General features: G+C 56.3%; 80 protein-coding genes and 3 pseudogenes (2 of these 83 running past the window's edge). 51 read left to right on the forward strand and 32 right to left on the reverse strand.

The window, feature by feature from the left end; all coding sequences use genetic code 11:
* Together modB and modC are read left to right on the forward strand one after the other, a co-directional pair.
* Positions 1-105 carry the 3' portion of a molybdate ABC transporter permease subunit gene (gene modB, locus I6N93_RS05680; RefSeq protein ID WP_085685546.1) on the forward strand. 585 nt of this gene lie to the left of the window's left edge, so the window shows 105 of its 690 coding nt (coding positions 586-690); its start codon lies off the left edge, out of view; the stop codon is at positions 103-105.
* The gene (gene modC, locus I6N93_RS05685) at positions 105-1,163 is read left to right on the forward strand and encodes a molybdenum ABC transporter ATP-binding protein ModC (RefSeq protein ID WP_085685544.1); all 1,059 of its coding nucleotides are present in this window, start codon (positions 105-107) and stop codon (positions 1,161-1,163) included. The genes modB and modC overlap by 1 nt, the downstream gene beginning before the upstream one ends.
* A 49-nt stretch (positions 1,164-1,212) precedes the next feature.
* Here the strand turns inward: modC and I6N93_RS05690 are convergent, their stop codons facing one another.
* Positions 1,213-2,031, reverse strand: a complete 819-nt coding sequence (locus I6N93_RS05690; RefSeq protein ID WP_085685542.1) for a pyridoxal phosphatase — start codon at positions 2,029-2,031, stop codon at positions 1,213-1,215.
* 219 nt (positions 2,032-2,250) lie between these two features.
* On the opposite strand from I6N93_RS05690, the gene pgl reads away from it, so the two are divergent.
* The gene (gene pgl / locus I6N93_RS05695) at positions 2,251-3,249 is read left to right on the forward strand and encodes a 6-phosphogluconolactonase (protein WP_085685540.1); all 999 of its coding nucleotides are present in this window, start codon (positions 2,251-2,253) and stop codon (positions 3,247-3,249) included.
* A gap of 56 nt (positions 3,250-3,305) precedes the next feature.
* Here the strand turns inward: pgl and I6N93_RS05700 are convergent, their stop codons facing one another.
* The 4 genes from I6N93_RS05700 to metG form a co-directional block, all read right to left on the reverse strand.
* Positions 3,306-4,556: an LVIVD repeat-containing protein gene (locus tag I6N93_RS05700; RefSeq protein WP_085685539.1), complete on the reverse strand. Its 1,251-nt coding sequence runs from the start codon at positions 4,554-4,556 to the stop codon at positions 3,306-3,308.
* 12 nt (positions 4,557-4,568) lie between these two features.
* Entirely contained in the window at positions 4,569-5,642 is a 1,074-nt protein-coding gene (locus tag I6N93_RS05705; protein WP_085685537.1) for a sugar ABC transporter substrate-binding protein, read from the reverse strand.
* 247 nt (positions 5,643-5,889) lie between these two features.
* Positions 5,890-6,321, reverse strand: coding sequence for a VirK family protein (locus I6N93_RS05710; protein ID WP_085685535.1), 432 nt, complete (start codon positions 6,319-6,321; stop codon positions 5,890-5,892).
* A gap of 371 nt (positions 6,322-6,692) precedes the next feature.
* Positions 6,693-8,723 (reverse strand): methionine--tRNA ligase, encoded by a 2,031-nt coding sequence (gene metG, locus I6N93_RS05715; RefSeq protein WP_085685533.1) that lies wholly within the window; start codon positions 8,721-8,723, stop codon positions 6,693-6,695.
* Positions 8,724-8,950: 227 nt separating this feature from the next.
* Between metG and apbC the strand changes: the two genes are divergently transcribed.
* The 4 genes from apbC (at position 8,951) to asmA (ending at position 13,360) form a co-directional block, all read left to right on the forward strand.
* Positions 8,951-10,060 (forward strand): iron-sulfur cluster carrier protein ApbC, encoded by a 1,110-nt coding sequence (gene apbC, locus I6N93_RS05720; RefSeq protein ID WP_085685531.1) that lies wholly within the window; start codon positions 8,951-8,953, stop codon positions 10,058-10,060.
* 151 nt (positions 10,061-10,211) lie between these two features.
* On the forward strand, positions 10,212-10,853 hold the full coding sequence (gene udk / locus I6N93_RS05725) for a uridine kinase (protein WP_085685652.1): 642 nt from the start codon (positions 10,212-10,214) through the stop codon (positions 10,851-10,853).
* Positions 10,854-10,939: 86 nt separating this feature from the next.
* Complete coding sequence (gene dcd / locus I6N93_RS05730) at positions 10,940-11,521, forward strand: dCTP deaminase (RefSeq protein WP_085685529.1); 582 nt, start codon at positions 10,940-10,942, stop codon at positions 11,519-11,521.
* 48 nt (positions 11,522-11,569) lie between these two features.
* The gene (asmA, locus tag I6N93_RS05735) at positions 11,570-13,360 is read left to right on the forward strand and encodes an outer membrane assembly protein AsmA (RefSeq protein WP_085685526.1); all 1,791 of its coding nucleotides are present in this window, start codon (positions 11,570-11,572) and stop codon (positions 13,358-13,360) included.
* 243 nt (positions 13,361-13,603) lie between these two features.
* On the opposite strand, the gene I6N93_RS05740 is transcribed toward asmA, so the two are convergent.
* A complete protein-coding gene (locus I6N93_RS05740) occupies positions 13,604-15,184 on the reverse strand; it encodes a TerC family protein (RefSeq protein WP_085685523.1) in 1,581 nt (526 codons plus the stop codon).
* 862 nt (positions 15,185-16,046) lie between these two features.
* Here I6N93_RS05740 and I6N93_RS05745 point away from each other — a divergent pair.
* The 22 genes from I6N93_RS05745 to I6N93_RS05850 all read left to right on the forward strand — a co-directional run bounded on the left by I6N93_RS05745 (position 16,047) and on the right by I6N93_RS05850 (position 43,627).
* The gene (locus I6N93_RS05745) at positions 16,047-17,183 is read left to right on the forward strand and encodes a polysaccharide export protein (protein WP_085685520.1); all 1,137 of its coding nucleotides are present in this window, start codon (positions 16,047-16,049) and stop codon (positions 17,181-17,183) included.
* A gap of 13 nt (positions 17,184-17,196) precedes the next feature.
* Positions 17,197-17,631: an arsenate reductase/protein-tyrosine-phosphatase family protein gene (locus I6N93_RS05750; protein WP_085685517.1), complete on the forward strand. Its 435-nt coding sequence runs from the start codon at positions 17,197-17,199 to the stop codon at positions 17,629-17,631.
* A gap of 15 nt (positions 17,632-17,646) precedes the next feature.
* Positions 17,647-19,821 (forward strand): tyrosine-protein kinase Wzc, encoded by a 2,175-nt coding sequence (gene wzc, locus I6N93_RS05755; RefSeq protein ID WP_085685514.1) that lies wholly within the window; start codon positions 17,647-17,649, stop codon positions 19,819-19,821.
* Between the two features lie 159 nt (positions 19,822-19,980).
* Positions 19,981-21,132 (forward strand): hypothetical protein, encoded by a 1,152-nt coding sequence (locus I6N93_RS05760; protein ID WP_085685650.1) that lies wholly within the window; start codon positions 19,981-19,983, stop codon positions 21,130-21,132.
* Positions 21,133-21,174: 42 nt separating this feature from the next.
* Positions 21,175-22,239, forward strand: a complete 1,065-nt coding sequence (locus I6N93_RS05765) for a glycosyltransferase family 4 protein (RefSeq protein ID WP_085685512.1) — start codon at positions 21,175-21,177, stop codon at positions 22,237-22,239.
* Between the two features lie 28 nt (positions 22,240-22,267).
* Positions 22,268-23,422, forward strand: a complete 1,155-nt coding sequence (locus tag I6N93_RS05770) for a glycosyltransferase family 4 protein (RefSeq protein ID WP_085685509.1) — start codon at positions 22,268-22,270, stop codon at positions 23,420-23,422.
* A gap of 37 nt (positions 23,423-23,459) precedes the next feature.
* Positions 23,460-24,869 (forward strand): undecaprenyl-phosphate glucose phosphotransferase, encoded by a 1,410-nt coding sequence (gene wcaJ, locus I6N93_RS05775; RefSeq protein ID WP_099017406.1) that lies wholly within the window; start codon positions 23,460-23,462, stop codon positions 24,867-24,869.
* Between the two features lie 280 nt (positions 24,870-25,149).
* Positions 25,150-26,595: an MOP flippase family protein gene (locus I6N93_RS05780; RefSeq protein WP_085685649.1), complete on the forward strand. Its 1,446-nt coding sequence runs from the start codon at positions 25,150-25,152 to the stop codon at positions 26,593-26,595.
* Between the two features lie 94 nt (positions 26,596-26,689).
* Complete coding sequence (locus tag I6N93_RS05785) at positions 26,690-27,523, forward strand: glycosyltransferase (RefSeq protein WP_085685504.1); 834 nt, start codon at positions 26,690-26,692, stop codon at positions 27,521-27,523.
* A gap of 77 nt (positions 27,524-27,600) precedes the next feature.
* Positions 27,601-28,740 carry a glycosyltransferase gene (locus tag I6N93_RS05790; RefSeq protein ID WP_167459573.1) on the forward strand — a complete coding sequence of 380 codons (1,140 nt, stop codon included), beginning with the start codon at positions 27,601-27,603 and terminating at the stop codon, positions 28,738-28,740.
* A 14-nt stretch (positions 28,741-28,754) separates the two neighbouring features.
* On the forward strand, positions 28,755-29,609 hold the full coding sequence (locus I6N93_RS05795) for a glycosyltransferase family 2 protein (RefSeq protein ID WP_085685498.1): 855 nt from the start codon (positions 28,755-28,757) through the stop codon (positions 29,607-29,609).
* Between the two features lie 36 nt (positions 29,610-29,645).
* Complete coding sequence (locus tag I6N93_RS05800; protein ID WP_085685495.1) at positions 29,646-31,070, forward strand: mannose-1-phosphate guanylyltransferase/mannose-6-phosphate isomerase; 1,425 nt, start codon at positions 29,646-29,648, stop codon at positions 31,068-31,070.
* Between the two features lie 15 nt (positions 31,071-31,085).
* Entirely contained in the window at positions 31,086-32,453 is a 1,368-nt protein-coding gene (gene cpsG, locus I6N93_RS05805; protein ID WP_085685492.1) for a phosphomannomutase CpsG, read from the forward strand.
* A 238-nt stretch (positions 32,454-32,691) separates the two neighbouring features.
* Positions 32,692-34,272 carry a GH39 family glycosyl hydrolase gene (locus I6N93_RS05810; RefSeq protein ID WP_085685490.1) on the forward strand — a complete coding sequence of 527 codons (1,581 nt, stop codon included), beginning with the start codon at positions 32,692-32,694 and terminating at the stop codon, positions 34,270-34,272.
* A 218-nt stretch (positions 34,273-34,490) separates the two neighbouring features.
* Positions 34,491-35,498: an NAD-dependent epimerase gene (locus I6N93_RS05815; RefSeq protein ID WP_085685487.1), complete on the forward strand. Its 1,008-nt coding sequence runs from the start codon at positions 34,491-34,493 to the stop codon at positions 35,496-35,498.
* Positions 35,499-35,595: 97 nt separating this feature from the next.
* Positions 35,596-36,762: a nucleotide sugar dehydrogenase gene (locus I6N93_RS05820; RefSeq protein ID WP_085685482.1), complete on the forward strand. Its 1,167-nt coding sequence runs from the start codon at positions 35,596-35,598 to the stop codon at positions 36,760-36,762.
* A gap of 75 nt (positions 36,763-36,837) precedes the next feature.
* Positions 36,838-37,743, forward strand: a complete 906-nt coding sequence (locus I6N93_RS05825) for a sugar phosphate nucleotidyltransferase (protein WP_085685480.1) — start codon at positions 36,838-36,840, stop codon at positions 37,741-37,743.
* 167 nt (positions 37,744-37,910) lie between these two features.
* Positions 37,911-39,317 carry an NADP-dependent phosphogluconate dehydrogenase gene (gene gndA, locus I6N93_RS05830; RefSeq protein WP_085685479.1) on the forward strand — a complete coding sequence of 469 codons (1,407 nt, stop codon included), beginning with the start codon at positions 37,911-37,913 and terminating at the stop codon, positions 39,315-39,317.
* Between the two features lie 365 nt (positions 39,318-39,682).
* A complete protein-coding gene (locus I6N93_RS05835) occupies positions 39,683-39,934 on the forward strand; it encodes a hypothetical protein (RefSeq protein ID WP_112092373.1) in 252 nt (83 codons plus the stop codon).
* A 183-nt stretch (positions 39,935-40,117) separates the two neighbouring features.
* On the forward strand, positions 40,118-40,693 hold the full coding sequence (locus tag I6N93_RS05840) for a YjbF family lipoprotein (RefSeq protein ID WP_309251255.1): 576 nt from the start codon (positions 40,118-40,120) through the stop codon (positions 40,691-40,693).
* A gap of 10 nt (positions 40,694-40,703) precedes the next feature.
* Positions 40,704-41,483, forward strand: a complete 780-nt coding sequence (locus I6N93_RS05845; protein ID WP_085685472.1) for a capsule biosynthesis GfcC family protein — start codon at positions 40,704-40,706, stop codon at positions 41,481-41,483.
* On the forward strand, positions 41,483-43,627 hold the full coding sequence (locus I6N93_RS05850; RefSeq protein ID WP_085685469.1) for a YjbH domain-containing protein: 2,145 nt from the start codon (positions 41,483-41,485) through the stop codon (positions 43,625-43,627). The genes I6N93_RS05845 and I6N93_RS05850 overlap by 1 nt, the downstream gene beginning before the upstream one ends.
* A gap of 469 nt (positions 43,628-44,096) precedes the next feature.
* On the opposite strand, the gene I6N93_RS05855 is transcribed toward I6N93_RS05850, so the two are convergent.
* On the reverse strand, positions 44,097-44,996 hold the full coding sequence (locus I6N93_RS05855) for a VirK/YbjX family protein (protein WP_232100122.1): 900 nt from the start codon (positions 44,994-44,996) through the stop codon (positions 44,097-44,099).
* Between the two features lie 544 nt (positions 44,997-45,540).
* Between I6N93_RS05855 and I6N93_RS05860 the strand changes: the two genes are divergently transcribed.
* The 5 genes from I6N93_RS05860 to I6N93_RS05880 all read left to right on the forward strand — a co-directional run bounded on the left by I6N93_RS05860 (position 45,541) and on the right by I6N93_RS05880 (position 51,750).
* Positions 45,541-46,572: a hemin-degrading factor gene (locus I6N93_RS05860; protein ID WP_085685462.1), complete on the forward strand. Its 1,032-nt coding sequence runs from the start codon at positions 45,541-45,543 to the stop codon at positions 46,570-46,572.
* Positions 46,569-47,387, forward strand: a complete 819-nt coding sequence (locus I6N93_RS05865) for a heme/hemin ABC transporter substrate-binding protein (protein WP_085685460.1) — start codon at positions 46,569-46,571, stop codon at positions 47,385-47,387. The genes I6N93_RS05860 and I6N93_RS05865 overlap by 4 nt, the downstream gene beginning before the upstream one ends.
* Positions 47,388-47,401: 14 nt before the next feature.
* A complete protein-coding gene (locus I6N93_RS05870) occupies positions 47,402-48,373 on the forward strand; it encodes a FecCD family ABC transporter permease (RefSeq protein WP_099017404.1) in 972 nt (323 codons plus the stop codon).
* Positions 48,366-49,157 (forward strand): heme ABC transporter ATP-binding protein, encoded by a 792-nt coding sequence (locus I6N93_RS05875; RefSeq protein ID WP_085685457.1) that lies wholly within the window; start codon positions 48,366-48,368, stop codon positions 49,155-49,157. Before I6N93_RS05870 ends, I6N93_RS05875 begins: the two co-directional genes overlap by 8 nt.
* Before the next feature lie 160 nt (positions 49,158-49,317).
* The gene (locus I6N93_RS05880) at positions 49,318-51,750 is read left to right on the forward strand and encodes a TonB-dependent receptor domain-containing protein (protein WP_085685454.1); all 2,433 of its coding nucleotides are present in this window, start codon (positions 49,318-49,320) and stop codon (positions 51,748-51,750) included.
* A gap of 232 nt (positions 51,751-51,982) precedes the next feature.
* Here I6N93_RS05880 and I6N93_RS05885 read toward each other — a convergent pair whose 3' ends face one another.
* Entirely contained in the window at positions 51,983-53,443 is a 1,461-nt protein-coding gene (locus I6N93_RS05885; protein ID WP_085685451.1) for an AMP nucleosidase, read from the reverse strand.
* Between the two features lie 287 nt (positions 53,444-53,730).
* Here I6N93_RS05885 and I6N93_RS05890 point away from each other — a divergent pair, with 287 nt between their 5' ends.
* Both I6N93_RS05890 and I6N93_RS05895 read left to right on the forward strand, forming a co-directional pair.
* On the forward strand, positions 53,731-55,299 hold the full coding sequence (locus I6N93_RS05890) for a sensor domain-containing diguanylate cyclase (protein WP_085685448.1): 1,569 nt from the start codon (positions 53,731-53,733) through the stop codon (positions 55,297-55,299).
* 349 nt (positions 55,300-55,648) lie between these two features.
* Positions 55,649-57,242: pseudogene (locus I6N93_RS05895) on the forward strand (methyl-accepting chemotaxis protein).
* Between the two features lie 130 nt (positions 57,243-57,372).
* Here the strand turns inward: I6N93_RS05895 and I6N93_RS05900 are convergent.
* The gene (locus tag I6N93_RS05900) at positions 57,373-58,293 is read right to left on the reverse strand and encodes a DMT family transporter (RefSeq protein ID WP_085685445.1); all 921 of its coding nucleotides are present in this window, start codon (positions 58,291-58,293) and stop codon (positions 57,373-57,375) included.
* A gap of 237 nt (positions 58,294-58,530) precedes the next feature.
* Here I6N93_RS05900 and I6N93_RS05905 point away from each other — a divergent pair, with 237 nt between their 5' ends.
* The gene (locus I6N93_RS05905; RefSeq protein WP_085685442.1) at positions 58,531-59,028 is read left to right on the forward strand and encodes an Lrp/AsnC family transcriptional regulator; all 498 of its coding nucleotides are present in this window, start codon (positions 58,531-58,533) and stop codon (positions 59,026-59,028) included.
* 59 nt (positions 59,029-59,087) lie between these two features.
* Here the strand turns inward: I6N93_RS05905 and I6N93_RS05910 are convergent, their stop codons facing one another.
* The 5 genes from I6N93_RS05910 to I6N93_RS05930 all read right to left on the reverse strand — a co-directional run bounded on the left by I6N93_RS05910 (position 59,088) and on the right by I6N93_RS05930 (position 63,750).
* The gene (locus I6N93_RS05910; protein ID WP_085685439.1) at positions 59,088-59,867 is read right to left on the reverse strand and encodes an acetoin reductase; all 780 of its coding nucleotides are present in this window, start codon (positions 59,865-59,867) and stop codon (positions 59,088-59,090) included.
* Positions 59,868-60,247: 380 nt separating this feature from the next.
* Positions 60,248-60,856: a PqiC family protein gene (locus I6N93_RS05915; RefSeq protein ID WP_085685436.1), complete on the reverse strand. Its 609-nt coding sequence runs from the start codon at positions 60,854-60,856 to the stop codon at positions 60,248-60,250.
* Positions 60,853-62,499, reverse strand: a complete 1,647-nt coding sequence (locus tag I6N93_RS05920; protein ID WP_085685433.1) for a PqiB family protein — start codon at positions 62,497-62,499, stop codon at positions 60,853-60,855. Before I6N93_RS05920 ends, I6N93_RS05915 begins: the two co-directional genes overlap by 4 nt.
* Before the next feature lie 5 nt (positions 62,500-62,504).
* On the reverse strand, positions 62,505-63,128 hold the full coding sequence (locus I6N93_RS05925; protein ID WP_085685430.1) for a paraquat-inducible protein A: 624 nt from the start codon (positions 63,126-63,128) through the stop codon (positions 62,505-62,507).
* Positions 63,121-63,750 carry a paraquat-inducible protein A gene (locus I6N93_RS05930; RefSeq protein ID WP_085685427.1) on the reverse strand — a complete coding sequence of 210 codons (630 nt, stop codon included), beginning with the start codon at positions 63,748-63,750 and terminating at the stop codon, positions 63,121-63,123. The genes I6N93_RS05925 and I6N93_RS05930 overlap by 8 nt, the downstream gene beginning before the upstream one ends.
* A 1,646-nt stretch (positions 63,751-65,396) precedes the next feature.
* Between I6N93_RS05930 and I6N93_RS05935 the strand changes: the two genes are divergently transcribed.
* Entirely contained in the window at positions 65,397-65,987 is a 591-nt protein-coding gene (locus I6N93_RS05935; protein WP_139829910.1) for a helix-turn-helix domain-containing protein, read from the forward strand.
* Between the two features lie 861 nt (positions 65,988-66,848).
* Complete coding sequence (locus I6N93_RS05940; protein WP_373853578.1) at positions 66,849-67,622, forward strand: ABC transporter substrate-binding protein; 774 nt, start codon at positions 66,849-66,851, stop codon at positions 67,620-67,622.
* Positions 67,623-67,684: 62 nt separating this feature from the next.
* Here I6N93_RS05940 and I6N93_RS05945 read toward each other — a convergent pair whose 3' ends face one another.
* Positions 67,685-68,842 (reverse strand): methionine aminotransferase, encoded by a 1,158-nt coding sequence (locus I6N93_RS05945; protein ID WP_085685418.1) that lies wholly within the window; start codon positions 68,840-68,842, stop codon positions 67,685-67,687.
* A gap of 170 nt (positions 68,843-69,012) precedes the next feature.
* Here I6N93_RS05945 and I6N93_RS17195 point away from each other — a divergent pair.
* Positions 69,013-69,099: pseudogene (locus I6N93_RS17195) on the forward strand (hypothetical protein); the annotation flags it as partial.
* Between the two features lie 32 nt (positions 69,100-69,131).
* On the opposite strand, the gene I6N93_RS17200 reads toward I6N93_RS17195, so the two are convergent.
* Positions 69,132-69,443 (reverse strand): hypothetical protein, encoded by a 312-nt coding sequence (locus I6N93_RS17200; RefSeq protein WP_232100177.1) that lies wholly within the window; start codon positions 69,441-69,443, stop codon positions 69,132-69,134.
* Between the two features lie 201 nt (positions 69,444-69,644).
* Between I6N93_RS17200 and I6N93_RS05955 the strand changes: the two genes are divergently transcribed.
* The gene (locus I6N93_RS05955) at positions 69,645-70,346 is read left to right on the forward strand and encodes an IclR family transcriptional regulator (RefSeq protein WP_085685413.1); all 702 of its coding nucleotides are present in this window, start codon (positions 69,645-69,647) and stop codon (positions 70,344-70,346) included.
* A gap of 93 nt (positions 70,347-70,439) precedes the next feature.
* On the opposite strand, the gene I6N93_RS05960 is transcribed toward I6N93_RS05955, so the two are convergent.
* From I6N93_RS05960 to I6N93_RS17205, 8 genes and pseudogenes are all read right to left on the reverse strand, one after another.
* The gene (locus I6N93_RS05960) at positions 70,440-71,228 is read right to left on the reverse strand and encodes a siderophore-interacting protein (RefSeq protein ID WP_085685410.1); all 789 of its coding nucleotides are present in this window, start codon (positions 71,226-71,228) and stop codon (positions 70,440-70,442) included.
* A gap of 90 nt (positions 71,229-71,318) precedes the next feature.
* Positions 71,319-72,719 (reverse strand): efflux transporter outer membrane subunit, encoded by a 1,401-nt coding sequence (locus I6N93_RS05965; RefSeq protein ID WP_085685407.1) that lies wholly within the window; start codon positions 72,717-72,719, stop codon positions 71,319-71,321.
* A 3-nt stretch (positions 72,720-72,722) separates the two neighbouring features.
* Complete coding sequence (locus tag I6N93_RS05970; protein ID WP_085685405.1) at positions 72,723-75,830, reverse strand: efflux RND transporter permease subunit; 3,108 nt, start codon at positions 75,828-75,830, stop codon at positions 72,723-72,725.
* Positions 75,830-76,951: an efflux RND transporter periplasmic adaptor subunit gene (locus I6N93_RS05975; protein WP_085685402.1), complete on the reverse strand. Its 1,122-nt coding sequence runs from the start codon at positions 76,949-76,951 to the stop codon at positions 75,830-75,832. The genes I6N93_RS05970 and I6N93_RS05975 overlap by 1 nt, the downstream gene beginning before the upstream one ends.
* A 107-nt stretch (positions 76,952-77,058) precedes the next feature.
* Positions 77,059-77,490 (reverse strand): hypothetical protein, encoded by a 432-nt coding sequence (locus tag I6N93_RS05980; RefSeq protein ID WP_099017402.1) that lies wholly within the window; start codon positions 77,488-77,490, stop codon positions 77,059-77,061.
* A 524-nt stretch (positions 77,491-78,014) separates the two neighbouring features.
* Positions 78,015-78,581, reverse strand: coding sequence for an isopentenyl-diphosphate Delta-isomerase (idi, locus tag I6N93_RS05985; RefSeq protein ID WP_085685399.1), 567 nt, complete (start codon positions 78,579-78,581; stop codon positions 78,015-78,017).
* Positions 78,582-78,633: 52 nt separating this feature from the next.
* Positions 78,634-79,065: a PNPOx family protein gene (locus I6N93_RS05990; RefSeq protein WP_085685396.1), complete on the reverse strand. Its 432-nt coding sequence runs from the start codon at positions 79,063-79,065 to the stop codon at positions 78,634-78,636.
* A 116-nt stretch (positions 79,066-79,181) separates the two neighbouring features.
* Positions 79,182-79,451: pseudogene (locus tag I6N93_RS17205) on the reverse strand (DUF554 family protein); the annotation flags it as partial.
* Between the two features lie 40 nt (positions 79,452-79,491).
* Here I6N93_RS17205 and I6N93_RS06000 point away from each other — a divergent pair.
* On the forward strand, positions 79,492-80,307 hold the full coding sequence (locus I6N93_RS06000; RefSeq protein WP_085685390.1) for a Cof-type HAD-IIB family hydrolase: 816 nt from the start codon (positions 79,492-79,494) through the stop codon (positions 80,305-80,307).
* A 41-nt stretch (positions 80,308-80,348) separates the two neighbouring features.
* On the opposite strand, the gene umuC is transcribed toward I6N93_RS06000, so the two are convergent.
* The 3 genes from umuC to I6N93_RS06015 all read right to left on the reverse strand — a co-directional run bounded on the left by umuC (position 80,349) and on the right by I6N93_RS06015 (position 83,166).
* The gene (gene umuC / locus I6N93_RS06005) at positions 80,349-81,617 is read right to left on the reverse strand and encodes a translesion error-prone DNA polymerase V subunit UmuC (RefSeq protein WP_085685387.1); all 1,269 of its coding nucleotides are present in this window, start codon (positions 81,615-81,617) and stop codon (positions 80,349-80,351) included.
* A 3-nt stretch (positions 81,618-81,620) separates the two neighbouring features.
* A complete protein-coding gene (umuD, locus tag I6N93_RS06010) occupies positions 81,621-82,049 on the reverse strand; it encodes a translesion error-prone DNA polymerase V autoproteolytic subunit (protein ID WP_085685385.1) in 429 nt (142 codons plus the stop codon).
* A gap of 730 nt (positions 82,050-82,779) precedes the next feature.
* Positions 82,780-83,166, reverse strand: coding sequence for a winged helix-turn-helix transcriptional regulator (locus tag I6N93_RS06015; RefSeq protein ID WP_085685382.1), 387 nt, complete (start codon positions 83,164-83,166; stop codon positions 82,780-82,782).
* A 161-nt stretch (positions 83,167-83,327) separates the two neighbouring features.
* Here I6N93_RS06015 and I6N93_RS06020 point away from each other — a divergent pair, with 161 nt between their 5' ends.
* On the forward strand, positions 83,328-84,185 hold the full coding sequence (locus I6N93_RS06020; RefSeq protein ID WP_085685379.1) for an SDR family oxidoreductase: 858 nt from the start codon (positions 83,328-83,330) through the stop codon (positions 84,183-84,185).
* A 943-nt stretch (positions 84,186-85,128) separates the two neighbouring features.
* A complete protein-coding gene (locus tag I6N93_RS06025; protein ID WP_085685376.1) occupies positions 85,129-86,130 on the forward strand; it encodes a zinc-binding dehydrogenase in 1,002 nt (333 codons plus the stop codon).
* Positions 86,131-86,226: 96 nt separating this feature from the next.
* Here the strand turns inward: I6N93_RS06025 and I6N93_RS06030 are convergent, their stop codons facing one another.
* Positions 86,227-86,481: a VOC family protein gene (locus I6N93_RS06030; protein WP_176222519.1), complete on the reverse strand. Its 255-nt coding sequence runs from the start codon at positions 86,479-86,481 to the stop codon at positions 86,227-86,229.
* Positions 86,482-86,788: 307 nt separating this feature from the next.
* Here I6N93_RS06030 and cybB point away from each other — a divergent pair, with 307 nt between their 5' ends.
* From cybB to I6N93_RS06060, 6 genes are all read left to right on the forward strand, one after another.
* Positions 86,789-87,343 carry a cytochrome b561 gene (gene cybB, locus I6N93_RS06035; RefSeq protein ID WP_085685374.1) on the forward strand — a complete coding sequence of 185 codons (555 nt, stop codon included), beginning with the start codon at positions 86,789-86,791 and terminating at the stop codon, positions 87,341-87,343.
* 104 nt (positions 87,344-87,447) lie between these two features.
* A complete protein-coding gene (gene cbpA / locus I6N93_RS06040; RefSeq protein WP_085685371.1) occupies positions 87,448-88,389 on the forward strand; it encodes a curved DNA-binding protein in 942 nt (313 codons plus the stop codon).
* Between the two features lie 4 nt (positions 88,390-88,393).
* Entirely contained in the window at positions 88,394-88,699 is a 306-nt protein-coding gene (locus I6N93_RS06045; protein WP_085685368.1) for a chaperone modulator CbpM, read from the forward strand.
* Between the two features lie 723 nt (positions 88,700-89,422).
* Positions 89,423-91,801, forward strand: a complete 2,379-nt coding sequence (locus I6N93_RS06050) for a heavy metal translocating P-type ATPase (protein ID WP_085685365.1) — start codon at positions 89,423-89,425, stop codon at positions 91,799-91,801.
* Positions 91,802-91,849: 48 nt separating this feature from the next.
* Positions 91,850-92,062 (forward strand): heavy-metal-associated domain-containing protein, encoded by a 213-nt coding sequence (locus I6N93_RS06055; protein ID WP_085685362.1) that lies wholly within the window; start codon positions 91,850-91,852, stop codon positions 92,060-92,062.
* Complete coding sequence (locus I6N93_RS06060; protein ID WP_036153065.1) at positions 92,049-92,375, forward strand: metal-sensitive transcriptional regulator; 327 nt, start codon at positions 92,049-92,051, stop codon at positions 92,373-92,375. Before I6N93_RS06055 ends, I6N93_RS06060 begins: the two co-directional genes overlap by 14 nt.
* 182 nt (positions 92,376-92,557) lie before the next feature.
* Here I6N93_RS06060 and I6N93_RS06065 read toward each other — a convergent pair whose 3' ends face one another.
* Complete coding sequence (locus I6N93_RS06065; protein ID WP_085685359.1) at positions 92,558-93,781, reverse strand: EAL and HDOD domain-containing protein; 1,224 nt, start codon at positions 93,779-93,781, stop codon at positions 92,558-92,560.
* Positions 93,782-94,378: 597 nt separating this feature from the next.
* On the opposite strand from I6N93_RS06065, the gene I6N93_RS06070 reads away from it, so the two are divergent.
* Complete coding sequence (locus tag I6N93_RS06070) at positions 94,379-95,338, forward strand: chemotaxis protein (protein ID WP_085685357.1); 960 nt, start codon at positions 94,379-94,381, stop codon at positions 95,336-95,338.
* 201 nt (positions 95,339-95,539) lie between these two features.
* Here the strand turns inward: I6N93_RS06070 and I6N93_RS06075 are convergent, their stop codons facing one another.
* The 3 genes from I6N93_RS06075 to I6N93_RS06085 form a co-directional block, all read right to left on the reverse strand.
* Positions 95,540-97,207, reverse strand: coding sequence for a cyclic peptide export ABC transporter (locus I6N93_RS06075; RefSeq protein WP_085685351.1), 1,668 nt, complete (start codon positions 97,205-97,207; stop codon positions 95,540-95,542).
* 177 nt (positions 97,208-97,384) lie between these two features.
* Positions 97,385-115,156 carry a non-ribosomal peptide synthetase gene (locus I6N93_RS06080; RefSeq protein WP_197669190.1) on the reverse strand — a complete coding sequence of 5,924 codons (17,772 nt, stop codon included), beginning with the start codon at positions 115,154-115,156 and terminating at the stop codon, positions 97,385-97,387.
* Positions 115,156-115,343, reverse strand: the 3' end of a protein-coding gene (locus tag I6N93_RS06085) for a non-ribosomal peptide synthase/polyketide synthase (RefSeq protein ID WP_331253707.1). Its footprint extends 22,369 nt past the window's final position; the window shows 188 of its 22,557 coding nt (coding positions 22,370-22,557); its start codon lies beyond the right edge, outside the window; it ends in the stop codon at positions 115,156-115,158. Before I6N93_RS06085 ends, I6N93_RS06080 begins: the two co-directional genes overlap by 1 nt.

Consider the following 115,343-nt stretch of genomic DNA (forward strand, 5'->3'; position numbering starts at 1 on the left):
ATGCAGGCGGCCCGGCTGTGCCTCATCGCCATCGTGCTGTCGCTGCTGGCGCTGTTGCTGTCGGAATGGCTGACCGGCTGGAACCGGCGGCGGCTGGGGGGATAATGCTGCAACTGGATTTCTCTCAGCAGTTGGGCGATCTGTCGCTCAGCGTCACATCGGCTCTGCCTGCCAGCGGTATTTCCGCGATATTCGGCGTTTCCGGCGCGGGAAAAACGTCGCTGATCAATGCGATTGCCGGGCTGACCCGGCCCGATCGCGGACGTATTCAGCTCAACGATCGGGTGCTGACGGATATCGAACGCCGCATCTCTCTGCCGCCCGAGCAGCGCCATATCGGCTATGTTTTTCAGGATGCGCGGCTCTTTCCTCATTATCGGGTCGCAGGCAATTTGCGCTACGGCATGGTGCCAGCCATGCGCGGGCAGTTTGACGATATCGTGCAGTTGCTGGGGATTGAACATCTGTTGAAACGGTATCCGCTGACCCTGTCAGGGGGGGAAAAACAGCGGGTGAGCATCGGCCGGGCGCTATTGACTGCGCCGGATCTGTTGCTGATGGACGAACCGCTGGCCTCGCTGGACGCGCCGCGCAAGCGAGAGTTGTTGCCTTATCTTGAGCGGTTGGGACGTGAGGTGAAAACGCCGATCCTCTACGTGAGCCATAGTCTGGAGGAGATCTGGCGTCTGGCGGACCGCGTCTTGGTGCTGGACCAGGGCGAGGTCAAAACGCAAGGCGAGCTGGAAACGGTATGGGCCAGCAGCGCGTTGCGGCCCTGGCTGCCACGCGAGGAGCAAAGCACTATCCTGAAGACGAACGTGCTGCAGCAGCATCCACGTTATCCAATGACCGCGCTCATGCTGGGAGACCAGCATCTGTGGGTGCAGAAAATTGACGCGCCGCTCTACAGCGCGCAGCGCATCCGTATCAATGCGGCGGATGTCTCGCTGACATTGGAACAACCCACGGGGACCAGTATTCGTAACGTGCTGGCGGCGCGGGTGACGGAGTGTCTGGAGGTCGGCGATCAGGTTGAGGTCAAACTGCGGGTCGGCGGTCAGGCCCTGTGGGCGAAAATCACCCCGTGGGCCAGAGATGAGCTGGGATTGTGCCCGGACCAACGGCTGTTCGCGCAGATCAAAAGCGTTTCAATCACGCCTTGATCTGTGTTCCGGAACAGGCTGCCGGCATGGCAGCCTGTGCGCCGTGCAATCAAAGAATTCGTTTCATAATCAGTTCTGCAATGCCCGGTTCTTCGTTGTGACCGATCACGACATCCGCGCTCTCTTTAACCGCATCGGCGCTGTTGCCCATCGCGACGCCCAGACCGACCGTAGAGAGCATGCTGATGTCATTGAAGTTGTCGCCGAAAGCGACGATATCCTGCATCTGCAGCCCTTGCTCTTCCACCCAGCGGCGCAGCAGCTTGCCTTTGCTGTTGCCGGACTGAGCCACATCGACCTGATCCTTCCACGACCATTCGCAGGTGACGCCGAGCCCTTGTTCCACTTGTTGCGCGAAACCATTCAGGTGGGCATTGTCCGGATGGTGAGTGGCGAATTTCCAGATCTGATGCGCGCGCGAGGTTTCTTCCTCCAGACTCTCCACGTGGCGGAAGTGGGGTCGTTGGTCTGCCGGCAGCGTTTCAGACCAGGCCAGAGCGCGGACGACGTGACCGGTCGGTTTTTCATAAAACATGTGGTCGTCGGCGTACATCAAACCGTGGATATCGAACTGCTGCAGTTTTTTCAGCACGCCTCTGGCCTGTTCCGACGTCAGCGGATGACCTTCCGAGGTACGCTTTGTCTGATAATGATACAGATAAAAGCCATTACAGCAGATAGCAGGTGTGTCAAGCTCTAGCGCCTGATAAAAAGGGCGGATGGCCGAGTGATGACGACCGGAAACGATCAGTACCTTGATCCCGGCCTGCCGAGCCAGGGCAAGCGCTTCCACCGAAGCAGGCAGAATGGTCTTCTTTGCAGTAAGTAAAGTGCCATCTAGATCGAGGGCGATTGCGCGATAGGTCATCGTGATTTCTCTCGGGTTATAGGTAAACTTTTTTCAGATGGTACACCGTAAGGGGGCCGCTGTAGGACCAATTTGTGTCCACCCGGTCTGTCAGCCGACTCTCTCAGAGAGTGAATCAGGGTATAACCGCTCCCGTATTGAGGAGCGATGCGGTGTTCCGGTCTACTATTGATGTCTGAGTGCTAAGAAGCGCAATCCGTGTTTAAAAAGGAGAGTCTAATGCAGCAAGTGGTTTATACCGCCAGTCCCGAAAGTCAGCACATTCACGTGTGGCGGCTGAATAGTGAAGGCGAGTTGACGTTGTTACAGGTCGTTGAAGCTCCTGGGCAGGTTCAGCCCATGGTGGTTGCCCCTGATAAACGTCACCTTTACGTCGGCGTGCGTCCGTCGTTCGGCGTAATCAGCTACCGTATCGCGCCGGACGGCGCGTTGACGCAGGCGGGCGTGGCTGCGCTGCCCGGAAGCCCGACGCATTTGTCTACCGACCACGAAGGCCGTTTTCTGTTCAGCGCGTCATACAGTAATGCCTGTATCAGCGTCAGCCCGATTAGCGACGATGGCGTGGCAGGGGAGTTTATTCAGCAGTTGGATGGCCTGGAAGGCTGCCACTCCACCAATATCGATCCGGATAATCAGGTGTTGTGGGCGCCCTGTCTGAAAGAAGATCGCATTCGTCTGTACGATCTGTCGTCAGAAGGAAAACTCAGAGAGCATCAGCCCGCCGTGCTGCCTGCCGCCGCGGGAGCTGGCCCGCGCCATATGGTCTTTCACCCTAACAACCGCTTTACCTACTGCGTCAACGAACTGGACAGCACGGTCGATGTTTTTGAACTTAAGGACGCCCACGGCAACATCGCCCGCGTGCAGACGCTGGATGTGATGCCGGAGGATTTCACCGGCACGCGTTGGGCGGCAGATATCCATATCACCCCGAACGGCCGTTTCCTGTACACCACCGATCGCACCGCCAGCGTAGTTAGTCTCCTCGGGGTATCGGACGACGGTAGCCATCTGACGCTCATCGGCCATCAGCCGACGGAGATCCAACCGCGCGGTTTCAACATCGATAACAGCGGTCAGTTCCTGATTGTAGCGGGTCAGAAGTCGCACCATATCGAGGTCTATCAGATCAACGCCGAGGGCGGACATCTGCAGCCGCTATCGCGTTATGCAGTAGGGCAGGGACCGATGTGGGTAACGATTCTGACGCTGGATTAAGCCTGAAGTGATGCAAGAAAACCCGGTGCGGATGTCGTCCGCACCGGAGTTATGCACTATCCGCGGTATTCGATGATAGACAGCCCGGCGTTGTAGTCCGTGCTGTACACAATCCCCTCTGCATCCACAAATACGTCGCATGACTGAATGACACGCGGACGTCCGGGACGCCGGTCCATCATTCGGTCTGGCGCGGCGGGCACCAGCGCGCCGGTTTCTTTGGGACGATAAGGATTGCTGATGTCGTAGACGCGCACGCCCGCGTTCTGATAGGTCGCGAAGATGAGCGTTGAGCTGATGAAGCTGCCGGGACGATTCTCATGCAGGTTATGCGGCCCGAAATGCGCGCCTTTCTTCACATAATCCACTTCGTTCGGCTGGGGGAAGGTCGCGATACTGACCGGGTTGGTCGGCTCGCGAATATCGAACACCCAAATCAGTTTTTCCCCGTCTTCCTGATGGTCCAGCACCGCTTCGTCCAGCACGATCAGCAAATCGCGATCCGGCAAAGGCAGCGCGGTGTGCGTGCCTCCGCCGAACGGCGGACTCCAGTTACGGTGGCTGATCGGCTTCGGCTGTGTGCGGTCGCTCACATCCAGCAGCATCAGCCCGCCGTCGCGCCAGCTGCCGTAGGCCGTATCGCCGCTGACGATAGCGTGGTGCAGCGCGTAGCGTTTCCCTTCCGGCCAGTCAGGCGTTTCGCCGCCGGCGGTGTGCATGCCCGGCAGCCAGTAACGTCCTGCGACTTCCGGCTTACGCGGATCGGCCAGATCGATGGTCAGGAAAATGTAGTCGCTGTAGCCTTCCAGCAGCGCGGACACGTAAGCCCAGCGCCCGCCGACGTACCAGATACGATGGATGCCGATGCCGTTCAGAGGTAGGAAGCCGATCTCCTGCGGTTTGTCCGGGCGCGAGATGTCAAATATCCGCAGACCCGCGCTCCAGGCATTGCCTTGCTGACGCGTATCCACCGTCTCGGCGACGGAACGGGTGTAATAGACTTTTTCCTCGGCGAAGTTCGCATCGGCGAACAGATCGCGGGCGTTGACGACCAATAACAGGTCATCGTGCGTTTGCAGATGGATATTCCAGGTGCCCGGCGGGGCGGCGATAAAACCCACCGTTTTGGGGTTGATGGGGTCGCGAACGTCGACGATGGAAACGCCCTGCGACACCATATGGCCGATATACGCGTAGCCCCGATGAACCATCACCTGTATGCCATCAGAGCGTCCGCCCTGATCGCTATGGCCGATTAGCCGCATATTGCGGCTGTAATCGGGGGTGGGCAAAGGTGCTGATGCCATAACTCGCCTCCGTTATTTCGCTTTTGCAGCCAGTGTAGCAAACCACGGGGCGATGAAATCATCCGTCTGGCCCCAGCCCGGAATGATCTTGCCCAGGCTGGCGACGTTGACCGGGCCCGGCTGGCTTGCCAGCAGCGCCTGAGGAATCGAGGCGGCGGTAAATTCGTAGGTGGCAGGCGTCGGTTCGCCGGCGATTTTGTTGGCGACCAGTCGCAGGTTCACTTTACCGATCAGTTTCGGGTCCACGGCGACGCTGACTTTCCACGGGCTTGAGGCTTCACGCATCAACTGCAGATCCTGATTGGAGATGTCGATGCTGTAGAGTTTGATCTCCGTCCGTCCGTTCTCTTTGAGCGCTTTGTAAGCGCCCTGACTGAAGGCATCCCAGGTTCCCCAGATCGCATCAATCTTGCCCTTCGGGTATTTTGCCAATACCGCGCCGACTTTGTTGGCGGTGTCGCCCTGCACGTCGGAAGAGACGGCGCCGATAGATTCCAGCTCTTTAATACCAGGATTGGCTTTCAGCAGTTGCTGGTAGGCCGCCTGACGGCGTTCCATTGGCGGGAATCCGGCGACCCACAGCTTGATAATGTTGGCTTTGCCGTTGAAATCTTTTATCAACTGGCCGAAAGACTCCTTGGCCAAAGAGGCATCATCCTGTTGGGTGACGGTCACGCCGGGAATATCCCGGTTCACCGCGGTGTCAAATACCGCGACCTTGATGCCGCTATCCACGATGCGCTGTAGCAGCTCGGTGGAGTACGGGTCTCGCCCCTGAGACAGGATAATGCCGTCGTATTTTTGGCTGATAGCCTGATTGACGAAGTCCTGGAAGCGGGCGTCATCGCCATTGCTCAGGAACGTATTGACTTTGAAGCCGAGTTTTTTCCCCTCTTCCAGCACGCCGGAAACGAACTGGGTGGTGTTGTCATCAGAGCCCAAATTACGGATGACGGCGATACGTATCGGACCGCTGTGGTTGGCCAGCGCGGCAGGCAGCGGAGCAAGAGTGGGGGTATTTTCTGCCGATGCAGGCAGCGCGATCGTCATGCTTAATGCCACTAACGCGGCGTGAAACGTCTTCATCATGGGCTCCTTGGTGGGAAATCGTGTTGCCAGCTTATGGATATCTTTATGTCTGGATGTCTATTTGTCCGGATGGAGCATCATAGCGACAACGGTGAAAGGTGCAAAGAGCCCGCGTTATGTTTTTTGGTTTTATCTTATAACGTGTTGTCCATCATTTCGGAGGTCAGGGATCGGCGAGAAAAGTGAATGCGGGAAGGGGGATCAATTAGGCCCCCGCTCAGCGCGGCGGGAGCACGATTGACGCTTATTCAGCGAAGAAAGACACGCCCTGACCCACGTTGCAGCGGTAGCTCAGCGTAGTGCCGCGCTGTTGCAGACTGGGCAGATCGTACATGTAGGTCGTGAAATTGACGATGTTGTCCGGCAGTACCTGATAGCGCATAAATTGCTGAATGGGCTTGCCGTCGTTCGCCACCGTAAAGTGCTCATCGCTGAATGACAGGGTACTGTTCCCCGTCAAGCGATAGGCCTGAATACGCAGGCCGCCCTGGGTCTGGCTGGCGGCGGCGCCATTCTGCGGCGTGCATTGCGAAAGGTCGATACTGACGGCTACTTCACTTCCCTGATTCAGCGCATTGATAATGGCCGACTGGCTGGTCAGCGGTCTGGCAGCGCAGGCGCCCGCAGCGACGGTGAGTAAGGATGCGGCTAAAAACAGCGGGGTCATACGAGACATAAACGTCCTCCTTGATGTGAATAAAATCCCTGTAGATCTTGTTGGATTAAAGAGCATAGACGGATCTGGCGGCATGAGCCTAGCACTTTACGGTTTATATATTTAAAGCACTAACAAAAAATATTTGAATACAAGGTATTACACCCCATCGAAAAACTAGATCAGGAATTCTTCGTTCTCGGTTTATCCGCCGTCTGTCTCGCGCAGCCGTTGTCATCGATGTGAGCTCGGTCAAAGCCGTCGATATTGTGGCGGGATAACGCTTTAGTTATCAGCAGGAAAATGCAGACTGAGGCGGCGTTCAGGCGAAAGGGAAAATCGAAGGAAGGGGTAATAAAAACAGGCTGAGCCGAAGCCCAGCCTGACAGGGATTATTTGACCGCCATACCCGGCTGTGCGCCGCTGTCCGGGCTCATCAGGAAGATGTCTTTCCCGCCGGGACCTGCTGCCATCACCATGCCTTCGGAGATACCGAAACGCATTTTACGCGGTGCAAGGTTCGCGACCATGATTGTCAGGCGGCCTTCCAGTTGGGTGGGATCGGGATAGGCTGCGCGGATCCCCGAGAAGACCTGACGCGTTTCGCCGCCCAAATCCAGAGACAGGCGCAGCAGTTTGTCCGAACCCTCCACCAATTCTGCCTTCTGAATCAGTGCGATACGCATATCGACCTTGTCAAAATCGTTAAACGTGATGGTGTCCTGAATCGGATTGTCCGCCAGCGGCCCGCTGACCGGCGTAGCGGCGGCCTCGATGTCCTGCCTGGAGGCTTCGATCATCGCTTCGATGTTTTTCGGATCGATTCGGTTGAACAGCGCCTTGAACGGATTGACCTGGTGCCCCAGTAGCGGTTGAGTCAGCGTACCCCACTGCAGATCCGTATTCAGAAACGCTTCGGCACGTTCAGCCAATGAAGGCAGCACCGGTTTGAGATAGGTCATCAATACGCGGAACAGGTTGATGCCCATGGAGCAGATCGCGTGCAGATCGGCGTCGCGGCCTTCTTCCTTCGCCACGACCCACGGAGCCTGTTCGTCCACATAGCGGTTGGCATGGTCGGCCAACGCCATAATTTCACGAATGGCTTTGCCGGATTCACGGCTGCTGAACGCGTCGGCAATGCTGTCGGCCGCGTCGGTAAAGGTTTTGTACAGCGCCGGGTCGGCCAGCGTATCGGCCAGCTTGCCGTCGAAACGCTTGTTGATGAAACCTGCGTTGCGCGAGGCCAGGTTGACGACTTTGTTGACGATGTCGGCGTTCACGCGTTGCACGAAGTCTTCCAGGTTAAGGTCGATATCGTCAATGCGGGAAGAGAGCTTGGCCGCGTAGTAGTAACGCAGGCAGTCGGCGTCCAGATATTTCAGATAGGTGTCTGCTTTGATGAAAGTGCCGCGAGATTTGGACATCTTCGCGCCGTTCACCGTTACATAGCCGTGGACAAACAGGTTGGTCGGTTTGCGGAAGTTGCTGCCTTCCAGCATGGCGGGCCAGAACAGACTGTGGAAGTAGACGATATCTTTGCCGATGAAATGATAGAGATCGGCGTCAGAGTCTTTATGCCAGTAGTCGTCGAAATTCAGATCGTCGCGCTTGTCGCACAGGTTCTTGAATGAACCCATGTAGCCGATCGGCGCATCGAGCCAGACGTAGAAGTATTTGCCCGGCGCATCCGGCACTTCGAAGCCGAAGTAGGGCGCATCGCGGCTGATGTCCCACTGTTGGAGACCGGAGTCGAACCACTCCTGCATTTTGTTCGCGACCTGATCCTGCAGCGCGCCAGAGCGCGTCCAGGCTTGCAGCATGTCGCTGAAAGCGGGCAGATCGAAGAAGAAGTGTTCGCTGTCGCGCATGATCGGCGTCGCGCCGGAAATCGCCGATTTCGGATCGATCAGCTCGATCGGCGTGTAGGTCGCACCGCATACTTCGCAGTTGTCGCCATACTGATCTGCCGCTTTACATTTCGGGCAGGTTCCCTTCACAAAGCGGTCCGGCAGGAACATGCTTTTTTCCGGATCGAACAGCTGGGAGATCGTGCGGCTCTTGATATAGCCGTTTTCTTTCAGACGGCGATAAATCAGCGTGGACAGCTCGCGGTTCTCCTCGCTGTGCGTGGAGTGATAGTTGTCGTAGCTGATGTTAAAGCCCGCGAAATCCTGCTGATGCTCCTGACTGACGGCCGCAATCATCTCCTCCGGCGCGATCCCCAACTGCTGAGCCTTCAGCATGATAGGCGTACCGTGGGCGTCATCCGCACAGATGAAATTAACCTGGTTGCCGCGCATTCGCTGATAACGAACCCAGATATCCGCCTGAACGTGTTCAAGCATGTGGCCGAGGTGGATAGGACCGTTGGCATAAGGCAGCGCGCACGTGACCAGAATTTTTTTTGCGACTTGAGTCATAGTGGGGAACTTGCTTGTTATTGAGTGAGAAAGAGCCACGATGTTAACCGATAGCGGCTCGGTGCGTAAACCTGTTCTGGAGGCGGCCTCGCGCTCGCGGGACAATGAAAAAAGGCGTCCGGATGCTGTCTGAAAAGACTTTGCTCCGTGGCGTTACGCCGGTTCGCGGCGTTCTGTTATGCTTAAAGCCGTGTTCTGATTAATGACAAAAATTTCAAGGAGCCGGGATGAACGATCATCTCCCCGGGCACAGCCCTGACGCGCTGCACGAGACGGTGAGCCGCGTACTTGCCGCCTTTAAACACCCGACGTTGAATAAAGATCTGATGGCGCTCAACGCGCTGCATCACTGCGCGCTGCTGGATGACGTACTGCACATCGAACTCGTAATGCCGTTTGTCTGGCTGAGCGGGCTTGAGGTACTCAAGGAGTCGGTCAGCGACGAGCTGCTGCGTTTCACCGGCGCAAAAAGCGTGGAGTGGCGACTAACGCACGCGATTGCGACGTTGAGCCGGGCGAACAATCAGCCCGGCGTCAAAGGGGTGAAAAACATCGTGGCAGTCAGCTCCGGAAAAGGCGGCGTCGGCAAGTCCAGCACCGCCGTGAATCTGGCGCTGGCGCTGGCGGCGGAGGGGGCGAACGTGGGGATCCTCGATGCCGATATCTACGGACCGTCCATTCCAACCATGTTGGGGACGACGCACGAACGGCCGACTTCGCCGGACGGTGAGCACATGGCGCCGATTGTGGCGCACGGCATCGCCTCCAACTCTATCGGTTATTTGGTGACGGACGACAATGCCATGGTGTGGCGGGGGCCGATGGCCAGCAAGGCGCTACTTCAACTGCTGCAAGATACGCTTTGGCCGGAGCTCGACTATCTGGTGCTGGATATGCCGCCGGGCACGGGCGATATTCAGCTGACGCTGGCGCAGAACGTGCCGGTGACCGGTGCGGTTGTGGTGACCACGCCGCAGGATATCGCGCTGGTGGATGCGATGAAAGGCATCGCCATGTTCGAGAAAGTGAAGGTGCCGGTGCTGGGCATCGTCGAAAACATGAGTGTGCATATCTGTAGCCACTGCGGCCATCTGGAGCCTATTTTCGGCATGGGCGGCGCGCAAAAGCTGGCGGAGAAATATCACTGTGCGCTGCTGGGCCAACTGCCTCTGCACATCTCTTTGCGAGAAGATTTGGATCGCGGCGAACCGACCGTGGTCAGCCAGCCCGACAGTGAGTTTACCTCGCTCTATCGCGAGCTGGCCGGGCGGGTCGCCGCGCAGTTGTACTGGCAAGGCGACGTCATCCCCACGGAAATCGCGTTTCGCGCGCTATAACGCTTCATTCCTGTTCGCGTCCTGCTCGGACGCGAACCCCGCCCCGCTTAGTGCTGGCGTGAGAGCGGCTAACTCCCTATAATTGCGGCGTTCAGACACCCTGAGCGGTGTGTCCCTTCTTTTATTTTTCGTAAACCAGGTCTTTATTGCCATGACTGACAAGTCTCACCAGTGTGTCATTATCGGGATTGCCGGAGCCTCTGCCTCCGGTAAAAGCCTCATAGCCAGTACCCTTTACCGTGAGTTGCGTGAACAGGTGGGCGATGAACATATTGGTGTCATTCCGGAAGACTGCTATTACAAGGATCAAACCCATCTGACGATGGAAGAGCGGGTGAAAACCAACTATGACCATCCCAGCGCCATGGACCATAATCTGCTGTTACAGCATCTGAGAATGCTGAAGGGCGGTCAGGAAATCGCGCTGCCGCAGTACAGTTATGTGGAGCACTCCCGCCTTGAAGAAACGGTGCTTCTCGAACCAAAGAAAGTCATTATTCTGGAAGGCATTCTGCTGCTGACCGATGCCCGCCTGAGGGGCGAACTCAACTTTTCCATTTTTGTCGATACGCCGCTGGATATTTGCCTGCTGCGCCGTATGCGTCGCGACGTCAATGACCGTGGTCGTTCGATGGATTCCGTCATGGCGCAGTACCAGAAAACCGTACGTCCGATGTTTTTGCAATTCATTGAACCGTCTAAACAATATGCGGACATCATCGTGCCGCGCGGGGGTAAAAACCGCATCGCTATCGATATTCTGAAGGCGAAAATCAGCCAGTTCTTTGAATAAACTGTTACGTGCAGGCGCTGCCGCCCTCGGTAACCCAGAGGCGACGGCAGAGGATTAACCTGTCTAAATCCTGAGCGGAGAAAATGATGAGACTGTGCGATCGCGACATTGAAAACTGGCTGGATGATGGCCGGCTGGTGATTACGCCACGTCCCCCCGTAGAACGTATTAACGGCGCGACGGTCGATGTGCGTCTGGGTAATCAGTTCCGCGTATTCCGCGGTCATACCGCCGCTTATATCGACCTGAGCGGGCCGAAAGACGAAGTCAGCGCGGCGCTCGATCGCGTGATGAGCGACGAAATCAATCTGTCGGAAGGCGAAGCCTTTTTCCTGCATCCGGGAGAGCTGGCGCTGGCGGTGACGCTGGAGTCGGTGACGCTGCCGGACAATCTGGTCGGCTGGCTGGACGGCCGTTCTTCGCTGGCGCGGCTGGGGCTGATGGTGCATGTGACCGCGCACCGCATCGACCCAGGCTGGCAGGGGCGGATTGTGCTGGAGTTCTATAATTCAGGGAAGCTGCCGCTGGCGCTGCGACCAGGCATGATGATCGGCGCGCTTAGCTTCGAACCGCTGTCAGGCCCGGCGGCCCGACCTTATAACCGACGGCAGGACGCCAAATACAAAGATCAGCAGGGCGCGGTGGCTAGCCGGATCGACAAAGACTAAGTCAATGACCCTGTCGCCGAATGCAGCCCGACTATCAATGAGGATGGCATGAAAAGACTCTTCACCGCGCTGGTTATTCTGCTGGTGGTGCTGGCCGCTGGCATGAGTGCGTTAGTCGTGCTCATCAACCCGAATGATTTTCGCGGCTACATGACTCGTCAGGTAGTGGCCCGAAGCGGCTATCAACTGACGCTGGACGGCGATCTGCGCTGGCACGTCTGGCCGCAGCTCAGCATTCTGTCCGGCGGCATGTCGCTGAGTGCGCCGGGCGCGCAGGCGCCGATGGTCAGTGCCGAAAACATGCGCCTGGACGTCAAGCTCTGGCCTTTGCTGTCCCATCGGCTGGAAGTCAAGCAGGTGATGCTGAAAGGGGCGGTGGTTCGGCTTACCCCGGAAAGCCAGCCGAAAAAAACCAATCAGCCGATTGCCCCGCCGGGGGGGGCCGAAACCGACATCGGCAGCGGCTGGCGTTTTGATATCGGGCGCATAGAAGTGACCGACAGCCTGCTGATTTTACAGCAGGAGAGCGGCGAACAGCTCAATTTGCGCGATATCAATCTGCGTTTGACGCGCGGCGGACCGAACGAGGCGCAGCTGACGTTATCTACCCGCATCAATCGTGACCAGCGCGATCTTTCCTTATCGGGATCGTCCGTGCTGGACATGCGCGAATTTCCTCAGCGAGTCAGCGCCCGCATCGATCGTCTGGATTATCAGCTGCAAGGGGTCGGGCTGCCCACGAGCGGTATTACCGGTACTGGCGCTATGCAGGTGGATTATCAACGTCAGCCTGAAAAAATCACCGTCAGTCAGTTTGCTCTGAGCGCCAATCAAAGCCAGTTAAGCGGAACCGCAGCCTACACCTCGGGTATTGTGCCTGATTACAGGCTCGACCTGCGTTCGGAACAGCTCGATCTGGACATGTTGCTGGGACTGACCAAGAACGAAGACGATGCCTCCGGTGCGGAAAAAACGCCGGCGGTGAAACCGGTCATCTCCGGGGATGTTCCTCCGCAGCAGGTTAACAGCGGGCTGCGCAATTTTACCGCGCATATCGCTTTACAAGCCGACGCCTTGATCTACCGCAGCGTCAAGATAAACCAGTTCAGCGCGACTGGCGTCAACCAGCGGGGCAAAGTGACGGTTGCCGAACTGAGCGGGCGAGTGGGCGATGGCCATTTCTCACTGCCGGGAACGCTGGACATCGATGCCTCTCCGGCCATCAACGTGCAGCTTAAACTGGAGAATGTCGAGTTATCCGATCTTATGCGGGTGCTGACGCTGCCGGAAACGTCGAGCGGCACATTTACTATGCAGGGCAAATTCAGCGGAGACAGCCTGACCGTGCCGGCGATGCTGTCCAAATGGCAGGGCAGCGCCGCGATGCACGCCAGCAGACTGCGGCTGTATGGGCTAAACATTCCGCGGATGATCCAGCAGGCGGTGGAACGCAACAGCAACGGGGTCCGGGGGCAAAGCGGCGACGAGCATTTCACTGAAATGCAGCAGGTCACTGGTCAGGCCCGCCTCAATGCCGGGAAACTGCGGATGTACAACCTGGATGGGCGCTCGCACACTATGTCGATAGGGGGAGAAGGGCTGCTGGATCTACCGGCGCAGAGCTGCGACATCAACCTCAGCGTGCAGGTGATTGAGGGTTGGCAGGGCGACGATCGCGTGGTGCAGCTGTTGAAAAATACCCGGATTCCTTTCCGCCTGTATGGCCCCTTCGGCAACCTGAGCTATCAGTTGCCGGTCGACCAGATGCTGCGTAAGCGGCTGCAGGATGAACTGAAGCAGCAGATCAGCGACTGGTCGAAGAAGAACCAGCCCGACTGATACGCCTGAGGCCAGCCGGTGACGGTGCGGCCTCAACGTTTTTTCTCTCACGACATGGCGTTGGGACACCGGCTCCGCTCACCACGGGGGCCGCACAGCTTCGAACGAATGAGACACCGACGTGAGCGCTGCGTTTTCCTTCTGGTCAACCTCGCCCGTCAGCAGTGCGATGGTTGACGCATCGTCAATCGCGCCGCTCAATGGGCGGCACAGGCGAAGATGTCGTCGGATTTAATTAAAGGCTTAAACCTCGTACTCTATTTCGTTTTCGTCCTGCGGGATCACCAGCACCTTGATAATGCGGTGGCTTTCGACGGATAACACCCGGAACAACACGTTATCAATGCGCACTTCGTCGCCTTCTTCCGGTATTTTTTGCGTATGCTCCATCAGCAGGCCCGCCAGCGTGTGGAACTCACGTTTCTCTTCCAGTTTCAGCGGGACGTACATCAGCAAATCTTCCACCGGCAGATAGCCATTGGCGATGAGCGTGCCGTCCGCGTTCATCTGAATATCGTGGCGTGCGTCCAGCTCTTCCCCTTCAAGCGGCAGGTTACCGGCGATGGTTTCCATTACGTCGCTCAGCGTGACAATACCTTCAACCGAGCCGAACTCATCCACGATAAATGCGAAATGCGTATGCGCTTCGCGGAACTGCTCCAGCGCCGACAGCAGCGAGAGCTGTTCCGGGAAGACCAGCGGTTGCCGGATGAGAGTTCGCAGATCCAGCGGCTCCCCGTTCAACTGCTGACGCAGCAGCTCAATGACATGCACGACGCCGAGCGGTTCATCCGACACATTGCCGTCGGTAACGACCAGGCGGGTATGCGAATTTTTTTCCATCAGGGCAGGAAGGTTTTCCGGCGCGGTATTGATATCGATGTTTTCGATATCATGACGAGAGGTCATGATGCTGCCCACGGAGCGCTGGGACATTCCCAGCACGCGCTCGATCATCCGCTGTTCCTGCTGATTGAAGACCTGCTGGTTGACGGCATCGGCACTGTCGGCGTTGGTCGCGGTTTCTCGGTCGGCGTCTTCCTGCTCGCCGCGCAGGAGTTTCAGCACCGCTTCGGCCGTGCGCTGACGAAGCGGCATGGTGGAAGAGAGGAAACGGCGGCGATTAAACATCGCCACCTGATTCAGCATTTCTATCATGACGGAGAAGCCGATAGCCGCGTAGAGATAACCTTTGGGAATAGAGTAGCCAAAGGCTTCCGCCACCAGACTGAAGCCGATCATCAGAAGGAAGCTCAGACACAGGATAACGATAGTGGGGTGGGCGCTGACGAAACGTGTGAGCGGCTTACTGGCCAGCAGCATCAGGCCGATGGCGATGGTCACTGCGGCCATCATGACCAGTAAATGGTCGGTCATACCGACGGCGGTGATCACCGAATCCAGTGAAAAGATAGCGTCCAGCACCACAATTTGCGCCACCACGGGCCAGAAGCGCGCGCCTTTACGCTGATTCTGCTGTTCCTCGTCCTTGCCTTCGAGCCGTTCGTTAAGCTCCATCGTCCCTTTAAAGAGCAGGAACAGGCCGCCAATCAGCACGATCAGATCGCGCGCGCTGAATTCCTGTCCCAGCATGGAGAATAACGGCGAGGTCAATGTGACCAGCCAGGAAAGTGAAGAGAGCAGAACGAATCGCATCAGCAACGCTAATGACAAACCGACAACCCTTGCGCGATCCCTTAATTTTTCCGGCAGTTTTTCAGCAAGAATGGCGATGAACACCAGATTATCAATGCCCAACACCAGCTCCAGCACCACCAACGTGGCCAGACCAGCCCAGATTGTTGGATCGACCATCCATTCCATAACGGGAAGTTACCTCTATTAACATCATGTATTTAATAACCGGATAGGTTATCAGGACATACCGCATCCCACCAGACATAGCGCCCCTGAGGGCTAATTTCTCCCGCGTGCGGAGCGTTGTTATAGGAATAAACCTAGGGGAAAGAAAAACTATAGGTGCTATCTTCCGGTAATAAATGTTATTTAAGGATTTATTTAGTTATGGCTAATAAGCCCGTCTCTTCCAAGCTTAAATATGGACTTAATATCTTGTTTTTGTATCGAATGAGGGGCCGTTGCCAAAAATAAAGAGGCACGTTATAGCCATTATCTGAAAATGGCCTTGTCGTCGATATTCACCTTGTCATCAGGAATTATTTTTCCCTATGCTTTTGGAGCGTGAAATAAGGTTTATTTATTCATGATCTGAATTTTATTTTCGGGTGTTTTTCCTATTGATTTTCAAGATAGCACACAGAAATTATGTTTACCTTAAAGAATGAAGTGTCTTTAGCGGATTGGTTGCTGCAAGCCAAGGGCGGTAGCGTACCTGAAGATGATTGATAACAGAATGTTATCGGTAATTTAATCACTTTTTAAGGGTTATCATTAAGTTTTTCTAATGTTTTTTGCGGACCGTGAATGTTCATATCTTAATCAAGGCTCATTAACAGACACAGCCTCAATAAGGCTAATGAACGGAGTGGAAACACAATTTGATGATAAGAATAAGGGAAGCGATGTATTGGACAGAAACATGCCGTAATCTGATATTTCCAAGCCTTAACGCTGATGGAACTTTCTTATTTCACAAATATGACAGTTTTTTCTTATAACTGGTACGCCCTTAACTCTCATTATTGAAAAGCGATGGCATAACAGGATGATAAACCTAAAAATGAAATTAGTTTCGCTGCTTGTTTCAACGATATTACTGGGAGGGTGTACGGTTATTCCGGGTTCGCATCTCTCGATCTCCGATAAAGAAGTGGTGGAACAGCCGGATGACGATTTCAATATCAGCAAGCTGGTAAATGTATACCCGATTACCCCTTCATTAATCGATCGTCTTCGGACGAAACCTGTCATTGCGCAGGCTAACCCGCACCTGGAGCAAGAGCTGCAACGTTATGAATATCGCATAGGCGTGGGCGATGTACTGATGGTGACGGTCTGGGATCATCCTGAACTGACGACGCCGGCGGGGACCTACCGCAGCGCCAGCGATACCGGCAACTGGGTTCACTCTGACGGCACCATCTTTTACCCATATATCGGCAAGGTGAAGGTCGCGGGTAAAACGGTGAGCGAGGTGCGCGGCGAGGTCATGCGTCGACTGGCGCAGTATATTGAATCGCCGCAGGTGGAAGTCAGCATTGCGGCGTTCCGTTCGCAAAAAGCCTACGTCACGGGCGAAGTAGCCAAGTCCGGTCAGCAGGCCATCACCAACGTGCCGTTGACCATCCTTGACGCCATCAACAACGCGGGCGGCCTGACCACCAACGCCGACTGGCGGAACCTGATTCTGACCCATAACGGCAAAGACGAGCGGATTTCGCTGCAGGCTTTGATGCAGAACGGCGATTTGTCTCAAAACCGGTTGTTGTATCCGGGCGACATTCTGTTTATCCCACGCGATGACGATTTGAAAATCTTCGTGATGGGGGAAGTCAACAAACAGACCACGTTGAAAATGGACCGCAGCGGCATGACGCTGACCGAAGCGTTGGGCAATGCGGAAGGGATGAATCAGTCCTTTGCAGATGCGACCGGAGTGTTCGTTATCCGTCCGTTGCATGGCACCCAGGGGCCGAAACTGGCGAATATCTACCAGTTGAACACCGCGGATGCGACCTCGCTGGTCATGGGCTCCGAGTTCAAATTGCAGCCTTATGACGTGGTGTATGTGACGACGGCGCCGGTGGCCCGCTGGAACCGTCTGATCACACAGCTGGTGCCGACGATTGGCGGGTTCAACGACCTCAGCGAAGGCTCATTGCGTATTCGCAACTGGCCCTAGGAGTTCGTAAGCGATGTTTGATTCCATTCTGGTGGTTTGTGTCGGCAACATATGCCGCTCTCCGACGGGGGAGCGGTTATTAAGACAGGCGCTGCCGGGCAAGACGGTGGCTTCGGCCGGACTGGGCGCGCTGGTCGGCAACCCCGCGGACAGAATGGCAGCGGAAGTCGCGGCCCAGCATGGCTTGTCGCTGGAGGGGCATCGCGCTCGCCAGCTTACTGGCACACTGTGCCGCCAGTTTGATCTGATTCTGGTGATGGAGAAGGGGCATATTGATGCCGTTGGCCGCCATGCGCCGGAAGTGAGAGGAAAAACCATGCTATTCGGCTACTGGCTGAACCAGCAGGAAATAGACGACCCCTACCGTAGAAGTCGTGAAGCGTTTGAAATGGTATTCACCCAATTAGAACAGTCTGCCCATCAATGGGTGCAGGCACTGAGCCGTTAACCTGCAGGGATTAAGATGTCAGAGAAAATTGCCGTGAAAACATCTGAAATTGATAGATCAGACGATGTCGATTTGGGCCGTTTACTGGGAACAATGCTGGATAACCGCTGGCTTATAATCAGCGTCACCACCATTTTTACTGTGCTCGGCATTCTCTATGTATTAATGGCGACGCCGATTTATCGCGCCGATGCGTTAATACAAGTTGAACAAGATGCGGGAGACAGCCTCTTAAAAGATGTTTCCAGCATGTTGCCGGACGCCAAGCCGCAATCTGCCGCTGAGATTGAATTAATCAAATCCCGGATGGTGATTGGGAAAACCGTTCAAGATTTATCGTTGGACACGGAGGTGGAGCAAAAATACTTCCCAGGCATCGGTAAAGGTTTCGCGCGCATTCTGAATCAGAAGTCTGGAAATATCGCCATTTCCCGCCTGCAGGTCCCCGGCATGGTCATGAACAAAGTGCTGACGCTGGAAGTGTTGGATAGCGGGCGCTATCGCCTGACCGACAGCGACGGCCGCGTTGATATTACGGGGAAAGTCGGGCAACTGGAAAGTCGCGATAGGGTTTCTATTCTGGTGAGTGATATTGAAGCGCCGGCAGGAACGGAATTCAACGTGCGTAAACTGGATGAGCTGACGGCGATTAATAAAACGCTTAATGCGCTGGCGGTGGCGGATAAGGGCAAAGATACCGGCGTATTGTCACTGACGCTGGAAGGCGTTGATCCCGAGCAGACGCAAAAGATTCTGAACAGCATCGCCGATAATTATCTGCAGCAGAACGTTGAACGGAAATCAGCGGAAGCGGCGAAAAGTCTGGAATTTCTCAAAGGTCAGCTGCCTATTGTACGGACCTCGTTGGATGAGGCGGAAAATAAGCTGAATCTCTTCCGCCAACAGAATGACTCCGTGGATCTCACGCTGGAAGCGAAGTCCGTGTTGGATACGATGGTGGGCGTTGAGTCTCAGTTGAACGAGCTTACCTTTAAAGAGGCGGAAATTTCCAAGCTCTATACCAAGGAGCATCCGGCCTACCGCGCTCTGATGGAAAAACGCAAAACGCTGGAAGATGAGCGGGACAAACTGAACAAACGCGTCAACGGCATGCCCAAGACCCAGCAGGAAATTCTGCGGTTAACGCGTGACGTCAATGTCGGTCAGGAAGTCTATGTCCAGTTGATGAATAAACAGCAGGAACTGAGTATTAACAAGGCCAGCACCGTCGGCAACGTGCGAATCATCGACTCGGCGATGGTGAAAATGAGCCCGGTGAAACCGAAGAAAGCGTTGATGGTGTTGCTGTCAATCATCCTTGGCAGCATGGTGTCCGTTGCTTTCGTCGTGCTCAAAACCGTATTGCATAAAGGGATCGAAAACCCCGAGCAGTTGGAAGAGCTGGGCGTCAATGTCTATGCCAGCGTGCCGCTGTCCGAATGGCAGCAGAAGAAAGATCGTGAAACGGCCGTCAGACATAAACGGGGCAGCCCTATGGTTCCTTCGCTGCTGGCGATGGGGAATCCGACCGATCTGGCTATCGAAGCGATCCGGAGTCTGCGCACCAGCCTGCACTTCGCCATGATGGAAGCGAAAAACAATGTACTGATGATTTCCGGCGCCAGTCCGGGTATCGGCAAGTCTTTTATCAGCGCCAACCTGGGGGCTGTCGTTGCCCAGTCGGGCCAGCGCGTTCTGGTGGTGGACTGCGACATGCGCAAAGGCTATGCCCACCAGTTGATGGGGACGAGCGGCGACAAAGGGCTATCGGATATTCTGTCCGGACAGCTTGCCGCGGAAACGACGGTGCGTCAGACAGCCCAGGAAAATCTGAGTTTTATTCCGCGTGGGCAGATCCCGCCGAACCCGTCGGAACTGTTAATGCACAACAATTTCTCCCGTTTCCTGGGGTGGGCGAGTGAAAACTTCGACATCGTTCTACTGGATACGCCGCCGATTCTGGCCGTGACCGACGCGGCGATCATCAGCCGTCAGGTGGGCACGTCGCTGCTGGTGGCTCGCTTCCTGGTAAATACGCCGAAGGAGATCGAAGTCAGCATCCGCCGTTTCGAGCAGAACGGTGCCGACATCAAGGGCGTTATCTTGAATGCCGTCGTGAAACGCGCGGCCAGCTACTACGGAGATGGTAGCTACAACTACTATGCGTATGAATACAAGTCGGATAATTAACGACCGAACATTCAGCGATGAGCGTGTATCCAACGTCGTATGGCCTGGAAGCGTCGAATGCACGGGGCTTCCAGGCTCCATATCCACGATATCGCCATCGCCGTCCGACGCCTGTCATCACCCTATCTGCAGTTCATTTTATTTAGAGCGTATTCGCTAATGTCTATAGCAACCGAAAGTCACGCCCCGGTAGTGAAATATAGGGAAGGTACTCTGACATCGGCATTGCGTTGGCTGATCGCCGCCTCGTTTGTCGCTACGCCGTTGAACCCCTATATCAGTGACATGACCGTGTATTTGTGGCTGCCATTGGTGTTTTTGGATTTTCAATTTCTTGCGCGACTTAAAAAGGTCACGTTAAAACCGACGCTGTTCATTCTGCTCTTTCTAAGCTTCTGTCTGCTGATTGGACGGATTGATATCGCGGTCAAGGGCGCCGCTATCAGCCTCGGCGTGATTTATCTGATCAAAGTGGGCAAGCCGATCGTCAACAAGATCTTCGTCTGTCTGGTTTTTTCCGCGCTGTGGTGCGTGCTGCAATTTATCGCTTTCCAGTTTGGTCAGGAATATTCCGCCATGCTTGGTCCCAGCGCGATATCGACGCTTATTTGGGGGGCATACGCGACGGAGACCTACACTAACCAATATGTCGTGTTCTTCCTTCCGCGTATGTCGGGGTTATCCAGAGAGGCCGGCTTTTTTGTATCGCTGCTGCTGATTACTTTTATCATCAGGGCAAGAGATAAAAAATTGACGAAGAAAGAGATACTGGTTTTTATTCTGGCCTTCATGTTCAGCCTGTCCAAAGTGTCTCTGGTACTGTTTATTTTCCTGTTTCTCTATTTGCTGCGGCACTACATTCGAAAAATACCTGTAAACATCACCATCATTACGTTTATTTTTTTGTCAGTCTGCCTGGCTCACTACCTGAATGTGGGATCGCCGGACTACTTTTACGGTCATGAATCTTTCGCTCACCGGTTTTCCCCGTCCTATTTATTGACGGATATGAAGCTGCCGAACCTGCTGTTTGGTTGTGACAGGGAATATCAGTGTTTCAACAGCAGCCAGCCGATCATTGGTTTCTTTGAGCCTAAAGGATTAAAACCTAATATTGGTCTATCAGGTATTTTGGTGGAAATGGGCGTGTTTGGACTGGTGACGATATTTCTGGCTTCCGTGTTGCTGAAACTGGATAGCTATGACATGGGGATCCTGATCTGCTTCACCCAGACCGTCACGCTCTTTACCGTCGATAGTTTCATTATCCTCACGTATTACTACATCATCACGAACAAACAATATCGTTAGGGATGATACCGAGACTTTTAACCAGACAATCAGGGTGATTATGTGATTTTCGTCAATGCCAGGTTTCTAACTCAAGATATTACCGGGGTGCAGCGCTTTGCAGAAGAACTGAGCCTGTCTCTGAATACAATGAGAGATGACGTGGTGTTCCTGTCACCGCGCAATATATTAAGACAGGATGTCGCTAAACAGCTCAACGTCAAAATTATCGGTAAAAACAGCGGCCATATTTGGGAGCAATACGATCTCCCCAACTATCTCAAGCGGAACGGTTCGCCTTTATTAATCAATTTGTGCAGCACTGCCCCCGTTTTTTATAAGAACAAAATTGTGACGCATCATGATGTCACGTATAAACGCTATCCGCAGAGCTATTCTAAAAAATTCAGGCTGCTGTATAACACCCTGGTCCCGTTAATGATTAAAAATTCCCATAAGCTGATTACCGTCAGTGAATTTTCTAAGCTGGAATTGGGGAAATATTATCACGTCGATCCTCATAAAATCGCCGTGGTTTACAATGCGGTGAGCGGTAAATTTAGCGGGAATGATAAAGTCAGCGCGGATGTCGGTCGCGATGCCTATTTGCTGGCGGTATCCTCCCCGAATTATCACAAGAACTTCCATAGTCTGATCGAAGCCTTCAGCCAACTGGACAATAAAGACATTACGTTGAAGGTAGTTGGCGGCGGTTCCGGAAGCTTTAAAAAACAGAGTTATCTGCAAAATTTTGACGAAAGCCGTATTCAATTTGTTGGCCGCGTCAGTGATGACGACCTGCTGGAGCTGTATCGCAACGCCATCGCGTTCATTTTTCCTTCGTTGTATGAAGGTTTCGGTATTCCCCCACTGGAAGCTCAGGCGTGCGGGTGTCCGGTGGTTTCCTCTCAGGCAGCCTCTATGCCGGAAGTATTAGGCGACAGCGCGACGTTTTTTTCACCACTCGATATTCATGATATGAGTGAAAAAATCGCTTCGGTCCTGTCTGATCCTGACTTGAGGAGTTCTCTTATTCAAAATGGATATGAAAATATTCAAAGATTCTCCTGGAATAAATCCGCAGAGCAACTGAGTCATATTATTGATGGCGTTTTAAATAAACGCTGATTGATTTTTTATTTTTAGGGAGATGAATATGTCAGATAACTACAAAGTAGGGATCGTGACGGACTGGCTGGTGACCTATGCAGGTGCAGAGAAAGTTCTCAAAGAAATGCTGGCGGTTTATCCAAAAGCGGAACTTTACTCCGTCATCGATTTTTTTGATGAAAAAAGCCGTGAGTTAATTGCCAATAAACACGCAACAACTACCTTTATTCAAAAATTTCCTAAAGCTAAGAAAATCTATCAGAAATATCTGCCTCTTATGCCATTGGCGATTGAGCAATTAGACGTGTCGAGTTATGACGTCGTTTTATCCAGCAGTCACGCGGTAGCGAAAGGGGTTATTACCGGGCCAGATCAATTACATATTAGTTATGTGCATTCACCTATGCGCTACGCCTGGGATTTACAGCATCAATATCTTAAAGAAACCGGACTAAATAAAGGGGTGAAAGGTTTTATCGCCAAAGTCCTATTGCACAAGCTGCGGCTTTGGGATTACCGTACTGCCAACGGCGTAGACCACTTTGTGGCGAACTCTCACTTTATCGCCCGAAGAATCAATAAAATCTATCGCCGTGAAGCTGATGTGATTTATCCCCCGGTCGATATTTCAAGCTTTGAGTTTTCAGATAAGAAAGAGGAGTTCTATTTAACGGCGTCCCGTTTGGTTCCTTATAAAAAGGTTGACCTGATCGTCGACGCCTTCGCCAAAATGCCAGATAAAAAACTGCTGGTGATTGGCGACGGTTCCGATATGGAAAAAATCAAAGCCCTGGCTAAACCGAATATCGAACTGCTCGGTTATCAAAGCGATGCCGCCTTGATTGACTCTATGCAGCGCGCGAAGGCGTTTGTTTTCGCGGCGGAAGAAGATTTTGGTATTTCCCCCGTCGAGGCACAGGCTTGCGGTACACCGGTGATTGCTTTCGGAAAAGGCGGTGTATTAGAAACCGTTCGTCCGTTGGGCGTGGATAAACCGACGGGTCTCTTTTTCGAACAGCAAACGGCGGAGTCGCTGCGCCAGGCTGTGAACGACTTTGAATGCCTGGACGGGAAAATACGGGCAGAGGATTGCCGGGAAAATGCGCTGCGGTTTTCTGTGAACAGGTTCCAGCTTGAATTTAATAATTATGTAAAAAATAAATGGGAGCTTTTTGACGAGAGCAAAAAGATTATTTATTGAGACTGACTCATCAAACTAAATCTATATGAGAAAAATGATGTTAAAAGAACCAGGTAACATCGTCTATACAAACGCCTCCATGATATCCATGTTGCAGCGTTTTACCGATATAGTAACTATATTGCTGAGTACATTTCTTGTCTCTTTTTTCGTAAACGGTGAGATTGATCTTCAGTATTGGTTGCTTGCCTTTATTAGCCTGTCTATCTTTCAATTATTCGGAGGAATTACTGATTTCTATCGTTCATGGCGGGGAGTCAGTTTCCGGCGCGAAATCAAATTATTGATGCGCAACTGGGTACTGAGCGTTATTTTCAGCGCCGGAATACTGTCTATTTTCCCCACCCAATTCATCGGCTTTTACTATCATGCGTTGTGGCTCAGTATTTCGCTGGTGTCCTTTATCCTGTCGCGTTTATTAATTCGAGTCGCGGTCAGATACCTGCGTCAGCTGGGTTATAACACGCGACGGGTCGCAATCATCGGCGACTCGATGGCGGGTCTGCATATGATCGAAAGCATTCTCAACGCGCCGTGGCTGGGATTGAACATGATCGGCTACTACCTGCCGGAAAAAGATGCGGTGGCGGAATCCTATGAAGCCGCCAACGTCAGAAAGCTCGGCGGCGTCGAGGAACTGATCAAGAGCGCCAAGCGGGGCGAGATCGACAAGGTCTATATCGCCTTGCCGATGAAAGACTCCGAACTTATCGATACCATTTTGCAGGAACTTTCGGACACCACCTGCACCGTCTTGCTGATCCCGGACATCCTTATGTTCAGCATGTTGCAGTCACGCAGTGAAATGATAAATGGAATCCCCGTTATCTCCCTCTACGATACGCCGATGAGTGGTCTTAACGTTCTTATCAAGCGAATCGAAGACATTATTATCGCCTCGATAATCCTATTGCTGATTTCACCGCTGATGCTCCTGATTTCAATCACCGTCAAGGTGACTTCGCCCGGACCGGTGATATTCCGCCAGAAACGTTACGGCATCGACGGCAAACCGATTGAGATCTGGAAATTCCGCAGCATGAGCGTCATGGAGAACGGCGACAAAGTTATTCAAGCCACGAAAGGGGATGCGCGCATTACGCCCGTCGGTGCTTTCTTACGCCGGACCTCGCTGGATGAATTGCCCCAGTTCTTCAATGTCATCCTGGGCGATATGTCCATCGTCGGTCCTCGCCCCCATGCCGTTGCGCACAACGAGCAATACCGGAAATTGATCAAAGGCTACATGCTGCGCCACAAGATGAAACCCGGCATTACCGGCTGGGCTCAGATCAACGGCTGGCGTGGAGAGACAGAAACCCTCGACAAGATGGAAAAACGGGTGGAGTTCGATCTCAGCTATATCCAAAACTGGACGCTGTGGCTGGATATCAAAATCATCTTCCTGACCATCTTCAAAGGCTTCGTTAATAAATCAGCCTATTAATCAGACCGAACGGATGCGGTAGTGGCCGTATCGTCAACTGTCTCTGTTACGAATTAAGCAAAGCCAGCGCCGGACAGCGGAGTTCGCTCGTTGCCGTCCGGCTACGCCTGTCCGACGGAGACGACATCGCTTTGTCCGACAGCGTTGTGATTGCCAGACGTCTGGCGTTAATCCAGCAGTTAATGCCGTGAACATGGCTCAACCTTGTCCGGTTGAAGGGAGATAGAGTCAGAAGTCAGGCTCTGTGCTGTTATTCATAATTAATAAAGAAAAAATCGCTATGGGACTCATTTCTAACACAAAGTGGGTGGGGTTTTCGCAAGGGTTCAAGATCATCGTCCAGCTACTGAACATCGTGGTATTAGCCCGGATGATCCCGCCGCAGGAGTACGGCCTGATGGCGATGGCGCTGGTCGTCGTCAATCTGGCGACGCTGGTCCGCGATTTGGGGACGTCAGCCGCCATCATTCAGCGCAAAGAGTTGCAGGACAAAACCATTAATGCGGTGTTCTGGCTGAACATCTTTATGGGACTCGGCGTATGCCTGGTGGTGGTGCTGATTTCGCCGGTGGTGTCGAGCTTCTTCAATCAGGACAAGTTGGTGCTAATCCTGTGCCTGCTGTCGCTGAGTTTCCCGCTGGGAAGCAGTTCCGCCGCTCATCTGGCCCTGCTGGAGCGCCAGTCGCAGTTCAAGAAAGTGGCCTTCATCGAAATCACCTCGTCGCTGTTTTCGTTCGTCGTTGCCGTCACGCTGGCGGTGATGGGGTATGGCGTCATGAGTCTGGTCGCCCAGGTCATCGTGCTGAATTTGATGTCGACGATTCAGCTCTGGCTGGCGTCTTCCTGGCGGCCCTCATTCGCTCATATCTGGGATAAGGCCGAGCTGAAAAGCATCTTCGGTTTCAGCGCCAATCTTACGGCGTTCAACTTCATCAACTACTTTTCCCGCAACGCGGACAGCATGATCATCGGCCACTACTTCTCCTCGCTGATATTGGGCGCCTACTCGCTGGCCTATCGCATCATGCTGTTTCCGCTGCAAAGCCTGACGTTCGTCGCGTCCCGCGCGCTGTTCCCGGTATTGAGCCGCTATCAGGACGAGCCGGAGAAAATACGCGAAGTCTATTACAACGTCCTCTACTACATCCTGCTGCTGGTGGTCCCTCTGATGATGGGGATTGCGATATTAAGCAAAGAGTTCGTGCTCATCGTCTTCGGCGACAAATGGGCGATGACCGCTACGATTCTGGTCTGGCTGGCGCCGACGGCGATTATCCAGTCCATTCTCAGCACGTCCGGCACCTTGTTTATGTCGAAAGGGCGGACGGACACGCTGATGATACTGGGGGTGCTCGGCGCCCTTCTGCAGGTGTCCGCGTTCATGATCGGGTCGCGGTATGACATCGTCACCTTCTCCCAGCTTTATTTCATCGCCAACATTCTCAACTTCATCCCGGTCATCGTGTGCGTGAGGTCGCTGATTGGCTTCTCCGTCGTGGCTTTTTTCAAACGCATCCTGCCCATCCTGGTCTCCGGCGCTTTGATGGTAGGGGGGGTGTATTGGGTCAAAACGGCGCTGAGCCACTCTCTGACCACGGAATGGGTACTGGCCATTTCCATTCTCTGCGGGATGGCGAGTTATACCGTCGCCATATTGCTGATAGATAAAACATTGCGCACGACGCTAACCGGGGTAGTTCGGAGAAAGAAAAAGGCGCTGATATAACGCCGCGCTACAGGGAAATAATTACGCTGATGTCTTGGCATAAAGACCGTATCCGGTTCTTTATATTTAATGAATTCATCGAGGTGGATCGAGTATGAGTCCTTTGGTTTCTGTTTATATACCAACCTATAATCGCTCTTCTTTAGTCAAGCGCGCGGTTGAGTCGGTCAAAAATCAGACCTACAAAAATATTGAAGTGATCGTCGTCGACGACGGTTCAACCGATGATACCGAAGCGGTCGTCAAATCGTTGGTGGGCGGCGATACCGCCGTCAGGTTCTACAAAAACGAAAATACCAAGGGTGCCTGCGGCTGCCGGAACACGGCCATCAACTATGCACAGGGCGAGTACATTACCGGGTTGGATGACGACGACGAATTTACGCCAGACAGAGTCGACACCTTCGTGACCTTCTTCGAAAAGAACCGTTATCCCTATATTTCATCCGGTATCGTGTTCCGGGGAGATAAAGGCGACTTCATCGAGTTCGATAAAGCGGGCGTGATTACGCTGGATGACCTCTGCCAGTCCAATGTGATCGGCAATCAGGTCTTCACCACCACCGAGAATATGCGTGAGATTGGCGGGTTCGACAACGCGTCGCCGGCGTGGCAGGACTACGACACCTGGCTGCGTCTGGCGGCGAGGTTCGGTGACGGATATCGCATTGGCGGGGCCACCTATATTCAGTATCTCGACCACGGCTTCAATCGCATCACCAAATCGAAAAAGCTCAAAAAAGGCTATGAATTTTTCATCAACAAGCATGCGGCGCTGTTGAATGAGAAGGCGATCAAGACGCTCTACTTCCAATACAAACTGGCGGCAGAAGAGAAGCTGAGCTTTGCCGAACTGCTGACGCTGAAGGATACGCGCGTCTTTTTAGGCGCCACCAAATACTACTTGAAAGGCCTGCTGCAAAAATAACCGTTCGCGGTGGCAGGCAAGAGCCTGGGATGACGGCATCCCAGACTCGTCAGACAGGTTATTTTACGGTGAATATTATGAAAGTTTTTTATTGCGATACCGACATCTTCAGCGGCCACGAGAAAATGTTCCTCGCCGCCGCCTGCGGCGTGTCGGACAAATTCCCCTGCATGCTGATTTTGAATGAGCATAACCCCATGGCCCTGGCGTACTGCCGGGAGCACGGCCATTTTGACCACATCATCACTTTGCCGATCAAAACGGTGAAGTTTGCCTCGCTGGTGACCTGGTTTCTGTGGGGGGACATACTGAAAATAAAGCATATTTTGCAGAAATATCACGCCACGTCGGTTGTGGTTTCCCAGGGGCGTATCGAAATCGGCAATCTGGGCAGTATGGCGGCCCGTCTGATCTCGGTCCCTGTCACCTCCTATATTCCGATGGCGCACGGCTACGTCGAACTGTACGGCAAGAGCGCGACCAACATCTTTAAGGATGCGCTCTGCGCCATTCTCTATCGGCTGCCTGCGCGCTACATCACGATTAGCGACTCCGTCAAAGCGTCACTGCAGCAAAAAAGCGGTCGCGGCACGCCAGTGGACGTGGTGGCGAATTATATCGATCGCAAGCCACAGGCGGATGTCGCCAGCGCCGTCACGCCGCTTACGGACGTGCCGCCGGGCACGTTTACCTTGGTGATCCCCGGCCGACTGCTGGACAAGCAGAAAGGGCAAATCGACTATCTTACCGCATTGAAGACGGTGATCGCCCAGAGGCCCAGCGTGAAGTGCTTTCTGGTGGGGGATGGGGAAGATAAAGCGCGTATTCGTAACTTTATTAAGGCGAATCAGTTGCACAACCACGTCGAGCTGCTGGGAAATCGTGACGATATGCTGGCGATTATGTCTCAGGCGGATCTGATTGTGATCCCCTCCAAGTTTGAAGGCGTACCGCTGGTGTTGATCGAAGCGGCATTACTGAATAAAAAAATAATTGCTTCCCGGATTGATGGAATTAAGGATTATCTCAACGCCACCTTCCTCTTCGGGAGTCATAATATCGACGAAATGAGCCGGGTGACCTTGCAGCATATGACATCGAGCAGGGACGATAATTACCGGGAATCGCTGAAGACATTAATCCGGCGTCATCAGGATGACTTCGTTAATGATTTTTATGCGGCTCTGATTCAGCCGTCGGTTAAAAGTACATCGTGATAAAGGAACCTATAATGCATTGCCATTATGTCGTTGTCGTCGTGCTTTATAATAAACAGATCGCAGCGTCCACGACATTATCTACGCTGGCGGATTATGACTTTAAAACCGCGAAGCTGATTATTCATAATAATGGTCCGCAGACGATCGAACTGGATACCCATTCCGTCAATACTCTTCAAGACAGTTTCGGAAAAGTCGAATTGATTAATTGTCTGGATAACCCTTCTCTGAGCGTGATTTACAATCGTTATATACAATCTCATCCGGAAGCGGAAAAATTTGTTTTGCTGGATGACGACACTACGATTAACGAAACATTTCAGCAGGCGCTATTGAAAGGGGAGGCGGATGTCGAATGCCCGAAAATCATTTCGGTATTCGATAAAGAAACCTATTACCCCATGTCGCACAATGCCGTGGTGGCTAATGCCGAAGTCCTGGACCCGTTTTCTGCGGTATCAATTGGTTCGGGATTGATCATTCATCGTTCGCTGGTCGACAAGTTTCGCCAGCACGGACTCTCATTGTTCGACGAACACTATGCGCTCTACGGCGTCGACACCAGCTTCTTTCGCCGAATTCATCGCCTGGCCTATCAAGGTGTGGCGATCACGCTGAGCACCACCTGCTATCTGATGCACTCCCTGTCCCGAACGGAAGGGGCGATGAATGACTTCAGAAGAAAAGAAAGAATATGGGATCTGGCTATTTCGACGCGCCAATATCCCAGCGTCAGAGGGTATTACGTCTTTTTGAAAAGGCTGTTATCCGATCTGTGCGCATTCAAACTCAGCGATACTTTTCTGCTGATCTCGGCGTTTATTGCGGGCCGGCACCCAAAATGCCGGACGCTGAAAAATCAGTAGCCTTCTTTTCCACTCAGATATTTTCCAGGATACGCTATGTTAACTATTATTCCCGTCGTAATGGCAGGCGGAACAGGCAGCCGTTTATGGCCTTTATCCCGCGAATTATTCCCCAAACAGTTTTTAACGATTGGCGAATCGGTAGGAAGTCTGCTGCAAAATACGGTGACAAGAATTGAAGGGATCGAAAATATATCGATAAAACCGCCCCTGGTTATCTGCAATGAAAATCATCGCTTTCTGGTCGCCGAGCAATTAAGAGAAATCGGCAAGATTGACAATAATATTATTCTTGAACCGGTGGGAAAAAATACCGCTCCTGCGGTCGCGTTAGCCGCGCATCTGGCTAATCAAATCGATCCGGACAGTTTGCTGCTGGTATTGGCGGCGGACCATCTGATAAAGAAAGAAGATCACTTCCATGCCGCTATTATCGACGCGGTGCACTACGCCGCGAATAATCAACTGGTGACGTTCGGTATTATTCCGGAGTATCCGGAAACCGGTTATGGCTATATCAAAAAAGGCGAGGGACTATCGGATTCCTGCTTCCGCGTAGACGCTTTCGTTGAGAAACCTGATTTGGCGAAAGCCGAAGCCTATGTCGCCGACGGCGGCTACAGCTGGAACAGCGGCATGTTTCTGTTCAAGGCGGGGAAATATCTGGAAGAGCTGGAGAAACACAGCCCGGACATCTATCGGCTCACCCGCGAAAGCATCGAACGCAGCCAGAAAGATTTGGATTTCATCCGGGTGGATGCGGAGAGCTTCGCGCAGTGCCCGAGCGACTCCATCGACTACGCCGTGATGGAAAAGACCAGCGACGCGGTGGTGATCCCCATCGATGCGGGCTGGAGCGACGTCGGCTCGTGGTCTTCGCTCTGGGATGTCTCCGCTAAAGATGAAAACGGCAATGTCAACGTGGGCGAGGTGATCGCCTTCGACTCGTGCAACAACTATATCTCTTCCGAATCGGCGCTCGTCGCCACCATCGGACTGGAGGATGTCGTGGTGATCAACACCAACGATGCGCTGCTGATCTCCCGCAAAGACCGCGTGCAGGACGTCAAGAAGGTAGTTGAAGCGCTGAAGCTTCGTGGTTGCCACCATTTCCGCGAACACCAATACTCCTTCCGCCCGTGGGGCAACATTTCCAACATCGACGCGGGCGACCGTTATCAGGTGAAACGCATCGTGGTTCATCCGGGGCAAGGGCTGTCGCTACAGCGGCACTACCACCGCGCGGAGCACTGGGTTGTGGTCAGCGGCACGGCGAAAGTGAACGTGGATAACAAAGAATTTTATCTGTCGGAGAACCAGTCCACGGTGATCCCGACGAATAGCGTACATACGCTGGAAAATCCCGGACAGATCGACCTGATCATGATCGAAGTGCGTTCGGGGCATCACATAACGGAAGACGACATCGTCAGATTAAAAGATCGCTATGGTCGAGTTTAATAGAGGGTATCGGTAATGGATCAGTTGACCTGCTTCAAAGCATATGACATCCGCGGGCAGTTGGGCGAAGAGCTGAATGAGGACATCGCTTACCGGATTGGCCGCGCTTACGGCGACTATTTGAAGCCTAAAGCGATTGTGCTGGGCAGCGACGTCCGCTTGACCAGCGAAAGCCTGAAGTTGGCGTTGGCCAGAGGGCTGCAAGACGCGGGCACCGACGTGATTGATATCGGCCTCTCCGGCACGGAGGAAATTTACTTCGCCACCTCGCATCTGAATACGGACGGCGGCATCGAAGTGACCGCCAGTCATAATCCGATCAACTACAACGGCATGAAGCTGGTGCGCGAAAACTCGCGGCCGATCAGCGGCGACACCGGGCTGCGCGAGGTCCAGCGCATCGCGGAAAGTAACGCATTTTCCAGCGGCGAGCGTCCCCGCGGCGGCTACCGTAAAGAGAATACGCTTCCCGCCTACGTCGCGCATATTCTGTCCTACATCAATCTCGACAACCTGACGCCGCTGAAATTGGTGGTGAACTCCGGTAACGGCGCGGCAGGACATGTTATTGACGCCATCGAGGCGATTTTTCAGCAGAAGAACGTCCCGGTCGAATTTATCAAAGTGCACCATCAGCCCGACGGCCACTTCCCTAACGGCATCCCCAACCCGCTGCTGCCGGAGTGCCGCGCAGACACCGCGAATGCCGTGCGTGAAACGGGCGCCGACATGGGGATCGCGTTTGACGGCGACTTCGACCGTTGCTTCCTGTTCGATAATCAGGGCAACTTCATCGAGGGCTATTACATCGTTGGGCTGCTGGCCGAAGCGTTCTTGCAGAAAAATCCCGGCGGTAAAATCATTCACGATCCGCGCCTCAGTTGGAACACCGAGGACATCGTCACCGCCGCGGGCGGGCAACCTATCATGTCGAAAACCGGTCACGCCTTTATCAAGGAGCGCATGCGCTCGGAAGATGCCATCTACGGCGGTGAAATGAGCGCGCACCATTACTTCCGCGATTTCTTCTACTGCGACAGCGGGATGATTCCGTGGCTGCTGGTGGCGGAGTTGTTAAGCGTTAAACAGCAGCCGTTGGCGGAGATGGTGAAGTCCCGCATCGAGGCCTATCCCTCATCCGGTGAAATCAACGTCACCCTGCAACAGCCGGTCACCTCGATCAATAAAGTCAAAACGCACTATGCCGCGAAGGCGGAGTCGATTGACGAAACGGACGGCATCAGCATGGCTTTCGGCACCTGGCGTTTTAACCTGCGCTCTTCCAATACGGAACCGGTGGTACGCCTCAACGTCGAGTCGAAAAACGACATCGCGCTGATGAAACAGAAAACGGATGAAATTCTGGCGATGCTTGCCGAGTAGCCTTACCGCGCGAGGTTTCGGCCTTTTCCCCGTAGCGCGTTGAGCCGATGGCCGAGGCGGGCGGAGCGCCGAACCTCGCGGGAAACGGCTGGCGGGCGCGTCACGCAGCGCCCGCCTGATAATGGAATACTGAACGTGTGGACATGGGGTTTCGCGCTGCTACAGCTTAGTGCCGATGTTGTTTCGTTGAGCTGCATTTACCGTATGCGGCCCACTATTGGGTAAGTGAGAGACCAATATGCAGAATTTCAAGAAAACGACCGTGTGTTTATATTTATTGTCATCTTTGGTTTTTACTTCTTTCGCCGCGCAGGCCGCAGGTAAAAGCGAACTGGATTACTTCAGCGATAACAATAAATATATCTACAGCGATCTCACGACCAAACATTTCGCGTTGCAGGGACTGCCCGACGATGGGGCGGTCGTCGAGGCCTATCAATATGACGATCTCGGTAATCTGCTGGCGATTCCTTTTTTCAAAAAAGTCCTGAAAAGCAGTGATAACGGCGGCGAAATTTCGCCTACCGTCGATATCACGTTTCCGTCGCTGGGCCTGTACAAAATCAACGTCATTGACGGTAACGATAAAAAACTCGATGAACGTAACGTTGCGCTCATTCCGCCAACTGGCCCACTCAACGATGCGGTGGGCGTGAATACCCATTTCGGCCAGGGGCGCTGGGACGCGAATAAAGCGATGCCGCTGATTAAGGCGGCGGGTATCGGCTGGATCCGCGATGAGATCCCGTGGAGCACGGTGGAAAAAAGCAAAGCGCGTTTCGCTTACCCCGGCTACGTGGACAACTATCTTCGACTGGCGAGCCAGCTGAAGGTCAAACCGCTGGTAGTGCTGGATTACGCCAATGAACGCGTTTACCCCGGCCCTATCGCCGGCAACGCCAAGCACTTCGCCAACTATGCCCAAAATATCGTGTCGCGTTATCATAAGACGGTGAAGCACTGGGAAGTGTGGAACGAACCGCGTCCACAGACCTTTGGCACCAAGGATTGGGAAGGGTATACGGCGTTTTTAAAACAGGTGTACACCGCCATCAAAGCTGTCGACAAAAACTCGACGGTAATCGCCTGCGGCGGCGGCGGCGCGGGCGGCGGAGCGGGCGGCGACTGCGCGGGAGGCATCTTCAAATACGGCGGTAAACCGTATATGGACGCCTTCAGCATTCACCCCTACATGTCGCCGTTCGACCCGGATGTGGGTTATCCCGCTAAAAACTCGCCGTTCACTCCGATGGGGGGACGCGTCAACGTCGGCAGCGTCTCCCGGCTGATGGAAAGCCATATCAAGCTGGAAAAGCGCCCGGCAAGTCAGTTCCCGCCGGTGTACGTCACCGAGATCGGCTGGCCCTCGACGACGATCCCTTACGCCAACGGCGAAGCCGTCCAGGCCGCTTTTCTGCTCAGGACTTTAATCCAAGCCCAGCGCCTCAACATCATTCGAAGCACGTTTTGGTATGACTTTGTGAACGATGGCGCGGACGGGACCAACAAAGAGCATAATTTTGGTCTGCTTTATCAGGACTACACGCCTAAACCCGCGTATAGCGCGATGGCGGTGATGAACCACATGCTGACCGGCATGCACTTCAAACACGCCGTGGTCGATGCCCCGGACGTCAAAGTCTATCGCTTCTCCAACGGCGGCAAAGAGCTGCTGGTGGGGTGGACGGTGGGCGCAGACAAGAAAGAAGTGCCGCTGGACGGCGGGAAAAAGGTGCAGACGGACTGGCAGGGCAATCAGACGGATATTGACGGAAAAACCTGGAAGCTGGGGCCTATCCCTCGCTATCTGAGTGAATAACGCGCCGGGGATCAATGACGCCGGGCGAACGACCGCCGCAGGGTGTCATCAGAGACTGACGTGAAGGGCGCCTTTGCGGAGGCGTTGCTGCAGACTGCATTTTTATTAACCGCGTGAATGAGTTATCGAAGCAAGACCGTCCAATGTTCCGATTCGGCATCAAATCGTTCGGTGGTATCATTCGCAGATTCATCTCACCTACAACAATGAGTCATCTGATGAAATTTCTTGTCACCGGAGCCGCCGGTTTTATCGGTTTTTATGTTTGCCAGTCGCTGTGTGTTGCCGGGCACGAAGTTGTCGGGATAGATAATCTTAACGACTACTACGCCGTCTCTCTCAAAGAGGCGCGCCTGGCCGAGCTGGAGCCGCTGGACAACTTCCGTTTCGAGAAACTGGATATCGCGGATGATAAGGCCGTACAGGCGTTGTTTGCGGCGGAGAAGTTCGATCGCGTGATCCATCTGGCGGCGCAGGCGGGCGTCCGTTACTCGCTGGAAAATCCACTGGCGTATGCGCAGAGCAATCTCACCGGCCACGTCAACGTGTTGGAAGGGTGCCGCCATCATGGCGTCGGCCATTTAGTCTATGCGTCATCCAGCTCCGTGTACGGGCTGAACCATAAAACGCCGTTCTCGACGGCGGACAGCGTGGATCACCCGGTGTCGCTTTACGCAGCCACCAAAAAATCCAATGAGTTGATGTCGCATGCCTATTCGCATCTGTATGGCCTGCCGACCACCGGTCTGCGCTTTTTCACCGTCTACGGCCCGTGGGGGCGACCGGATATGGCCCTATTTAAGTTCACCAAGAACATTCTGAACGGCGAGCCGATCGATATCTACAATCACGGCGACATGCGCCGGGATTTCACCTACGTCACCGATATCGTGGAAGGCGTAATGCGTGTCGCGGAGGTGATTCTACAGCCCGATCCGTCGTGGCGGGTGGAAAGTGGATCGCCGGCCAATAGCTCCGCGCCTTATCGTGTGTACAACATCGGCCACGGCAGCCCGGTCAAGCTGATGGATTTTGTGACGGCGCTGGAAAACGCGCTGGGAATCGAAGCGAAGAAAAACTTTATGCCGATGCAAGCAGGCGACGTGTATCAGACCTATGCCGATACCGACGACCTCTTTGCGACGACAGGTTATCGCCCACAGGTGGAAGTCGCCGAAGGCGTGCAGGCGTTTGTTGACTGGTATCGAGGTTTCTACCGTCTCTGATCGAGGCGATGAAGCGCGGGCGGCCGGTTTTCACTGCCCACGGCCATTTCTTCTGTGATTTTAGTTATATGCCACGTTGGATGAGTGTGATTTGAAAATGAAAATTGCGATTGCAGGTACCGGCTACGTCGGCTTGTCGAATGCGATGCTGCTGGCGCAGCACAATGAAGTGGTTGCGCTGGATATCGTTGCCGAGAAGGTCGACATGCTCAACAAAGGTGTTTCACCTATCGTCGATAAAGAAATCGAAGATTTCCTGCGTAACCCGGCGCTCAATTTCCGGGCCACGCAGGACCCCGCTGCGGCTTATCAAGACGCTGATTTCGTCATCATCGCCACCCCGACGGATTACGATCCCAAGACTCACTACTTCAACACCAGTTCGGTCGAAGCGGTCATTCGTGATGTGCTGGCGCACAATTCTGAGACGGTGATGATCATCAAATCGACCGTGCCCGTCGGCTACACCCGTCAGCTGCGGGAAGCGTTCGAGACCGACAACATCATCTTCTCGCCGGAATTCCTGCGGGAAGGCAGGGCGCTGTACGATAACCTGTACCCTTCGCGTATCGTCATCGGCGAACGTTCAGAGCGGGCGGGAACCTTTGTCAATCTGCTGGTGGAAGGCGCGATTAAAACCGACATCCAGGTGCTGTTTACCGACTCCACCGAGGCCGAGGCCATCAAGCTGTTTGCTAATACCTATCTGGCGATGCGCGTGGCGTACTTCAACGAGCTGGACACCTATGCTCAGACGCTAGGGCTCGACAGTAAGCAGATCATTGAAGGCGTCGGGCTGGATCCGCGTATCGGCCAGCACTACAACAATCCTTCGTTCGGCTACGGCGGTTACTGCCTGCCGAAAGATACCAAGCAGCTGCTGGCTAACTATGAAGCGGTACCCAACAACCTGATCCGTGCGATTGTGGATGCCAATACCACGCGTAAAGATTTCATCGCCGATGCGGTGATCAAGCGCAATCCTACCGTCGTGGGCGTCTACCGTCTGGTGATGAAAAGCGGTTCGGACAACTTCCGCGCCTCGGCCATTCAGGGCGTGATGAAGCGCATTAAGGCAAAAGGGATCGAGGTCGTGGTTTTCGAGCCTGCGCTGAAAGAAGACAACTTCTTCCACTCCCAGGTCATCAAGGATCTGGATGAGTTCAAGCAGATTTCCGACGTGATCCTTTCCAACCGCATGGCACCGGAATTGTCTGATGTTGTGGAAAAAGTCTTTACCCGCGATCTCTTTGGCTCAGATTAGGTATAAGGTTAAGAGAGTGTGTGGCACGGATAGGGAAGTGCCACGGAAATGGCTGACTGTTTAAGAGAGCGATAGATGACGACATTAAAAGCAGTGATTCCCGTTGCCGGGCTGGGTATGAACCTGTTGCCGGTAACCAAGGCAATTCCTAAAGAGATGCTGCCGCTGGTGGATCGCCCGGTAATTGAGAAAATCGTAAAAGAGTGCGCAAACGCGGGCATTAAAGAGATCGTGCTGGTGACGCACGCATCCAAAAATGCCATCGAAAACCATTTCGATACGTCGTTCGAGCTGGAATCCCTGCTGGAAGAGCGCGCCAAGCGTCAGCTGCTGAAAGAAGTGCAGGCCATCTGCCCGCCGGGCGTGACCATCATGAACGTGCGGCAGGGGCAAACGCTCGGGTTGGGGCATGCGGTTTCCTGCGCCTATCCTATTGTGGGCAATGCCCCGTTCGTGGTCGTCTTACCCGACGTCGTGCTGGATGAAAGCACGGCGGATCAGTCGACGGAAAACTTGGCCCGCCTGGTGGCGCGCTTCGAAGAGACCGGTCACAGCCAGGTTCTGGTGAAGCATCGTCCGTATGAAGCGCTGCCGGAATACTCGGTGGTCGAGTGCGAACAGCCGCTGACCCAGCCGGGCGCGACGTCGGCTATCACGTCGATGATTGAAAAGCCCAAGCTGGCGCGTGTGGAGGGTTCGGACCTGTCTGCGGTTGGCCGCTATGTGCTGACGGCGGACGCCTGGCCTATCATCAACAACATTCTGCCGGGCGCCTGGGGCCGTATTCAGCTGACGGACGCGATTGCCGAGCTGATCAAAACTCAACAGGTGGATGCGGTAGAAATGGCCGGACGCAGCTTCAACTGTGGTCGTAAGCTCGGCTACGCTCAGGCCTTCGTCTCCTACGGATTGCGCAATCCGGATCTGGGCAAGACGTTCAAGAAAAATATCGAAAAGCTGCTGGCTAAGCACTCGGCCTGACGACAGCTTCCCGCCCGAGCCTGTTTTATGCCGGGCGGTACCCTATCCTATCGAACCAATAACTACCCACTCGAGAAGAGCTGAGTTACCATGACAGCCGCTTTTGATTGCCTGTGGCGCGTCAGCCACGACCCGGGTAGGTTACCCTTCAAACAGGAGTTGCTTTAATGTCCAAACAGCAAATTGGCGTTGTCGGTATGGCGGTAATGGGGCGCAATCTGGCGCTGAACATTGAAAGCCGTGGCTACACCGTCTCCGTCTTTAACCGTTCTGCTGATAAAACCGATGAGGTGATTGCAGAAAATCCCGGTAAAAAGCTGGTGCCTTGCTACACCGTTCAGGAATTCGTTGAATCCCTGGAGAAGCCGCGTCGTATCCTGTTAATGGTCAAAGCGGGTGAAGCTACGGATAAAACCATCGCTGCTCTCAAACCCTATCTGGAAAAAGGTGACATACTGATAGACGGTGGCAACACCTTCTACAAAGACACCATCCGTCGTAACCGTGAACTGTCCGCCGAAGGTTTCAACTTTATCGGCACCGGCGTTTCCGGCGGCGAGGAAGGCGCGTTGAAAGGCCCGTCCATCATGCCTGGCGGTCAGAAAGAGGCTTATGAACTGGTTGCGCCTATTCTGGAAAAAATCGCCGCGCGCGCGGAAGGCGAAGCCTGTGTGACCTATATCGGCGCCGACGGCGCGGGCCACTACGTAAAAATGGTGCACAACGGCATTGAATACGGCGACATGCAGCTGATCGCGGAAGCCTATTCCCTGTTGAAGCAGGCGCTGAACCTGAGCAACGAAGAACTGGCGAACACCTTTTCCGAATGGAATAAAGGCGAACTGAGCAGCTATCTGATCGAGATCACCGCCGACATTTTCACCAAAAAGGATGAAGACGGAAAATATCTGGTCGACGTTATTCTGGATGAAGCAGCGAACAAAGGCACCGGTAAATGGACGAGCCAGAGCTCCCTGGACCTGGGCGAACCGCTGTCGCTGATCACCGAGTCCGTCTTCGCTCGCTACCTGTCTTCGCTGAAATCTCAGCGCGTTGCCGCGTCTAAAGTGCTGTCCGGTCCCGCCGCTCAGGCCTTTTCCGGCGACAAGGCGGAGTTCGTCGAGAAAGTGCGCCGCGCCCTGTATCTGGGCAAAATCGTCTCTTATGCGCAGGGCTTCTCTCAGCTCAAAGCGGCGTCAGATGAGAACAACTGGGATCTGAACTACGGCGAAATCGCCAAGATCTTCCGCGCGGGCTGCATCATCCGCGCCCAGTTCTTGCAGAAAATCACCGACGCTTACGCGCAGAATGCGGCCATCGCCAACCTATTGCTGGCGCCGTACTTCAAGCAGATTGCGGACGAATACCAGCAGGCGCTGCGTGACGTGGTCGCCTACGCCGTACAGCATGGTATCCCGGTTCCGACCTTCTCGGCGGCTATCGCCTATTACGACAGCTACCGTTCTGAAGTGCTGCCGGCGAACCTGATTCAGGCGCAGCGTGACTATTTCGGCGCCCACACCTACAAACGCACGGATAAAGAAGGCGTATTCCACACCGAATGGTTGGACTAAACGCTGCGTTGATACTTTCCAGCCGGGCGTCTACCGCCCGGTTGTTTCACTTTTTGTCATACCCTTCGTTTCTTATCGGACAGCTCCGAAAAAATAATACGCAGTAAAACTAATAAGCGAAATGTCATTCCCTTCCTGTATGTTGTTAACAAGTATCTCTATTTTTGTGTTTATTGAATTCAAGGCTGCGCAGTTGTTACATGCATCATGATGTAACGTCGTTTTCATTATGGTGATCTCCCCCGAGTTTAAGGACAGTGAATGCCCGATTTGGCTGAGAAATCAGCTGAAAAGTAGGGCAGGAAAGGCCATGAGTTGGGTCTTCTCCTGTCCTGAAGTACTTCCCAGGAAAGAAGGAAATTGTGATGAAAAAAACGTTAATGACTGCGGTACTGGCCTTGGCCATGTCCTCCAGTGCATATGCGGCCGTGGGCGAATTGCTCGGTGGCGCGGGCGGCTCAGGCGCCGCTTCCGCTGCCGTCGGTACGTCTACGGTGGTCGGTGTCGGCGTAGCGGCGGCTGCCGTTGCTGCCGCTACCGTGGCGGCTGCGAATGATAGCAGCACGTCCAACAGCACGGGCACCAGTACCTCAACAGTCACATCAACCCAGGGTTAATGGGCTTGAGATAACAATAAGGCCACTTAGGTGGCCTTTCTTTTGCTTCAGGGGATTCAGGCGAGAACCAGAGCGATGATAAAAATTCTATCAGGTAGCAGAACCCGTGCGCTGATTGCTGTTCCACTTTTTTCTTTAATGTTGACGGGGTGTTCGCAACAATTCGCTTTGTTGGGCCAAACGATGAAGCTGGCCGTCTGGGGACAGAGCGACACCGACCTCACGCCGCAGCAGGTGGCGAAGGTGCCGTATGCTTCCGCCTATATCAAGGTCGGCGAAGCCCCGCGCGCCTTTATGGTGCTGGCGTTTGCCGATAACGGGCAATTGAAGTGGGTCGCGGCGGACAAAAATCTGGTCGCGACGCATGCCGGACGGGTGGTGAAAACGCAGGGGTTCGGCGAAGACATCCAGCATGTCGCCAATCAGGAGCAGGATCCGTTGTTTCTGGGCCTGCTGAAGCCGGAAACGCCGAAGCGCTGGCGCACCGAGGTCAGTTGGTCGCAGGTGATGCGGGGCAGTTATGAACTGAACTCTTCGTTCGAAAACCGCGGCCGCGAGCCGTTGGTTATCCTCGGCAGAACCTACCAAACCGTGCGTTTCGATGAGCTCGTGACCGTTCCCGCGTTGAACCAACGTTATACCAACCAGTATTGGCTGAATGCGAGCACCGGTCAGGTGATACAGAGCCGTCAATACATGGGGCCGGATATGGCGCTGGTTCAGTTTACCGCTTTGAAATCCTACGCTCAGTCACTGTAAGGACGCTTCTATGTTGCTACACAATCGGCTGGCCGCCATGCTGTTATTGATGACCGGAACGGTGGGCGCGGCGCAGCTTACGGTAAAATATGGCGATCGCACGTTGGACCCCGTGGTGCTGGAAGACGGCGTTCGCCTGGATCAGTTTTATGCTAAAACGCCTTTCCCCGCAGACGTCAACTGGCAGAACGCGTTGATCGCTAACTCAGCGATGACGTCCAGCGTGGCCGCGCAAGGCCAGACGTTGCAGGATCACCTCTATCGCCTGCAACTGTGGTGGCGCGATCGTGGTGAGGGTGACTACGCCATTGCAGCCTGGTATGTCGCGCAGGCGCTCAAGCAGGTGCCTATCGCAGGCCGAATACCGGCGGCGCTCGACCCAGACCGGGTGCGCCTGAGTCTACAGAGCAATCGTCCGCTGGTCGGAGACTATCAGCTCTATCTCGCCCCCTATTCCAAACAGCTGTTCCTGTTCGGCCTGATTCGGACGGACATCGATATCGGTACGGCTCAGGTATTCAAAGATCTTCCGCTGCGCGCCGGCTGGTCGGTTGAAAACTATATTCAGGGCCGACGTGTTCTTCCCGGCGGCGATAAAAACACGGGGTATCTGATTTCAGGGGCGGGAACGTGGCGCAAGGTGCCGCTGGCGATATGGAATCGTCAACATATCGAACCCGCTGCGGGCGAAACGCTGTTTATCGGCTTTGATCCCGCGATTTTGCCTGGAGAGATGTCCTCTGTTAACGAGCAGATTGCCGATTATCTTGCGAACCGGATCCCACACTAATGGCTAAAAACAACACTCTCAGACTGAATTGCCTCTCTCTGGCGGTCGGCAGCGTTTTCAGCACGTCGGCGTTGGCGGATGCGGCAGACTCGACTCGTCAAATACCCGAGGTCACCAACCAAAATCATTACTACCAGCCCGCTGGCGTGTCTCAGACCGACTTTGGCGGCGTGGGCCTATTGCAAATGCCGACCGCGCGCATGGCCGAAACCGGCGAGTTCAGCGCTAGCTATCGCGATAACGATCAGTACCGACGCTACGCCGTTTCGTTACAGCTGCTCGACTGGCTGGAAACGACGGTGCGCTATACCGACATTCGTACCCGGCTTTACAGCGCCGATCCCAACTTCAGCGGATCGCAAACCTATAAAGACAAAGGGTTCGACGTTAAGGCGCGACTGTGGAAAGAAGATCGCTGGTTGCCTCAGGTGTCTTTGGGGCTGCGCGATATCGCGGGGACCGGCCTGTTCGACAGTGAATATCTGGCGGCCAGCAAACGCTGGGGACCGTTCGATCTGACGCTGGGCCTCGGCTGGGGAAATATGGCCCAGAGCGGCAATATCACCAACCCCGCCTGTAAGCTGAAGGAGAGTTTCTGTCAGCGCACCCGTTCTACGGATACCGGACAGTTTGAGGTGAACAACCTCTTCCACGGGCCGGCGGCGATCTTCGGCGGTATAGAATATCAGACGCCGTGGGACCCGCTGCGTCTGAAGCTGGAGTATGACGGCAACGACTACAGCGATGAAGCCGCAGACCGCGGACGTAGAGAGCGTATCAAGCAGGATTCGCCGATCAACGTGGGCATGGTCTATCGGATCGGCGATATTCTGGATACCTCACTGTCCTGGGAGCGGGGCAACACGTTGATGTGGGGCTTCACGCTGCGCACCAACTTTAATGAGCTGAGACCGCATTTTGTCGACGATGCGCCGCCAGTCTATGCGCCGGTCAGCAACCTGCAAGGTGGGACGGACTGGAAACGGGTGGCGAAAGAGCTGGATGAGAAGGCCGGCCTCGGCCAGCCGGATATTTATGCGGACGACAAGCAGGTCACCGTCGTCAGCCCGCAGTACAAATATCCGGACGGCACCGAGTTCAGCCGCCGGGCGGCCACCGTACTCGCTAATCATGTGCCGGACAGCGTCAGTGAATATCACATCGTCAGGGAAAACCGCCATCTGCCGACTGACAGCACCCGCGTTGACGCGAACGCGTTTCGTCAGCTGCAAACGGCGTCGACGCCTCTGGGGCAGCCGGAGCCGAATGCCTTTGCTGCGGAGCCGGTAGCGCCTCCGCGCGGTCACGAAGTGCTGCATACCCAGCCCAAGCGGTTGACGTACTCCCTGGCGCCAGCGCTGTCGCAGTCCATCGGGGGGGCGGAGTCGTTCTATATGTATCAGGTTTCGGCTAACGCCAACGCGGATCTGTACCTCTCCGACCACTGGAGCATGGGCGGAACGGTCAACGTTAACCTGTTCAATAACTACGACAAGTTCAACTATACAACGCCGCCTCAGGACACCAAGCTGCCGCGCGTCCGCACCTGGATACGTGAGTACGTCACTTCGTCCGATGTGTTGCTGACCAATCTCCAACTGTCGCGCACCGATCATCCGGCGCGGGACTGGTACACGCAGGTCTACGGCGGCTATCTGGAGATGATGTATGCCGGCGTCGGCGGCGAAATGCTGTATCGGCCCTATGGAAAAAGCTGGGCCGTCGGGCTGGATGTCAACTACGTCAAGCAACGTGACTGGAACGATACGATGCGCCTCGGGGACTACAGCGTGGCCACCGGCCATCTGACCACCTACTGGGCGTTGCCGTTCATTAAAGGCGGGCTGGCGAAAATCAGCGTCGGTCGCTATCTGGCGGGAGATAAAGGCGTTACCGTCGATCTGTCTCGCCGATTTGACAGCGGTATTGTTGCGGGCGCCTTTGCGACAAAAACCAACGTCAGCGCCAAAGAGTATGGGGAAGGGAGCTTTACCAAAGGATTCTATGTCTCCATACCGTTCAATCTCCTCTTCACGTCGCCGACGACGAACCGGGGTTCGGTAGGCTGGGTGCCGCTGACGCGTGATGGCGGCCAGATGCTGGAGCGTCGTAACGTGCTCTACAACGTCGTGGAACAGCCATAAGCCCGCGAGTTGACTTCTCGGCGGATGAAAGGCGGATGGAGGGGTAACGCTTTATCCGCCTTTGCCGTTTATAGTGCGTCCGTTGCTAAAACCGTATAACCGGCAGCCTGTTTTTCGGGGAATAATGTAAGGAAATTGTTTGTTTGGTGAGGATGAAACGTAAATAGTCTAACCCATTATTAATAGGCAGGTTTTTAAGAATAAGGCGCTTGTTGGCCGGGGGCCGGCTTCACTATGATTCGGCAAAACGGTAGTCAGATGAGGTTAAAAATGAAACGTGTATTAAAACTGGCAAGTTTACTGGCGCTGCTAACAACTTTGAGCGGCTGCCTCTTCCCACCCCCGTGGGGGGGCGGTCACGGCGGCGGTGGTCATGGCGGCGGCCCTCATTTCCAGGATCCTAGAGGTTAAGAACGTCATGACGCCAGTAAAAGCTGGCGTAACGTCGACTGATTCGACATTCATTTTTTCAGGTCAGTGCTTTTGCACTGGCTTTTTTTATGGGCGGTCGATCCGGATGATTCGCTCTGCCAGCCGTTTCAGCGCTGAGATTGTTCGCCAGCTGCGTATGCAGGTTATCGATCAGCTGATAGCGACGCTTGTACTGCGCGCGCTTATTACTGGGCAATTCATCCAGTGGTTTACGGGCGATGTGCAGCGGCAGCCGGTAGAGGCTGTCGTGCGTGGGGACGGCGTCCAGCGAGGTCCAGAACGCGTCGTAGCTGCAAAGCAGCACCTTTTTTTTGCTGCGATGATAGCGCTGACTCTGATAAACATGGCTGCTATCGCCTACCGCCAGCACGCGGCGAATCCCGGCGAAATTGGCTAACATCAGTAGGCTTTCAACCAACAACCGTTTGGGGAACAAACCGTGGCAGGCTTTTGTCGCCTGCTTGATCCGATCTCGGGTTGTTTGCTTGCCTTTACCCTGCAGGCCGCCAATGACGATGGCGGGTTGACCCATGATATTAACGATACTGAATGATAATGAGAGCAGCGGCGTCTCCTCCATCCCTATCTGCAGGGTCGTTTCGCCCTCCTTGTCATAACGCCACACGCTGCTGACGATGGCGAATTTCTCGCCCTCTTTACCGTAAAATTCGGCCAGACGGCAGGGCGATTCGCTCAAAAATGCATCATGCAGACGTTGCGAAGACAGGCTTTCCACGAAGGTATAGTGGTGGCAAATCGCTTTAGCCCGCTCGGTCGCATTGAGCCCGACATGCAGATAAGGGCGATGAATTTTCGTAGGCAGACAGGGATGCCTTTTAATTAATCTCTGCATACAAGGCATGGCGCATATCCCGCCCAGAAAGTAGTAGGTTGGGAATGGCAGCATTAGCGAGCGCAACAAAAATTTCGCTTTCATCTTATTCTCAAACCCTATTTTTTCAGACTGGAAATGACCGCTCAATAGCTGAAAAAACAGCGACGCTCTGGATGTTTTTTTCATATGCTCCACGCAGAATTAACGAATTTTCGTCATATTTTTAGAAAAACAAGGCGATAGACTTATTCTCCCAAAATATAAATAGGGGGTGGGAGATGATAATAAAAATATCAGCCCGTTTTCAGCAGGTTAATAGCAATGACAATGATGAAGTATAAGAGCAATAAATAATGAATAAATATATTCCGAGTTATAGTTCATTTTCGTTGAGACGTTATTTATAAGATAAAAAAATAATGCGGTTTTGGGGGAGGCGTTTATTTTTTATTTAATCAGCTCATCCGATTATTGATGAGTTTATCGGAGATAACCCCTTGATTAAATGTGGAATTAAGGTGTCTTCATGCAGTCAATATTGGCTTGTCAAAAGTTTAGTCCAATGGTAATAGTTATCATTACCGTCGGTGTCGTCACCTAAAACAATCCTGCCAAAAGACAGTGCGAATGTCGGAGCTTTCTACTCATGAAATACGATTATCAACATTATCTGCAACTTAAAGAGCAGCATCCTAAAAAATACGCGCGTGAACTGGCCCAGTTGATGAATATCAGCGAAGCGGAGCTCTCTTACCTGCGCGTGGGTCACGAAGCACGTCGGCTGATCGATGAACCGCGTCACATTCTGGCGGCGCTTGAAGGCGTGGGGGAGACGAAATCCATCACGCGGAACGAATATGCCGTGCATGAGCAGATCGGGTTTTATCGCAATCAACGCATTGGCGGACACGCGGGAGTGGTGCTGAATCCACGTGGTCTGGACTTGCGTGTGTTCCCCGAACAGTGGGCCAGCGTGTTTTTCTTTATCGAGCAGACCGCGCGCGGCGAGCGCCAAAGTATTCAGTTCTATGACCGTCAGGGCGACGCCGTATTAAAGGTTTATGGCACGGAGCACACCGACTGGACGGCATGGCAGGAAATGGTCGAGCGTTTCACCGCCTCCGACAATGCGCCGTTGGCGCTCACGCCTTATTCCTCACCCGCGTCTGACGTCGTCGTCGATGCCGCGCGGCTGGAACAAGCGTGGCGGGAGATGCAAGACGTGCATGAGTTTTTCCCACTGCTGAAACGGCACAATCTGACGCGTCAGCAGGCTTTCCGCCACGTGAGCGACGATCTGGCCTGTAGGGTGGACAATCAGGCGCTGGTGACGTTGCTGAATGCAGCGCATCAGGACGGCAACGAAATCATGATCTTTGTCGGCAATCGAGGCTGCGTTCAGATCTTTACCGGCGTGATTGAGAAAGTGGTGCCGATGGACCACTGGCTAAATGTCTTCAACGCCGCATTCACTCTGCACTTGCAGGGCAACACTATCGCGGAAAGTTGGGTCACGCGTAAGCCCACGCGCGACGGTGTCGTCACCAGTCTGGAACTGTTCGCCGCCGATGGCACGCAGATTGCGCAGCTGTTTGGTCAGCGCACGGAAGGGCAGCCGGAGCAGGTACAGTGGCGTCGGCAGGTGTCATCGCTGATGACGCCGGGAGCCGTAGCATGAAGAAAATCCTTCTGACGCTGGCGCTATTCCTGCCGTTCTCGCTGCTGGCGGCGACGCGGCTGGTGACCATTGGCGGCGACGTCACGCAAATTGTCTTTGCTCTGCAGGCGGGCGGCGATGTGATCGCTCGCGACAGCACCAGCCTGCATCCGAAAGAAGCGCTGGCGCTGCCGGATGTCGGCTACATGCGGCAGCTGAATGCGGAAGGCGTGTTGGCGATGACGCCGACGCTGGTTCTCGCCAGCGAGCTGTCCCGGCCTTCCGCCGCGATGGAGCAGATTGCGAAAAGCGGCGTGAAGGTAGTGACCGTGCCCGCCGGACAGAATGTGGCGAGCATCGCCGCCAAGATCTCGGTTATCGCCCAGGCGTTAGGGAAGGAGAAAGAAGGGCAGGCATTGGTGCAGCAGGTGAATCAGCAACTCGCCGAGCTGCCGACGAAACCCCTGCCCGTCAAGGTCCTGTTCATTCTGAGCCATAGCGGCATGTCGGCGATGGGCGCCGGGCAGAACACGGCGGCGGACGCCGCGATCCGCGCGGCAGGGCTGCAAAATGCCATGCAGGGATTCAGCCGTTATCAGCCGTTATCTCAGGAAGGGGTGGTCGCCAGCCGGCCGGACTGGGTGGTCATCAGCCGTCAGGGCGTGAAAACCCTCGGCGGCGAAGCCAGTATCTGGCAGTTGCCCGGTCTGGCGCTGACGCCGGCGGGCCAACACAAGCGTCTGCTGGTCGTCGACGACATGGCGATGCTGGGATTCGATCTGGATACGCCAGCGGCGCTGTTGCGTCTGCGTAACGCGGTGGAAGCGCAGCCGTGAGGTTTAATCCCTCGATGACGCTGCTGCTTATGGCAGCGTCCGCCGGACTGCTCACGATTATCGCGGCGAACATCGGCGCCATGCCGATCACGCTGTCGGAACTGATGACGTCGTCGTCGGAGAGCCTGCCGTGGCAGGTCTGGTTTAACATCCGTCTGCCGCGCGTGCTGTTGGCCGTGCTGGTCGGCGTCGCGCTGGCGCTTTCCGGTGCGGCGATGCAGGGGCTGTTTCGCAATCCGCTGGCGGATCCCGGACTGCTCGGCGTCAGCAGCGGCGCCGCGCTGGGCGTCGGCCTGTCCGTGGTGTTTCCCCTCGCATTACCGGCGATGGTGGCGCTGTACTGGCCGATGCTGGCGGCGTTTGTGGGCAGCGCCGCGATCATGCTGCTGCTGTTTGCGCTCAGCGTCTCCGCCGGCAGTCCGCTTTCTCGTCTGCTGCTGGCGGGGATTGCCATCAACGCGCTGTGCAGCGCGGCGACAGGCGTGCTGTCATGGATCAGTAATGACCAGCAGCTGCGCCAGCTGTCTTTGTGGGGGATGGGCAGTTTGGGACAGGCCCAGTGGTCGATGGTCATTGTGGTCGCGACGCTGGTGCTGCCCTGCGCCGGATGTTTGCAGCGGTTGGCCCGGCGTCTCAACCTGCTCCAACTGGGCGACGAAGAGGCGCACTACCTGGGCGTCGACGTTCGCCGGACGCGGCGGCAGGTGGTGATCCTAAGCGCCGTGCTGGTCGCGGCCGCCGTGGCGGTCAGCGGCATTATCGGGTTTGTCGGTCTGGTGATGCCCCATCTCATCCGTATCACGCTGGGCGCGGATCATCGATGGCTGCTGCCCGGATCGGCGCTGGGCGGCGCGCTCCTGCTGCTGCTGGCCGATACGCTGGCGCGGACAATGGTGGCTCCGGCGGAAATGCCGGTGGGGCTGTTGACCAGCCTGGTGGGCGGCCCGTGGTTTTTATGGCTGATTCTGAGGCGTAAACATGGCTGAGACGGGGGAACTGTGCTTAACCGCTCACAACGTCAGCTACCGTTTGGGCGGCCGACAGCTGTTGTCCAACGTGTCGCTGACGTTGACGCCGGGCGAATTGACGACGGTGATCGGCCCTAACGGCGCCGGTAAGTCGACGTTGCTGCGCCTGCTGACGGGCTTTTTTTCTCCACTCGGGGGTGAGTGCAGACTCAACGGTCGCCCGCTGGCGGAATGGACGCCGAACATACTGGCCCGTCAGCGTGCGGTAATGCGGCAGGACAGCGTGCTGCAGGCTCAATTTCGGGTGGAAGACGTCATCGCGATGGGGCGTTCGCCGTGGCCGTCAGGCGCGAGTGAGCGGGTGTTGGACGAGATGATGGCGTTGACCGATTGTGAGACGCTGCGCGGTCGGCTTTATCCGCAGCTGTCCGGCGGCGAACAGCAGCGGGTGCGGCTGGCACGGTCGCTGGCGCAGCTGTGGCGGCCTGATGGTATAGCCGGGTGGCTGTTTCTGGACGAGCCGACGTCGGCGCTGGATTTGTATCACCAACAGCAGCTGCTTCGTCTGCTGAAAACGCTGACCTCGACGGGAAAGCTGGCGGTGTGCTGCGTATTGCACGATCTGAATCTGGCTTCGTTATGGTCGGATAAGATAGTACTGCTGCACGACGGCAGGATCGTGGCGGAAGGCGTGCCGGAGGGCGTTATCACCCAGTCGGCGATAGAACGTTGGTATCACGCCGACGTCGTTGTCAGCCCTCACCGTGAAACCGCAGCGCCGCAGGTTTCTCTGCGGCGTTGAATCGGAATGGGAATATCGTTGGATGGATTATCGGACGGGGTGCCGGCTAAGGCAGAAACGCTGAGCTGACCGCGCCGTTATAACTACAAAAACAATAAGCAAATACTGCAAAGCAATGAGTGAGCAAGAATATAACGATTTCAACATTTGAGGTTTCAGTATGTTCTTGCATACAAAAGAAAAACATCTCTCAGGTTCAATCCGGCTTATCCTGACGGGCGTATTGACCGGCACGACGTTTAACACGCTGGCCGCGCTATCGGATAACGACGATAAAACGCAGGCTGCCAAGAAAGCGCAGACCACCTCTGCCACTCTGGCAGCGACGGATTCCGCTGCCACGCTGCGGGACGACAATCCGGGCGAGCAGATTACGGTGATTTCTGCACCCGTCGACACCAAGGCGGGGAGCCGCGTCACGTTGGACGCCGGCGAATTACAGAAGAACGGCGGCCATGATTTCGGCACGATCATGCGCTATCAGCCGCTGGTCAGCGCCACCAGTTCCAGTTCGGGTTCCGGCAACGGCAAGAGCGGATTCGACCGCTCCGGCTACACCGGCTATAACATTCGCGGCCTCGAAAGCAACCGCGTCGCCATCGACGTGGACGGCATCCCGTTGCCCAACGCCACCGCGCGCAGCTATGCCGGACGCGCCGGGTTGAATACGTTCGGGATCGGTCGTGATTACATCGATCCGTACATGTACGGCTTGGTGACTATCGATCAAGGGGCGACGAGCATCGAGCGCGCCAATAACGCTATCGGCGGCGCGGTCTCCTTCCGCCCTAAATCGCCGGACCAATACCTGTCGTCGTCAAAACACACCTATTTCGGCTATCAGAGCGACTATGACTCGTCCAATCGCAGCTGGCACAACGGCATCACGGCGGCGGCCGGCGATGAGACGCTGCGCGGTATCGTCGTGATCAGCCGTCGCGACGGTCAGGAAACCCAGAATAATAGCGGCGTGCTGTCTGCTTATCCGATGAACTGGCACTCCACGTCGGTAATGACGTCGGGGATTTGGCAGGCGAACGATCAGAACCGCTTCACCGGCACGCTGGAGTACTACACCAAGACGTCCCATTCGAACTACGATTCCTGGAGTGCTACGGGAAATTCGATTTTAGGCAACGCGCAGCAGGACAGCGACACCCGCCGCTGGAGCAGCAGTCTGCGTCATAACTGGACGGCGTCCTCGGTGGATTCATGGATAGACGCCATCGACTCGCGCATCTACTACCAGAACGCCCAAACCCAAGACGAAACCTACATGCCGCTGACCGCCCGCAGTATGTATACGGTCAATTCTGACTACAACGTCGATACCTACGGCGCGGAAACCACCATGATGAAAACGTGGGGTATGCATCAGTTCAACTGGGGCTTTAACGTCCAGCAGTCCGATACCCAGCGTCCGTTCACTCAAAATCCCGCACAGACCACGTACTACGCCATCATGCAGCCGGAAGCGGACAGCCGCACGGATGGCCTGGGCGGGTTCATTCAGGACCGTATGGAGATGGACGTCGCAGGCAAAACGCTGTCGATCACGCCCGGAGTGCGCGTCGCCTATCAGCGGACTAAACCGCAGAATCTGAGCAGTCTGACCGACAACAGCACGGCGATCACGACGGAAGATGTCGAAAAGCTCTATGGCACCTACAGCGACACACAGGTCTTGCCGTCTCTGAGTCTTGAGTATGCGCTGACGCCGCGTTTGACCAGCTACATTCAGTACAAGCGCGGCGCGCAGTTCCCGGATGCCAGCCAGCTGTACGGATCGTGGGGGCTGGGCTCGTCCTACGCGGGAGCGTCGCAGTATGCGCTGATCGGCAACAGCGAGCTGAACACGGAAACCAGCAACAACTATGAGTTGGGCCTGAAAGGAGAAATGACCGAAGGGGTGACCTTCCGCTCAGCGCTGTTCTACAACACTTATAAGAACTTTATCGCCTATACGCGTTATACCCGAGCGAATAACCCTGACCAGTTCTCCAACGTGCCGTCGAATATCAACATTGCCTACCAGTCAGAAAACCGCGACAAAGCCTTCATTTACGGCGCGGAGTTCAGCAGCAAAGTGCAGTGGGGAACCTGGTTCGACGCGCTTCAGGGACTAAGCACTACGCTGGCGGTCGGCTATAGCGAAGGGCAGTCCAAGTCCAGCTACGCCGGCGACAAATATATCGACCTCGATAGCGTTGCGCCGATGAAAGCGGTGGTAGGGCTGGGCTGGGATGCGCCGGATAACCGCTATGGCGCGGCGCTGACGGCGACGTTCCAGAAAGGCAAACAGGCGACGGCGACCAACCGTGAGACCTACACCAATTCGGGCATGGCCATCGCCGATTCCACGACCGAGTATATGCGTGTCCCCGGTTACGGCCTGGTGGATCTGACCGCCTACTGGCGTGTGACGCCGACCATCAAACTCAGCGGCGGCGTCTACAACCTGACCGACCGTAAATACTGGGATTATCTGAGCAGCCGTCAGTTGACCAGTGCCAACAATCAGGACGCCTATGACCAGCAGTTGGCCGTGATGCCGGGCAGAACGTTCCAACTGGGCGTCAACGTGGACTTCTAATCCGCATTGAGCGTCATGTGTCCTGTCTGCGGACATTGGCCGAGATACGGTCCCGACCCCGGCGAAAGCCGGGGTTTTCTTTTTGAGCAATAACCGGGCGGCCTCCGAAACGAAGGGGCGCGTCCATTGGCTGGGGAGGGGCGAAGAGAAGAGCGGGTGAAACCGGAGCAATAAAAAAGGAGCCGCTGGCGGCCCCTTGCTGATTTGGGCAGGACTGACACCGCCGCGCGGATCAGCGGAACGGCGGCTCGTTGAAGGTACGCAGCTTGCGGGAGTGTAGCTGATCGACTTCCGATCGCAGCAGATCGACCGCGCAGATGCCGATCTGCAGATGCTCGGAAATTGCGCCTTCATAAAAGCGGTTGGCCTGTCCGGGCAGTTTGATCTCGCCGTGCAGCGGTTTGTCGGACACGCAAAGCAAGGTGCCGTAAGGCACGCGGAAACGGTAACCCTGTGCGGCGATCGTCGCGCTTTCCATGTCCACCGCGACGGCGCGGCTTAGGTTGAAGCGCCGGGCCGAGACGGAATAGCGCAGCTCCCAGTTACGGTCATCCGTCGTGACGACCGTACCGGTACGCAGGCGTTGTTTCACCTTCTCGCCGGGCATGCCGCTGACGATCTTGGTGGCGTCGTAAAGCGCCCGTTGCACTTCGGCGATGCTGGGGATCGGAATGTCCGACGGCAGAACGGAGTCGAGCACATGGTCGTCGCGCAGATAGGCGTGAGCCAGCACGTAATCACCGATGGACTGGCTTTCTCGCAGACCGCCGCAGTGGCCGATCATCAGCCATGCGTGTGGACGCAGAACGGCCAGATGGTCGCAGATGGTTTTCGCGTTGGACGGACCGACGCCGATATTCACCAGCGTAATCCCGCGACCTTGGCGAGAAAGCAGGTGGTAGGCGGGCATCTGGTGATTTTTCCAGGCCAGATCGGATCCCGCCTGCTCGGGATTGCGCGTTTCCGCCGTGGTGTAGCTGCCGCCGGCGCAGGACAGCGCGTAATAAGGGCTGTTTTCATCCGCGATTTGTTCGCAGGACCAGCGCACAAACTCATCCACATAGCGGGTGTAGTTGGTGAACAAGATGAAAGGCTGGAAGTGCTCGACCGGCGTGCCGGTGTAATGTCTAAGGCGGGCCAGTGAAAAGTCGGTCCTTAGCGCATCAAAGTGGGAGAGCGGAAAATTTTCTTTGGATTGATGAAACAGGCCGTCTGCTGTTTCATCGCCGATTTGCGCCAGTTCGGTCGTGGGGAAATACTGCGCCAGCCCGGCGCTCATCGAGCGGTTCAGCCCCAGATTCGCGCCATCGATAACGTAAGGATAGGGAATTTCCTGCTGCGAAGGCACGACTTCGATCGTCGCGGCGTATTCTTTTTCCAGAATCTCCAGCTGTTCGGACAGATAGCCGCGAAACAGGGCGGGGCGGGTGAGGGTGGTGCTGTAGCAGCCGCCGTGCGTCAGCCGACCATAGGCACGGGTTTTGTTCTCAGAGGGAGAGCGTCCATCCCAGCTGACGCGCAGCTCAGGATAAACAAAAAGACCTTTGGCGTGAGCCGAGGCGTCCGGCAGCGTGCCTTCGTCGATAAAAGCGCTAATCGCCGTGCGCAGCGAGGCGACCGCGTCGTCGTATAGGGTTTCCAGTTTGTCGAGCGCTTCGCTGGCCGTGAGGCCGGCAGCGGATGCTTTACTCATCTTTTCTCCTTGGTTTGCCGGGCGCAACGGCGTCCGGCGAAATGTGGCGTGGTTATCGCAACGGCAGGTCACGCGGCGCTATGTCATAAACTATGCTAATCCTGATGTAATGAGTCTATACGAGGATCGTCGTCTTTTGTATGCGCACCCGACTCGGGCCTTGCTTCAGGACGCCGGTATGGCGGAATGATGCGCCGTCAGTTTGAGCGGGTACACAACAACGATGCGATTTAGTAGGATGTGGCCGCATGAACGCCTTCAGGCGGTTCATGCTTTCAGGAAAACGTATGCTGTATAAATCTTTTGTTTCATTCGCTCTTCGCGGACTGCGTCGTCTCTCAGGAAAAAACAACCCTTCTGCACCGGGAAAAACCATGATTGGTTTCCTGGTGGTGAGTTTCGTCGTATTAGCCACGACCAACGGGTGGAACTTCTGGCAGTCCTATCATCGGCAGGTGTTGGACGTCGAGCAGGATGTCGTCAATCTTTCGGTCATTTTGTCGCGTCAGGCGGAAGACACCTTTCTGCCGATAGAGCTGGCCATCATCGACACTATGCGTGAGATCCACGGTGATATTAATTCGTTGAATTCTGAGAAGATTACCGCCGTGCTCGAGTCTCACCGTGTTCTGCTCCCGCAGATTATCGGACTTTATCTGTTCGACGATAAAGGCAACCTGATTGCCTCGACCGGGCAGCTTTCCCGCTTTGTTTACAATGCGTCCAAGCGCAGCTACTTCATCTGGAATAAAAACAATGCCAGCGAGGATCTGTTCATCGGTCAGCCGCGCATCAGCGTGATCTCGGGAAAATCCGTTATTCCGGTATCGAAGCGAATCAGCGGCAAAAACGGCGAGTTCAAAGGCGTGTTTCTGGCGTCCGTCGATCCCACTTATTTTGGTCGTTTTTACAGCTATTTCAGCCTGAATTACGACTCTATTCTCTCTTTACTGCATGTTGACGGTTCCCCGTTGTACGTTTATCCGGACGCACAAAAAACGTTGATAGAGAAGTACTCAACGGGAGCATTGGCGGAGAAAGCGCTGAAAAGCAACTCCGTCGGCGTGGGCACCTGGCATACCCCGTTCGATGGCCAGACGCGTATTGTGGGTTACGTTAAACTCAAAAGGTATCCGCTGATCGCGGCAGCCAGCATGAATAAAAACGAGCTGCAACGGCGCTGGATGGCGGACAATATCGTCGCGACGGCCGTCAACTTTTTAGTCCTGGTCTCTCTGGTGTTACTGGGGACTTATGTCCTTAAACAAATCCGCATTACGGTGCGTAATAAAGAGATGCTTTCTATGATGCATCGGGAGGTCGAAGACCAGAATCAGGTGCTACAGGAGCTGGCGCTGATCGATCCGCTGACCCAACTGGCAAACCGTCGACGGTTCGATCTCTATCTGGAGCAGTGTCTGACTGCGGCGAGAGCCGAGGGCGGCGACGTGGCGCTTGTCATGATCGATGTCGACTTTTTCAAACGCTTCAACGATACCTATGGTCACATTGAAGGCGATCGCTGTCTGGCCGAAATCGGTCTCATTCTTCGTTCGCTCTCACTGCCGTCCGGTGCACAGTCTGCGAGATACGGCGGAGAAGAGTTTTCTATTATTTTGCCAGGGCTTTCCGGCCGGCAGGCGGAGCTTGTGGGCAATGAGATGGTTGAAGCGATGAGAACGCGGGCTATCGAGCATCAGGGCTCTCAGCTGCCGCAGAAAATTGTTACGGTCAGTGTCGGTGTCTATTCCTACTCGTCTAAACATCCTGTGGATGCGCAACGTTTAAAAGAGGGCGCGGATCAGGCCTTGTACCTGGCAAAGAAAAAAGGGCGCAATCAATGCATTCGACTCTAATAATATTCAGTGCATGGAACCGATCTCGTGTGAAATATAAACGATACAATCGCTAATACGGAATAAAGCATTATTTGGTGAGTAATAATTTGGAGGCTTTCTATCTCGCGCGGAAAATATTTTGTCGCATTTTTTCATTGTGTTTTTTTTATTTTCCTCACTCCACGGTGTATTCAGCCGTTTTTAAATTTTATGGTTTATTGTCCTGTTTTTGTCCTTATTGCTAGAGGTAAAATTCATTATTTGATGTTTTGATGTGATAAATGTTTTTGTTTTAAGAGGTTGTTAAAGATCTAAACAACCTAGTCGATAGGGCTAAGAATATTGATAGTAACCAGGGATTTTAAAAATGTACGAACGAATTAAGATTCGAAGTGGGCTATATGCCGTCATCGCCATATTCTTTATATTATTATCCGCGCTATGTGGTTTTAGTCTTTTTTCCTCTGTCCAGAGCAATAGTTCTATTCAGAAAGTGGATACTATTCAGGGCGATCAGGTCATTCCGCTCTCTTCTACCTACACGGATTTACTGAGCGCCCGGCTCCTGTCGATGAATATTGCCTCATCCATCGAGAGAAAAGAGCAGACCGATATCATTTCCCCCTATTTGAAAAAACTCGGTATGTATGTCGACAAAGCCAAGTCGACGATGGCAGACCTGCGTAAAACGCCGGCGCTGACACCCGAGGGGCGTAAACTGCGTGCGGAACTGGACGCGGCATTCGATGACTACATATCTAACGCTATCGAACCGATGGTGGTTGCACTCAATCAAGGCAACGTTAGCCAGTTTTATGGCGAAATCGAACCGTTAGCTGCGGCGAAAGGTGAAGTCTTCCGGCAGGAGCTGATGAGCTTCATCGACTTTGCACAAACTGTCGGCAACAGTGAAATCTCGCGAGCGGCAAGCTTCTACAAAACCACTTTGTCTATTCTTATCGCCGCGTTTGTGGTGGTTCTGCTGCTGAGTATCTGCTCGATCCAGTTTATTCGTACCGTGGTGCTGTCGCCGGTTGAACGCGTTCGACACTATTTCGGCATGATGGAGGGCGGTTCTCTGACGCTGGACATCCCACCGCAGCACAATACCGAAATGGGCAACCTGCTCCAGTCGTTGAAAGACATGCAGGAGGCCTTCCGTAGAATCGTTGCTGATGTGCGCGACTCTTCGGCGGCCGTGGCCTCCGGCGCACAGCAGATTTCCGCGGCTAATCGCGACTTCTCTTCCCGCACGGAAGAGCAGGCGGCATCGGTTGAAGAGACCGCCGCGAGCATGGAACAACTGACGTCGTCAGTCCACGAAAACTCGGCGAATACTCAGCGCGCAATGGCGTTGACCGCAACGGTCGCTGAACTGGCGGAAAAGAATGCCAGCAACTTCGGCAAGCTCATCGCTCGCATCGACGGTATCGCCACCAGTTCGAACAAAATTAACGACATTATCTCTATCATGGACGGCATCTCGTTCCAGACCAATATTCTGGCGCTGAACGCCGCCGTGGAGGCTGCGCGTGCAGGTGAAGCAGGTAAAGGCTTCGCCGTGGTGGCCGCTGAGGTGCGTAATTTGGCGCAGCGCCGGTTCGGCTCGTGAAATCAAAACGTTGATTGAAGAGACGTCTAACGAAGTCTCGCAGGGCTCCAAAGTGGCGTCAGATTCGTCCGCAGATATGAATCTGCTGGTTGGCGAGATCAAAAAGGTTAACGAGTTCATGCAGGAAATATCCCTGGCCTCTTCCGAGCAGGCGAAAGGCATCGAACAGGTTAACGTGGCCATTACCCAACTGGAGCAGGTGGCGCAGCAAAACGCGGCGTTGGTTGAAGAGTCTGCCTCCGCCAGTGCGTCCCTCAACGACCAGGCGGTCAATCTGGACGAAACGATGGCGTTCTTTAAGCTGGATCGTCACGCGGCCGCATTGGGACATCACCCGTTGGATCGTTAAGTTCCGCGCCGCACGCCCCGCGTTGACAGACATGGGGTGTTAATCGCCAGCGTTATCACCAAGCCCGCCGCACTTATCGACGGGCTTCGTTGTTTTCAGCGTCAACGAAAAGTGTGCGCGATAGGCCTGTTCAGGCGGCGGGGACGTTAAGGCGAGGGGGAGGGCGAACGGTAGTGAACGTCACGCCCAGCAAGACGAGCGTGATCGCCGCCAGATGATAGAGGGCCAGTTGTTCCTGAAGGAATAACGAGGACAGCAGAAACGCGTACACCGGCACCAGATACATGGATGTGCTGGCTCGCGCCGCGCCAAGTAGGCTCACAATGCGTGAGTAGACGCTGTAGGCGGCGATACCGGCAACCAGCGCCAGAAACAGAATGGCGTACAGCAGATGCGCTGAGAACACCGGCGCGGCATGAGTCATGCGCCATTCCAGCGGCAGAAATGGCAGCAGCATGGCGGCGCTGCCGATAGCGATAATCCACAGCAGCACAAAAGCCGATACGGCAATCGGGCGCTGACGCAGCAGCGCGGTGTATCCGGCCCAGGCTGTCGCTGCGATAAAAGCGATGACATCGCCCCGATTGAATTTTAGCTGTAACAGATAAGCGACATTCCCCTCGAAAACCACCACGCAAATACCAAGGAAGGCGATGCTCGCGCCGATGAAGAAGTTGGCGTACAGCGGGATGCGCCACACAACACGCTCAATGACTGAAACCATGATCGGAGAGAGTGAAAACAGCAGCGCGATATGGCCTGCGCTGGTGTGATGAGCCGCGGCATATTGCGGCGCGACGCTGAGCACGCCGCCCAACAGAACGAGCAACGCGATATCTTTTCCTCGTCGGCGGAGCGTCGGCGCAGCCCGGCGCAAAGGCGACAGAATAAAAGGGAAAATGGCCACAGCGGCGATGAGCCATCTTGCAAAAGCCAGCGTGAGCGGCGGGATTTCAGGGCTGATCCAGCGTGCGACCACCATGTTGCCGGAGAATAACAGCGGAGCCAGCAGGAAAAGTCCCGGAACAATCAACATTGATATTTTATTCATTACCTTTCCCACCTATCACCTGCGAACATCAATCCAGAAAACGGGGCGCGATATTCCGCCGTGACGTTAAATCCACGCCTGAAGAGAGCCGGCCAGCGGACAAGCCCGCTGCTTTTTTCAGTATAAGGAGGGTTACCGCTAATAATTTCCTGCATTTCCTTTATTTATGCGTTAATTCGGTAGATATTTATGGTAATAATTAAAAATTAAGCATGCCTATGCTGTAGTAGGGAATCGATGGCAAATAAAGACAAAACGCTGGACATAATCGATAAGCGAATCTTATCGGCATTGCGACGTAATGGCCGCCTGACGGTGGCGGAATTGGCCGAAGAAGTCGGGCTTTCTTCGTCGCCCTGCTGGACGCGTCTCAAACGTCTGGAGTCGACCAAGGCGATTGAGGGATACGTGGCCGTCATCAATGCCAAGGCAGTAGGAGCATCGGAGGTCTTTTTTATTGAGATCACGCTGGATCATCACGATGATCGCATGCTGGAACAGTTCGGCCAGGCGCTGATGGATTTGCCCGAAGTGCTGGAGGCGCATTTGGTGACGGGAGATTATGACTATTTAGTGAAGATTGTGGTGGCCGACGCCGAGCACTACGAGCGGTTTCTGCGCCAGAAGCTGTACCGCGTCAAAGGGATCCGACACACTCGTTCGACGTTTGCGCTACGCACGCTGAAACGAGAGATCTCCGTCGATCCTTTGTTATTACCCACGGCTACGTCGTAGTCGGTACGACAAAAAAAGGGCGGCCTCATGGCCGCCCGTCCCGGAGTGAGGCGAGAGAATCAGTTGAACAGTAATCCGCCGTCGATCAGCGGCGCTTGCCCGGTCATATAGTCGGAGTCGGGGCTGGCGAGGAAGGAAACAAACGCCGCCACATCCTCGGGCGTTTCCGCCCGGCCAAGCGCGATGCCCTCGACATATTTTTTGTAGGTCGCGCCAATTGCTGCGCCGGTCTCTTCCGCCATGCGCTTGTCGATTTCGACCCACATGTCCGTGCCCACGACGCCGGGGCAGTAGGCGTTGACGGTGATACCAAAGCTGGCCAGCTCTTTGGCGGCCGCCTGCGTCAGCGCACGCACGCTGAATTTGGTCGCAGAATAGACGCCAAGCAGGGCAAACCCTTCGTGACCGGCGATAGAAGAGGCATTGATAATTTTACCTTTCTGCTTAAGCGCTTTGAATTTCGTCGCTGCCGCCTGAATTCCCCACAGCGTACCTTGCACGTTAATCTGGAAAATCTTCTCTACATCTTCTTTGGTGACACTGAGCAGATTTTTGGTCTGACTGATGCCGGCGTTATTGACGATGATATAGAAGCCGTTCAGCTCTTTCTCTGCAAAATCAACGGCGGCAAAGACTTCCTCGCGCACGCTGATATCGGCCTTAAAAGTGACGGCATTACGGCCCAATGCGCGGATCTCTTCCGCGACGGAGGTGATTTTGTCGTCCTTGATATCGACCAGTGCGATATCCGCACCGTCTTTGGCCAGACGCAGCGCGATCCCTCGACCAATACCTTGTCCGGCGCCGGTCACCAGCGCGACTTTTCCTGATAAAGACATAATCAACTCCTTCGGATGAAATAGTTTGGATACTGTAAGTTTAGCCGCATATGATCAACTCCCGTCATTTTTATATTTCATTGTTTTTAAATATAATTATCCAATCTTTGATAGGGGGCGATATTAACGTATATCAACGCCTTATGGGGCGTGGCGTCAATCCCGGGATGATGAGGAGGTATCTTCTTATTCGCGGGTGACGGACCACGGATATCATGGTGATGAGCATCACGGGATGGCCGATGTCTCGGATTATGAAGCGCATGGGTAAGAGCATCCGCGGTCCGCAGGATAGCCCGTGGGCGGCAAAACGGGTGATGAAAGCGGAACGCTTAGCGCTTGCGTACCGCTTTTGCATTTTTTCATCCGCGCAACACGATTTATTCCGTGCAGGACACGTTGAGGTTGGCGTACCAAAGCCGGGCGTTGGTTGAAATCTGCGTCGCAAGGTGGGCGAACACCCGTTGCTCCGCCGCCACCAGATGCGGTATTCCGCCCTGTGCGTTATCAGTTAACCGACTGGTGCATACCAGACGGGCCGAACGTTCGGCGTCAGGCTGGCTGAGACTCCAGTCGGCTTCGAGCTGGACCGAGTGACCCGGCCAGGCATCCAACCGGCGAATTTGCACCAGCACGCGTATTACCGGTTTGTCCGCAGGACGCGGCAGACCGGAGATATCCTGCGTATTCAGTTGGGCAACCAGCTCCGAAGAGAGTGCGGTGCGGATCTCATCGCTCAGCGCACTGAGCCAGCGCTGATTGTTGAGAACTTCCACGCGGCCTTCTCCCTGACGCACGACCAACTGCGGCAGGTCGATTTGCGGAGGTATGCCGACCGGCAGCACGACGATCAAAAACGGCGCGGGGGGGATGGAGCGCGTTGGAGCAGCGGCTGGCACCAGCGTATGGTAATTCATCTGCGGCGATGTGCAGGCGGTCAGCAGCAGTATCATGGCGGCGGCGAGGCAAAAGCGGACGTGTGCGGTCATTTTGTCGCTCCCGTGTGGGAAGAGGGGCGGGCCTGGGTGAGCGGCGGATCGTTGGGTCTGCCCTGTAGAAGCGACTCGGGATGACGTTCTATCTGGTCGGCCAGTGTGCGCATTGAACGCAATGCGCGCAGCAGTTCCTGCAGGCTTTGTCCCAGCGTCATGATCGTCGGTGAATCTTCCGCTATCAAGTCATTAGCCGTTTCGACCGTTTGTCGCATCTGCTTGAGCAACTGTGTGGTTTCCGGCAGCGTCTGACTATTCACCTGACGTAGCGTTTTATCCAGGCTGCCCAGCGTGGCGTTCAAATTGTTGCTGATGGATTCGAGCGGCATTTTGTCGACTTTGCTGACGATACTGGCCAGTTGTTCCTGTAGGCGATCAAAACCACCTCTGGTAGTGGGAATCTGCAGGGGGTGGGCGGTTATATCGAACTTGACTTTAGGCGCCTGGGGAATGAAGTCCAGAGAAATATAGAGCTGGCCGGTCAGGAGGTTGCTGGACGTTGCCTGAGCGCGCAGTCCCTGTTCGACCAAATCTCGCGTGAATTTGGCCGTTTCCAACTCGATATTGTCCGTGGCTTTAGGCAGCTTGTTCAGCACATTGCCCATTCGGTTAGGATAGACCTCAATGCCGACGATGGAGGGGAATCGGTAGCCCGTAATATTGTAGTCCAGCTCCACCGATACGACCTGACCGATTTTGATGCTGGAGAACTCGACGGGCGCGCCGACCGCAAGGCCGTGCAGCGAGCGTTCGAACCTTAGCTGGAAGAACATCGCCGGTCCGTCCGGCGGCGCCATCGCACTGTCCTGATCTTTGGCCAGCCGATACGTGATGCCGCTTCCGGCTGCAGGAGAACCGCTGTCGCTATCGGCGGTGGCGAAGGCGATACCGCCAGTCACGATGGATGCGATCGTCTGCGTTCTAAGGCGAAAGCCGTTGGCGCCAACCGACACATCCAGACCACTGGCATTCCAGAAGCGGGTCTTGGGGGTGACAAAGCGGTTATAAGGCGCGTCGACAAAGACCTGTAACGCGACGTTTTTACCGTCTTCTTTTAATTTGTAAGACGCAATACGGCCTACCTGAACCCGACGGTAGTAAACCGGAGAGCCGATATCCAGCGATCCCAAATCGTCCGTCAGCACTTCGAACTGGCTGCCGGGCATGCCGTTGACGACGGCAGGCGGCGCTTCGAGTCCGGCAAATGCGCGTCTCGTCTCGTCAGACGCGCCTTTATCCACCCCGATATAGGCGCCGGACAGCAGGGTATCAATCCCGGTGACGCCCCCCATGCCGACGCGAGGACGGACAACCCAGAAGCGGGTATCCGCCCGGGCCAGATTTTCCGCGCTCTTATCCAACTGAACGGTGACCCGAACGCGGTCGTCATCGCCCTCCAGCGCAAGAGACGTGACGGTTCCGACAGTCACATCCTTGTACTTGACCGCCGTTTTACCGGCTTCCAAACCCGAGGCGGTCAGGAACGTCATCGTAATCTCCGGACCGGCCGATAACCACGTTTTCGACAGCAGGACCGCGCCGGTTATCAGCGCAATCGCCGGAATAAGCCACACCAACGAGATGTGTCGGCGTTGGCGTGAGATGTCCGGATCGCCGGGTTCGTTGTGTGGGTCATACATAGCATTCATTTATCATCACCATCCCAGATGAGGCGTGGATCAAAGTTCATTGCGGAAAGCATGGTCAGTATCACCACCAAACCGAAATAGAGGATGCCGCTGCGCGGCTCTACATCACTGAGCGTTTGAAATTTGACGAGCGCGGAAACCGCCGCGACGACAAAAACATCGAGCATGGACCAATAACCGATAATCTCGGTTAACCGGTATAGTTTTGCCCGTTCGAGACGGGCCACGGCGCTCCGTCTGCGGGCGGAGATCAGCAGTACGCCGAGCGCCAGAAACTTGATGCACGGAATGACCACGCTGGCGGCGAAAATGAGCAGGGCGATACCATACGAACCGGCTTTCCAGAAGTCGATCACGCCCGCCAATATGGTGCTTTCGCTACCATGGCCAAACAGGCTGGTGTACATCACCGGTAGGACGTTGGCCGGAATATAGAAAATTATCGCAGCGATCAGTAGCGCCCAGGAGCGGCTGATGCTGGCGGGGCGTCTTGGGTGGAGACGCGTATGACAACGCGGGCAACGGGCAGGCGTGGATGATGTGCGCTCCGATTTGCAGACGAGCCGGCATAGCGGACAGCCAATGACGCCTAGCTGTCCGGCGCGTATAGGGCTACGCATGGTTGACTTCCCGTGTGGACTGGGCATCGGTGTAGTCCCACAGCACGAGCACATTGCGATGGCCGATCACCACATTAAGCACCATGAGCGCCGCCATTGCCCAGCAGCCGGGACCGGGAAGTACATCCAAAAACCCCGACAGCTTGATGCCCGCGATCATGAAGCCGAGCAAGCCGACTTCGACCATACCCCATGGACGGATTCGCTCCTGAATCTTCATACAAAGAATAAATCCTGGGGCGCGGTGCCGGCGGCGGGCGGACAGCAGTATCCAGCCGAACAATAAAATTTGTAGTGCGGGTATGACGATGAGCAGCAGCACGGTTAATACCGCCAGCAACAGCATCGGCCCCTGTGCGAGCGCGATGGCTGTCTGCCAGAGCGTCGCTGAATTTTGCACGCCGTGGAAACTAACCCGCAGCACCGGAAATACATTGGCCAGCACCCAGACGATAGCGGCGGTCAGCGTGATCGCCAGCCACACGTCGGTATTGATTGGCGCAGCGTGATACAGCACCGCCGAGCAGCGCCTACAGCGCGCGGATTCGCCGCGTTGCAGCGCTTGTTTCAGGTAAACGCAGTCGCAGTGGGTGCAGACAGTAAGATGACGGCATATTTTCATGATGATACGGGCGATAATCGCCTCTCAAAGGAAGCCGCTGGAGGGCGAGGGCTGAGCCCCGCAAGGTCACTCATTGTATATTGGCTCTTTAGATATCCGGATAGCGAGCGCCATAGATTCGGACAGAAAGTGGACGTTGCAATAGATTGCCACGGGTTTAATTTTTACGCTCATATATTTATGCCTGTCGTTAGGGCGGGCGTGCCGAAACGGGCGACAAAATCCGTGAGCAGACCCGATGGGCGGTCGATATGTTTCTGGTTGAGGCCGCTCCACGCTAGCCGCCTATGTTTGAGGTTAATATCTCTACTGCCTCGGGGCATCATTACCACGCTGATTCCCGGCGATTTTATCGTCTGCCCGACCTAACGTATTATTCAAAAATGAAATATTCAGAGGCTATTACGTCTTCGATAATGTTGCCTTTGCTATAAAGCTATACATCGTCCCGCCGTTATTCTATTTTTATCACCGATACCGGCGCTAATCTTAATCAGAGTGCTTTGGTGAATTAAATATCTCTTTGTCGACGGTATGTTATGAATAATCGAACGGCTATGGTAGTATTAGTCGCCTGATTATCAATATCGATTGTTATTGTTCCAACGCAGGGGGGATAGGCGACAGCTTTAATGCTCACGTCATCAATAGCATTATCTTTTTTTTTATATTGTAATCCTCATGACTTTAGGTGGAGAGGGCGTTATGCCTACCCCATATAATCCATAGCCATCAAAGATGGGTGGGCGATGAAATGAAAATAACGGATATGCTCAGAAAAGCAGACATAGCCTAAATTAAACTCTCCGAAATAAGCCTTAAAGCATAAAGAACCTTATCATAGTGTTCTGAAGTGTAAAAATAAAAAACTTATTGATGCGGTCAATGCGATTTGGCATTTTCCTTAAAGAAAAAAGAGGAAGACCTAATGGGGAGCTATGGGATAACCGTCCTTAAACCGTACAGCGGGGTGGGAGTATTGTCAGTTTGGCGAAAGTTTAGGAATTAGCATAAAAATAGGCTGTGGGCGAGATTAATTTATCCAGTACTCCCTCTTTCATCTATATGTTGTTCACGACTAAAAGAGGACGCGTAGCTAAGTTGTCATAAAGTCACCATCCTGAAGTTATTATATTTATACCCAATTCAAGACAAACGATAAGAGATTTTAGACAAAAGACAAGAGCTTGATTTTTAAATACATAGAAATTATGTGGTCTTTACAAGTAATTAACAAGAGTCGGAAAGCGATAATTAGCTGTCAGAATTTGTTCTGATTCTGAAATCAACGTCGCCTGTCGGCGATGAAGCGTGCTTATCTTATGTACTGAATGAAGGCATGCGTTCCAGGGGGGCGAGTGTACACGCAGTGTGTGGGGTAATAGCGATTGATTCCAGCGCTGGCAGTACTCTCGGGAGAATTAGATAGTGTAGTGCGGAGCTTGAAATCGGTCTTAAAACAGGAGGGCGGATATTCTGAATTATTAAGAAAATTCTCGGTAAGGGGGTATTTCTGAAAAAACTCTGAAATAATGTGACTGATGTTCATTCTTTTTATTCGGTGTTATACTTATTAAAAATCCTACACAAGAGATATAAATTTATGGCATCGCCGGTTTTATGCCAATGGCGATTCACGGATAGTTGTGACTAAATTTGGAGGTAATAAAGAAACAATGGATTATGTGTTTTTTATCGAAGATGAAATAATAACTTATTCGCTTCAAAAAATAATTCGTAGTAAGATTATGACCGCAGTCGACATGAGCTTTGTCGCTACTGACGTAAGTGATTTGATGCGATATCCCAATAAAGAGGTCAGTAAAGTTTTTTTTATCGGAACTTCAAATGAATGTCCGATAACGGCATCTCTTGTCGATGTGATAAAATTTATCAACAAGGAAAATAGAATCATTCTCTTTAAAAACAACGCATCGTGCTATAACTTAAATTATCAGAAATGCGACTCAGTTATCGGACTGAAAAGTCCCATAGATGAGATAGTCTCTTCGATACAGAAAGCCACTCAATCACCGCTCTATATTAGTACTGAGCCTAAACCAATGAGACTGTCATCCAGGGAAATGTTTGTTCTTGAGCAACTTGCTACAGGAAAATCGAACAAAGAAGTTTCCACTATGCTGTGCTTGAGTGAGAAAACTATCAGTAGCCATAAGAAAAATATTCTTAGAAAACTTAACGTAAAAAATATTATCGAAGCTGTAAATCGCATATAAACAAATTATCTTCATATCGTATACACACGCAGAACATTATTTCAAAATAGCTGTTTTTATTTTAATTAAAAAACTTTTCATTATATTAAATGTTTTTCCCTGTTAACATCGGGTGAAATCATTCCCTAAACCTTGAAAGAAAACAAAATCTTATTCATTGAGATAATATTTTGGCATCAACGATATGAACCAACGTTGTCTTCGAATGCGATAAATATGTTAAATATAGACAGTCAAAGGGAATACGGTACGCACTTGCCGAGCTGGTTGTTACTCATTGTTTCTTTACGTAAACGATTGGCGGAGTGATGCAATCACCCGTGATTATATTGATAAATACCGAGCATAGAGGGGGCTATGCTCTATTCGGGTTATATCTGATTTCTTCTGGTGGCAGAAGGACGTCAACGCCTTTTCCCCCCACGCTAAACGAGACGATCATCCCGCCGCTTCGTTGCCGCTTCCCGCTTTTCATCTTCTCTTCTACCCCCGACGCGACCGGGAAGATAAATTTCTCACCGACGTCAGAATGTTGCGCCTGTATCGTTTAGCCTTTTCAGGATATTAGGTGTGGCATCGCGCCATTCATCAGTATGCGCTCAAGATATTGGTTACTTCGGCCGCGAGATCACATTCCGCGGCCGAGACGCATTTCCTTTCCCTTCCCGTGAAGGTATCTGCCATCTTCATTGCCGAACATCGTCGACTATTCCACGATTCGCGATATGCTGAATACGGCGAGGTCGTATTCACGAAAGCTCCTCGCCGGCGCCACGCGTAAGACACGGGCTGTTAAATCATCAGCGCTATAGCGCTATTACCCTGATAAAAAATAAAACGGAGACTGTCGCCGTGAAGAAAATGACCTCCCTACTTCTGGCAGGATGCCTGTTCACTCTGGGGGCCGCCTGGGCGGAACAGACCACCGTGCGTTTCGGGTTGGAAGCCCTGTATCCGCCGTTTGAATATAAAACACCGGAAGGCAAACTGGCGGGTTTTGACGTGGATCTGGGCCATGCGGTCTGTGAAGCCGCCAACGTTCGCTGCACCTGGACCGAAACTTCCTTCGACGGCCTGATACCGGCGTTGCAGGCGCGTAAATTCGACGTCATCAACTCGGCCATGAATGTGACTGAAAAACGACGTCAGGCGATTGACTTCACCGATGTGATTTACCACATTCCCAGCCTGCTGATCGCCCGGGCGGACAGCGGGCTGCTGCCGGCGGTGGAGTCGCTGCGCGGAAAACAGGTCGGGGTATTGCAGTCCTCTGTGCAGGAAAGCTATGCCAATGTTCATTGGGTGCCCAAAGGCGTCAATGTGGTCTCTTATCAGGACCAGGATCAGGTTTACCAGGATCTGGAATCCGGTCGTCTGGATGCTACGTTGGTGATGGCGGCGGCCGGGCAGAGTGGTTTCTTGTCGCAGCCCATGGGAAAGAGTTTCGCCTTCGTGGGCGGTGCTGTTCAGGACGAGAGCATTCTTGGACGCGGTATCGCTTTCGGCCTGCGTAAAGGCGACGATGCGCTTCGCCAGCGTTTGAATACGGCGATTGCCGAAGTGAAAGCCAAAGGCACCATTAACGAACTGTCTAAAAAATACTTTGGCGGACTGGACGTCACCGTGAAGGAGTAAAAACGTGAGGATCCAGGCGTGAACGCCCGGATCCTACGCTTGCCGACAACGCCTACGGCGCACTACCGCACCCGACATAACCGACGTGCGCCTTCTCGCAATGTTTCATCGTCTTTGGAGAAACTTAACCGGATCAGTCCGGTGTCAATGATTTGGCTATAGAACGCCGACAGCGGGATGGCGGCGACCTTATAGTCTCGAATCAGCTTGAGAACGAAATCATCATCGCCCAGATCGCTGAACCCCCGGAAACTCGCCAGCAGGAAAAAACTGCCGCCGCTCGGCAGCAGCTCGAATGGGGACGATTGCAGCGACTCCACCAGCAAGTCTCGCTTGTGCTGATAGAACCCGGCCAATTCCAAATAGCTCTGCGGATCCGCCATCATGGCGGCGAACGCATACTGCATCGGCGTGTCAGCCGAAAACGCCATAAACTGGTGCACTTTTCGAATCTCATCCATCAGCGCTTTGGGCGCCAGACAATAGCCGACGCGCCAGCCGGTGACGTGATAGGTCTTCCCGAACGACGACACGATCACGCTGCGTTCCGCCAACGCCGGATGACGCGCCATGCCGTGATGGATACCGTTATCGAAGACTATGTGCTCGTATACTTCATCGGACAGGATGGCGATATCGGTGCTGCGAGTCAGCGCGGTTAGTCGTTCAATGTCGTATTTGTCAAAGACCATCCCGGTAGGGTTATGTGGGCTGTTGACGATAATCATCCGGGTTTTCGGATTTATGGCTGCCGCCACTTCATCCCAGTCGATACGGAGATTGCTCAGCGAAAGTTTGATGGGGATCGCCGTGGCGCCCTGCAAGCGGACGATCGGCGCATAGCTGTCGAACGCGGGTTCGAAATAGATCACCTCGTCGCCTGGATGCACCAGCGCGCTGATGGCGGAGTAGAGCCCCTCGCTGGCGCTGGCCATGATTGTGATCTCCTCATCGGCGTCGTAACGGGCGCCGTACAGTCGTTCGGTTTTCTCCGCCAGCGCATGGCGCAGCGCGTCCAGGCCGGTCATAGACGCATATTGATTATGTCCTTCGCGCATAGCTTGGGAGACGGCGTCGACCAACTGAGGCGCGCAGGCGAAGTTGGGCGCGCCCTGGGACAAATTCAGCGCTTGATGCTCGGCGCTCAGTTGGCCGATCACGGTAAAAATGGTGGTGCCGACATCCGGCAGCTTGGAACGGGTGGCGCATGCGCTCTGCATGGATAGCTCCTGATTGTCATAGAGAAGGCGTTATTAAGTAATAGAAAGCCCTGGGTAACAAGGGGAACTTTGTCATACTGGCTACGCACTCAGGACATGGCTTAACCGGCTGCGATGGGGAGTTCTCGACCCAGAAACGCCCCTCGCTGGACGTACTGCAAACCTTCGCCGTGGTATCCCGGCATCTCCATTTTATCCATGCGGCGCAGGCCATCTGCCTGACGCAGGGCGCGGGAAGACGCCCGATTTTTGGGCTGGAGCGTCAGCGGAGTTACCCGTTGTTCAAACGTCATGCGCGCGGGTCGATTGTGACGGAACGCCTACAGACGCTGGTGCGCTTGCCCTCGTTGCTCCCAGCCGGTCGGGCAATGACCGCACGTTTCCCCGTAGCCAGATCGCATCCCGCACGGTAATAGGACGGGACAATAGTCCCGCAGCAAAAAAACTCGGCAAGCTTCTGCCGCTTGCGGATTGCTGCCGATGCTCGGCTCAACGGGGAGGCTGAGGCCGCCTCGCTGCGCTGACCGTGGATGTTGTGGCCGGTCTGAGTCAGCAATTCCAGCAGCGGCGCGCGAGCGGTACACCGTAAGGCGGTTTTCATGATGGCGTCGCCTCTATAAGGCGAATGGTGGAAAACCTTATCAGAGAGAATTTATAACCCTGAAATAATGAAATTTGTTTTTATATTCCCATTAGTTCTAACTGGTCGACGGGCGTGCGACGTAAGCAATATACGATGTTATCTTTCCTGGCTCTATGTTGAAGAGTCGGATTGCCGCAGTCGCGGTTTGAGAGGGAAAGGATGATCGACGATAACCGGAGGATACAGTCTGTTGAGCGGGCGATGGCATTGCTGGAAGCGATTGCTGCGGCTGGAGGGGAATCCCGTCTGGTAGACCTGACGACGCAGCTGGGACTCAACAAAAGCACGCTGCACGGTCTACTGAATACGCTGGCGGCGATGGGATACGTCACCCGCAACGGCACACGCTATGCGCTGGGTCTGCGTCTGCGAGAACTGGCACAGCCGTTGACTGACGAAGATTCCGCGCTGCGCGCCACGTTCGGGCCGGTGCTGCGGCGCTTCGCCGAGATTAGCGGCGAGACCTGCTATTTGGCCGTCCCGTGCGGGACGAGTGAGTATCTCTGTATCGACTCCGTGGAATGTGATGGCAGCTTGTTGCGGGCAACCTGTCCCTGCGGCAACCGTGAGGGGCTGACCACTTCAGCCATTGGTAAAATCCTTCTGGCCAACGACGCCGGGCTGATGCGTAGTCTGCGGCGATCGGGGAAAGTGTCGGCGTCGCTGGACGTTGAGCTGAAGATGATCGCCTTACAGGGTTTCGCGCTCGATCTGGAACAAGTAGAGCCGGGCCTGTGCTGCGTAGCTATGCCGCTCTATAAGCAAGGACGCGTCGTCGCCGCTTTGGGGATGAGCGGTCCGTCCTGCCGTTGGTCGTCTTCGGCGCTGCAAGATCTTGTCCATCGCGTGTTGCAGGAATAGTCCGGCAATACGAAAAACAGCGCTGGTCTCGTCAACATCATTCTCTTGCGCTCCTGGCATGGTCATTATCTTTTTCGGAAATATCGGTGGGGGTTACTTGGCCGCTCGTTTCCAGTAGGCCACGGCGCGCACGTAATCTTCGTCCAGCCCCAGAGCATGGGTCAGATAGGTTTTGAGCGCCAAGACTTTGTGGTTCTCGCCGGTGGCCCAGACAAAATAGTCGTCGCTGGGGATCGACAGTCGATCCACTGCGGCGATGAATTGCTGAGCGTCGTCGTTGCCGTCCCGCATTATCCATTCCAGCGTCATCCCGCTTTTCACCGGTATGGAGGGACGCGCCTGGTTCTCTTCGCTCTCGATAAATACCGCGCCGCGCGTCGTGTCCGGCAGCTCCTGAAGTCGGCGCAGGAGTGCCGGGATGCCGGTTTCATCGCAGATCAGCAGTTGCCAAGCATAGTCCGCCGGGATCTGAATCGAGCCGCGTGGACCGCCCATGCCGAGCGCGTCGCCTGCTTTGGCCGCGCGCGCCCACTCGGAGGCGACGCCGTCGGCATGCAGATAGAAGTCGATGGTCAGCTCACGCGCCGCGGCATCAAACTTGAGCGGCGTGTACTCGCGGTTAGCTGGGCGGACGTCACCCCAGATCGGGCCGTCGGGGCCGTTCTCGGGAAGATGAAGTTCGCCGGTGATGCGGTCAGGGAAAAACAGCTTCACGTGGTCGTCGAATCCGGGGCTGTTGAAACCGTCGAGGTCGTCGCCGGTGAAGACAATGCGCTGGAACGGACCGGGGAGATGTGAGGTCGTTTTCACCGTCAAGGCCCGAAATACCAGCGGTAGGTGCATTCGGCTAGGCAGTCTGGATTTAGAGGATTCTGTCGTCATGGTTTACCCTGCGTTCAATCAGTGGAGAACAGACCGGGCGCGCAGCCCGGTCGTGAACGGATAGAGCGACGGAGACCGTCGCTCCAGGTCTTACTGTTCCGTGGTTGGGCTGACGCCGCCGCCCAGCGACTCCCAAAGCGTGATGCGGTTATTGAAGTCGGTTTGACGCAGTGCGATCAGTTCCAACTGCGACGCCCACAGCGTGCGTTGCGCCGTCAGGACGTTCAGATAGTCGCCCACGCCGGACTGATAGCTTTGCCGCGCGAGCGTGAAGCTGCGCTGAGCCGCCGCCACGTACTGCTGCTGAGCGTCCAGCTGCTCCGCCAGAGTCTGACGACGTGCCAACGCATCGGCCACCTCTTTAAAGGCGCTTTGGATCGCTTTCTCATACGAGGCGATTAACCCTTTTTTCTCCGCCTCAGCATACCGCAGTTGAGACAGATTGCTGCCCCCGGTAAACAACGGCAGCGTCACGTTAGGCGCGAACGACCAGATATTGGCGCCGTGGCTGAACAGGTTGGACAGTGAGTTGCTGCCCACGCCTGCGCTGGTGGTCAAAGAGACCGGGGGGAAGAAGTTGGCGCGCGCGGCGCCGATATCCGCGTTGGCGCTTTTCAGACTGTATTCCGCTTCCTGCACGTCCGGTCGGCGCAAGAGCACGCGGGAGGAGACGCCGGCGGGCACCAGTGCGATCGTGCCGTCGTTGAGCTGGTCAAGCGGCGCGGGATGCAGATTTTCCGGCACGGATTCTCCCACCAGCAGGTTCAGGGCGTTGATGTCCTGTGCGACCAGCGTCTGGTAGCTGGCGACGCTGGCGCGTGCGGACTGATAGACGGTCATTGCATCGCTGACGTCGGTCGCCGCCGCAACGCCGGCTGCCATACGGCGCTCAGTGATATGCAGGGAGTTCGCCGCGCTCTCCATTGTGTCTTTGGCGAGCTGTAAGTTGTTTTTGTCCGCCGCCAGCGTGATCCACGCCGTGGTGGTTTCGCCGATCAGCGTCAGTCGGGTGTTCTGCGCGGTGGCCTCGCTGGCCAGCCAGGTTTCCCGCGCCGCCCGCGAGAGGCTGCGATTGCGGCCGAACAGGTCGAGTTCAAAGCTGCTGACCGCGCCCTGCGCTTCGCTGCTCCCGCTGACGCCGGAGTCGATGGTCCGGCTGCGGGTGTGGCTCAGCTCGGCATTCAGCGTCGGAAACAAACTAGCGCGTTCCTCGCCGTAGAGCGCTCTGGCGGCTTCAATATCCGCGATGGCTTTTTGTAAATCTCGGTTGCTGGCCAGTGCCCGTTCCACGACGATTTTGAGACGAGCGTCGTTCATCACGTGCTGCCAGTTGGTCAGCACCGCATCGCTGGCGGCGGCCTGACCGCTCTGCGTCGTTGCGCCCGGCCAGGTGGTGGGGACCGGCGCGGCGGGCCGCTGGTAGTCCGGATCCAGAGAGAGACAGCCGGCGAGCAGCAGCGACAGCGAAAAAAAGCTCATTCGATAAAACATGAATCACTCCTGAACGTCATGGCGACGGGTGAAATAATGTTTCACCAGCACGAAGAACAACGGCACGAAGAAAATCGCCAGCAGCGTGGCCATCAGCGTCCCGCCAATAATCCCGGTACCGATGGCGATACGGCTGTTGGCCCCGGCTCCGGTGGCTATCGCCAGCGGAATGACCCCGGCGATGAATGCCATTGAAGTCATGATGATCGGCCGCAGACGCGTTTTAGCCGCCGACAGTACTGCGGCGCTCAGGGAACTGCCTTGCCGCACCGCCAGCTCCGCAAACTCCACAATCAAGATGGCGTTCTTCGACGACAGCCCGATGGTGGTCAACAGCGCTACCTGGAAGTAAACGTCGTTGCTCAAGCCGCGCAGCAGGGCGGCCAGCGCGGCGCCGCAGATCCCGAGCGGAATGATCATAATGACGGAAAACGGCACCGCCCAGCTTTCATACAGCGCTGCCAGACACAGGAAGACCACCATGATGGAAATGGCGTATAGACCCAGCGCCTGACCGCTCGCCAGTTTCTCTTGCAGAGAGAGTCCGCTCCAGGCCCAGGTCGACCCCGACGGTAGCTGTGAGGCAATGGCTTCGATCTTGTTCATTGCATCGCCGGAACTGACGCCGTCCGCGTTCTCCCCGGTGATTTCGAAAGAGGCGGAACCGTTATAACGCGTTAGGGTTTCCGGGCCATAGGTCCAACTCGTCGAGGCAAAAGCGGAGAACGGCGCCATGCTGTCGTCGCTGCCGCGGACATGCCACTTATCTAAATCCGACGGTTTGGAGCGGAACGAGCTGTCTGCCTGGATGTAGACTTTTTTGACGCGACCGCGGTCGATAAAGTCGTTGACGTAAGTCCCGCCCCAGGCGCTGCTCAGCGTATCGGTGACGTCGCTCAGCGTGAGCCCCAGCGCGACGGCCTTGCTATTGTCGATATCAACCTGCAACTGAGGCATCTGCGGCAGGTCATTGGCGCGGACCGACTGTAGTTCGGAACTGGCGCCCGCCTGCTTCAGCAGTTGGCTGCGTAGCTCCATCAGTTTTGCGCGTTCGGTGCTGCCGTCGGCCAACAGTTCAAAAGTAAAGCCGTTGGTCTGCCCCATCCCCTGCACCGACGGCGGCGTAGTGGCGAAGATGCGGGCGTCGCGCTCGGTGGACAGCGCTCTCATCGCCCGGTTGGCGACCGCCTGCGCGGTATTTTCCGAACCGGGGCGTTCATCCCAGTTTTTCAGCGCGACGAAGGCCATTCCGGCGTTCTGACCGCTACCGCTGAAGTTAAAGCCGGTGATGGTATAGACAACGCTCACGTTGTCTTTTTCCTCTTTGAGGAACCAGTCCGCGATGCGTTTGTTAACGTCGTTGGTCCGGTTAACCGTCGCGCCTGCCGGCAGGGTGTACTGCACCATGATCTCGCCTTGATCTTCGTTGGGTAGGAAGCTGGTGGGCAAGCGCCAGAGGAACAGGATCATCAGCGCGACGATGGCGGCGAATGCGATCAACATGACCAGCGGACGGCGAAGCACGGAGACCACGCGATGGCTGTAACCTTTTTGCGTGCGGGCATAGAACCGGTTAAAGCCGCCGAAGAAGCCTTTTGTATGGGGGGTGTTGTGTTTCAGCAGCAAGCCGCACAGGGCGGGCGTCAGCGTCAATGCGACGACGACGGACAGCGCCATGGCGGAGATGATGGTGATGGAGAACTGGCGGTAGATAACGCCGGTCGAGCCGCCGAAGAAGGACATCGGCAGGAACACGGCGGAGAGCACGAGCGCGATGGCCACCAGCGCGCCGGATATCTCGCCCATCGATTTTTCGGTGGCCGCGCGGGCGGGGAGTCCCTCATCGCGCATGATGCGCTCGACGTTTTCCACCACGACGATGGCGTCATCCACCAATAGCCCGATGGCCAGCACCATGGCGAATAACGTTAGGGTATTGATCGAGTAGCCGAACAGCGCCAGAACGCCAAACGTCCCCAGCAGCACCACCGGCACCGCCAGTGCCGGGATCAGCGTAGCCCGCAGGTTCTGCAGGAACAGGTACATAACGATGATGACCAGCACGATAGCTTCAATCAGCGTCTTGACGACATCCTCGACGGAAATCTTGATGAAGTCGGTACTGTCTTTCGGATACGCGATCTCGTAGCCTTCCGGCATGCTGTGGCTATATTCGTTGATCTTGGCCTTCACTAACTCCGCCGTATCCAGCGCGTTGGCGCCCGGTGCCAGCATGACCGCGATACCGGCGGAGGGATGGCCGTTGAGCCGGGAGGACGACGTGTAGTCTTCGCTGCCTATTTCGACGCGGGCGACGTCGCTGATACGCACGACGGCGCCGTTAGACTCGCTTTTTACGATGATATTGCGAAATTGCTCCGGCGTTTGCAGGCGCGACTGCGCGCGTACCGTCGCTGTCAACTGCTGGTCGGCTAAGGCGGGTTGCGCACCGATTTTCCCGGCGGACAGCTGGATATTCTGCGCTTCGATCGCTGATTCGATGTCCGACGGCATCAGGTTATAGGACGCCAGTTTATTAGGATCCATCCAGATGCGAATGGCGTATTCGGAACCGAACACCCGCAGGCTGCCGACGCCGTTAACGCGCGCCAGCGGATCTTGCATGTTACTGACCAGCCAGTCGGCGATATCCGAACTGGTGGCTTGGTCGGTCTTATCATACAGCGCCATGATCAGCAGGAAGTTGGACTGGGACTTGGTGATGGTGATCCCGGCGGACTGCACCTCAGACGGTAGCCGAGACTCCGCCTGCTGCACCTTATTCTGTACCTGCACCTGCGCGGTATCGGCGTTGGTGCCCTGAGCAAAGGTCACCTCAATGTCGACTTCGCCGTCCGAACTGCTGGTGGACGTGAAGTAGAGCAGGTTATCCAGCCCGGTCAGCTGTTGTTCGATGATCTGGGTGACGCTGTTTTCCAGCGTCTCAGCAGAGGCCCCGGTGTAGGTCGCATTGATGCGCACGGAAGGAGGAGCGACGTCGGGATATTGCGCGACCGGTAACGTCCGGATCGACATCAGCCCCGCCATCATGATGAGTATCGCGATCACCCAGGCGAAAACCGGGCGTCGCACAAAGAAGCGGGAGAACATCAGTTAGCGCCTCCCGTTAGTTGAACTTCGACGGGGTTGACCGTACTGCCTGGCGCGACTTTGTCGCTGCCTTCGACCAGCAGGCGATCGCCGCTCTTCAGGCCGCTGGTAATCAACCAACTGCTGCCGGTGGCCTGCCCCGTGACGACGGCGCGGCGTTCTATCTTATTGTCGGCCGCGACGACCAGTGCCGTCGCGTTGCCTTTCACGTCGCGGGTAATGCCCTGCTGCGGCGCCAGTATCGCATCCTGCATCACGCCTTCATCCACTTTCGCACGGACGAACATGCCGGGAAGCAGCACATGGTCGGGGTTAGGGAACACGGAACGCAGCGTGACGGACCCGGTGGATTCGTCGACGGCGACTTCCGTCAGCGCCAGTCGCCCTTTATGCGGATAGACCGTACCGTCTTCCAGTGTCAGGGTGACGCTGAGCGTATCGCTGTTGGTCGCCAGCGCCTGTTTGCGCAGGCGCAGAAGATCGGCGCTGGAACGGGTCAGATCGAGATACATGGTGTCCAGCGCACGAATGGTGGTGAGCGCGGTGGTCTGCTGCGCGGTGACCAGCGCCCCCGGCGTGACGCTGGAAATACCGATGCGGCCGTCGATGGGCGCAGTGACGGTCGTCCACTGCAGGTTGATACGGGCGCTTTCCAGCGCGGCATTTTTTTCCAGTACGCTGGCCTTGTCTTGCTCACAGGTGGAGCGGGCATCGTCCGCATCCTGCTGCGACACGCCCTGTTCTTTGACCAGTCCGGCGTAGCGTTTGGCCTTAAGACAGTCGGACAAGACCAGGGCTTTGGCGCTCTGCAACGCGGCGGCGGCCTGGTCGTAGGTCGCCTTATAGCTGGATGGGTCTATCTGATACAGCGGCTGACCGGCTTTTACCTCATCGCCTTCGGTAAACAGACGATTTTGAATAAGGCCGCCGACCTGAGGGATGACGTCAGACGTCAGCGTGGCGGCGGTGCGGCCGGTTAATTCGCTTTCCAGCGTAAATGTGGTGGGTTTTAACGTCACGACGCCCACTTCGGTCGGCGTGGCGCTTTCGGTTTGCGTTTGACTGTCGTCGCAACCGCTCAAACCTAGTAATGTCAAAAGGCATAACATGCGTAATTGCATAGCGTTTCCCTGTATTTCGGCGAGATTCGGTGATGGCGAAAGTGATAAAAGAGGTTCAGATTTCGGGGTGTCGACGTGATTCGGGCGGCGATCGCGTTAACGTACTTTCAGCGCCAGCTCTGTGCTTCCCTCAGAGGGCTGATTAACGGAGATAAAACCGCTTTTTGGATCTCGGGTATAGCCGAGACAATCCGGCTCAGCATTGTCATTAAGGGCCATGTAGCCGACCCGCCGCTGCGGCGCGACGACCTTGATGACGTCATACGCTGGCGAAACGGCGCGCGTTGAGACCAACCGTCGATCAGGGCGAGGCCGACAACTCGCGCTGCACTCAGTGAGCGGCAGAGTAGAGGGAGCAGCGCCCCCTGCGGGGGGTGAATGGAGAAACCGTAGTCGGCGATGTCTTCCGGTTTGTTGTCCATCGTTTCTGGCGATGTGTCGGCGGAAGGGAAAGCCCGGTTGTGGTTCAGTCTGTTAATGATGGCAGCGGTTTTGGGATTATTGATCGTATTAACGTAGTTGAATGCGTCTAATGTCATACCTGTAGGCCTGTGTCAGTCACTCAGTTAAAAGCGCACGGCGCCAAAATGCATCAATCACCCGTGCTGCGGTTTCAATGGCATTCCTTATTGGTTTAACTTCATCCAGGCTCAGGTCTCTGTGGTGTAATTTTTTAGCTATGCGCAGGGTTATACGGATCAGATATGAAATAAGCAGAATCAGTTCCTGCCGATTGAATACCTCCGCGCACTGACATGACCGCTGAGGACGCTTATCGCTGACGCCATCAGCGTGAAACGTCGAATTTTCCCATGCTTATTTCGTGCGAAAATGACTCTGTTTTGAGAGTGTGGCCAAGATATATCTTGGGAAAATAAGCGTCAATACACGCCGTGACATCAGGGCGTAATGAAGTGAAAGCGGCATGTTTGTTTGTATTTCCAATCATTTCTTTGCCCCGGCTAGCGCCGATTAATCACTCGCAGAACGCGTTGCCGCCAGGGTGATGAACAGGGCGAAAGTGTCGACGGATCTCTCGCTCCTCATGTCTTGCCCACGGTGATTATTCCGGCGCCGTCAGCGAAGCGGCGAACGCCAACAGGCGATCTCTCATCACCGGATTGGCGAGCTGCTGCACCATCCACGGGCTGAACGCCCACGGGGTTTTGGCGGCGGCATCGATCAGGTCGGACAAATCGACCCAGCGATAGTCGAGCACCTCATCGGCGTTCGGCGAGAGTTCGCCGGCGAGAACCGCCATAAAAACCGGGCAGTACTCGTTCTCTACAATGCCGGAGGCGCTGGTGACGCAATAGCTGAATTCGTCGTCCACCAGCGTGATCCGCGCCACGTCTGCGCCCAGCTCGTAGCGGCAGCGGCGACTGACCGCATCTTCTTTCTTTTCATTCAACTGAGGATGACCGCATACCGAGTTGGTCCAGACGCCGGGCCAGGCTTTCTTGCTCAAGGCGCGGCGAGTGGTCAGAAATTTGCCGTTGGGGGTGAATAAATAGCTGGAAAATCCCAGATGAAAGGGCGTGTTGTCGGTATGCACCGCGCTTTTATCCATCGTACCGATGGGATTTCTGTCGGCGTCCAGCAACACGACGTGTTCCGGTGGGGTAGTCATAAGCTTCCTCGAGACTTCAGGTATTCACCCTGTAGGCGGTCGGGCGGCGCGGTCATTCCCGTGACCAATGTTCCTTCGCGCCGAACAGGGTGGCATTGTCGGTAAACTTTACCGCTTGCAGCGCCAGACGCCAAACTTCCGTCAGGGGTTTCAGGCGGGCAATGGGGTGGCGGGCGACGTAGAAACCGAGCGCGTCGCGGCGTTCGCTTCCGCCGAGTTGACTGACCGAGGCCAGATATTGAATGCCGCAGATATCGCGAATTTTCTCGGGCTGGCCGCTGATGGTGCCGCTGATTCGGCTACCGGCCGCCATTGCGCCGCCGTGGCGCGTGCTGCTGCTGGACAGGACGATCAGACTGGCCGTGGCGGCATCGAACGCATAGAAACAGCTGGCGCTCCACAGGCCGTCCTCGTCCAGCGTCGTCAGCGACAGCACATGATGGTTTTCAATAAACGTGGCGACGGAAGCCGGTAATGGTTGCATTTTTCGTCTCTTCATTTGTGGACCCGGTCATCGAAACCAGGTCCGCAGGCCACTCGTCAGGCGATATAGGCAGACACCGGAGGGGAGCGGCATGACCAGAAACAGTCCCGGCAGCCTATTGCGATAGTGATGACAGCATACCCCAATAGCGTAGCGAAGATCGCCGAAGTAAACAGATCCATCGTCGTCTTGAGGTAGCGGAGCGGCGGGTTGCCGGTCGTGCCTTCGCGCATAGCCCCGAAAATACCGGTGCCGCTGGCGCAGAGCGGCATCAGGATCGCGACGAATTTGTCTGTGAACCGGGTGCGCGGGATGCCCTCCACGATCGTCGCCTCCCGCTCTAAGCTTCGTCCGGCCGATTGCTTGTCGAGGGGTTTTGTATACACTGAACCCGCACTGATACCTTTCTATCCGGGGACGTGATGTATGATAAAGATGATTGCAGTCGATATGGACGGTACGTTTCTCAACAATGATAAGCAGTTCAACAAAAACCGATTTTTCAAGCAGTACGCGCAGATGAAACAAGACGATATTCAGTTCGTCGTCGCCAGCGGTAATCAGTACTATCAGCTCCTCTCTTTCTTCCCTGAAATTCGCGACGAAATTGCCTTTGTGGCGGAAAACGGCGCATACGTGGTCACCGGCGGGCAACCTATTTTCTGCGGAGAACTCGCGCCCGCGGACGTGTGCAAAGTGATTGACGTGCTGTCCGCCATCCCCTACATCCAGTTCGTGGTTTGCGGCAAAGAAAGCGCCTATGTTTATGCGTCTTCCACGGATGACTTCCTCCAATTGATTGCCAAACACTATTACCGCATCGAACAGCGCGACGATTTTGACGGATTGATGGATACGATCTTCAAGTTCTCGCTCAGCGTGCCGGACGATCAGGTCCCTGGGCTGATGGATCACATCGGACATGCGCTCGACGGCATCGTCAAACCGGTGTCCAGCGGATTCGGTTTTGTCGATCTGATTATCCCGGGCGTACATAAAGCCCACGGGATCGCGCTGTTGCAGCAACAGTGGCAGATCGAGAATGACGAGGTGGTGGCGATTGGCGATAGCGGCAACGACTACGAAATGCTTCAGCAGGCGGGGTTCGGCGTGGCGATGGCGAATGCTCAGCCTAAAATCCGCGAAGTGGCTAGGTATCATACCGAAAGCAATGAAGAAGAAGGCGCGCTCAACGTCATCGATCGGGTATTAACCCGCAGCGCGCCGTTCGACCTCCGGTAATCACGTTCCCACGACGAAAGAGGGCAATCCGTGACGCCCGTCTAAGCGATTTTGGCGATGGGCAGTTCGTTCCAGCGTGTCGTGTAGGCGGGAGACAGCATCTCTCTTTTCATCTGCCACGTCGGGGAGATGCCCTGACCGGCGAACCAGACTTTGCTCGATCCGGCGTGGTTGATCGTATCGATGACGTTCATCAGCGCCGTGCTGTTGGGTCGGGGCGGATTGTCATCGAAGAGATGCAGTTGGGTACGGTGGAGCGGCGAAAAATCGTTGAGCATGACGCCGGCTTTCATATAACGCGGCCCTTCCTTCCAGATCCTCTCCAGACCGCGCACGGCGGCGGCCATGATATCTCGCGTATCTTGCGTGGCCGACAGCAGCTGTTCGCTGGCGCTGTTGGCGTAGTAGATCTCGTTGTGCGCGTGGGGAGACGAACGTATGAAGATAGCGACCTGCCGGCAGAGCTGCTTCTCTGCGCGCAGCTTTTCCGCAGCGCGTTCCGCATAGCGGCAGACGGCCTGATGCATATCCTCCAGCCGGGTGATCCGGACGCCGAAAGAACGGCTGCAGACGATGTGCTCTTTCGTGGGCGTCTCCTCCTCAAACTCAATACAGGGTTCGCCGCGCAGTTCGCGGACGGTGCGCTCCATCACCACGCTGAAGTGCTTGCGGATAAACGACGTCGGCGAACGCGCCAGATCCAGTGCGGTGGTGATACCCAGCGTGTGCAGCCGGCGCATCGTTCTTCTGCCGACGCCCCAGACATCTTCCACGGGCGTGAGCGACATCAGTTTCTGTAGCCGGACCGGATGCGTGAGCGCGACGACGCCGCCGGTCGCGGGATAGCGCTTGGCGGCATGGTTGCACAGCTTGGCGAGCGTTTTGGTTTTCGCCATTCCTACGCCGACGGTCAGACCCGTGGCGGCGTGGACGGCCTCTCTGACCTGCCGGCCGAACTGTTCAAACGACAAGGTGACATCAATCCCCGAGATGTCCATCCACGCTTCATCGATGCTGTAGACCTCGACGCGTGGCGCCAGCGCTTCCAGCGTGGTCATGACTCTGGCGCTGAGATCGGCATAGAGCGCATAGTTGGAGGTAAAAACAGTCACCTGTTGTTCCCGGAGCCGCTGACGCATTTGGAAGTAGGGCATCGCCATCGGAATCCCCAGCCGTTTGGCTTCCGCGTTGCGCGCGATCACACAGCCGTCGTTATTGGACAGTACCACTACCGGTTTGCCTTTCAGGTCAGGGCGAAACACGGTTTCGCAGGAGGCGTAAAACGCATTGACGTCGGCCAGCGCAAACATACATTACCTCCGCAGGCTGTGAATGATGTGCGCCACTACGCCGAAGATCTCCAGTGCATTGGGATCGGGATAGATTGGGGCATAGGCCGGGTTCATGGGCAGCAGCGCCAGCCGGGGTTTCAGCGCCAGCGTTTTCACCGTGAACTCTCCGTCGACCGCCGCGATAATCACATCGCCATGAACGGCGTTTATCGACCGGTCGACGACCAGCAGATCGCCGTCGTGGATGCCGACATCCACCATCGATTCGCCGCTGGCGCGCACAAAATAGGTTGCGCTGGGGTGTTTGATCAGCAGTTCATTCAAGTCCAGCGATTTTTCGACATAGTCCTGCGCCGGAGAAGGAAAGCCGGCCACGCAACGATCGCCGAATAAGGGAAGACTTATTTTAGGGGAATCCCACCGTGGAAGGAGCAAACGGTATGAACGCATGAAAGCCTCTTTAACTGGTTTTTTATACAGTATAATCACAGGCCAAGTAGGTTGTGTAGAGGTGTTTTTTGTTTATTAAGCGCAGCGCTGATTTAAAAAGATTTTTTATTTTTTCGGGGCGACAGAGAGGCAAGGCATATCATCACTGCCGGTGTATTAACGAAGAGGTTATATGATCTTGCTAAGTACATGGCGAAACATCTGCGTTATTTCGTGTCCCCCCGTGTGATCGGTATGAATAAGTATTTTTATTTCTTTATTAATAAAATGGCAACGTTTGATAATGACGAAACAGAGACCGCTACGTCTATTATTCAATGACAAACAACATTTTTTGGGAGTTGCAGAGGCCTTGTTTTGGCTCAATGTATCGCAGTTTTACCGTTATTTATCTACACCATACGTTAAATTTAAGCGGTTTTTGTCTTTTATTTATCCAAGTCTTTCCGGTGCTGTAAATAAAACGACAAAGGCCACGCCGTTAATTAATTCTCACCATTAAAATAAGCATTCTATGCATTACTCAATAAGACTATTGAGCACTATTAACCATTAACGTTAATTGACTATATCGTGTGTGAATTCTTAGTTTGTGCATGGTGGTCTTGTTGGTATTTTTCATCCTCGAATAAAAGCGGCATACTGCCTTTCGATCACGATATAGAGAAGTTAGTGTGATTTGAGGCGGAGGAAATTAAACGGTTTAGGCAAATGTTATCGCTGCGGACAGCTATTGTCCGGCCTGCATAATTTTCGGCAAGTTTAGCTCAATCCAATCCGCCAATTGAATGACGCGCGCGTAGACCTCGCGCCCGAGCGGCGTGAGTGAGTACTCCGTGTGCGGCGGAACCACGGGCAACATATTGCGGTGCACAAATCCATCCTGCTCAAACATCTGCAGCGTCTGCGCCAGCATCTTTTCGCTGATGCCGCTGATTTTTCTGCGCAGCTCGCTGAAACGCAGCGTGTCCTCGTCCAATGCAATCAGCACCAGAATGCCCCAGCGGCTGGCGATATGTTGCAGTACATCCCGTGAAGGACAGTTGGCGTCCAACAATTTTCCGTAGCGAATTTCATCATGATGGGGACCGAGTTCACGGCTGTTTTGGGTACGCATTACGTTTATCCTGATAAAAAGTTCAGGCTTACCAAAAGGTAAGTACTTACTAAAAGAGAGTGTATCCTCTATAGTCCCGTCGGTCTATGAAGTGAATGTCTATACTGTGTGGGCATGGCGGGCAGTCGCCGCGTGTCCTGCAACCTTAAACGGAGGTCATTATGATTGCAGTAACAGGTGCAACAGGTCAGTTAGGCCGTCTTGCCATTGAAGCATTGCTGAAAAGAATTCCGGCGGATCAGATCGTCGCTGCGGTTCGTACCCCGTCGAAAGCGCAGGATCTGGCCGATCGCGGCGTGCTCGTTCGCCAGGCGGATTACAGCCAGCCGGCGACGCTGGCCACGGCGTTTCAGGGGGTTGATAAACTGCTGCTGATCTCCTCCAGTGAACTGGGTCAGCGCACTGTGCAGCATCGTGCGGTGATTGACGCCGCCAAGGCGGCGGAAGTCGGGCTGATCGCCTATACCAGCCTGCTGCGTGCGGATACCTCTCCGTTGCTGCTGGCCGAGGAACACCGCCAGACGGAAGCCGCACTGAAGGCATCCGGCGTGCCTTTTGTCTTGCTGCGCAACGGCTGGTATACCGAAAATTACGCCGCCAGCATTGCCCCGGCTTTGGCGCACGACGCCTATATCGGCGCTGCGCGAGAAGGCCGCATCGCATCGGCGGCGCGGGCGGATTACGCGAGTGCGGCAGCGGCCGTTTTGCTGCTGGACGATCAGGCGGGGAGAGTCTACGAACTCGCGGGCGACGACAGCTATACGCTGGCGGAGTTTGCGGCGGAAATCTCAAATCAGTCTGGCAAAACGATTGGCTACGTCGATCTGCCGGTCGCAGCGTTTGCGAATGCGCTGAAGGGCGCGGGCCTACCGGAGGGGCTGGCCGATGTGCTGGCTGATTCCGACGCGGGTGCCGCCGAAGGCGCGCTGTTTGATGACAGTAAAACGCTGAGCCGTCTTTTAAGACGCCCGACCGTGCCCTATCAAAAAGTGATCGCCGACACGCTGGCATCGCTGTAATACAAGTCACACCGCTTTCTCATGGAGAAGTGCGGGGTTGTATCAATAGCAACGATAGTAGCCGCTGGGCCTCACTTTCATCGACCCGAATACAGCCGGTATCGCGACTAAATGCGGGTGCCCAGCGCAATACAGCCCATCAGCATCAATACCGATGCGATGCAGCTCTACGGAAGTACACCTTTAGCTACTCTCCTTCATCAAATAAATCGCCTGGCTGGAAAACCCAGATAGCACGGGACGTAATATCTGACAGATTTAACTGAATAAAAAATGCCTTATCAGGCAGGATGGGCGTATCGGCAGACGCTGTTCAGTAAAAGGGGGGGCTGAGTCATAAAAATCAGGTTGGCGCAGCCGTAATATAAAAAGATATATAACTATATATCAATAGAATAGAAAATATTCTCACGCGCCGCGTCCTGCCTGCAATGATTATCGTGCTTCCTTCAGTTCGCGCTTTTAACCCAGCCGCTATCGACAATCAACCGGCCAGACTCCGCGACCGCTAACGCCGGAACAAGCTCTCCAGCGGCCACAACCTTATCGTGAACAGGTATGACCACCTTGCACTGTTGTCGTCTGGACGTGCTGCGCGTTGCCTTGGTCTCGGCTTTCCTTTAACGGCGCCGCTCAGAGTAAGTAAGATTTTTGACGCAACATCTTTGGAATTACGCTGTCTCATAGCCAACTAACATTACCCCGAGCCCATCAGTGCGTATTGCAGCGGATCATCGCGGACAGGCCCGGGCGTGGGAGCGAATCTATTTCACTCCGTTATCTGCACAGAGGTAATGCGTCACTGAAAGTGGCCGCCAGCGCGAGAAAAACGCCGAGATCGACGGCGCTGGAAAAAAAATGAAACGGATATTTCATCGTTATTGAGTTGGAGAAGGCATTGACCCCTTCGGCTACGACAAGAACTTTATCATGGAAAAGAAAGATGACGGATAAACAGCGTGAAGTGCTTCCTGAAACTTACCGGGCGTGGACCTGGCATGGCGGCATAGAACCCCGCGACTTGAAACTTGAACATATTCCCTTGCCGCCGCCGGCCGCCGATCAGGTGCTGGTGCGCAACGTCGTGATTGGCTTGAATCCAGTGGACTGGAAGCTGCTGGGCGCCGAGAGTCTGCGTTGGCGGCCCGGTAAAGTGCCGGGCGTCGACGGCGCGGGGGTTGTGGCGGCGGTGGGCGAGGATGTCTCCGACCGCTGGCTGGGGCAGCGCGTCGCCTATCACCAGAATATGCGGTCTCCCGGCAGCTTTGCCGAGTACGCGCCCGTCGATATGCGTGCACTGCTGCGCCTGCCTCCTCAATTAGATTTCGCTATTGCCGCCAGCGTTCCTTGCCCGGCGCTCACCGCGTGGCTGGCGCTGGATAAACTGCCGCCGCAGGCGGGTCAGCCGGTATTAATTAGCGGCGCGGGCGGGGCCGTCGGGCACTATCTGGTGCAGTTGGCTGGAGCCTTTGGATTCAACGTGACCGCCATGAGCCATCACCGCCACTGGGAACGGCTGCGGACGCTGGGCGCGAAGGATTGCGTCGCGAGCGAGCTGGCCGGCGATCCGCACTGGCTGGAAGAGAATGCAGGCTTCTTTGCCGTCATCGACAGCGTGAGCGCCGACCATGCCGAGCGGTTGTCCCTGGCGCTACAGGCGAACGGTCACCTGGTGTGTATTCAGGACCGGATCGCGCATTGGCCTTGTGCGCCGTTCGGACGGGCGATCTCCTTGCACGAAGTGGCGCTGGGCGCGCTGCATCAGTTCGGGGACGAAGCCGCGTGGGCGCGGTTAACGGCTGCGGGCGAGCTGCTGTTGATTGACCTGGCGGAAGAGCGATTGCAGGCTGAAGCCCGAGTGGTCTGCGATTTCTCCGAGCTGCCGCTGTTGCTGGACGAACTGCGCCGCCGCTCATTTTCCGGCAAACCGCTGGTGCGGGTGTGACCTTGTACTGAGGAAAACGCAGATTCTGTCAACTGCCGTGTTAAATGTCGTAAGCAGTAAAGTAGTGCAGACACGGCTGATGTGCCCCCTTAAGCGTCAGCGGCTTGCTGCTGACGCCAAATCTCTGCGTGCGGGCGCTGACGTCGCAAGTGGTGTAAAGCCCGCTTGTCGCAGTAAAAGGGGAGATCTGAGCCGCTTCATCTCATCAATCTGGAATACAGGCTCTGAGGCAATGTCACGTTCCACAACTGTTTTACCGAATACCGTCTGTTTGGGTTCCTGTCCAATCTGAACGCCAAGGGTTATCCATCGCTGGTAAAGCTCATCGACCACCTGGATATTTTCAACCATAAAACTGATTTCTGTCCGGTTACCTTCCCCGCATGATGCAAAATCATGAGCCTTTGTTGGCCACAATCCCAGGTGAGGTCATTTTCGAAAGAGAAAGCGGCCCAGGCGGGAAGTACCACGTCTGGCTCTTTATCACGACTTAATCGGTTCGAAATAGCGAAGTTCCTGAAGGGGGACGCCGGTTTTCTCGTATCGGCGGCGAGACTGGCGAGAAGCGCTCGACGAGTTAAAATAAATGTAAAAGTTTCGATCGATTGGGAAAAACATCGGTTATGGTGTGGGTAATCACCGTCAAAAGGATGTCGTCATGCAGAACCAAGGGCGTTTTTCGAATGTGCAAATTGCATTGCACTGGGCCGTCTTTCTTCTTCTTATCATTACCTATGCGACCGTCGAGCTGCGAGGACTGGCGCCGAGAGGAACGTTAACGCGCCAACTGGTGATGGCGACGCATTTCAGCTGTGGCGTCACCGTGTTGGTGCTGATGGCGGCGCGCATTTATTTTCGCGTCAAATACGCCTCTCCGCCGATTGTCCCGCCAGTGCCGAAGTGGCAGCACTTTCTGGCGAACCTAACGCACATTCTGATCTACGCGCTGTTCGTGGCGCTGCCGGTGCTGGCCGTCAGTTCACGCTATTTGCGAGGGCAGGACTGGGCGCTGTTCGGCATTGGTATGCCGGTCGCGGCCACGCCAAATCCGGATTTGGCGGTGTCGTTGATTCAACTGCACGAAACGCTGGCTCCTCTCGGCTATTGGCTAATCGGGCTGCATGCGGCGGCAGCGTTGTTCCACTACTATTTCATGCGTGACAACACCATGCTGCGCATGATGCCCTCGAAAAAAGATCGCCCCTCCGCCTGATTGCCTCCCCGGCGGCTGATTTAACAAACGCAATGAAAACCGTTTATTCGGCCGCCGTTAGGACTATCCTCTATTTATGCATGGAAAAATGAGGATGTGGGCCGATGGAATTCAAAGATTATTATGCCTTGCTGGGGGTTGAACCCTCAGACGATATCAAGGCCATAAAAGCGGCGTACCGGAAGCTGGCGCGAAAGTACCATCCCGACGTCAGCACCGAGCCGGATGCGGCGGAAAAGTTCAAGGGCGTGGCGGAAGCCTACGAAGTCCTTAAAGACAGTGAACGCCGCGCGGAATACGATCAAATCAGACTGCACCGTAACGACCCCCACTTCAACGACTCGCCCTTTTCTCAATCTCGATCCGCTGGCGCAGGCGGCCAGGAATGGCACCACAGCAGCGACTTCTCCGACTTTTTCGAATCTGTTTTTGGTCACCAGGCACAGCCGCGTTCTGCCGGCCGTTCGTCTCATGGGCAACGCGGGCAGGATGTCGAGATGGAGCTACCGCTGTTCCTTGAAGAGACGCTGAAAGAGCAAAACCGCACCATCTCCTATCAACTGCCGGTTCACGACCCGTTTGGTCGCGTGATGGACGAGGTCACGAAAAAACTGAACGTGAAAATTCCGGCGGGTGTAGGCGATGGCGAGCGTATTCGACTCAAAAATCAGGGCGTTGCAGGGATTAACGGCGGCGCGAACGGCGATCTCTACCTGATCATTCGGCTGGCGCCGCATCCCTTGTTTGATATCGACGGTCAGAATTTGCAAATCGTCGTGCCGCTGGCGCCCTGGGAAGCGGCGTTGGGCGCCAACATCGAAATGCCGACGCTGACGGGGCGCATTACCCTGACCGTCCCGGCAGGGAGTCAGACCGGTCAGCGTTTGCGTATCAAGGGAAAAGGACTGGTCAGCAAAAAAGGCGCGGGCGATCTCTATGCCGTGCTGAAAGTGGTGATGCCGCCAAAACCGGATGAATCCACGGCTGCGATCTGGACATCGCTGGCTGAAAAGGCAGCCTTTAATCCTCGGACAGTATGGGAGTAATGCTATGGATGATATCGACGTCACCTTTACCGTGATTGAGGTATGCCAGATCGTCGGGCTCTCCAGAGATGAACTCGGCGAAGTTGTCGCGCTGGGGGTCATCACACCTCGGGGAGAAAGCAGTATGCCGTGGCGCTTCGATGCCTATGCGCTAAGCCGGCTACGGCGAGCGCGACGTTTGCGCTACGAGCTGGATATTGACTGGCCGGGCATTGCCATGACGTTGACGCTGCTGGATAAAATGGAGCGCCTCAATCAGGAGAATCAGCGGCTGCAAAGACAACTGGAACGCTTTATTCCGAGTCGTTGAGGTTTCGCTATAAAGGCTGCGCGTACCGCGACGGGACGCGCAGCAGGGGCTGAATACCTGACGAAAACCGTCCGTTCTCCCTCTTTGCATTCTTCCCGTTCCCTACAATTACCGGTCTGACACCGGCGAATTCTGGCGTTGTCGATACCTCTTTGCATAGGATCCCGGGGCCCTATATCGTCTGGTCCCCACATCGTCCTCTCCGTCATCATCGTCATCGCACAAAGGATGCCAGGGATAAAGCGACATCATTACGAACTGCTTACGGCTATCCGTGAGTTACTGCTGCTGCCCCATCCGCCGCGCTCCGTCAGCCTTTCTATGCCTTCGGCCTTGCCGCCGTGATCTGCCCTATCTTTCTCTGAGGGCTAATTCGCCTGCTTCGCAAAGTAAAAAACGCGGGCTCATCCCTTTGAAACCTTCATCATCCTCGCGCGATAGCGGGAGAATTTGCGATGCTCGAGAAGAGCAATCGGTGTTCCCAAACGGGGAAACCCGGTGCTGGAACCGTCTTTCATTGCGTCAATTGTGTCAGGCGAAGAAGGCGCTCAAGAAAATACCCTAATGGGGTATCATAAACCTGCCGCAGCGCGTATGTTGTTAGGCAGGTTTTCAACGGTTGCGCGTCAACAGCGGCCCCACAGTCCCACGGTGATTTTCCAGGCTTGCCTGCTGCCGGCGCAATAAAGCCCTTGTCTGCAAACAGAGTAGGACAGATCCACCATGAGCTCATCCCAGCCTCTTCACCTCGCCGTCACTGGCATGTCCTGCGCCGCGTGCGCCAGCCGTATTGAACGCGTCCTTAACCGTATGGACGGCGTCTCCGCCAACGTGAACTTCGCCAGCGAGAAAGCGGTGGTTCGTCTCGATGATGCGCGCAGTACGTCCAACGACGTGATCGCCGCGATCCGCAAAGCCGGGTTCGACGTCGCGGATCGGCGGGTATCGTTGGCCGTCGACGGCATGAGCTGCGTTGCCTGCGCGGCACGTATCGAAAAGGTGCTCAATAACGTGGAAGGGGTAACGGCGACGGTCAATTTCGCTGCCGGTCGGGCGCAGGTCAGCGTTACCCCCGGTAGCGCCACGCCGGAATCTCTGATAGCGCGCATCGAGTGCGCCGGGTTTACGGCGCGTCAGGTGACGGCGGGCGATCGGAAGGCCGAGCGTCAGCGGCGCGATCAGGCCTGGAAAAAAGATCGCAATGCGTGGGTAGTGGCCGCCGTACTGTCGTTTCCGCTGCTGTTTGAAATGGGCGCGATGTTTTTCGGGCAGGCACACTGGCTGCCAGGGTGGTTCCAGTGGCTGCTGGCGACGCCGGTGCAGTTCTGGTGCGGCCGCCACTTTTATCGCCGGGCCTGGAGCGCGCTGCGCAGCGGAACGGCCAACATGGATGTGCTGGTGACGCTGGGCACCAGCGTCGCTTACGCATTAAGTCTGGTCACGCTGCTGACGTCGGAACACGGCGATCTCTACTTCGAGGCCAGCGCCGCCATCATCACGCTGGTCCTGCTGGGCAAGCTGCTGGAAGGCAAAGCCAAGACCAAAACCGGGGACGCTATTGAGGGGCTGTTACGCCTTCAGCCGCAGATCGCGCACGTCGAGGTTGACGGTGAATGGCAGGACCGTGATGTGGCATCGCTACGCAGTGGCGACGTCTTTCTGGTCAGACCCGGGGAGAGTGTGCCCGTTGACGGCGTAGTGATCGACGGGCTGTCCGAGGTCAATGAGGCGATGCTGACGGGAGAGAGTCAGCCCGTGGTGAAGCAGGCGGAAGCGCAGGTCTACGCGGCGACGCAGAATCATAGCGGCGCACTGCGGGTACGGGCGACCGGCGTCGGCGGCGATACCGCGCTGTCGCGTATTGTGCGGCTGGTGGAAGAGGCGCAGGCCTCCAAAGCCGGCGTGCAGCGGCTCGCCGACCGGGTTTCCGCGATCTTCGTTCCCGTCGTCATCGCGATTGCCGTGCTGGCGTTCGTGATCAACTGGTTGGTGACGGGGCGGTGGGAGGCGAGTCTGGTCAACGCCGTCGCCGTGCTGGTGATAGCCTGTCCATGCGCGCTGGGTCTGGCGACGCCGACCGCGATTATGGTCGGGACCGGTCAGGGCGCGCGCGCCGGGATCCTGTTTCGCAACGCGGTCGCGCTGGAAAACGCCCAGCAACTGCAAGTCTTGGTGATGGACAAAACCGGGACGCTGACCGAAGGACAACCTTCCGTGGTCAACGTCCTGCCCGTGGATGGCGTCTCGAAGGACGAACTGCTGAGTCTGGCGATGGGGATGGAGCAGAATTCCGAACATCCGCTGGGGCAGGCGCTGGTGAAGTATGCGCAGCTGGCCGGGATGACCGCCGCGGAAGTCCACGGATTTAGCGCTATCGTGGGGCGCGGCATCAGCGCGCAAAGGGGCGATAGCGCGTTGATTCTCGGCTCACCCACCTTCCTCGCGTCATGCGGCGTGGTTTTTGATGCTGCGATCCCCGCTATGCAGGAGCAAGAGGGGCTGACGGTGGTGGGGCTGGCCCGCGACGGGCAGTTGCTCGGCTATATCTGTTTCGACGATCGGCTGCGCGAGGATGCCGTGAAGACCGTGGAGACGCTGCACCGGCAGGGGATCCGCGTCGTCATGCTGACGGGCGATAACGCCCGTGCCGCGAAGCGGGTGGCCGAGCGAGCCGGGATCCGTCAGTTTATCGCCGAAGTGCTGCCGGAACAGAAAGCGGAGCAGATCGCTCGTCTGCAGGCGGAAGGATACTGCGTCGGCATGGTCGGCGACGGCATCAACGATGCGCCCGCGCTGGCGATCGCCAACGTGGGATTTGCCGTCGGCGCCGGTTCGAATATCGCGCTGGATACGGCGGACGTGGTGCTAATGCAAAACCGTCTCGGCGGGTTGCCCGACGCCATCAGCCTGTCGCGTGCAACGCTCAACAAGGTCAGGCAGAACTTGTTCTTCGCCTTTTTCTATAACGTGCTGGGGATCCCGCTGGCCGCATTCGGCCTGCTGAATCCGGTGATCGCCGGCAGCGCGATGGCGCTGAGTTCCGTCTCCGTCTTGAGCAATTCACTGTGGTTGCGCCGCTGGAATCCGCGCCGCAAAGGGTAAGGGGTTCTCGTAGGATTAAACAAACGTTCAGAACAGAGGAGTGTGACGATGTCTCATACATCATTAACAGTTTCAGGTATGGTTTGCGGCGGATGCGTCAGCAAGGTGACCCATGCTTTGCAGGCGCTGGAAGGTGTGAGTCAGGTTAACGTGACGCTGGAGAGTGGTCTGGTTGACGTGGAGTACGCTGAAACAGAAACGGCGACCCCTGACGCGTTCCGCCGCGCCGTTGAAGAGATCGGCTTCGATGTTGCCGGCTAAGTGCGACGCGTGCCTTGACGCCAGCGCGGGCGAGGCTGACGCGAAGCAGGTGGTGCAGCCACGCAAAAAAGCATTGTTGAACCGCCTGAAGCGGATCAACGGGCAGGTCAACGGCATTACGCAGATGGTGGAGCAGGACCGGTATTGCGTGGATATTCTCAATCAGATTACCGCTGTACGTTCCGCGTTGAGCGCCGTCGCCAACCAGATGCTGGCCGATCATGCCAACGGCTGCGTCCGCAAGGCGGTGCTGACCGACGGCGGAGAGGATGCCATTGCCGAACTGTTGCAGGTAATTCAGCGCATGCGCTAACGGTAAAAGCGTGTCGGCTGGGCCGATAACGCTTTACCGCAGGCGGCGGCGTCTGGCGTTTTTGATCGTCATCCGTAAGAGCGGCGTGCGGTGTCTCGCTCGCTGAAAACCCGAGGGCGAAGGGAATATGAGCGTGTTGAACGAGGGGCTACCGGCAGGATAGGCAATAACGAGAAGAATAATTATAAATCCAGCAGTTCGTCAGCCCAGAGGGTCGCCTCGGTGATCAGTTTCAGCATTTGCTGTTCATTGACGTCCATCATTTCCAGGTAGGTATTAACCTGCTCCCAATTTTGCTTCTCATAATAAGCAATTATGCTTAAATAACTCGCCAACTCCCCAGTGTTGTCCATCAGAGCGCATTTGATATGCGACGACACCGGGATTTGCTCCAGCAAAAGCTCCATCGGTGAGTCCAGAATGGCGTCCAGCATGGAAAAGAGACCGCATAAAAAGGCCTCAAAGGGATCTTCTCGACCGTGCAGGCGAATGGATAATAATTCACAGAACTTCCCCCGGATCAGACTCATACGATAAAGTTCGCAGGATTTATCCTTGCTCCCCATCGTGATGCTGATCAGCGAAATAAATCGCCGTAATTCCCGTTGCCCCAGAAATATGGCGATGCTGCGAAACGACATGGATGTTGTGATGGCGGCAAGGTTGGCTCTGTAGCGGAAATTGTTGAAATACCGCATCAGCTTGTAGGCCAGAGATAAATCGCTGTTAATCAGGCGTTCAATGCGGTCGTAGTTCAACTCCCGTTCGTTAGCTTCCTTAAGCAGCTGAATGGCGTTTTTGTGATCGTTGGAAAGCCGTTTGGCCTTGAACATCTGCGGATGGCTGAAGAAATAGCCCTGAAACAGCGTAAATCCCATCGCCTTGACGCGCAGGAACTGCTCGTTGGTCTCGACTTTCTCAGCCAGATAGCTGAGGTGTTTGTGCCGCAGCGTGCTGATGTAGCGACCAATCTCTTCGAAACTCGACTGCTGTAGGTCGAACTTGATGATATCCACATAGGGTAGAAAGCGGTCCCAGCCGGGGTCCATGCTGAAATCATCCAGCGCCAGCGTGAACCCTTTTCTTTTCAGCCTCTTAATGGCTGCAAACAGTTCCTCATCCGGCGTGGAGTTTTCGAGAATTTCAATCACGACTTTATCAGCCGGTAAGATTTCCGCCTGACCGTCGATAAGAAGCTGATAGGGAAAATTAATATAGCTGGGGTGGTCACCGGTCAGTTTATTTAATGGGGTGGTGAGAAATTGTTCTGATATTAGCTGGGCGGTGGCATATTCCGGGCTGACGTCAGGAAATTTATTAGTAATACCTTGGCGAAACAAAAGCTCATAAGCTACGGGTTGTAAGCGCTGGTTTAAAATGGGTTGCCGTGCAACGAATGAATACATTAGAAACCTCCAGACTGAAAAAGGTAAAAAGAGGTAACCGGATCCTTATTAGCAAATTATTCCGAGTTATATTATTTTGTCCCTATATAGCCGGAGGGGCAGCACCATCTTCCTTCAACAATTCTAACAGCCTTTTGATTTTTTTCTGGCGGATGTCCCTGTTTTGAATCGACTATCCTCTACGGTTACTCATGCAGTCAGGTTGTCAACACGGCCGCAGGCCTTGGCCGGTGGGACCATAGCGCGCTACCCGATTGATTTACGACGGATTTAACAGACTAATAAATTTTTAAGAAACGCCAGGCGGGTGTCCTGAGGTTATTTCAAGGGTGTGATTGATAATGACGTCATTCAACGCTCACGGAATCGCCTTCTCGGGCACTTTTCCCTCAATAATAATGATTGTCTAAAAGATAAGAAAAGACGGCTATCGTTAGCATATAGTTTTCATTTCTTCAGCCGATAACAGGCAAGAGCAAATTGAATAAAATGACAGAGTGCACGCGGCTTTGGCCGGACGTCGTTGAGTAGATGCTTATTGGCACATTATGACGTCGGGCCGGACATTAATTAAGTATTCGTATTATTGAGGACTGCATGGATAATTTTCAGAAAGATATCGATGAGAGGACCAACCTTACATCCGCCAACAAGTTTGAACTTTTATTGTTCAGATTAGGAGGCTCCGAGCTGCAGGGGGGCAAATCCGAGCTGTTTGGCATCAACGTCTTCAAGCTGCGTGAAATTGTACCCATGCCGTCTTTGACCAAAGCCGTGGGTATGAAGCCGCCCATGATGGGCATGGTGAATATTCGCGGTCAGGTCATTCCCGTGATCGATCTTCCTTCAGTGGCAGGATGTAAGCCGGAATCCGGGCTGAATATTTTGCTGGTGACGGAGTATGCGCGCAGCACGCAGGCGTTTGCGGTTGAGTCCGTTGACGATATCGTCCGTCTTGACTGGAGCCAGGTGCTGACCGCTGAAGCGGGCGTCAGCAGCAGCTATATCACCAGCATCGCACGGCTAGACAGCGACAAAGAGAGCAACAATCTAGCGCTGGTGCTGGACGTCGAGCAGATCCTGCACGACATGATCCCGGTCGATCGCGACATTCACATCAACGATATGGAAAATAAAGCGTTTCCCATCAAACCGGGCTCTGTCGCCATCGTCGCCGAAGACTCCAAGGTGGCGCGTTCGCTGCTGGAGCAAGGGCTGGAACTGATGCAGATCCCCGGTCAAATGCACGTTACCGGCCAGGAAGCGTGGAACAAGATCCAGCAGATGGCGAAACAGGCGAAGGCAGAAAACGTGCCTATCTCCGATAAGATCGCGTTTGTGCTGACCGACCTGGAAATGCCGGAGATGGACGGCTTTACGCTGACGCGTCATATCAAAGGTGACCCGTACCTGAAACAGATTCCGGTGATTATTCATTCCTCGCTGTCTGGCAGCGCCAACGAGGATCATGTACGCAAAGTCGGCGCTGACGCCTATGTAGCGAAGTTCGAGATCAACGAGCTGGCGGCTGCGGTTCAAAGCGTGCTGGAGAAGTAAACGCTGACTAAGACTCGTTAAACTCCGCCCACATCACGCCGAGATGCGGGCGCAAGAAGACTTCTTTCTGACGTCCCCAATCCTCTTGCGGCAAAGCGCCAATGCTCTGATAGAAAGCGATAGCCGGTTGATTCCAGTCGAGTAAGCTCAAAAAAAGTAAAACGGATGTCGCCCGCTCTCGGTCGATCGCGGGCGGCAAGATTACTGAACAGCGATGTCGTCATGCGCAATAAGACGGCCGTTTTCCAGTTTGAGACATTGATCGGCCAGGTGGAAAAAACGATCGTCATGAGTGATCGCCAATACGGCTTTACCGCGCGTGGCCAGCTCAGGCAGAAGCTCCTGATAAAAGACGCGCTTAAAGAGTGGATCCTGATCGGCCGCCCATTCATCGAATAGATAAAACGGCCGGTCTTCCAAATAGGCCACCACCAGCGCGAGGCGTTTGCGCTGCCCCTGCGACAGGTCGCGGGTGGAAAAATAGCCATTCTCAATCTTCACCTTGTGATCCAGATGCAGTTTGGCAAGGAGCGCATTCGCGCGGGCATCCAATGTAGCGTCGGCGTCGTTCAGGCCAATCAGCGATTCGAACAGATGAAAATCCGAGAAGACGGCGGAGAAAAGCTGCCGGTAGTTTGCCCGATTGCCGTCGGTGATCTCGTGACCGTCAACGGTAATCGCGCCCTCCTCCGGCGTATAAAGCCCGATCAGCAACTTGGCCAGCGTCGTTTTACCGCAGCCATTGCCGCCGATCAGAAAGGTGATTTCCCCTCGCTTAAGCGTCATGTTGATGGGGCCGAGCTGAAATACGCCCTCCTCTTTCTCACGGTAGTAGCTGTGGGTCACTCCCGACAAACGGAGCGTTGAGGCTGCGCCGAATTCGCCGGCCGACACCGCTTTATCGATATGCTCCCGCTCGTCGAGTTCGGAAAGTATCGCGCCAATGCGCTTGAGTGAGACGCGAGCCGAATTTAGCGTGGGTATGCTGTTGAGCAAACCTTCCAAGGGCATCAGCATAAACAGGAACACGATCACGTAGCCCGCCAGTTGTGTTGATTCGAGACCGAGTATCACCGTCGGCGAGAAGGTGACCAGTCCCAGGAATGCATAGAATAAAAATAGCATCCAGCCGATGCCGAAAGCATAAACCCCGAAAGCGCGAGTGCGGTTCTTGCGCACGGCTTCAATTTCATGACCGAGCGATTGGGTGAGGAACGCCTGCGCGCGGGAAACGTGCAGCTTCAGTTCTTTGGCGCCGGAGAATAACGCGTTGAAATGGGAGAACAGACGATCTTGCGCCTGACCTGCCGCTCTCAGCGAGGCGATCGCCGTAGAGCCGCCGACGCTATAACCGAGCGAGCCGAGGATTACCACCGTCAGCGCCAGAAAGAAGATGGGCAACGACAGCCAGGCAAGGTATCCCAGACAGCCGAGGACGATCGACCCCTGCATCACGATATTGGGTAGCGTGAAAAACAGCATGGATACGCTGGTTGAATCATCGGTGATGATCGACTGCGCGCGGGAGGCGCCCAGCGTTTCGATCTGGCGAAAAGGCGCGCGGGCGACGCGATCCGAAATGAGTTTGCGCATTTGGGCCATGGTTCCCTGGCTCAGTCTGGCGAAAATGACGCCGCTGAGTATGCGGCAGATGATGGCGACGACGATCAATACGCCAAAGTACCCGGCAAGCGAGGTGTAGTTTTCCTGGCCGGTCAGCAACGCTTTGTTGATTACCGTAATCAGTAAGACGCTGGAAATCCCGTTGGCGACGCTGGCGAAAGTGGCGATGCCGAGCACTCCGCGCGACCCCCGCAAGAGAGAGAGTAAAAGCCGTGAGGCTGGATTTTTAGCAATAGAATGACTCATGTGATGTCCCTATGTGATGAGGTGAACAGCGGCACAAACAGCGATTTTTCAATGCAGGATTATCGCGCGGATGATGACCCTGTCGGATCGTCCCATCGGCATATCATACCGCCGAATCAAAACGCCTGCATAGCGAAGGCGCCGCTGCCAGCCCGTCAGGGCCGGCAGCGGCGTAATTCACCTCGCAGGGGGCAGATGTGCCCGCAGCCAGGTGGCCAACTTCTCGACCTGCGGAGCGGACAACATCGTCATGTGATTGCCCGGCATGAGACGCATCTCAAAGTGAGCGGCATGCGAGCGCCATTGCTGTTCATTGGCTTCTCTCTCTGCGGCGTCCCCCTCTTCGGCGCTGATGAGATGCGCCAGCCCCGCATAGCGCGCGCGCGGCGTATACACCGTATTGAGATTTGCCTGCATGACCTGAACGATGCCCGACAACACCGATGTCGTCATCTGGGGCGAGAAAATACCCGCGCTCACCAATGCGCCGTGCAACGCCTTAATCTGCTCATCCGGCGTCATCCCCTCGAAATCAGATCGCGTCAGCGCCAAGGGCTGAGTCAGCAGCATATTGTAGATAGCGATTAACTTCAGCAGCGTCTCGATACGATCGATAGACTTCGGCGGGCAGTTCGGTGCGTCGGGCGCATCGGTATCGATCAGTATCAGACTGGCGACCGATTCTCCCTGAGCCTGCAACTGCAAGGCGATATCAAACGCTATCCACCCGCCGAAAGAGTGACCTAATAGGTGATACGGCCCATAAGGCTGCGCCTGGCGGATCGCTTCAAGGTAGGTTCGCGCCGCGCCTTCGACGCTGACGTGAGGCGGTAGACCGCTTTCCGTCAGACCTCGCGCTTGCAGAGCGTTCAAGGGCTGTTGAGGCGGTAATGATAGCGCCAGCTCAATAAAACCGGAGGCGTTGGCGCCGGCGCCGGGAATACAGAACAGCGGCGGTGTCCCCGGCGCGCCGTTTTGGATAATGATATTTGGAGTATCGTTGCCCGATAGCAGATATTCGCTGAACGAATCGACTACCTGATTCAGCAAGGGCGGCTGCATGATCGTATAGTGCGTACCGCCGATAGGATGAATCACGGAATCCTTGCCGACAATGCCTTGCCAGCCGTGCCACGGATCGTCGCCGACCGATAAATGATCGGCGGTATACAGGTGGACCGGCAGGGACGACGCCGGCGCGATATGACCATGAACACATTGCAAAATGGTTTTCCTGGAGGATATTCGCAGCAGAATATCCTCTTGGGTCACCCCGTCGGGCAGCCATCCCCGACGTCGGCAAAACGCGACGGCGTTGTTTACCTCTTCGATCTGACTCAGTTTATCCAACGCCTGTTCATCGGTGACGTGCAGAGTGTTACGCAGATATTTAATCATCGTGGTAATACTTTCCCGCTCATCGTTTACCGGCGCAGCGCGCCGTTCATTTTCCGTACCGCGATGGATCTCACCAAGGTTGTAAGAATCAATCATGCCGAGGAAATCAACGTCTTCTCCGCTGCTAATCAAGTGGATGGCGATTTCATAGGCCAGGGCGCCCCCCATCGACCACCCGGCGAGACGATAAGGGCCGTGATCCTGAATACGGCGAATGGCCTGAATGTGATGAAGAGCCAGTTCCTCAATCGATGTCGGCGGATTATCCGCCGCATGGATGCCGAGCGCATGCAGTCCGTAGACCGGCAGCGACGACGGCAGCAAGGCGGCCAGCGGCGAATACACGACCGGATCGCCCGATGTTTCGTGTACCAGGAACAACGGCGGCAGATCCCCGTCAGGACTTAATGGCACAGGGTTTTCAGCGATGGGCAAACCGGGTTCGATGATGTCGTCATCAATCTCCAACGCGAGATCGCATAGCGTTGGATGAGCGAACAAGGCGGACAACGATACTTCTATACCTTGTTGGCGCATGACGTTTAACAATTTCACGGCTAACAGCGAATGCCCGCCAATTTCAAAAAAGCGATCGTGACGGCCGACGCGCGCTAATCCCAGCAGCTCTTGCCAGATCTCGGCCAGTGCGGTTTCCACCTCGCCCTGCGGGGCTTCATAACCGCGGCTGACCACCGCCGACCGATCGGGAGCGGGCAGGGCCTTGCGGTCGAGCTTGCCGTTCGGCGTCAGCGGTAAGGCGTCGAGAGTGACGAAGGCGCCCGGCACCATATACTCGGCCAACTGCTGGCTAAGTTGTTGACGCAGAACGATCGGATCCAGCGTCGCATCTGCCTGCGGGCAGAGGTAAGCCACCAGCCGGGTGTCGCCGGGGCTGTCTTCGCGGGCGACCACCACCGCTTCCCGTACGCCGGGGCACTGCATCAGCCGGGCTTCGATTTCGCCGGGTTCGATGCGGAAACCGCGCACCTTGACCTGAAAGTCGTTGCGCCCCAGATACTCGATGCTGCCGTCGGGCCGCCAGCGGCCAAGGTCGCCGGTCTTGTAGAGGCGGGCGTCGGGCGTTGTTGAGAACGGATCGGGAATAAAGCGCTCGGCGGTGAGTTCGGGGCGGTGCAGATAGCCGCGCGCCACGCCGGCGCCGCCGATGTAGATCTCCCCGGCTACGCCGAGCGGCGCCGGCTGCCCCTGCGCGTCCAGAATATAGATCCGGGTGTTGGCGATCGGGTGACCGATATAGGGGAGCGGCCGGGTCAGACCGTTTAGCGCGGACCAGATCGTCGTTTCCGTCGGGCCGTACATATTCCACAGCGTATCGACCCGCTGGAGCATCTGCGTGGCCAGCTTCTCAGACAGCGCCTCTCCGCCGCACAGGGCCTTGAAGCCGACGGGCAGAGAAAAATCGGGCAGTTGCAGCAACATCCGCCAGGTTGCAGGCGTGGCCTGCATAAAGGAAACCTGATGGCGGACAATCAATGCGGCAAGCTGCTGCGCATCGGCCGCCTGACTCTGCGTCGCCAGAACCAGCTGAGCGCCGGATAATAACGGCAGGAAGAGCTCCAGAATGGAGATGTCGAAGCAGAGCGAGGTCACGCCGAGTAAGACATCCTCTTGCGCCATCCCCGGCTCCCGGCGCATCGACCACAGGAAGTTGACCAGATTGACGTGTTCAATCATGACGCCCTTGGGCTTGCCGGTGGAGCCGGAGGTATAGATGACGTAGGCCAGATGGCGCGGCGTCAGCCCCAGCGCCCGGGCGTCGGGATTGCCGTCCGGCGAATCCTGACCGGCGGTGCGCGGGTCGTCGAGGAGCACGGTAGGCAGGCGGCTGTCCAACCGGTCGAGCAGGGCGTGCTGAGTGAGCAGCGTGACCGGTTTGCCATCCTCCAGCATGTAGCGCAGGCGCTCGGTGGGGTAGGTTGGGTCGAGGGGGATATAGGCGGCGCCGGCCTTGAGGATAGCCAGCAGGGCGACGACCATCTCCGGGCCGCGCTCGACGCAGAGGGCGACGCGGTCGTCGGGCCGGACGCCGAGCGCCATCAGGTGATGCGCCAGCTGATTGGCGCGGCGGTTGAGTTCAGCGTAACTCAGCGTCCGTTCGCCGAAGACGACGGCGACGGCGTCGGGGCTTCGCTCAACCTGCGCTTCGAACAGTTCATGAACCAGTAAATGCTGCGGGAAATCGGCGTCGGTGGCGTTGAACGCCTCCAGCAGTTGCCGGCATTCGTTCTCCGGGAGAATCGGCAGGCTCAGCGCTGCCTGATGAGGCGTATCCTCCAAAGCCGCGATCAGGTTGCTTATCGTGGCGAGCATAAAGTGAATCAGGCGCGCAGGATCCACCTCTGCGTCGGTTTGGGCGGTGAGACTGAAGTTATCCCCCAAATCGTCCACCGACAGCGTGAGTGGATAGTTGGTGCGTTCTTCTACGGTCAACAAGCGCATCCCGTATCCCCCCGCGTCCCTATCGCTTGAATCAGAGCGGCTATGACGGTAGTTAAGCAGCGCGCTGAACAGCGGCACCGACGGCTCGATGCCGCTACAGCGCTGCGCCAGCGCCAGCGGGGCTTGTTCATGCTCCAATAGCGCCATCAACTTGCGGTAGGTATCCCGAACTAGCTCCAGCACGCTGCGGTCTTGGAGGGGAATTCGTATCGGTAGCGTATTGATAAAAAATCCCATGACGCGATCGGCGCCGGAGACGCCTTGCAAACGCCCGGACAGCACCGAACCGAAGACTACATCGTCACGACCGCTGGTGTGCGCCAGTACCAGCGCGTATGCCGCGTGGAATAGAACGCTGGGACTGAGGTTCAGACGACTGGCCTGAGCGCGTATCGCCAAAGCCAGTGTAGTGTCCAGCTTCAGGCGTGATTCGTGCACATTGTCGCCATTGCCTTGTACGTTCAGTAAACCAAAGGGCGCGGTTGGGGCATCCACATCCGCCAACTGGCTATGGAAATAGGCCTCATGAACTTCGGCCGGCGTACTGCGTATCTGGGCAATAAAGTTCCGATAAGGCGGCGGAACGGGCAACGCATCGGTCCGTTTCTGCAACAGCGATCGGATCTCTTCAGCAATCAGCACTAGCGTGACATGGTCGCTGACCAGATGATGCAGGCGCAGCGCCAACAGCCACTCATCGTGAGCCGGGTCGTAGGCGATATCGGCGGCTAATAGCGGCGCCTGACGCAGGTCGATCCGATGGTGACGCGGGTCGATATGCGCGCGTAGCTGAGCCGGAACATCCTCTTCCCCACTTGGTACGAAAGTGTTCACCGGCAGCGTTGCGTGTCGCCAAACGACCTGCACAGGTTGGCTAATCTCCTGCCAGCAGATGGCGGTACGCAGGATATCGTGACGGTCAATGACCTGTTGCAGCGCATCCAGAAAGGCGTTCAGCCGTTCCCTGCCATCAAAGGCTTCGAGGGCGGTAAGCAGATAGGCGTCGCCTCGCTCCTGCAACAGATGGTGGAACAGCATGCCTTCCTGCAACGGGGCGAGCGGATAGATATCCTGCACATTGGCAGCGCCGCCGGATACGGTCTCGACGAGGGTATCGATCTCCGTCTGGGTCAGCGTCACCAGCGTCAGCATATCCGGGGTAATGGCGCGACACCCCTCGGGAATGCGGTTGGGCGGTATGACGAGAGGCGGATTATCCTGATGGTCTTGTATCGCCGCCGCCATCTCATAGAGGACCGGCGAGGAGAAGATGCCGCGTACATCCAGCGTCCAGCCCCGGTGACTCAACTGTTCTATCAGGCTGACCGCCATCAGAGAATGGCCGCCGAGCTCGAAGAAGTTGTCGTGGCGGCCGACGCGCGCGACGCCCAGCAGCTCTTGCCAGATGTCGGCCAGCGCGGTTTCCGCCTCGCCCCGCGGCGCTTCATAGCCTTGGGTCGCCACCGCCGTCTGGTCGGGGACCGGCAGCGCCTCGCGGTCCAGTTTGCCGTTTGGGGTGAGCGGGAACGCTTCCAGCGCCACAAAAGCGCCGGGGATCATATACTCGGCCAGGTGTCGGCTGAGCCGGCGGCGCAGGTCGGCGGGCGTCGGTTTCGCGCCGAGCCGGGCGCGGAAATAGGCCGCCAGCCGTTTCTCTCCCGGCGTGTCTTCGCGGGCGACCACCACGGCTTCCAGAATACCCGGACACTGCGCCAGCCGGGCTTCGATTTCGCCGAGTTCGATACGGAAGCCGCGCAGCTTGACCTGAAAGTCGTTGCGTCCCAGATACTCGATGCTGCCGTCGGGCAGCCAGCGGCCGAGGTCGCCGGTCTTGTACAGCCGGGCGTCGGGCGTCGTTGAGAACGGGTCGGGGATAAAGCGCTCGGCGGTCAGCTCGGGGCGGTGGAGGTAGCCGCGCGCCACGCCGACGCCGCCGATGTGAATTTCCCCGGCCACGCCGAGCGGCGCAGGCTGCCCCTGCGCATCGAGGATATAAATCCGGGTATTGGCGATAGGCCGGCCGATGGGGGGGATCCGCTTATCCTGCGCATCACAGACGTAGACGGTGGCGCAGATGGTGGCTTCCGTCGGGCCATAGGCGTTGATCATCCGGCGTCCGGCGGCCCAGCGTTTGACCAGGGCCGGCGGGCAGGCTTCGCCCGCCAGAACCAGCGTTTTCAGGTCGGGCAACGCCGCCTTGGGCTCCAGCGCGCCGGCCGCCACGGGCGGCAGGGTCACATGGGTGATGGCCTGGGATTGCAAGGTGTGGAGCAGGGCGGGACCGGGCAGCAGGTCGTCGCGGGTCGCCAGCACCAGACACGCCCCCTGAGTGAGCGCGGCGGCCACTTCAAAGAAGCAGGCGTCAAAGCTGAAAGAGGCGAATTGCAACAGGCGTGCGGAGGGCGTTACGAGCAGGATGTCGGCCTGCGCGCGGGCCAGATTGCACAGGCCGCGATGCTCGATCATCACGCCTTTGGGCTTGCCGGTGGAGCCGGAGGTGTAGATGACGTAGGCCAGATGGCGCGGCGTCACGCCCAGCGCCCGGGGGTCGGGATTGCCGTCCGGGGTGTTCTCGCCGACGGTGCGCGGGTCATCGAGAATGACGGTAGGCAGGGTGACGCTCAGGCGGTCCACCAGCGCGGACTGGGTGAGCAGGGCGACGGGTTGGGCGTCGTCGAGCATATAGGCTAAACGTTCGGCGGGGTAGCCGGGGTCCAGCGGCACATAGGCGGCACCGGCCTTGAGGATAGCCAGCAGAGCGACGACCATCTCTAGACTGCGCTCGGCGCAGAGGGCGACGCGGTCGTCGGGCCGGACGCCCAGCGAGATCAGATGATGCGCCAGCCGGTTGGCGCGGCGGTTGAGCGCGTCGTAGGTGAGCGAGCGCTCCTCGAACAGCACGGCGGCGGCGTCGGGGGTGCGTGCGGCCTGCGCCTCGAACAGCTGATGGATCAGGGCCTGCTGCGGGAAGTCGGCGTCGGTGGCGTTGAACGTTTCCAGCAGTTGCCGGCGCTCGGCGTCCGGCAGCACCGGCAGTGAGAGAATAGCGCGCTGCGGATCCGTTTCCAACGCGTCGAGCAGGCTGTCGATCGCCGTCAGCAGGTAGTGTGCTACTCGCGCGGGATCAATTTCCGCGATGGTTTGAACCAGTAAGCTGAAGTCGTCTCCCTTATCATCCACTGAAAGGGTAAACGGATAGTTGGTACGTACATTCTCTGCCAGCATACGCATGCCGTCCCACGTTGTGACATATTGGCTCTTCGGCGTATGGCGATAGTTGAGCAAGGCGCTGAACAGCGGCATCGGCGGCGCCACGCCGCTGCAACGCTGGGCCAGCGCCAGCGGCGTCTGTTCATGTTCAAGGAGCGTAGTCAGGCCGTGATAGGTGGATTGTACGGCGTCGAGCACGCTGCGGTCCGCCAGAGGAACGCGCAGCGGCAGGGTGTTGATAAACATTCCCATCACCCGATCGGCGCCGGCTGAGCCCTGTAGACGACCCAGCAGCACGGAGCCGAAAACCACGTCGTCGCGGCCGCTGGTGTGCGCCAGCACCAGCGCCCAGGCGACATGAAACAGTACGCCGGGGCTAATCCCCAACTGGCGGGACTGATGGTATATCGCGCTGGACAATGAGAGCGGAAGCGGTACGCGGATGACGGCTATGTTTTCGCCCTTGCCCTGTATATCAAGCAGATCGAAAGGAAGGGTCGGCGTATCGACATCGGCCAACTGGTCGCGGAAATAGGCTTCATGCTCCGTAACGGGGACGCTCAGCGTCTGAGCGATAAAGTTGCGGTACGGCAGGGGAACCGGCAATGCATCGGCGCGGTTTTTCAATAACAGGTCGATTTCGCTGATGATCAGCGCCAGCGTCATATGGTCGCAGACCAGATGGTGCAAGCCTAGCGCCAGCAGCCATTCGTCGTGAAGCGGATCGTGGGCGATATCGGCGGAGAGCAGCGGCGCCTGATTCAGATCAAGACGCCGGGTGCGCGGATCGGTATGCGTCTGCAACTGTGCCGGCACGTCGTCTGATGAAGTCGGGACAAAGGTGTCGATCGGCAGGACCGCCTGTCGCCAGACCACCTGCACCGGCTGGCTCAGTCCCTGCCAGCAGACGGCGGTACGCAGAATATCGTGACGATCGATAACCCGTTGCAGCGCATCCAGAAACGCATCAAGACGTTCACGCCGGTCAAAAGCGATGAGATGGTATAGCAGATAGGTATCGCCCTGCGCCTGAGCGCGATAATGGAACAGAATCCCCTCCTGCAACGGAGAAAGCGGATAGATATCCTGCACGTTGGCCGCGCCGCCGGGTACGGTTTCGAGGATGGCGTCGATGTCGCCCTGAGTGAGGGTCACCAGCGGCAGCTGTTCCGGGGTGATGACGGTACAGCCTTCGGGGATAAGGTTGGGCGGGACGACGAACGCCGGTTCATCCTGAGAGTCTTGCATGGCCTCTGCCATCTCATGGAGCACCGGGGTGGTGAAAATACTCCGGACGTCCAGCGTCCAGCTCCGGTTGCGCAATTGTTCAATCAGGCCGACCGCCATCAGCGAATGACCGCCGAGCTCGAAGAAGTGGTCGTGGCGGCCGACGCGCGCTAATCCCAGCAGATCCTGCCAGATGTCGGCCAGCGCGGTTTCCACCTCGCCCTGAGGGGCTTCATAACCGCGGCTGACCACCGCCGTCCGGTCGGGAGCGGGCAGGGCTTTACGGTCGAGCTTGCCGTTCGGGGTGAGCGGCAAGGCGTCAAGGGTGACGAAGGCGCCCGGCACCATATACTCGGCCAGATGTTGGCTGAGCCGGCGGCGCAGGTCGGCGGGGTCCGGTTCGGCGTCGGCCTGCGGGCAGAGATAAGCCACCAGCCGGGTGTCGCCGGGGCTGTCTTCGCGGGCGATCACCACCGCCTCCCGGATACCCGGACACTGCATCAGCCGGGCTTCGATTTCGCCGAGTTCGATACGGAAACCGCGCAGCTTGACCTGAAAGTCGTTGCGTCCCAGATACTCGATGCTGCCGTCGGGCAGCCAGCGGCCGAGGTCGCCGGTCTTGTAGAGGCGGGCGTCGGGCGTCGTTGAGAACGGATCGGGGATAAAGCGCTCGGCGGTGAGTTCGGGGCGGTGCAGATAGCCGCGCGCCACGCCGACGCCGCCGATGTGAATTTCCCCGGCCACGCCGAGCGGCGCAGGTTGCCCCTGCGCGTCCAGAATGTAGATTTGGGTATTGGCGATGGGACGGCCGATGGGCACGAAGCTGCGCATATCGTCGCGTCGGCAGGCCCAGCAGGTGACGTCGATAGCGGCCTCGGTGGGGCCATACAGGTTGTGGAGTTCGGCGTTGAAGCGGGCAAAGAAACGCTGTTGCAGGTCGGCCGGCAGGGCCTCGCCGCTACAGATGACGCGTTTAAGCGTATCGCAGGGGGTATCGGCCCACTGCACGAACTGTTGCAGCATGGAGGGCACAAAATGCAGGGTGGTGATGCCGGCGTCCTCAATCAGTCGAGCGAGATAGCCGGTATCCTTGTGGCCGTCGGGACGGGCCATCACCAGACGCGCGCCATAGAGCAGCGGCCAGAAGAACTCCCAGACGGAGACGTCGAAGCTGAACGGCGTTTTTTGCAGCACGCGGTCGTCGGGGGTGAGGCGATAGGCGCGCTGCATCCAGACCAGACGGTTGCAGAGACCGCGATGAGCGTTCATCACGCCTTTGGGCTGGCCGGTGGAGCCGGAGGTGTAGATGACGTAGGCCAGATTGGCGGCGCTCAGGCCCAGCGCCTGCGGGTCGGGGTTGCTGTCCCGGCCGGCGTCGAATGCCCCGGTATCGAGCAGGACCACGGGGACGGCGTCGGTATGGACGGCGGTCAGACCGGACTGGGTCAGCAGGGCGACGGGTTGGGCGTCGTCAAGCATGTAGGCGAGGCGCTCGGCGGGGTAGCCGGGGTCCAGCGGCACATAGGCGGCGCCGGCTTTAAGGACGCCCAGCAGGGCGACGACCATCTCCAGACTGCGCTCGACGCAGAGGGCGACGCGGTCGTCGGGCCGGACGCCGAGCGCAATCAGATGGTGCGCCAGCTGGTTGGCGCGGCGGTTGAGTTCGTCATAGGTGAGCGAGCGCGCCTCGAACAGCACGGCGACGGCGTCGGGGGTGCGTGCGGCCTGCGCCTCGAACAGCTGATGGATCAGGGCCTGCTGCGGGAAGTCGGCGGCGGTGGCGTTGAAATCCACCAGCAACTGCCGGCGCTCGGCGTCCGGCAAGACCGATATCGTCATGATGGGGCGTTGGGGATCGACGGCCAGCGCCTCGACCAGACCATAGAGGGCGGTCTCCAGATAGCGAGCCACCCGGCCGGGATCGAGGGACGCGACGGTCTGTGCCACCAGACGGAAGCCTTGGCCCAAATCGTCCACCGACAGGGTCAGCGGGAAATTGGTGCGCTCGTCCGCGGCGAGCCGCCGCATGCCGTTCCAGACGGGGTTGTCGGACATTTGGGGTTGGCTATGGCGATAATTAAACAATGTACTGAACAGCGGTAGCGGGGGGACGACGCCGCTGCAACGCTGAGCCAGAGTCAGCGGCGCTTGTTCATGCGCCAGCAGCGCCGTCAGATCGCGATAGGCGGCCTGCACCACGTCCAGCGCGCTGCGGTCGCCAAGGGAAATGCGCACCGGCAGGGTGTTAATAAACATCCCCATCACCTGGTCGGCCCCGGCGACGCCCTGCAACCGGCCGGACAGCACCGAGCCGAAGACCACGTCGGCGCGGCCGCAGGTGTGCGCCAGCACCTGCGCCCACGCTACATGAAACAGTACGCTCGGGCTGATGCCGAACTGACGAGCCTGATGGCGGATGGTTTCAGCCAACGCCGTATCCAATGAAAGACGGACTTCGGCAATCGGCTGATGGTCTTCTTGCGTATTTAGCAGACCGAAGGGGGCGGTGGGCGCGTCGATATCGGCCAGTCGCGTGCGAAAATAGGCTTCGTGTTCCGACGCCGGGACGCTCAGGATCTGGGCGATAAAGTTGCGGTAAGGCTGTGGGATGGGCAGCGTCTGCGCGCTATCCCGCAACAACAGCGCGATTTCGGCAATGATCAGATCCAGCGTCACATGGTCGCCGACAAGATGGTGGAAACCGAGCGCCAATAGCCATTCGTCGGCGGCCGGATCGAAGGCGATATCGGCCGAGAGCAACGGGGCTCGATTCAGATTAAGACGTCGCCGGCGCGGGTCGGTATGCGCCTGTAATTGAGCCGCCACATCGTCCGGCGAGGCGGGAGCAAAGGTGTGGATCGGCAGAGGCGCATCGCGCCAAACCACCTGTACCGGTTGGTTCAGTCCCTGCCAGCAGACGGCGGTGCGCAGAATATCGTGGCGGTTGATAACCTGCTGCAGCGCCTTCAGAAAGGCATCAAGACGGTTACGGTCATCAAAGGCCAGCAAATAATTGAGCAGATAAGTATCCCCGCGCTCCTGCATGCGGTGGTGAAACAAAATGCCTTCCTGCAGTGGAGAAAGCGGGTAGATATCCTGCACGTTGGCGCCGCCGCCGGGTACGGTATCCACGATCGCATCGATCTCCGCCTGGGTCAGCGTCGCCAGCGTCAGCATATCCGGGGTAATGGCGCGACACCCCTCGGGGATCAGGTTGGGCGGGACGACGAACGCCGGTTCATCCTGAGAGTCTTGCATGGCCTCTGCCATCTCATGGAGCTCCGGGGTGTTGAAAATACTCCGGACGTCTAGCGTCCAGCCCCGGTTGCGCAGCCGTTCAATCAGGCTGACCGCCATCAGCGAATGACCGCCGAGCTCGAAGAAGTGATCGTGACGGCCGACGCGCGCGACGCCCAGCAGGTCTTGCCAGATCTGGGCCAGCGCGCTTTCCACCTCGTTCTGCGGGGCTTCGTAGCTACGGGTCGCCACCGCCGTCTGGTCCGGCGCCGGCAGCGCTTGACGGTCGATCTTGCCGTTCGGGGTGAGCGGAAAGCTCGTCAATGTCACAAACGCCGCCGGGATCATATATTCGGCCAGATGCCGGCCTAGCTGCCGGCGCAGGTCGGCGGGGATCACTTCAACGCCGGGCTGGGGTTGGAGATAAGCGACCAGCCGTTTCTCTCCCGGCGTATCTTCGCGGGCGATCACCACCGCCTCCCGGATACCCGGACACTGCATCAGCCGGGCTTCGATTTCGCCGAGTTCGATACGGAAGCCGCGCAGCTTGACCTGAAAGTCGTTACGTCCCAGATACTCGATATTGCCGTCGGGCAGCCAGCGGCCGAGGTCGCCGGTCTTGTAGAGCCGGGCGTCGGGCGTCGTTGAGAACGGGTCGGGGATAAAGCGCTCGGCGGTCAACTCGGGGCGGTGCAGATAGCCGCGCGCCACGCCGGCGCCGCCGATGTGAATTTCTCCGGCCACGCCGAGGGGGACAGGTTGTCCTTGGGCATCAAGGATGTAGATCCGAGTATTCGCCAGCGGACGGCCGATGGGCGGGATCCGCTCATCCTGTGCATCACAGACACAGAGCGTGGCGCAGACCGTGCCCTCCGTCGGGCCATAGGCGTTGATCATCCGGCGTCCGGCGGCCCAGCGGCTGACCAGCGTCGGCGGGCAGGCTTCGCCCGCCAGAACCAGCGTCTGCAAATCGGGCAATGCCGTATCGGGATCCAGCGCGCCGGCGGCCACCGGCGGCAGGGTCACATGAGTGATGGCCTGCGCTTGCAGCGTGTTAAGCAGGGCATCGCCGGGCAATAGCGCCTCGCGGCTCGCCAGCACAAGGCAAGCGCCTTGACACAGCGCCGTCGTCACTTCAGATATACAGGCGTCGAAACTGAAAGAGGCGAACTGCAGCACGCGGCTATTCGCCGTGATGCGGAATGCGTCAATCTGCGCATGAGCCAGATTGCACAGGCTACGATGTTCGATCATCACGCCCTTGGGCTGGCCGGTGGAGCCGGAGGTGTAGATAACGTAGGCCAGATGCTGAGCATTCAGGCCCAGCACCTGCGGGTCGGGGTTGCTGTCCCGGTCGGCGTCGAATTCCCCGGTATCCAGCAGGACCACGGGGACGGCATCGCTATGAACGGCGGTCTGTCCGGACTGGGTCAGCAGGGCGACGGGTTGGGCGTCGTCGAGCATGTAGGCCAAACGTTCGGACGGGTACGCGGGGTCAAGCGGCACGTAGGCGGCGCCCGCCTTAAGGATACCCAGCAGGGCGACGATCATCTCCAGGCCGCGCTCTGCGCAGAGGGCGACACGGTCGTCAGGCCGGACGCCGAGCGCAATCAGATGGTGCGCCAGCTGATTGGCGCGGCGGTTGAGCGCGTCGTAGGTGAGCGAGCTTTCCTCGAACAGCACGGCGACGGCGTCGGGGGTGCGTTCAACCTGTGTTTCGAATAACTGATGGATCAAGGTTTGCTGCGGGAAGTCGGCGGCGGTGGCGTTGAAATCCACCAGCAACTGCCGGCGTTCGGCGTCCGGCAGCATCGGCAGCGCGGCAAGCGGTTGTGTCACGTCGGCGGCCATCGCGGTCAGGACATTTTTGAGGTAGCCGGCCAGACGGACGATAGTTTTCCTGTCGAAGAGATCGGTTGCATATTCCAGCCCGCCTGTCAGGCCCGATTCCGTTTCAGTGAGCGACAGCGTCAGATCGAAATGAGCGCTGCGCCCTGTCTGTTCTATGGCGGAAAGTTCGAGTCCGGGCAGCGTCAAGGTTTGCGCCGGGGTGTTATTCAGCGACAGCATGACCTGAAAGACCGGGCTGTAGCTGAGACTGCGGACAGGTTGTAGCGCTTCCACCACCTGTTCAAAAGGCAAATCCTGGTGCGCATAGGCCGCCAGCGCCCGTTCGCGCACCTGAGCAAGCAGGTCGGCGACGGTCGTGCATTGACCGGGTTCAACGCGTAACGCCAGCGTATTGACGAAGAAACCCACGACGCCTTCGAGCTCGCGGCGTGTGCGGTTGGCGACCGGCGTACCGACGACGATATCGTCCTGACCGCTAAGACGAGAGAGGACGGCGGCCCAGCCGGCCAGCAGCGTCATAAACAGGGTGGTTCCCTGCTGCTGACTCAGTGTCCTGAGAGCGGTTAATTCTGTGCCGTCGATCTGTATCGGCACCACGCTGCCCACGTAGCGTTGCACCGACGGACGTGGCCGGTCAGTGGGCAGCCTCAGCAGCGCCGGCGCGCCCTGAAGCTGGTTATGCCAGAACGCGTGCAGGTCGGCGAGCGTCTCTCCCCTAAGCCAATTACGCTGCCAGACGGCATAGTCGGCGTACTGGATGGGCAGCGGGGGCAAATGCGCGTTTTCTCCCCGGATCGCGGCGCGGTAGAGCGCCGCGAGTTCGCGCACCAGAATGCCGAGGGACCAACCATCAGAGACGATGTGGTGTTGCGTGAGCAGCAATACATGCTCATCGTCGCCGAGTTGCAGCAACCGGCCGCGAATAAGCGGGCCTTGCGTCAGATCGAACGGTTCGCGCGCCTCTTGCGCGGCGAGTTCGGCCACACGTTGGGGGCAGCCGGCGGCGTCGAGTTTACGCAAATCGAGACAGGACAAGCTGAAGCCGATGCTATCGGGGGCAATCTGCTGGCAGGGCTGTCCGTCGACCAGCGTAAAGTGAGTCCGCAGGCTTTCGTGGCGGGCGACCAGACTATCGAGAGCCGCGGTGAGCGCCGATTTATCAAGCTGACCGACAAGCCGCAACGCCGCGGGGAGATGATAGGCTTGACTGGCCGCTGGGTCGAGATGACCGATAAACCACAGTCTCTGCTGGGCGAAGGAGAGCGGAAGCGGCGTGTTTCGATCGGCGACCGGGATGCGGGAGGGCGAGGTAAACGACGCGTTCGTCAGCACCATAGCCAGATCGCACAGCGTGGGATGAGAGAATAACGCGGCGAGCGTCGCTTCCCTACCTTGCTCTCGCAGGTGATTGATTAATTGAACGGCCATCAGCGAATGACCGCCGAGCTCGAAGAAGTGGTCATGGCGGCCGACGCGCGCTAATCCCAGCAGATCCTGCCAGATCTCGGCCAGCGCGGTTTCCACTTCGCCCTGCGGGGCTTCATAATCGCGGCTGATCACCGCCGTCAGGTCGGGGGCGGGCAGCGCCCTGCGGTCGAGCTTGCCGTTCGGCGTCAGCGGGAACGTATCGAGGGTGACGAAGGCGCTCGGCACCATGTACTCGGCCAGCGATTCGCTGAGCCGGCGGCGCAGATCGGCGGGCAGCAATTCAGCGCCGGGCTGGGCCTGGAGGTAGGCCACCAGCCGGGTATCGCCGCGATGGTCTTCGCGGGCGACCACCACCGCTTCCCTTACGCCGGGGCACTGCATCAGCCGGGCTTCGATTTCGCCGGGTTCGATACGAAAGCCGCGCAGCTTGACCTGAAAATCGTTGCGCCCCAGATACTCGATATTGCCGTCGGGCCGCCAGCGGCCGAGGTCGCCGGTCTGGTAGAGGCGGGCGTCGGGCGTCGTTGAGAACGGATCGGGAATAAAGCGCTCGGCGGTGAGTTCGGGGCGGTGCAGATAGCCGCGCGCTACGCCGACGCCGCCGATGTGAATTTCTCCGGTTACCCCGAGCGGGGCCGGCTGGCCCTGCGCGTCCAGAATATAAATCCGGGTGTTGGCGAGCGGTTTCCCGATGACCGGCAGCGGCTGTGAGGCGTCGATGACGCAGGCGGCGGCATCCACGGTGCATTCGGTGGGGCCGTAAACGTTGATAAAGCGGGTGGCGGCGAGCGTGGTCAGCCTGGACCAGACGTGCGGCGAAATGGCCTCTCCGCCGATGAATACCGCCGCGGGCTGATAGGCCGGGTCGGTGCCGAGACCGGCGTCGAGCAGCCCGTGCAGCTGCACGGGGGTGCAGTCGAACACATCGACGGCGTGACGGGAAAAATAGCGCCACAGCCGCCGGGCATCGGCGCGAAGGGCTTCAGGCACGATGACCAGCGTGTGTCCGGACAGCAGTTGACACCAGCTTTGGACCGAGGCGTCGAACACGATGCTGGCGTTAAGGGCGATGCGGCCGGGCCGTTCGAGCGCCAGCAGCGGCTTGAGGGCGCCGGCGAGGTTGAGCACGTTCCGGTGGGCGACCATGACGCCCTTGGGTTTGCCGGTGGAGCCGGAGGTATAGATGACATAGGCCAGATGGCGTGAGTTCAGCCCCAGCGCCCGGGCGTCGGGGTCGCTCTGCGGATAGACGGCGGAGGCCGGGGTATCCAGCAGCAGGACGGGCCGGGTATCGTCGAAGGCTTCCCGCAGCGCGGTCTGGGTCAGCAGGGCGACGGGTTGGGCGTCGTCCTGCATATAGGCGAGGCGTTCGGCGGGGTAAGCGGGGTCGAGCGGGACATAGGCGGCGCCGGCTTTGAGAATGCCGAGCAGGCCGACCATCATGTCCAGTCCGCGCTCGACGCAAAGGGCGACGCGGTCGTCGGGCCGGACGCCGAGGGAGATCAGATGATGCGCCAGCTGGTTGGCGCGGCGGTTAAGTTGGTCATAGGTCAGCGCGTCGTCCTCGAACAGCACGGCGAGGGCGTCGGGGGTGTGCGCCGCCTGCGCTTCGAACTGTTGATGGATCAAGGCGTGCTGCGGGAAGTCGGCGTCGGTGGCGTTGAAATCCACCAGCAGTCGCCGGCGCTCGGCGTCCGGCAGCACCGGCAGCGATATCAACGGTTGGGTTATCCCGGCGGTCATTGCCGTCAGGACATTTTTGAAGTAGCCGATAACGCGGACGATGGTTTCATGATCGAACAGGTCGGTCGCATAGTTGATCTTGCCCGCCAGTCCCTTATCGGTCTCGGTGAGCGCCAACGACAGATCAAAATGCGTGCTGTGCTGCGGTTGCTCAATGCCGGAAAGTTCAAGGCCGGGCAGCGTCAAGGTTTGCGCCGGGGTGTTGTTCAGCGACAGCATAACCTGAAAGATCGGGTTGTAGCCGAGGCTGCGAACGGGTTGCACGGCCTCCACCACCTGCTCGAAAGGCAGATCCTGATGCGCATAGGCCGCCAGCGCCCGTTCGCGCACCTGAGCAAGCAGGTCGGCGACGGTCTTGCACCGACCGGGTTCGATACGTAACGCCAAGGTATTGACGAAGAAACCCACGACGCCTTCGAGCTCGCGGCGAGTACGGTTGGCGACCGGCGTACCGACGACGATATCATCCTGACCGCTCAGGCGGGAGAGAACGAGACTCCAGCCGGCCAGCAGCGTCATAAACAGGGTGGCGTTCTGCCGCTGGCTGAGCGTCTTGAGTGCATTGAGTTCGTCGGCGGTAAGGTGGAACGGCGCCTGGCCGCCCGCGTAGCGTTGCGCCGAAGGGCGGGGGCGATCGGTGGGCAGCGTCAGCAGCGCCGGCGCCGCGTGCAGATGTTTTCGCCAGAAATCGCGTTGTTCGGCGAGTTTGTCTTCTTTGAGCCAGTCGCGCTGCCAGACGGCATAATCAGCATATTGAATGGGCAGCGCGGGCAAATCCGCGCTATCGCCGCTGAGAATCGCACGGTAGAACGCCGCGAGTTCGCGCACCAGGATGCCGAGGGACCAGCCATCGGAAATAATATGGTGCTGAGTGAGCAGCAATATATGTTCATCGTCGCTGAGTTGCAGCAACCGGCCGCGAATGAGCGGGCCGTGCATAAGATCGAACGGCTCACGCGCCTCGCGTTCGGTCAGCTCGGCCACACGCTGTGCGCGAGCGGCGTCCAGTGAACGCAGGTCGAGCACAGATAAGCAAAAGCGGGTGCTGTCCGGCGCGATCTGCTGGCAAGGCTGTCCGTCGATCAACGTAAAATGGGTGCGGAGACTTTCATGACGCTCGACCAGCCGATTCAGCGCGGCGGTGAGCGCGGGTTTATCGAGCTGACCGATGAGTCGCAGCGCCGCCGGAAGGTGATAAGCCTGACTGGCGGCCGCGTCGAGTTGTCCGATGAACCACAGACTTTGCTGAGCAAAGGACAGAGGAAGCGGCGCATCGCGATCCGCCTTCGCGATCGCGGGGCGTTGTCGGCTCCCGCGCATTTGTAGCTGTTCTTTAACCTTTTTCTCTAAAACAGCGCGTTTTAGCGCCTCAATGTCGATGTCGGTGTTACTCATTAATCTGTGTCTCCATCTAAAATCGCCATTAACTCTTCTACGGACATTGCATCGAGATCGTTTTTGATTGATTCCGTATCGCTGTCCCACGCCGAGCGGATTTGCGTAGCGAGAATGACCTCCGCCAATGCGGATAACTCAGGGAATTGAAAAATTGAGACGACGGGCATCTCGACGAAAAATTCGG

Origin of the sequence: Lonsdalea populi, assembly GCF_015999465.1 — a bacterium.
Taxonomy (GTDB): Bacteria; Pseudomonadota; Gammaproteobacteria; order Enterobacterales; family Enterobacteriaceae; genus Lonsdalea; species Lonsdalea populi.

Coding starts and splice junctions, on each gene's coding strand:
- modC (WP_085685544.1), top strand. CDS start 105: ATGCTGCAACTGGATTTCTCTCAGCAGTTGGGCGATCTGTCGCTCAGC.
- I6N93_RS05690 (WP_085685542.1), bottom strand. CDS start 2,031: ATGACCTATCGCGCAATCGCCCTCGATCTAGATGGCACTTTACTTACT.
- pgl (WP_085685540.1), top strand. CDS start 2,251: ATGCAGCAAGTGGTTTATACCGCCAGTCCCGAAAGTCAGCACATTCAC.
- I6N93_RS05700 (WP_085685539.1), bottom strand. CDS start 4,556: ATGGCATCAGCACCTTTGCCCACCCCCGATTACAGCCGCAATATGCGG.
- I6N93_RS05705 (WP_085685537.1), bottom strand. CDS start 5,642: ATGAAGACGTTTCACGCCGCGTTAGTGGCATTAAGCATGACGATCGCG.
- I6N93_RS05710 (WP_085685535.1), bottom strand. CDS start 6,321: ATGTCTCGTATGACCCCGCTGTTTTTAGCCGCATCCTTACTCACCGTC.
- metG (WP_085685533.1), bottom strand. CDS start 8,723: ATGACTCAAGTCGCAAAAAAAATTCTGGTCACGTGCGCGCTGCCTTAT.
- apbC (WP_085685531.1), top strand. CDS start 8,951: ATGAACGATCATCTCCCCGGGCACAGCCCTGACGCGCTGCACGAGACG.
- udk (WP_085685652.1), top strand. CDS start 10,212: ATGACTGACAAGTCTCACCAGTGTGTCATTATCGGGATTGCCGGAGCC.
- dcd (WP_085685529.1), top strand. CDS start 10,940: ATGAGACTGTGCGATCGCGACATTGAAAACTGGCTGGATGATGGCCGG.
- asmA (WP_085685526.1), top strand. CDS start 11,570: ATGAAAAGACTCTTCACCGCGCTGGTTATTCTGCTGGTGGTGCTGGCC.
- I6N93_RS05740 (WP_085685523.1), bottom strand. CDS start 15,184: ATGGAATGGATGGTCGATCCAACAATCTGGGCTGGTCTGGCCACGTTG.
- I6N93_RS05745 (WP_085685520.1), top strand. CDS start 16,047: ATGATAAACCTAAAAATGAAATTAGTTTCGCTGCTTGTTTCAACGATA.
- I6N93_RS05750 (WP_085685517.1), top strand. CDS start 17,197: ATGTTTGATTCCATTCTGGTGGTTTGTGTCGGCAACATATGCCGCTCT.
- wzc (WP_085685514.1), top strand. CDS start 17,647: ATGTCAGAGAAAATTGCCGTGAAAACATCTGAAATTGATAGATCAGAC.
- I6N93_RS05760 (WP_085685650.1), top strand. CDS start 19,981: ATGTCTATAGCAACCGAAAGTCACGCCCCGGTAGTGAAATATAGGGAA.
- I6N93_RS05770 (WP_085685509.1), top strand. CDS start 22,268: ATGTCAGATAACTACAAAGTAGGGATCGTGACGGACTGGCTGGTGACC.
- wcaJ (WP_099017406.1), top strand. CDS start 23,460: ATGTTAAAAGAACCAGGTAACATCGTCTATACAAACGCCTCCATGATA.
- I6N93_RS05780 (WP_085685649.1), top strand. CDS start 25,150: ATGGGACTCATTTCTAACACAAAGTGGGTGGGGTTTTCGCAAGGGTTC.
- I6N93_RS05785 (WP_085685504.1), top strand. CDS start 26,690: ATGAGTCCTTTGGTTTCTGTTTATATACCAACCTATAATCGCTCTTCT.
- I6N93_RS05790 (WP_167459573.1), top strand. CDS start 27,601: ATGAAAGTTTTTTATTGCGATACCGACATCTTCAGCGGCCACGAGAAA.
- I6N93_RS05795 (WP_085685498.1), top strand. CDS start 28,755: ATGCATTGCCATTATGTCGTTGTCGTCGTGCTTTATAATAAACAGATC.
- I6N93_RS05800 (WP_085685495.1), top strand. CDS start 29,646: ATGTTAACTATTATTCCCGTCGTAATGGCAGGCGGAACAGGCAGCCGT.
- cpsG (WP_085685492.1), top strand. CDS start 31,086: ATGGATCAGTTGACCTGCTTCAAAGCATATGACATCCGCGGGCAGTTG.
- I6N93_RS05810 (WP_085685490.1), top strand. CDS start 32,692: ATGCAGAATTTCAAGAAAACGACCGTGTGTTTATATTTATTGTCATCT.
- I6N93_RS05815 (WP_085685487.1), top strand. CDS start 34,491: ATGAAATTTCTTGTCACCGGAGCCGCCGGTTTTATCGGTTTTTATGTT.
- I6N93_RS05820 (WP_085685482.1), top strand. CDS start 35,596: ATGAAAATTGCGATTGCAGGTACCGGCTACGTCGGCTTGTCGAATGCG.
- I6N93_RS05825 (WP_085685480.1), top strand. CDS start 36,838: ATGACGACATTAAAAGCAGTGATTCCCGTTGCCGGGCTGGGTATGAAC.
- gndA (WP_085685479.1), top strand. CDS start 37,911: ATGTCCAAACAGCAAATTGGCGTTGTCGGTATGGCGGTAATGGGGCGC.
- I6N93_RS05835 (WP_112092373.1), top strand. CDS start 39,683: ATGAAAAAAACGTTAATGACTGCGGTACTGGCCTTGGCCATGTCCTCC.
- I6N93_RS05840 (WP_309251255.1), top strand. CDS start 40,118: ATGAAGCTGGCCGTCTGGGGACAGAGCGACACCGACCTCACGCCGCAG.
- I6N93_RS05845 (WP_085685472.1), top strand. CDS start 40,704: ATGTTGCTACACAATCGGCTGGCCGCCATGCTGTTATTGATGACCGGA.
- I6N93_RS05850 (WP_085685469.1), top strand. CDS start 41,483: ATGGCTAAAAACAACACTCTCAGACTGAATTGCCTCTCTCTGGCGGTC.
- I6N93_RS05855 (WP_232100122.1), bottom strand. CDS start 44,996: ATGAAAGCGAAATTTTTGTTGCGCTCGCTAATGCTGCCATTCCCAACC.
- I6N93_RS05860 (WP_085685462.1), top strand. CDS start 45,541: ATGAAATACGATTATCAACATTATCTGCAACTTAAAGAGCAGCATCCT.
- I6N93_RS05865 (WP_085685460.1), top strand. CDS start 46,569: ATGAAGAAAATCCTTCTGACGCTGGCGCTATTCCTGCCGTTCTCGCTG.
- I6N93_RS05870 (WP_099017404.1), top strand. CDS start 47,402: ATGACGCTGCTGCTTATGGCAGCGTCCGCCGGACTGCTCACGATTATC.
- I6N93_RS05875 (WP_085685457.1), top strand. CDS start 48,366: ATGGCTGAGACGGGGGAACTGTGCTTAACCGCTCACAACGTCAGCTAC.
- I6N93_RS05880 (WP_085685454.1), top strand. CDS start 49,318: ATGTTCTTGCATACAAAAGAAAAACATCTCTCAGGTTCAATCCGGCTT.
- I6N93_RS05885 (WP_085685451.1), bottom strand. CDS start 53,443: ATGAGTAAAGCATCCGCTGCCGGCCTCACGGCCAGCGAAGCGCTCGAC.
- I6N93_RS05890 (WP_085685448.1), top strand. CDS start 53,731: ATGCTGTATAAATCTTTTGTTTCATTCGCTCTTCGCGGACTGCGTCGT.
- I6N93_RS05900 (WP_085685445.1), bottom strand. CDS start 58,293: ATGAATAAAATATCAATGTTGATTGTTCCGGGACTTTTCCTGCTGGCT.
- I6N93_RS05905 (WP_085685442.1), top strand. CDS start 58,531: ATGGCAAATAAAGACAAAACGCTGGACATAATCGATAAGCGAATCTTA.
- I6N93_RS05910 (WP_085685439.1), bottom strand. CDS start 59,867: ATGTCTTTATCAGGAAAAGTCGCGCTGGTGACCGGCGCCGGACAAGGT.
- I6N93_RS05915 (WP_085685436.1), bottom strand. CDS start 60,856: ATGACCGCACACGTCCGCTTTTGCCTCGCCGCCGCCATGATACTGCTG.
- I6N93_RS05920 (WP_085685433.1), bottom strand. CDS start 62,499: ATGTATGACCCACACAACGAACCCGGCGATCCGGACATCTCACGCCAA.
- I6N93_RS05925 (WP_085685430.1), bottom strand. CDS start 63,128: ATGCGTAGCCCTATACGCGCCGGACAGCTAGGCGTCATTGGCTGTCCG.
- I6N93_RS05930 (WP_085685427.1), bottom strand. CDS start 63,750: ATGAAAATATGCCGTCATCTTACTGTCTGCACCCACTGCGACTGCGTT.
- I6N93_RS05940 (WP_373853578.1), top strand. CDS start 66,849: ATGACCTCCCTACTTCTGGCAGGATGCCTGTTCACTCTGGGGGCCGCC.
- I6N93_RS05945 (WP_085685418.1), bottom strand. CDS start 68,842: ATGCAGAGCGCATGCGCCACCCGTTCCAAGCTGCCGGATGTCGGCACC.
- I6N93_RS17200 (WP_232100177.1), bottom strand. CDS start 69,443: ATGAAAACCGCCTTACGGTGTACCGCTCGCGCGCCGCTGCTGGAATTG.
- I6N93_RS05955 (WP_085685413.1), top strand. CDS start 69,645: ATGATCGACGATAACCGGAGGATACAGTCTGTTGAGCGGGCGATGGCA.
- I6N93_RS05960 (WP_085685410.1), bottom strand. CDS start 71,228: ATGACGACAGAATCCTCTAAATCCAGACTGCCTAGCCGAATGCACCTA.
- I6N93_RS05965 (WP_085685407.1), bottom strand. CDS start 72,719: ATGTTTTATCGAATGAGCTTTTTTTCGCTGTCGCTGCTGCTCGCCGGC.
- I6N93_RS05970 (WP_085685405.1), bottom strand. CDS start 75,830: ATGTTCTCCCGCTTCTTTGTGCGACGCCCGGTTTTCGCCTGGGTGATC.
- I6N93_RS05975 (WP_085685402.1), bottom strand. CDS start 76,951: ATGCAATTACGCATGTTATGCCTTTTGACATTACTAGGTTTGAGCGGT.
- I6N93_RS05980 (WP_099017402.1), bottom strand. CDS start 77,490: ATGACATTAGACGCATTCAACTACGTTAATACGATCAATAATCCCAAA.
- idi (WP_085685399.1), bottom strand. CDS start 78,581: ATGACTACCCCACCGGAACACGTCGTGTTGCTGGACGCCGACAGAAAT.
- I6N93_RS05990 (WP_085685396.1), bottom strand. CDS start 79,065: ATGCAACCATTACCGGCTTCCGTCGCCACGTTTATTGAAAACCATCAT.
- I6N93_RS06000 (WP_085685390.1), top strand. CDS start 79,492: ATGATAAAGATGATTGCAGTCGATATGGACGGTACGTTTCTCAACAAT.
- umuC (WP_085685387.1), bottom strand. CDS start 81,617: ATGTTTGCGCTGGCCGACGTCAATGCGTTTTACGCCTCCTGCGAAACC.
- umuD (WP_085685385.1), bottom strand. CDS start 82,049: ATGCGTTCATACCGTTTGCTCCTTCCACGGTGGGATTCCCCTAAAATA.
- I6N93_RS06015 (WP_085685382.1), bottom strand. CDS start 83,166: ATGCGTACCCAAAACAGCCGTGAACTCGGTCCCCATCATGATGAAATT.
- I6N93_RS06020 (WP_085685379.1), top strand. CDS start 83,328: ATGATTGCAGTAACAGGTGCAACAGGTCAGTTAGGCCGTCTTGCCATT.
- I6N93_RS06025 (WP_085685376.1), top strand. CDS start 85,129: ATGACGGATAAACAGCGTGAAGTGCTTCCTGAAACTTACCGGGCGTGG.
- I6N93_RS06030 (WP_176222519.1), bottom strand. CDS start 86,481: ATGGTTGAAAATATCCAGGTGGTCGATGAGCTTTACCAGCGATGGATA.
- cybB (WP_085685374.1), top strand. CDS start 86,789: ATGCAGAACCAAGGGCGTTTTTCGAATGTGCAAATTGCATTGCACTGG.
- cbpA (WP_085685371.1), top strand. CDS start 87,448: ATGGAATTCAAAGATTATTATGCCTTGCTGGGGGTTGAACCCTCAGAC.
- I6N93_RS06045 (WP_085685368.1), top strand. CDS start 88,394: ATGGATGATATCGACGTCACCTTTACCGTGATTGAGGTATGCCAGATC.
- I6N93_RS06050 (WP_085685365.1), top strand. CDS start 89,423: ATGAGCTCATCCCAGCCTCTTCACCTCGCCGTCACTGGCATGTCCTGC.
- I6N93_RS06055 (WP_085685362.1), top strand. CDS start 91,850: ATGTCTCATACATCATTAACAGTTTCAGGTATGGTTTGCGGCGGATGC.
- I6N93_RS06060 (WP_036153065.1), top strand. CDS start 92,049: ATGTTGCCGGCTAAGTGCGACGCGTGCCTTGACGCCAGCGCGGGCGAG.
- I6N93_RS06065 (WP_085685359.1), bottom strand. CDS start 93,781: ATGTATTCATTCGTTGCACGGCAACCCATTTTAAACCAGCGCTTACAA.
- I6N93_RS06070 (WP_085685357.1), top strand. CDS start 94,379: ATGGATAATTTTCAGAAAGATATCGATGAGAGGACCAACCTTACATCC.
- I6N93_RS06075 (WP_085685351.1), bottom strand. CDS start 97,207: ATGAGTCATTCTATTGCTAAAAATCCAGCCTCACGGCTTTTACTCTCT.
- I6N93_RS06080 (WP_197669190.1), bottom strand. CDS start 115,156: ATGAGTAACACCGACATCGACATTGAGGCGCTAAAACGCGCTGTTTTA.